82 protein-coding genes and 3 pseudogenes (1 of these 85 cut by a window edge) are annotated in these 115,343 nt (G+C 62.8%); 37 read left to right on the top strand and 48 right to left on the bottom strand.

Annotated elements, in window-relative coordinates:
* Window positions 1-475: 475 nt before the first annotated feature.
* The 6 genes from ABE493_RS00930 (at window position 476) to ABE493_RS00905 (ending at window position 5,450) form a co-directional block, all read left to right on the top strand.
* Entirely contained in the window at window positions 476-2,305 is a 1,830-nt protein-coding gene (locus tag ABE493_RS00930; RefSeq protein WP_346496376.1) for a DUF885 domain-containing protein, read from the top strand.
* Between the two features lie 155 nt (window positions 2,306-2,460).
* Window positions 2,461-3,240: a DUF2092 domain-containing protein gene (locus ABE493_RS00925; RefSeq protein ID WP_346496374.1), complete on the top strand. Its 780-nt coding sequence runs from the start codon at window positions 2,461-2,463 to the stop codon at window positions 3,238-3,240.
* A 452-nt stretch (window positions 3,241-3,692) separates the two neighbouring features.
* A complete protein-coding gene (locus ABE493_RS00920) occupies window positions 3,693-3,830 on the top strand; it encodes a hypothetical protein (protein WP_346496372.1) in 138 nt (45 codons plus the stop codon).
* On the top strand, window positions 3,827-4,645 hold the full coding sequence (locus ABE493_RS00915) for a hypothetical protein (RefSeq protein ID WP_346496370.1): 819 nt from the start codon (window positions 3,827-3,829) through the stop codon (window positions 4,643-4,645). Before ABE493_RS00920 ends, ABE493_RS00915 begins: the two co-directional genes overlap by 4 nt.
* 11 nt (window positions 4,646-4,656) lie before the next feature.
* Window positions 4,657-5,253, top strand: a complete 597-nt coding sequence (locus ABE493_RS00910; RefSeq protein WP_346496368.1) for a YSC84-related protein — start codon at window positions 4,657-4,659, stop codon at window positions 5,251-5,253.
* Window positions 5,254-5,273: 20 nt separating this feature from the next.
* Complete coding sequence (locus ABE493_RS00905) at window positions 5,274-5,450, top strand: hypothetical protein (protein ID WP_167390385.1); 177 nt, start codon at window positions 5,274-5,276, stop codon at window positions 5,448-5,450.
* A gap of 76 nt (window positions 5,451-5,526) precedes the next feature.
* Here the strand turns inward: ABE493_RS00905 and ABE493_RS00900 are convergent, their stop codons facing one another.
* From ABE493_RS00900 to ABE493_RS00855, 10 genes are all read right to left on the bottom strand, one after another.
* Window positions 5,527-7,824 (bottom strand): patatin-like phospholipase family protein, encoded by a 2,298-nt coding sequence (locus ABE493_RS00900; RefSeq protein WP_346496366.1) that lies wholly within the window; start codon window positions 7,822-7,824, stop codon window positions 5,527-5,529.
* Window positions 7,815-9,002 carry a BamA/TamA family outer membrane protein gene (locus ABE493_RS00895; protein WP_346496364.1) on the bottom strand — a complete coding sequence of 396 codons (1,188 nt, stop codon included), beginning with the start codon at window positions 9,000-9,002 and terminating at the stop codon, window positions 7,815-7,817. The genes ABE493_RS00900 and ABE493_RS00895 overlap by 10 nt, the downstream gene beginning before the upstream one ends.
* Window positions 9,003-9,136: 134 nt before the next feature.
* On the bottom strand, window positions 9,137-9,685 hold the full coding sequence (locus tag ABE493_RS00890) for a DUF4136 domain-containing protein (RefSeq protein WP_346496362.1): 549 nt from the start codon (window positions 9,683-9,685) through the stop codon (window positions 9,137-9,139).
* A gap of 52 nt (window positions 9,686-9,737) precedes the next feature.
* The gene (locus ABE493_RS00885; RefSeq protein ID WP_346496360.1) at window positions 9,738-10,235 is read right to left on the bottom strand and encodes a hypothetical protein; all 498 of its coding nucleotides are present in this window, start codon (window positions 10,233-10,235) and stop codon (window positions 9,738-9,740) included.
* Between the two features lies 1 nt (window position 10,236).
* Window positions 10,237-11,052, bottom strand: coding sequence for a DUF2092 domain-containing protein (locus ABE493_RS00880; protein ID WP_346496358.1), 816 nt, complete (start codon window positions 11,050-11,052; stop codon window positions 10,237-10,239).
* Between the two features lie 53 nt (window positions 11,053-11,105).
* Entirely contained in the window at window positions 11,106-12,083 is a 978-nt protein-coding gene (locus tag ABE493_RS00875; RefSeq protein ID WP_346496356.1) for a SphA family protein, read from the bottom strand.
* A 43-nt stretch (window positions 12,084-12,126) separates the two neighbouring features.
* Window positions 12,127-12,501 (bottom strand): DUF1622 domain-containing protein, encoded by a 375-nt coding sequence (locus tag ABE493_RS00870; protein WP_346496354.1) that lies wholly within the window; start codon window positions 12,499-12,501, stop codon window positions 12,127-12,129.
* Between the two features lie 42 nt (window positions 12,502-12,543).
* Window positions 12,544-13,470 (bottom strand): formylglycine-generating enzyme family protein, encoded by a 927-nt coding sequence (locus ABE493_RS00865; RefSeq protein ID WP_346496352.1) that lies wholly within the window; start codon window positions 13,468-13,470, stop codon window positions 12,544-12,546.
* Window positions 13,467-14,006, bottom strand: a complete 540-nt coding sequence (locus ABE493_RS00860) for a YidH family protein (protein WP_346496350.1) — start codon at window positions 14,004-14,006, stop codon at window positions 13,467-13,469. Before ABE493_RS00860 ends, ABE493_RS00865 begins: the two co-directional genes overlap by 4 nt.
* Window positions 14,003-14,407: a hypothetical protein gene (locus ABE493_RS00855; protein WP_346496348.1), complete on the bottom strand. Its 405-nt coding sequence runs from the start codon at window positions 14,405-14,407 to the stop codon at window positions 14,003-14,005. Before ABE493_RS00855 ends, ABE493_RS00860 begins: the two co-directional genes overlap by 4 nt.
* 184 nt (window positions 14,408-14,591) lie before the next feature.
* On the opposite strand from ABE493_RS00855, the gene ABE493_RS00850 reads away from it, so the two are divergent.
* The gene (locus tag ABE493_RS00850; RefSeq protein ID WP_346496346.1) at window positions 14,592-15,764 is read left to right on the top strand and encodes a hypothetical protein; all 1,173 of its coding nucleotides are present in this window, start codon (window positions 14,592-14,594) and stop codon (window positions 15,762-15,764) included.
* 12 nt (window positions 15,765-15,776) lie between these two features.
* On the opposite strand, the gene ABE493_RS00845 is transcribed toward ABE493_RS00850, so the two are convergent.
* The 3 genes from ABE493_RS00845 to ABE493_RS00835 all read right to left on the bottom strand — a co-directional run bounded on the left by ABE493_RS00845 (window position 15,777) and on the right by ABE493_RS00835 (window position 18,143).
* Window positions 15,777-16,184, bottom strand: coding sequence for a response regulator (locus ABE493_RS00845; protein ID WP_346496344.1), 408 nt, complete (start codon window positions 16,182-16,184; stop codon window positions 15,777-15,779).
* Window positions 16,185-16,315: 131 nt separating this feature from the next.
* Window positions 16,316-16,966, bottom strand: a complete 651-nt coding sequence (locus tag ABE493_RS00840; protein ID WP_346477428.1) for a response regulator transcription factor — start codon at window positions 16,964-16,966, stop codon at window positions 16,316-16,318.
* Between the two features lie 205 nt (window positions 16,967-17,171).
* Window positions 17,172-18,143: an AraC family transcriptional regulator gene (locus ABE493_RS00835; RefSeq protein ID WP_346496342.1), complete on the bottom strand. Its 972-nt coding sequence runs from the start codon at window positions 18,141-18,143 to the stop codon at window positions 17,172-17,174.
* A gap of 403 nt (window positions 18,144-18,546) precedes the next feature.
* Between ABE493_RS00835 and ABE493_RS00830 the strand changes: the two genes are divergently transcribed.
* The 9 genes and pseudogenes from ABE493_RS00830 to ABE493_RS00790 all read left to right on the top strand — a co-directional run bounded on the left by ABE493_RS00830 (window position 18,547) and on the right by ABE493_RS00790 (window position 27,003).
* Window positions 18,547-20,052, top strand: a complete 1,506-nt coding sequence (locus ABE493_RS00830) for a sensor histidine kinase (RefSeq protein ID WP_346496340.1) — start codon at window positions 18,547-18,549, stop codon at window positions 20,050-20,052.
* A gap of 88 nt (window positions 20,053-20,140) precedes the next feature.
* Window positions 20,141-21,028, top strand: coding sequence for an acid phosphatase (locus ABE493_RS00825; RefSeq protein ID WP_346496338.1), 888 nt, complete (start codon window positions 20,141-20,143; stop codon window positions 21,026-21,028).
* A 68-nt stretch (window positions 21,029-21,096) separates the two neighbouring features.
* Window positions 21,097-21,274, top strand: a pseudogene (locus tag ABE493_RS00820) (OsmC family protein); the annotation flags it as partial.
* A gap of 460 nt (window positions 21,275-21,734) precedes the next feature.
* A complete protein-coding gene (locus ABE493_RS00815; RefSeq protein WP_346496336.1) occupies window positions 21,735-23,132 on the top strand; it encodes a DUF1254 domain-containing protein in 1,398 nt (465 codons plus the stop codon).
* 272 nt (window positions 23,133-23,404) lie between these two features.
* Window positions 23,405-24,682 carry a DUF1254 domain-containing protein gene (locus ABE493_RS00810; RefSeq protein ID WP_346496334.1) on the top strand — a complete coding sequence of 426 codons (1,278 nt, stop codon included), beginning with the start codon at window positions 23,405-23,407 and terminating at the stop codon, window positions 24,680-24,682.
* Between the two features lie 28 nt (window positions 24,683-24,710).
* On the top strand, window positions 24,711-24,911 hold the full coding sequence (locus tag ABE493_RS00805) for a hypothetical protein (protein ID WP_346496332.1): 201 nt from the start codon (window positions 24,711-24,713) through the stop codon (window positions 24,909-24,911).
* Window positions 24,912-24,977: 66 nt separating this feature from the next.
* Window positions 24,978-25,234: pseudogene (locus ABE493_RS00800) on the top strand (DUF1254 domain-containing protein); the annotation flags it as partial.
* Between the two features lie 15 nt (window positions 25,235-25,249).
* Window positions 25,250-26,143 carry a DUF1214 domain-containing protein gene (locus tag ABE493_RS00795; protein ID WP_346496458.1) on the top strand — a complete coding sequence of 298 codons (894 nt, stop codon included), beginning with the start codon at window positions 25,250-25,252 and terminating at the stop codon, window positions 26,141-26,143.
* Window positions 26,140-27,003, top strand: a complete 864-nt coding sequence (locus ABE493_RS00790; RefSeq protein WP_346496330.1) for a hypothetical protein — start codon at window positions 26,140-26,142, stop codon at window positions 27,001-27,003. The genes ABE493_RS00795 and ABE493_RS00790 overlap by 4 nt, the downstream gene beginning before the upstream one ends.
* Window positions 27,004-27,407: 404 nt before the next feature.
* Here the strand turns inward: ABE493_RS00790 and ABE493_RS00785 are convergent, their stop codons facing one another.
* From ABE493_RS00785 to ABE493_RS00775, 3 genes are all read right to left on the bottom strand, one after another.
* The gene (locus tag ABE493_RS00785; RefSeq protein WP_346496328.1) at window positions 27,408-27,806 is read right to left on the bottom strand and encodes a hypothetical protein; all 399 of its coding nucleotides are present in this window, start codon (window positions 27,804-27,806) and stop codon (window positions 27,408-27,410) included.
* A gap of 327 nt (window positions 27,807-28,133) precedes the next feature.
* Entirely contained in the window at window positions 28,134-29,570 is a 1,437-nt protein-coding gene (locus ABE493_RS00780; protein ID WP_346496326.1) for an IS1182 family transposase, read from the bottom strand.
* A gap of 409 nt (window positions 29,571-29,979) precedes the next feature.
* On the bottom strand, window positions 29,980-34,623 hold the full coding sequence (locus ABE493_RS00775) for an autotransporter outer membrane beta-barrel domain-containing protein (protein ID WP_346496324.1): 4,644 nt from the start codon (window positions 34,621-34,623) through the stop codon (window positions 29,980-29,982).
* A gap of 383 nt (window positions 34,624-35,006) precedes the next feature.
* Here ABE493_RS00775 and ABE493_RS00770 point away from each other — a divergent pair, with 383 nt between their 5' ends.
* The 12 genes from ABE493_RS00770 (at window position 35,007) to ABE493_RS00715 (ending at window position 51,792) form a co-directional block, all read left to right on the top strand.
* Window positions 35,007-35,636, top strand: a complete 630-nt coding sequence (locus tag ABE493_RS00770) for a tyrosine-type recombinase/integrase (RefSeq protein WP_346496322.1) — start codon at window positions 35,007-35,009, stop codon at window positions 35,634-35,636.
* Between the two features lie 591 nt (window positions 35,637-36,227).
* Window positions 36,228-39,707, top strand: a complete 3,480-nt coding sequence (locus ABE493_RS00765; RefSeq protein WP_346496320.1) for an autotransporter outer membrane beta-barrel domain-containing protein — start codon at window positions 36,228-36,230, stop codon at window positions 39,705-39,707.
* 2,111 nt (window positions 39,708-41,818) lie between these two features.
* Entirely contained in the window at window positions 41,819-43,720 is a 1,902-nt protein-coding gene (locus tag ABE493_RS00760) for a hypothetical protein (protein ID WP_346496318.1), read from the top strand.
* A complete protein-coding gene (locus ABE493_RS00755; RefSeq protein ID WP_346496316.1) occupies window positions 43,717-44,673 on the top strand; it encodes a hypothetical protein in 957 nt (318 codons plus the stop codon). Before ABE493_RS00760 ends, ABE493_RS00755 begins: the two co-directional genes overlap by 4 nt.
* Before the next feature lie 1,495 nt (window positions 44,674-46,168).
* Window positions 46,169-46,522 (top strand): hypothetical protein, encoded by a 354-nt coding sequence (locus ABE493_RS00750; RefSeq protein ID WP_346496314.1) that lies wholly within the window; start codon window positions 46,169-46,171, stop codon window positions 46,520-46,522.
* Window positions 46,523-46,592: 70 nt separating this feature from the next.
* Window positions 46,593-46,997, top strand: a complete 405-nt coding sequence (locus ABE493_RS00745) for a hypothetical protein (RefSeq protein ID WP_346496312.1) — start codon at window positions 46,593-46,595, stop codon at window positions 46,995-46,997.
* 544 nt (window positions 46,998-47,541) lie between these two features.
* Window positions 47,542-47,802 carry a hypothetical protein gene (locus ABE493_RS00740; RefSeq protein ID WP_346496310.1) on the top strand — a complete coding sequence of 87 codons (261 nt, stop codon included), beginning with the start codon at window positions 47,542-47,544 and terminating at the stop codon, window positions 47,800-47,802.
* Window positions 47,803-48,234: 432 nt separating this feature from the next.
* The gene (locus tag ABE493_RS00735) at window positions 48,235-48,882 is read left to right on the top strand and encodes a class I SAM-dependent methyltransferase (protein WP_346496308.1); all 648 of its coding nucleotides are present in this window, start codon (window positions 48,235-48,237) and stop codon (window positions 48,880-48,882) included.
* A complete protein-coding gene (locus tag ABE493_RS00730; protein ID WP_346496306.1) occupies window positions 48,879-49,235 on the top strand; it encodes a YkgJ family cysteine cluster protein in 357 nt (118 codons plus the stop codon). Before ABE493_RS00735 ends, ABE493_RS00730 begins: the two co-directional genes overlap by 4 nt.
* Window positions 49,213-49,485: a hypothetical protein gene (locus ABE493_RS00725; protein ID WP_346496304.1), complete on the top strand. Its 273-nt coding sequence runs from the start codon at window positions 49,213-49,215 to the stop codon at window positions 49,483-49,485. Before ABE493_RS00730 ends, ABE493_RS00725 begins: the two co-directional genes overlap by 23 nt.
* 382 nt (window positions 49,486-49,867) lie before the next feature.
* Entirely contained in the window at window positions 49,868-50,692 is an 825-nt protein-coding gene (locus ABE493_RS00720) for an AraC family transcriptional regulator (protein ID WP_346496302.1), read from the top strand.
* A gap of 26 nt (window positions 50,693-50,718) precedes the next feature.
* The gene (locus tag ABE493_RS00715) at window positions 50,719-51,792 is read left to right on the top strand and encodes an alpha/beta hydrolase family protein (RefSeq protein ID WP_430980683.1); all 1,074 of its coding nucleotides are present in this window, start codon (window positions 50,719-50,721) and stop codon (window positions 51,790-51,792) included.
* A gap of 470 nt (window positions 51,793-52,262) precedes the next feature.
* On the opposite strand, the gene ABE493_RS00710 is transcribed toward ABE493_RS00715, so the two are convergent.
* Genes ABE493_RS00710 through ABE493_RS00700 form a run of 3 tightly spaced genes read right to left on the bottom strand, consistent with a single transcriptional unit; the run spans window position 52,263 to window position 62,037 of the window.
* Complete coding sequence (locus ABE493_RS00710) at window positions 52,263-57,503, bottom strand: DUF6923 family protein (RefSeq protein WP_346496300.1); 5,241 nt, start codon at window positions 57,501-57,503, stop codon at window positions 52,263-52,265.
* Window positions 57,504-57,521: 18 nt separating this feature from the next.
* Window positions 57,522-58,532, bottom strand: coding sequence for an OmpA family protein (locus ABE493_RS00705; protein ID WP_346496298.1), 1,011 nt, complete (start codon window positions 58,530-58,532; stop codon window positions 57,522-57,524).
* 25 nt (window positions 58,533-58,557) lie between these two features.
* The gene (locus tag ABE493_RS00700) at window positions 58,558-62,037 is read right to left on the bottom strand and encodes a hypothetical protein (protein WP_346496296.1); all 3,480 of its coding nucleotides are present in this window, start codon (window positions 62,035-62,037) and stop codon (window positions 58,558-58,560) included.
* A gap of 658 nt (window positions 62,038-62,695) precedes the next feature.
* Here ABE493_RS00700 and ABE493_RS00695 point away from each other — a divergent pair.
* From ABE493_RS00695 to ABE493_RS00690, 3 genes and pseudogenes are all read left to right on the top strand, one after another.
* Window positions 62,696-63,337, top strand: a complete 642-nt coding sequence (locus ABE493_RS00695) for a response regulator transcription factor (protein ID WP_346496294.1) — start codon at window positions 62,696-62,698, stop codon at window positions 63,335-63,337.
* A gap of 463 nt (window positions 63,338-63,800) precedes the next feature.
* Window positions 63,801-64,592, top strand: a pseudogene (locus ABE493_RS19405) (transporter substrate-binding domain-containing protein); the annotation flags it as partial.
* A 252-nt stretch (window positions 64,593-64,844) separates the two neighbouring features.
* Window positions 64,845-68,111, top strand: coding sequence for an ATP-binding protein (locus ABE493_RS00690; protein ID WP_430980685.1), 3,267 nt, complete (start codon window positions 64,845-64,847; stop codon window positions 68,109-68,111).
* 327 nt (window positions 68,112-68,438) lie between these two features.
* Here ABE493_RS00690 and ABE493_RS00685 read toward each other — a convergent pair whose 3' ends face one another.
* From ABE493_RS00685 to ABE493_RS00665, 5 genes are all read right to left on the bottom strand, one after another.
* The gene (locus ABE493_RS00685) at window positions 68,439-68,903 is read right to left on the bottom strand and encodes a hypothetical protein (protein WP_346496290.1); all 465 of its coding nucleotides are present in this window, start codon (window positions 68,901-68,903) and stop codon (window positions 68,439-68,441) included.
* A 2-nt stretch (window positions 68,904-68,905) separates the two neighbouring features.
* Complete coding sequence (locus tag ABE493_RS00680) at window positions 68,906-69,706, bottom strand: hypothetical protein (protein ID WP_346496288.1); 801 nt, start codon at window positions 69,704-69,706, stop codon at window positions 68,906-68,908.
* Between the two features lie 304 nt (window positions 69,707-70,010).
* Entirely contained in the window at window positions 70,011-70,406 is a 396-nt protein-coding gene (locus ABE493_RS00675) for a DUF4124 domain-containing protein (RefSeq protein WP_346496286.1), read from the bottom strand.
* 157 nt (window positions 70,407-70,563) lie between these two features.
* Window positions 70,564-71,421 carry a methylenetetrahydrofolate reductase gene (locus tag ABE493_RS00670; RefSeq protein WP_346496455.1) on the bottom strand — a complete coding sequence of 286 codons (858 nt, stop codon included), beginning with the start codon at window positions 71,419-71,421 and terminating at the stop codon, window positions 70,564-70,566.
* Window positions 71,422-71,653: 232 nt separating this feature from the next.
* A complete protein-coding gene (locus ABE493_RS00665; protein ID WP_346496284.1) occupies window positions 71,654-72,574 on the bottom strand; it encodes a LysR family transcriptional regulator in 921 nt (306 codons plus the stop codon).
* A gap of 128 nt (window positions 72,575-72,702) precedes the next feature.
* On the opposite strand from ABE493_RS00665, the gene msuE reads away from it, so the two are divergent.
* The 3 genes from msuE to ABE493_RS00650 all read left to right on the top strand — a co-directional run bounded on the left by msuE (window position 72,703) and on the right by ABE493_RS00650 (window position 75,423).
* Entirely contained in the window at window positions 72,703-73,290 is a 588-nt protein-coding gene (gene msuE, locus ABE493_RS00660; protein ID WP_346496282.1) for an FMN reductase, read from the top strand.
* A gap of 79 nt (window positions 73,291-73,369) precedes the next feature.
* The gene (locus ABE493_RS00655) at window positions 73,370-74,353 is read left to right on the top strand and encodes a DUF1852 domain-containing protein (RefSeq protein ID WP_346496280.1); all 984 of its coding nucleotides are present in this window, start codon (window positions 73,370-73,372) and stop codon (window positions 74,351-74,353) included.
* A gap of 29 nt (window positions 74,354-74,382) precedes the next feature.
* A complete protein-coding gene (locus ABE493_RS00650; protein ID WP_346496278.1) occupies window positions 74,383-75,423 on the top strand; it encodes a methionine synthase in 1,041 nt (346 codons plus the stop codon).
* Between the two features lie 286 nt (window positions 75,424-75,709).
* On the opposite strand, the gene ABE493_RS00645 is transcribed toward ABE493_RS00650, so the two are convergent.
* The 3 genes from ABE493_RS00645 to ABE493_RS00635 all read right to left on the bottom strand — a co-directional run bounded on the left by ABE493_RS00645 (window position 75,710) and on the right by ABE493_RS00635 (window position 78,699).
* Window positions 75,710-75,901, bottom strand: a complete 192-nt coding sequence (locus ABE493_RS00645) for a hypothetical protein (protein WP_346496276.1) — start codon at window positions 75,899-75,901, stop codon at window positions 75,710-75,712.
* Window positions 75,902-75,991: 90 nt separating this feature from the next.
* Window positions 75,992-78,520 (bottom strand): DNA ligase D, encoded by a 2,529-nt coding sequence (ligD, locus tag ABE493_RS00640; protein WP_346496274.1) that lies wholly within the window; start codon window positions 78,518-78,520, stop codon window positions 75,992-75,994.
* Window positions 78,517-78,699 (bottom strand): hypothetical protein, encoded by a 183-nt coding sequence (locus ABE493_RS00635; protein WP_346496272.1) that lies wholly within the window; start codon window positions 78,697-78,699, stop codon window positions 78,517-78,519. Before ABE493_RS00635 ends, ligD begins: the two co-directional genes overlap by 4 nt.
* Window positions 78,700-79,282: 583 nt before the next feature.
* Between ABE493_RS00635 and ABE493_RS00630 the strand changes: the two genes are divergently transcribed.
* Entirely contained in the window at window positions 79,283-81,928 is a 2,646-nt protein-coding gene (locus ABE493_RS00630; RefSeq protein ID WP_346496270.1) for a bifunctional diguanylate cyclase/phosphodiesterase, read from the top strand.
* A gap of 118 nt (window positions 81,929-82,046) precedes the next feature.
* The gene (locus tag ABE493_RS00625; protein ID WP_346496268.1) at window positions 82,047-82,676 is read left to right on the top strand and encodes a DNA-3-methyladenine glycosylase; all 630 of its coding nucleotides are present in this window, start codon (window positions 82,047-82,049) and stop codon (window positions 82,674-82,676) included.
* 449 nt (window positions 82,677-83,125) lie between these two features.
* On the opposite strand, the gene ABE493_RS00620 is transcribed toward ABE493_RS00625, so the two are convergent.
* The 13 genes from ABE493_RS00620 to ABE493_RS00560 all read right to left on the bottom strand — a co-directional run bounded on the left by ABE493_RS00620 (window position 83,126) and on the right by ABE493_RS00560 (window position 102,308).
* Window positions 83,126-83,407: a DUF3247 family protein gene (locus ABE493_RS00620; protein ID WP_346496267.1), complete on the bottom strand. Its 282-nt coding sequence runs from the start codon at window positions 83,405-83,407 to the stop codon at window positions 83,126-83,128.
* Window positions 83,408-83,595: 188 nt separating this feature from the next.
* On the bottom strand, window positions 83,596-83,844 hold the full coding sequence (locus tag ABE493_RS00615; protein WP_346496266.1) for a hypothetical protein: 249 nt from the start codon (window positions 83,842-83,844) through the stop codon (window positions 83,596-83,598).
* Window positions 83,845-84,064: 220 nt separating this feature from the next.
* Window positions 84,065-84,703 (bottom strand): ligase-associated DNA damage response endonuclease PdeM, encoded by a 639-nt coding sequence (gene pdeM, locus ABE493_RS00610; RefSeq protein WP_346496264.1) that lies wholly within the window; start codon window positions 84,701-84,703, stop codon window positions 84,065-84,067.
* The gene (locus tag ABE493_RS00605) at window positions 84,696-87,188 is read right to left on the bottom strand and encodes a ligase-associated DNA damage response DEXH box helicase (protein ID WP_430980682.1); all 2,493 of its coding nucleotides are present in this window, start codon (window positions 87,186-87,188) and stop codon (window positions 84,696-84,698) included. The genes pdeM and ABE493_RS00605 overlap by 8 nt, the downstream gene beginning before the upstream one ends.
* Window positions 87,185-88,789, bottom strand: a complete 1,605-nt coding sequence (locus ABE493_RS00600) for an ATP-dependent DNA ligase (RefSeq protein ID WP_346496262.1) — start codon at window positions 88,787-88,789, stop codon at window positions 87,185-87,187. Before ABE493_RS00600 ends, ABE493_RS00605 begins: the two co-directional genes overlap by 4 nt.
* A complete protein-coding gene (locus ABE493_RS00595; protein ID WP_430980684.1) occupies window positions 88,789-89,748 on the bottom strand; it encodes a ligase-associated DNA damage response exonuclease in 960 nt (319 codons plus the stop codon). The genes ABE493_RS00600 and ABE493_RS00595 overlap by 1 nt, the downstream gene beginning before the upstream one ends.
* Window positions 89,749-90,250: 502 nt before the next feature.
* Window positions 90,251-91,096, bottom strand: a complete 846-nt coding sequence (locus tag ABE493_RS00590; protein ID WP_346496258.1) for an aldose epimerase — start codon at window positions 91,094-91,096, stop codon at window positions 90,251-90,253.
* Window positions 91,086-92,114 (bottom strand): glycoside hydrolase family 43 protein, encoded by a 1,029-nt coding sequence (locus tag ABE493_RS00585; RefSeq protein WP_346496451.1) that lies wholly within the window; start codon window positions 92,112-92,114, stop codon window positions 91,086-91,088. Before ABE493_RS00585 ends, ABE493_RS00590 begins: the two co-directional genes overlap by 11 nt.
* Before the next feature lie 25 nt (window positions 92,115-92,139).
* Window positions 92,140-93,624, bottom strand: a complete 1,485-nt coding sequence (locus tag ABE493_RS00580; RefSeq protein WP_346496256.1) for an MFS transporter — start codon at window positions 93,622-93,624, stop codon at window positions 92,140-92,142.
* 59 nt (window positions 93,625-93,683) lie between these two features.
* Window positions 93,684-96,311, bottom strand: coding sequence for a glycoside hydrolase family 3 protein (locus tag ABE493_RS00575; RefSeq protein ID WP_346496449.1), 2,628 nt, complete (start codon window positions 96,309-96,311; stop codon window positions 93,684-93,686).
* Window positions 96,312-96,376: 65 nt separating this feature from the next.
* Window positions 96,377-98,068, bottom strand: a complete 1,692-nt coding sequence (locus ABE493_RS00570; protein WP_346496254.1) for a glycoside hydrolase family 43 protein — start codon at window positions 98,066-98,068, stop codon at window positions 96,377-96,379.
* Between the two features lie 71 nt (window positions 98,069-98,139).
* Complete coding sequence (locus tag ABE493_RS00565; RefSeq protein WP_346496252.1) at window positions 98,140-100,128, bottom strand: sialate O-acetylesterase; 1,989 nt, start codon at window positions 100,126-100,128, stop codon at window positions 98,140-98,142.
* The gene (locus ABE493_RS00560) at window positions 100,125-102,308 is read right to left on the bottom strand and encodes an alpha-glucuronidase family glycosyl hydrolase (protein WP_430980681.1); all 2,184 of its coding nucleotides are present in this window, start codon (window positions 102,306-102,308) and stop codon (window positions 100,125-100,127) included. The genes ABE493_RS00565 and ABE493_RS00560 overlap by 4 nt, the downstream gene beginning before the upstream one ends.
* 92 nt (window positions 102,309-102,400) lie before the next feature.
* Here ABE493_RS00560 and ABE493_RS00555 point away from each other — a divergent pair, with 92 nt between their 5' ends.
* On the top strand, window positions 102,401-103,459 hold the full coding sequence (locus ABE493_RS00555) for a LacI family DNA-binding transcriptional regulator (RefSeq protein ID WP_346496248.1): 1,059 nt from the start codon (window positions 102,401-102,403) through the stop codon (window positions 103,457-103,459).
* Window positions 103,460-103,562: 103 nt separating this feature from the next.
* On the opposite strand, the gene ABE493_RS00550 is transcribed toward ABE493_RS00555, so the two are convergent.
* From ABE493_RS00550 to ABE493_RS00515, 8 genes are all read right to left on the bottom strand, one after another.
* A complete protein-coding gene (locus ABE493_RS00550) occupies window positions 103,563-106,118 on the bottom strand; it encodes a glycoside hydrolase family 3 protein (protein ID WP_346496246.1) in 2,556 nt (851 codons plus the stop codon).
* 5 nt (window positions 106,119-106,123) lie between these two features.
* Window positions 106,124-107,533, bottom strand: a complete 1,410-nt coding sequence (locus ABE493_RS00545; RefSeq protein ID WP_346496244.1) for a sugar porter family MFS transporter — start codon at window positions 107,531-107,533, stop codon at window positions 106,124-106,126.
* 47 nt (window positions 107,534-107,580) lie between these two features.
* Complete coding sequence (xylA, locus tag ABE493_RS00540) at window positions 107,581-108,915, bottom strand: xylose isomerase (protein WP_346496242.1); 1,335 nt, start codon at window positions 108,913-108,915, stop codon at window positions 107,581-107,583.
* 44 nt (window positions 108,916-108,959) lie between these two features.
* Window positions 108,960-110,453 carry a xylulokinase gene (xylB, locus tag ABE493_RS00535; RefSeq protein WP_346496240.1) on the bottom strand — a complete coding sequence of 498 codons (1,494 nt, stop codon included), beginning with the start codon at window positions 110,451-110,453 and terminating at the stop codon, window positions 108,960-108,962.
* Window positions 110,454-110,654: 201 nt separating this feature from the next.
* Window positions 110,655-112,184, bottom strand: a complete 1,530-nt coding sequence (locus ABE493_RS00530) for a tryptophan halogenase family protein (protein WP_346496238.1) — start codon at window positions 112,182-112,184, stop codon at window positions 110,655-110,657.
* Between the two features lie 13 nt (window positions 112,185-112,197).
* Window positions 112,198-113,205 (bottom strand): cupin-like domain-containing protein, encoded by a 1,008-nt coding sequence (locus tag ABE493_RS00525; RefSeq protein WP_430980680.1) that lies wholly within the window; start codon window positions 113,203-113,205, stop codon window positions 112,198-112,200.
* A gap of 15 nt (window positions 113,206-113,220) precedes the next feature.
* On the bottom strand, window positions 113,221-113,979 hold the full coding sequence (locus tag ABE493_RS00520; RefSeq protein ID WP_346496236.1) for a SapC family protein: 759 nt from the start codon (window positions 113,977-113,979) through the stop codon (window positions 113,221-113,223).
* A 157-nt stretch (window positions 113,980-114,136) separates the two neighbouring features.
* Window positions 114,137-115,343, bottom strand: the end of a protein-coding gene (locus ABE493_RS00515; protein ID WP_346496234.1) for a TonB-dependent receptor. 1,928 nt of this gene lie beyond the right edge of the window; only the last 1,207 of its 3,135 coding nucleotides appear in the window; the start codon falls outside the window, past its right edge; its stop codon occupies window positions 114,137-114,139.

Here is a 115,343-nt window from a genome sequence, read left to right as displayed (position 1 = left end):
AGAGGTCGGGCATCACGCCCGAAAGAGACGATGGAGCGGCGCAGGCGGCACGTCAGCGGCGACATCGCCGTGGCAGATACGAAGCTGGCAAGACAGGTTCCCCGGATGACCCTGCGGCACATCTTGCAAACTTGTTGCAGAGCGTCAATCGACCCGGACGCGTGCAATGACCGCGCGTTGCATCCTCCTGTCCAGAGCGCGGCTCAAGTGACTGATTTCATTCAACGCATGCCGCCGGACACGCGTGAATGCCCTTACTTTCGAGCATATCCACATAGCCAACCGTGTTCGGCCGTCTGCCATGACAACGCCCCGGAGACTGCCGCCTGCGCAGCCGTGACGATCCGCAGGTGCGGCCACCCCTGCGCTGGCGTAGCCTGCGCGCAGCCCGCCCGTAAACGGAGATCGCCCTGTGATTCCGACCACGCCCGCCCGCCGTTTCCCCGCCGTGCTCGCCCTCGCGATCGCAGCCGCCTTGACGCTTCCCTCGAACCGGGCGCAGGCGCAGGCACCGCCCCCCGCCAGCGCCCCGGCCGCCACCTCGTTCAACGCCCTGCTCGATGCGCAGACGATGGCCGCGATCAACGCCGATCCGGAACTGCGCACGATGCTCGGCATCAGTGGCGATGCCGCCGGTGATCTGTCCGGCCAGCTGACCGACGTCTCGCTGGCCCGGCGCGAGATCAACCGCCGCTTTCTTGTCGACAACCTGGCGCAGATCCGTGCCTGGAAAGGTGCACCGCTGGATCCGCAGCAACGGCTCAGCGACGGCCTGGCGCGCTGGTTCTACCAGACCCAGATCGATCTGATGGCCGTGCCATGGGCCGCGGCCTGGTTGCCGGTCGGCGGCAGCACCTACGCGATCGACCAGTTGTTCAGTCTGCCGGTCAACCTGCCGCAGTTCATGGACAACCAGCATGCGGTGACCGACGACACCAGCGCCCGCCGCTACATTGAACGGCTCCAGGCGATGGGCACCAAGCTGGACCAGGTCCGCGCCAACGTCGACATGCAGGCCCAACAGGGCGTGGTGCCGCCGGCGGTTGCGCTGGAAGGGGCGGCCAACCAGTACCGTGCCCTGCTGAAACCGGCGCCGCAGGACAGCCTGTGGGTGCAGTCGTTGCAGCGCAAGCTGGACAAGGTCCCGTCCATCCCGGCGGCCCGGCGCGCTGAACTGATCGCGCACGCCACCGCTGCGGTGCGAGACGCGGTGAACCCGGGGTATCAACGCCTGCTCGACAACGTGCAGGCCACGCTGGCGACCCATCCCGGCAACAACGGTGTGTGGGCACTGCCCGAGGGCAAGGCCTACTACGATGCCGCGCTGCGCTGGTATACCAGCACCGACCTGGATGCCGATGCGATCCACCAGACCGGCCTGCGCGAAGTGGCGCGGCTGGACACGGCGATGGATGACCGCCTGAAGCAGCTGGGCCTGCGCGAGGGCAGCGTGGCCGCCCGCATCGAACAGCTACGCAAGGACCCGCGCTACCTGTATGAGGACAGCGACGCTGGCCGCAGGCAGCTGATCGGCGACATCGAACAGCGCCTGCGTGATCTTGATCCGATCCTGCCGACCTACTTCGGCCATCTGCCGACGCAGGAGCTGCAGGTTCAACCGGTACCCGCGCACATGCAGGCCACTTCGCCCGGCGGCTACTACTACCCACCGGCGATGGACGGCTCGCGGCCGGGCACCTTCTTCATCAACCTGGGCGATATCACCTCCAATACGCGCTGGAGCATTCCCACCCTCACCTATCACGAGGGCTCACCGGGGCATCATTTCCAGATCTCGATCGGCCAGACCCTGGCCGCGCTGCCGATGCTCCGCCGCAGTCTCAATCCCAGCGCCTTCAGCGAAGGCTGGGCACTGTATGCCGAACAGCTGATGGCCGAGACCGGCGTGTACCGCGACGACCCCGCCGGTGATCTAGGCCGCCTGCAGGCCGAGATGTTCCGCTCGGTGCGGCTGGTGGTCGACACCGGCCTGCATCGCAAACGATGGACCCCCGAGCAGGCCATCGCCTACATGCAGGACAAGACCGGCATGACCCCGGCGGATGTGCGCATCGAGGTCTACCGCTACCTGGTGCAGCCCGGTCAGGCCGCCTCCTACAAGATGGGCCAACTGCGGCTGCTGGAACTGCGCGAGCAGGCACGACGGGAGCTGGGCGACCGCTTCGACATCCGTGCGTTCCACGACCTGATCCTGGGCAACGGCGCCATGCCGATGACGGTGGTCAGCCAGGCCGTGGACGCCTGGATCGCCGCCGGCGGACCGGCCTCCACCCGGACACCATGACGCCCCTGCACAGGTGCCGGCCGCTGGCCGGTGCCTGCGTATAAATACCTAGCGTCTTACCGTGTAACTCCGGTTGTCCGCCGCGTGGGCGGTGCGCAGAGTGTCAGCAGGGTCGGCCCGTCGCGCGCCCCACTGACGACACTCTGGAGACTGTCATGCCGCGCACCTCATCGAGCCTGCTGTTGGCGCTGGTCCTGGCCGGCCCCCTGCTGCTTCCTCCTCCGCTGGCGGCGCAGCCCGCGGCGGCCAGCGTTGATGCCCAGGCCGTACAGGCACTCACCCGCATGGGCGCAGCCCTGCGCGCGCTGCCGCACTTCACACTCAACGCCACCACCAGCACCGAGTACGTGCTCGACGATGGGCAGAAGATCGCCCTGCCGGGCACCGTCGCGTATCGCGTGCTGGGACCGGACCACTTCTTCGTGGAGATACAGAGCGAGGACCAGCACCGCCAGCTGTTCTACGACGGCAAGGCGCTGACGATCTACTCGCCGCGGCTGAAGTACTACGCCAGGTTGGATGGTCTGAACAAAAGCAGCCAGGCGCTGTTGACCGAATCGGCAACGACGTATGGCATCGAGTTGCCGCTGGCGGATTTGTTCCTCTGGGGCACGCCGGCATTTTCGACCGATCAGCTGCAGTCCGCGCTGCGCGTCGGCAGCGCGCGGATCGGCGGCGAAGCGACACAGCACTACGCGTTCCGGCAACCGGGCGTGGATTGGCAGGTCTGGATTTCCGATGCCACCCACCTGCCCCGACAGCTGGCGATCACCAGCCACAGCGACCCGGCGTTGCCCGCCTACCAGGCCACGTTGAACTGGGATACACGGCGCGCGGTGACCGCCAGGGAGTTGGCGTTCGATCCCAAGGGCGCGACCAAGATCGTGTTCGTGCCGGTCGCGCTGGCCGCACAGACCACTGACGGGGAGAACTGAGCATGGACCGTTCCGCTTGCCTGCGTGCTGCATTGTCCCCGGCCCTGTTCACCGTGCTGCTGGGCGCTTCGCTGCTGCCCGCCGATGCCGGTGCACGGCCCGGGCTGCGCGGCTTCGCCCATCCCTCGATCGCCCATGCCGGCGGCTTCGGCGGCGGCGGTCTGCCTCACGGCGGCGGGTTCGCGCCACAGCCACCGGGGCCTGGCCCCGCCCCGCATCCCGGCCCGCATCCTGGCCCAGGTCCCGGTCCCCACCCTGCTCCGGGGCCGGGACCTGGGCCTGGACCCCATCCGCCTGGGCCTGGGCCTGGTCCTGGACCAGGTCCTGGTCCAGGTCCCGGGCCGCATCCGCCGGGGCCCCCGCCGCCCCCGCCGCCCTACTGGGACCACCCGTTCTGGGACGCCGCCGCCTTCACCGCCGGCGTCGCGGTCACCTCTGCGGTGATCGGCTCGGTGGTGTACTCGCTGCCGGTGGACTGCACCACGGTCGTCGTCAACGGCATCGGCTACCAGCAGTGCGACAACGCCTGGTACCAGCCGCGCTATGCGGGGACCACCGTGCAGTACATCGTCGTGGATGCGCCGCGATGAACGGCACGCGCGGACGGGCCCGTTGGCTGCTGCTCGCCAGCGCCTGCACTGCGCCGCTGGCCGCGCAGGAGGCGCCGGCGGGATCGGCGTCCTCCGACGATATCGCGCGCAAGCTCGCCGATCCCGGTGCGGCGCTGATCTCGGTGCCGTTCCAATACAACTACCAGGGCGCGGTCGGCCCCGGAGATGCGTTCCACAACCAGCAGCTGAAGATCCAGCCGGTGATTCCGTTCGTCGGCGAGAACGGCAAGTTCATCCTGCGCCCGATCCTGCCGCTGAGCTGGAATCAGTTCCCGCAGGACAAGCACGGCACCGGGGATCTGTTCGTGCAGGGGTATTACATCCCCAAGACCGCGGCTGAAGCGCATGGCACCGAATTCGGTTACGGCTTCGCCGCGCTGCTGGACACCGCTTCGCACGACAGTCTCGGCACGGGCAAGTACTCGCTCGGCCCGGCCTTCATCCTGGTCCACAAGACCAAGGCGTGGACCGTCGGCGCACTGGCCAACCACGTCTGGTCGGTCGGCGGCGATGGCGACCGTGAGGATGTCAGCAGCACCAGCGTGCAGCCGTTCGTGACCCGCAACCTGCCCGATGGCTGGTCACTCAGCTTCACCTCGGAAACCAACTACAACTGGAAGGCGGCCAGCGGCGATGCCTGGACGGTGCCCTTGGGCGCCACCGTCTCCAAAGTGCTCAGGCTCGGGCATACCCCGATCAGCATCGGTGTCGGCGGCTTCTACAACGTGGACCGGCCGCACTACGCCAGTCGCTGGACCGGGCGGTTGATCGTGACCCTGGTCTTTCCCGAATGAGGCAGCTTCCCATGAACCGTTCGCTCCTTGTTGGCTCGGCACTGATCCTGCTGGGCGTGGCCCCCCTCGGCTGCAGCACCTCCAGCCCCGCGCGCAGCGACGCGCCGCCCTCCACCGAAAAGATCGAGGCACAGAACCAGGCGCGGACCGCCACGGCCGCGGTGCTCTCGCGGTTGTATGCCGCGCAGCCGGGTGCACGCCAGGCCGTGGAGCACTCTGCGGGTTACGCGGTCTTCCGCAGCTTCGGGGTCAAGGTATTGATTGCCGGCGGCGGCGGTGGGCATGGCGTGGCGATCGACAACCGCAGTGGACGCGAGACCTTCATGCGCATGGTGGAGATCCAGGCGGGGCTGGGTTTTGGCGCCAAGACCTTCGACCTGGTCTGGGTGTTCAAGACGCCCGAGGCATACCAGCACTTCATCACCCGCGGCATCGAGATCGGCGGCCAGGCCACGCTGGCGGCGAAGGTGGACAAGGCCGGCGGCGGACTCACCGGCGCAGTGCAGGTCTCCGACAACGTCTGGGTGTACCAGATGACCGAAAGCGGCCTGGCGGCGGAACTGACAGTCAAAGGCACCCGCTACTACCCCGACAAGACGTTGAACTGAGCCACGCCCAAGGAGGTCCCATGCACGGTCACCCGCTGGTCTGGATCGTCAGCCTGTTCGTGCTGCCCCTGGTGGCGGCGCTGGTGCTGAGCCTGTTCGTCCGCCATCGCGGCATCAGCGCGAATGCGGTGCTGGCGTGGTTCGTGATCGTGTGCTGGTGCGGCGCGCTCGGAGTGATTCTGTCGCAGGTGTGGTGACCCGCGCTGCCGGCCAGCGGCCGGCACTACCTGTCCGTTGCTTGTTCGCCTTGGTAGTGCCGGCCGCTGGCCGGCATCACAGCGATTGTCCCAGCTCGATGAAGAGCACGTTCTCGCCGCCTTCGCGGAATCCCATGCCGAAGATCAACGGGCCGACCCACGAGTCGAAGCCGAGGAACAGGCTGCCGTTCCAGATGCCGTCGCTCAACGACATGTCGCTGCGCCGCTGCCAGGCATTGCCATATTCGACCGTGCCACCGACCTGCGCCGAGCGCCCCAGCAGCGTGCCGAGCTCGTAGGTATACCCGGCAAAGCCCAGTGCATAGTCCTGGCCGGTCAGCTGGTTCTGCTGGAATCCGGCGAGCCGCCAGCGCCCGCCCAGCCGGTAGAGGTTCTGCACCGGCGCGGTGCCGGAGGAGGTGGCGTGGTAGCGCAGCCCCAGCTGCAGGGCATGCTTGCCGGACGATCGGGCGGCCACGGCATCCAGATCGATCTGGCCGAACCGCGCGTCCGCGCCCAAGCCGGGGCTGGACTGGTAGGTGCCGGCGGTGACCAGATAGCCGTTGCGGGGGAAGTAGACGCTGTCGATGTCGTCCAGCGTGGCCTGGGCGATCCACGCCCCCTCTTCGAAGTTCACGCGGGGGATGGTCGGGTCGCCGACTTCCACTTCGGCGTTGCCGGTGTAGCGCTCCACCCCCACGGACAACGCGAGCACGTTGGACACATTGCGGAACAGCGCCACCGTGGCGCCGGTCCGGCGCACGCGATAGCGCGCGATCTTGTCGCCGGCATCGTCGTAGAGATTGAAGCTGCGGGTCTGGAAACCACCACCGGCCTGGAAGGCGTATCGATTGTGCAGGTCGAAGGGGTGGTAGTACTGGCCGGTCAGGCCGGGTTCGCTGCCGATCTGCAGCGCGATGCGCGCTTCGGCGCCGTAAGGCGACAGCGGCGAGAACAGCAGGCCGGCGCGCAGGTTGCTTTCGTGATTCCCTTCGAGGTCGTTGCTCAGGCTCAACCCGGCCTCCAGGTACACCGGTCCGTTGGGCTTGGGATAAGCCGACACCACGACACCGGTCCTGCCGTCGCGCGCCTGGATCTCGTAGTTGATGCTGGCCAGCGTTCCCATGCCATAGGCGCGCAGTACGCCGGCCTGCATCGCCTCCACATCCAGCGGTTGGCCGATGTGGACCGGGAGATAGGACAGCAGCAGCGCGTCGGCATACCCGGTGTGGTTGTCGACCTCGACGAAGTCGATCATGGCCGGCACCGAGGACTGAGCCCGCCCGGCCCGCTGCGCGGCCAGCCGGGTGTAGGTCTGCGGCGTCTGCGCGAACGTCTGCAGCGCCGGCGCAGCCTGGTCGGCGGCGAGCTGGCCGATCCGCAACGCCTCGGGCGCCTTGTCGAAATCACCGGTGGCGACCTTGCCGGTCAGGTCCGGCGAGATCAGCAGATCCTGCGTGCCCAGACTGTCCAGCTGCGCCTGCGCACTGCGCGTGGTCAGGAACCCGCTGAGCTGGCTGATCACATCCACCAGGCTGGCGTTGCGGTCCAGCGCGCTCAACGGCGTGCCCACGTCCACCGCGATCACCCGGTCGGCGCCCATCGCCCGCACCACGTCGATCGGCACCTGGTTGGAGAGGCCACCGTCGAGCAGGACCTGGTCATGGATCACCACCGGACGGAAGATGCCCGGCAATGACATGCTGGCCCGCATCGCCATCGGCAGGCTGCCCTCGGACAGCACCACCGGTTTGCCGGTATTGATGTCGGTGGCGACCGCCCGGAACGGAATCGGCAAGTCGTCGAAACGGCCATTGACCCGGCCGCCCCCGGTCGCGCGCTCGAACAGGGCGATCAGCTTCTCGCCTTCGGAGACACCCCCGGCCAGCGCGACCGCCTTGCCCTCGCCGCCCAGCCCGATGCCGATCGGGGCCAGCTGGGCATAGTCGTCGGCCTTGCGTCGCAGCGAGCGCTCGCGGCGCGGCAAGGTATCGGTGAACAGGCTCAGCCATTCGGTGCTCAGCACCAGCTGCTCGATCTGATCGGGCGTCGCGCCGGACGCGTACAAGGCACCGACCAGCGCGCCAGCACTGGTACCGGCGATGCAGTCCACCGGAATGTGCAGCGCCTCGAGTTGTTTGAGGATGCGGACATGCGCGATGCCCCGTGCGCCGCCACCGCCCAGCGCCAGCCCGATCCGGGGCCGGGTGTCACCCGGGCCGCGCACGCCACAATGACCGCCCCGGGCGGCCGGGGCGTCGACCGCAACGGGTTCGGCCGCGTGCAGCGGCGACAGCGCGCCACCGCCGCACAGCCACGCGCAGGCGACGGCTGCCATCCATGGCAGGCGCTGCCCGGGGCGGGTCAGCGCCACGCGCTGCCCACCTGGATGTAGAACGTGTCGTCCTCCGGCCCCCAGGCATAGTCGAGGCCGACATGCATGCCCAGCTGCCGGGCGATCAGATAGCGCACGCCCGCGCCTTTGGAGACCTGGCTGGCACCGTCGCCGAAACTGTTGTGCCGTCCCCAGGTGCGACCCGCGCCGACGAAGCCGATCAGGGCCCAGCGCTGGGTCATGTTCCAGCGCAGCTCGCTCTCCAGCACCGCGGCCCGCGTGTCCTGGTAGCGCGCCGAACCAATGCCGCGCAGGTCGATGTAAGGCAACCGATAGAACGGAATATCGCCGTTCGCCCAGCGCGCATCCGCGCGCCCGCCGAGGACGAAGTGCCTGCCCAGCGGCCAGTAGCCGTAGGCATGCCCGCGATAGCTCTGGAAGCTGGCGTCGCTGCCGATCCCGGGGAGATAGAAATTGCCTTCGACCATGCCCAGCCACCCGCTGGAGGGCGTGAACGGGTTGTCGCGCGAATCGTATTCCAACGACAGCCCCAGGCCCGAGCTGCGCTTGGACAGCTCATGGGGCTGGAAGCGATCGCGGTCCGAGGCAACGTCGAAGCCGATGTCCAGGTCCATGTAGACCCAGGCCAGGCCGAGGTACAGGTCGCGCTCGCCCAGACGCCGGAACCCCTGCTGGAAGGACATCAGGCCGTCCATGTTGTACTCGATCTTCTGCGTGGGCAGCAGCGTCCCGGGCGTGTAGAAGCCCAGGTTGAACGAGGCCTTGGCCATGCCACCGCGATAGCGCCAGCGGTCCTCGTCGAAGTGCAGCGAGGCGCCGACACCGTAGGCTTCACTGCCATTGGAGGTGCGCATGGCCCCACCGCCGTAGATGTCCGGCGTGACCATATTCGGGGAACCGTCCTCGCCCGTCGCCCCCGAGGACGTCGGGCGGTGGAAGAACGCCAGCGCAACGCCACCGCCGTTGCCTACGGCCGGATCGGTGACGATGATCGGCACCGGCAGGAATCCGCGGTGCTCGAGCAGCCAGCGCGACATGTCGAAGCGGCCGTCCTCGGCGTCACGGAACAGCGACGCCCGCGGCGCCGCGGCGGCCGCGGGCGCGGACGATGGGGCGGCGGACTGCTGGGCGAGCGCGGCGCAGGGCGTGAGCACGCTGAACAGCGACAGCAGGCGTACGGCATGGCCGATCGACACAGGGCACCTCGGGGGATGGGTAACCGGCCGTGCAGTCGGCGTGCGCGGCGAAGTGCGAGGGTCCGTGCCGGTGGGAGGGGAACAGCCCGGCACGGGCCTACGCGGTTGAACGCGTCGCGGACCGTCCGCAGCGATCAGCGTGCGGCGGTCGTGCCCGGCGGGAACGCAGCAAACAGCTTGTCGAGCCCGGCTTCCACCGCCGCGTTGACCTTGTCCGGCGAGGTCGGCACGGTGCCGCTGGCGGCGCCGCGCCAGACCGCCTGCTTGGTCTTGGCGTCGAACATGTCCACGACCAGGGTGCCGACGTCATAGGTGTGCACCGTGGTCGTGGCATTGCCCATGGCCATGCCGCCTCCCCAGCCACCGCCCCGCCAGCCCCAGCCACCCATGCCCGTACCGGAGTAGAACGTGTCCAGGGTCTGCTTCTGGCCGGTGACGATATGCGCGGCCAGGGCGATATCGCCGTTGGGCGCTTCGCGCAGCCCCTTGGCCTGCAGCCGCGCGTTGATGCCATCGATGATGCGTTGCTGCACCAGCGGTGAGCCCGCCTGGGGTTTCATTGCCCAGGTGTAGGTCTTGTACGAGGCGAAGCTGGCCGACGGATCGAAGTCGGTCTTGACGGTCGGGGTGGATGCACAGGCGACCAGAGAAGTCGCCAGGACGGCGATGGCAAAGGCTTTCATGACGCGAGTCTCCAAAGGCGGGATGGGAAGGACGACGGGGAAAACTACCGCGTCATCGCGGCGGATTGATCACCACGTACTGCACGGTGGTGCCCACATAGCGCGGCTCGTACCAGACGTTGCCGCACTGCTGGTAAGCCATGCCGTTGATCACCGTGGTAACGCAGCTGGGGGGCACGGAATTGACGATCGAGCCGATCACCGCCGAGGTCACGGCCACGCCGGCGGTCACCGCCGCTGCGGTGGCGAAGGGATGATCGTCCCAGTGGTTCCAGTGGTCGTCGTGGTAGTCCACGTCCACGTTGACGTTGCGGCTGACGTTACGGTTCACGTTGCGGTTGCCGTCGATGTTGCCCCCGCGGTTCACATTGCCTCCCTGCGGGCGCTGCACCGCTCGGTTGACGCTGGTATGGGCACTCGCCCGCGCACCGCCGCCGTGGAAGCCGGCGCGCTGTGCGCTGGCCGGCGCTGACACCGCCAGCAGGACCACCAGGAGCAGGCCTGCGGCCAGGGAGGACGCGACGAAGAAGCGGTTGATCACGATACGCATCTCAGTTCTCCTGACCGTCATCGCTGAGGACCACCGCCACCGGCACCAGCTTGATCCGCGTGGCATCGGCCGGCGGCGTGAAGTGGAAGGCCGTGGCCGGTACCGCAGTGCGGATATCCCAGCGCAACTGCGCGCGGTACTGCGGCAACGCCGGGTCATCCAGCGAGGTGATCACCAGCTTCTTCGGCAACGACGTGGCTTTGCTCACCCACAACTGCCAATCGACGCCGTCCTGCTTGAACGCGTACTGCTCGGTCTGCTCACCGTCGACCGTGCCACCGCCGATGTGCAATGCGCTGCGGATGGCGGTCTTGGGCGCCTTGTCGGTCCCCCACAGGAACATGTCGGCGAGCGGCATGTCGATGCCATAACGGCTGGCGGCATCTTCGACCAGCTCGCCCAGCGTGCTGCTCAGGCCATCCACCTGCGCGTAGTACTTCAGCCGCGGCGAATACAGCGACAGCGCCTTGCCATCGTAGAACAGCTGGCGCAGCTGGCGATCGCTGCGCAGTTCCAGGAACAGCTGGTTCGGCGCGCGCACCTTGTAGGTCACCACGCCGTCGAGCTCCACCTTCTGGCCGTCGTCCAGCACGATCTCGGTGCTGGCATCGGAGGTCAGCGAGAACTGTTTGAGCGCGCGCAGGGCAGCGCCCATCCGATCCAGCGCGGCCAACGCCTCCGGATCGCGCTCGGGGGCGTCGGGCGATGCAGCGGGCGGCGGCGCCGGCGCGGCGACGCGGGTCGCGCCGTGTGCGGCAGGCACCATCGCGGCCAGCAGCAGGCACGACCAGGCAACCGCGGGAATGACAGAGGTCATGATCGTTGCTCCATGAAACGGGATACGGGCAGCCGCAGCGAGGCGGCCGGGGATCAGAAACCGCCGCTGATCGAGAGGCTCCACGGGTCGCCTTCGAAACGGTTCTTCACGCTGAATTCGCCGACATAGCGGAACGACACATCCAGGTGCTCGCCGCCGGACCACTTCCTGCCGTAGGTCAGCACCGGGCCCACGCCGAACGAGCGGCCCTTGAAGCCATCCAGGCGGTCCGCGGTGTTGCCCTTGTCGTCCTGCAGCTGCTGGATCCAGCCGCCGGCCGCGCCGAAGCCCCAGCCACTGGCGGTCCGCTTGACCAGCAGCACGTCGGCCCGCGCGACCACGCCGTTCTTGTAATCGGTATCGTCGTTGCGGGTGTACCAGTCGGTGGCGCCCAGTACGCTGAACTCCAGCGTGCCTTTCTGGAACAGGTGCGTGTAGCCCACGCTGGGCGAGAACGTCCAGATGTTCATGCCCGGATTGGCCAGCCGGTTCGGGTCGTACTTGGCCGTGGGCGCGTACACATACACGCCGAAAGACAGATGCTGCACTTCGCTGATGTGGAACCCGGCAATCACCGGCGCGAAATACACGTCGAACAGGTTGGAGGCGTGGTCTCTGGCTTGGAAGCGGTTGCCCAGCGGCCCGGCCAGGCTCGCGGTGACTTCGGCATCGATGTACGGCACGGTCAGCATCGAGGCGAAATTCCAGCGGCCGGCCTGGGTCGGCCACACGTACACGCCGGTGGCGGCGGTCAGGTTGACATCGGCCTCCAGGCCCAGCGATATCTGCCCGGCGATCGGCGCGGGCCGGTCGCCGCTGATCTTGCCGTTGTACCGGATGTAGCTCAGCGACCACTGCATGCCCGGCTCGGGGGGAATCACGCCGGCGTAGGAAGTGATCTGCATGCCGGTGATCGAACGCCCCAGCGCGCCCTCGGTGGCCAGGGCCGGCGACGCCCACAGCGCACTCAACGAAGCCAATGCGAGGGCCAACAGCGCGCGGCGCGGCAGGTGGGAAAAGGTCGTGGTCATGCGATGGGCCTCCAGCACGGATGCAGGTTCATGGACGTGGGCCTCACAGCGGCGGCGCCGGCCGGGTGGCGTGCTGGCGTTCGCGGACATCGGCGATGTCGCGCTCCAGGAAGTAGTTCAGGAACGTGCGGATCACCGCGATCGCGGCCAGCTGGCCGATGGCATCCCAGCTGGTGTAGATCGAGGATTCGATGATGTCCGCCGAGAGCTGCATCGTCAGCCCGGCTACCAGCCAGCGCCCGTAGCCCAGCCACAGATCGCGGCGTTCGACGTTGGTGAGATGGCCGCGCAGCGTCAGCCGCAAGGCCTGCACGAACACCACCACGGTCGCCAGTGCGATCAGCACCAGCGCCATCGCATCGATGATCACCACCACCGGCTCGGTGACGGCGACCAGCCACGCCTTGAGAGGAAGCATCGTCGGGGCTCCGGTAGGCATCGCAGTGCGCGGCGGTCGGCTTCATCGGCGGTCCACGCAGCGGAAGCCGAGATGGCAGGTCGAGGTATCGATCGGCTGGGCCATCCGCGCCGCGGGCCGATAGCGCCTGCAGTAGTTGGGGGCGCACAGGTGCGAGCCGCCCTTCATCACCCGGCGCGGGATCGCGCTGCGGTCGCGCGGATCATGGCTGCGCTCGCGGAGACCGCCGCGCGGGTTGACGATCGCGCAGCACGGCTTGCTCTGCAGCTGGTCGTGCTGCTGGTACCAGTCGCTGGTCCACTCCCATACATTGCCGATCATGTCGTACAGCCCATACCCGTTGGGCGGATAGCTGCCGACCGGCGAGGTCCAGCGATGGCCGTCCTCGTCCAGGCTCTGCCAGGGAAACTCGCCCTGCCAGGTATTGGCCTGGTGACGGCCGCCGGGGACCAGGGTGTCCCCCCACGCGAACTCACCGCTGTCCTGGCCGCCGCGCGCGGCGAACTCCCATTCGGCTTCGGTCGGCAGGTCCTTGTCCATCCAGCGGGCATAGGCCAGGGCATCGGCGAAGGCCACGTGGACCACGGGATGATCCTCCAGACCCTGCAGGCTCGACGCCGGACCGCGCGGATGCCGCCAGTCGGCACCGGGAACGTAGTGCCACCAGTTGTGTGTATTGCCCAGATCGACGGGATGCGCGGGCTGCACGAACACCACCGACGCGGGTTGCAGCAGCGCCGGATCCGCGCCCGGATAGTCGCGCGGGTCTGCTGCCTGCTCGGCAGCGGTGACGTGGCCGGTATCGCGGATGAAGCGTGCGAACTCCCGGTTGGTCACCGGATAGCGATCGATCCGGAACGGGCCGACCCGCGCCTTGTGGGCCGGCCGCTCTTCGGGATAGTGCGCGTTGGAGCCCATGCTGAAGAGCCCACCGTCCAGCGCGATCATGGTCTCGGCGACGACGCTCATGCGAAGGGCGCCACGTTGAAGGTCATGCTGACGATCGCCAGCAGCCCGAGCAGCCACAACAGGCCGGCGGTGATCAGCGTCAGCGAGATCGGGTAGTGGCTCTCGCCGTGGATCAGGCCTTCGCGGATCATCTCCGCCCGCTCGGCGCGCAGGCCCTGCATGTAGCGGACGTGATAGATGATGCCAAGCGTCAGCAGGACCATCCCCAGCCCGACCAGGGCGATGCCGAAGTTGCGCGGCGCATGCGGACGCAGCCCTACCCCGGGCACCTCCAGCATGTGGCCGAAGAACTGATAGATGGTGAAGCCGAACCCGATCAGCGACAGCGCGGTGCGGATGATCGACATCAAGGTGCGGTCCGCACTCATCCGGGTCCGCTGGAAGGACATGCCGGTGCGCCGTGAGGAGAGCTCCATCGAGGTGGCGTCGGCACCGCCGAGCAGGTTTTTGGCCTGTTCGATGGTGAGCGCGCGCGCGGCGAGATGCTGGCTGGGGTCCTGGGCGCTCATCGGGTCGTCGTCTCGTGAGTGTGTCATTTGCGGCGCAGCACGTAGCTGGCGATGCGGGTGATCGGGCCGCGCAGGATCAGGTACGGCAGGAAGCCCAGTACGACCGCGATGACGAAGGCCTCCACCGGATATTTGAATCCACCGAACATGCGGAACTGGTAGATGACATCCATGCCGACGCCCAGCAGCAGGATGCGCGCCGTGGCGGTGATGCCTTCGCGCCAGACCACGATCCGGTCGCCGGCGTGGCTATGCGTCAGCAGCCAGGCATAGGGCGTCCTGCCGACCTTGGCATCCTTGATGCCGTCGATCAGCGCGGTGATCAGCGCCATGGTGGGCTGCAGGAAGAAGCGGAAGGTCATCGGACCGTCCGCGCGTTCGATCATGTCCGTCCAGAACCGCGTGAGAATGTCGATCACCGAGAGCATGGCTGGGTCCTTGCGACAGGGCTCCAGCTTGGGGTTTGCCCGAGAGCCGCACAATCGAGTTGTTACTGCAACATCCCCAGTATTTTTACTGCGTCCAACAGGTGGAACAGCAGCGCTATGCTCGCTGCCTGCGGCCCTGCGATGCATGGCCGCCCTCCCCTTCGCTGCCGCAGGCGCGCCGCCGATGCGATCAAGTCAGCACCGCTACTCCCTGATGCACGGCGGGCTCATCCATCGCCTGCTGCAGGCCACCGGCGTGCTGCACAGTCGGGCCAGCGTGGCACTGTGGCTGGCCGGGATCCTGCTCGTGGTGTCCTTCGGCCCCCTGCTGGTACTGGCGGCGCGCGACGGCAGCCTGTGGCCGCAGCCGCCGCGCATGCACCTGCTGGGCGACTACGCCACCCTGGCCCGCGTACTGCTGGCATTGCCGTTGCTGGTGATCGCGGCACCGCGCTCGGATGCGCTGCTGCGCAATGCCTTCCGCCAGCTCACCCATGCCAGCCTGGTTCCGCCCCAACGCCAGGGCCGCATGGACGCGCTGCTGGGCAGGGTCCGCCGCTGGCGTGACGGGTGGTTCCCCGAAACCCTCTGCGTCGTCATCGCCTGGGCGCCGCTGTTGTTCGGCGGCGACCACGCAAGCCTGTTGCCGGGCGTGGCGGATTGGCGCCTGGACCACGGCGTGCTGACCGCGGCGGGCCGCTGGTACGAGTGGGTCGCCGTGCCGCTGTTCCGCCTGGTGGCATTGCTGTGGCTGTGGCGTTTCCTGCTGTGGACCTGCGTGCTGTGGCGCCTGCCCCGCAGCGGCCTGGTCCTGCATGCCGAACATCCCGATGGCGCCGGGGGCCTGGCCTTTCTCGGGGTCGCCCAGGAACGCTTCGCCGTGCTGGCGCTGGCCGGTGGCCTGCTGCTGGCCGGCGCGTGCGTCAACCATGTGCAGTATCTCGGCGACAGCCTCTACACCCTGCGCCACCTGCTGGTCGGCTATGTGGTCGCGGCGACGCTGCTGCTGGTCGCGCCCCTGCTCCTGCTGATGCCGATCCTGATGCGGGCCAAGCGCCATGCGCTGTACCGCTTCGATGCACTGGGCAACCGCGCTGCCGATCTGTTCGACGCGCGCTGGCAATCCGCCCAGCAGCAGACGCCCGCGGCGGACTCCCTGCTCGATCACGGTGATGCTTCCGCGCTGGCCGACTTCAGTGGGGTGTACAAAGGCCTGGCCGGCATGTCGGTACTGCCGTTGAACCGCTGGAACCTGCTGTGGATCGCGCTCCACGCGGTGCTGCCCCTGCTGCCGCTGGTGCTGCTGGCGATGTCGGTGGACGAGCTGGCCCGCAAGCTGCTGGACATCCTGGTCTAGCCCGCCCGCGGATCAGCCCCGGTACGTGCCGTGCAGGGACCGCGAGACGAACGACTCCCCCTTCACCGCGGCGAGCACGGCCTGCAGGAGGTCATCGCCCGCATCGGATTTGAGCACATAGCTGCACGCATCCAGCGCCATCGCCTGCGACACCATCTGCGGCTCGGCATGCACCGTGATGAACACCACGCCCAGTACGGGGCGTTGCAGGCGCAACCGACGCGCGGCCTCCAGCCCGTTCAATTCCGGCATGCCGATGTCGGTGACCACCACGTCGGGCAGCATCGCCTGCGCCGCCTGCACCAGCGAGGCACCGTCCTGGACCAGTCCGATCACCTGGAACTGCTGGGCCAACAGGCCGCGCAGCTGGCGGCCCATCGCACATCCATCTTCTGCCAGCAGCACACGGACAGCATTCATCGCACTCGCCCGTTCGATGCCTGCCACGATGGTGTGGCCGGACACGGTTCGGTAACAAGGGAAAAACAACCGGTGGCGGGCAAGTAAATCTACTTGCCCGCTCTGCACGCATGCCGCCTGGTGCCTGCCGCCTAGTGACGGATCAGACCTTCCAGTTCGGCCTTGCGCACCAGCTCCAGCGTGCCGTGCACGCCCAGCTCCTGCATGATCGCGTACTTGTGCGATTCAACCGTACGCACCGATACCCCGAGCTCGTAGGCGATCTGCTTGGAGCGCAGGCCGCGCGCCACGTATTCCAGGATGCGCAGCTGCTTTTCGGTCAGTACGTACTGGCAGCGACCCGAGGACACGATCGCATTGGCTGCCAGGGTCGGGGTCACATACGTCTGGCCGTCCATCACCCCATTGATCGCGCGGACCAGTTCATCGCCGGCCGCGCTTTTGAGGATGTAGCCCCGCGCTCCGGCCCGGATGGCCTCGGCCGCCATGCTGGATTCGTCGTGCATCGTAAGGAACACGAACGGCGTCATGCAGCCCTCGCTGCGGACCTGGCGCATCACGTCGATGCCGCTGATCCCGGGCATGCTGATATCCGAGACCACCACATCCGGTGACTCACGATGCAGCGAGTCCAGCAGTTCCTCGCCGGAGGCCACCAGCACGATCGATTCGAAACAGTCCATCAGCAATCTTTCGATACCCTGCGCCACCAGCATGTGGTCATCGGCGACGACCACTTTGCGGAACGGTACGGACATCGACTGCGCGCACGAAACGCCCATTTGCATTATCTCCATTGGCTTCAATCATCCCCTGATTGACCTGCAGGTGCGGCCGTCATCGCCCACAGCAGCGGGCGTGATGGCATCCCTTTCTGTCGTCCCGGTGCATCTGCAGCCAGCCGAACATGCGAGCCCCGCCGTGATGGGATCGTGATGCGATGCGTGCCACCACTGCGCTCGACCCGCAGCGTGTTCAGGCCGGCATTCAGCGTCTCAGCGTGTCTCGTGGACATTCCCCGAAGACATTCCGGTAGGTCACCGAGAAGCGTCCGAGGTGCCCGAAGCCCAGCCGCAGGGCGATGTCGGTCACGCTGTCGTGCGTGTCCGCCTGCAGCAATGCCGTGCGCGCGCGGTTCAAGCGGGCCAGCTGGTGCCAGTGGCAGGGCCCATGTCCGTAGGCATCACGAAACAGACGTTCGAGCTGGCGTTCGCCCACGCCCAGCGCGAGCGACAGGGCGGCACTGTCGAAGGGCCGGTCCAGATGGGCTTTCAGATAGTCTTCGGCCCGCCGCACGACGGCATCGCGGTGACGTTCGATCCAGCTGCCATCGGCACGTCGCTGCGGTCCGGCATCGGCGGCACTGACGGCGTCCACGAAGGCGCCCAGCAGCAGCGCCGACTGCGCCGCCAGCTGCTCCGGCGTGATCAGGCCCTCCCAGCGGGCGGCAGTGTCCAGTGCGGAGAACACGCCGTAACGCAGTGCCTGCGCGTGCGCGGGGGCGGCCGGTCGGCTGCACCATCCACGGCGTGGGAGGCGCAGTTCGCGGCCTACCCGCGCCACGGCCTCGCGCTGCAGGACCTCGCGCGGAATCAGCAGCACGGCCCACTGCCAGCCCCCGGGCTGCGGCCGCACATTGAGCTCGCTGTCTTCGGCGAACACCATCACCTGGCCCGCCGGAACCCAGCGTCCGTTGGCCCACATCGGCTGCTGGCAGGACACCGCCATCGCCAGTGCGATCATTCCTTCGCCGAAACTGCCGCTGGCGAAAATCGGCAGCGTATAGGCGCCGCTGTCCAGGCTGAACTCCGGAAAGACCAGCCGCTGCAGGCACGCGCGGAAATGTCCGGCGGCGAGCAGGCGCTGTTCGAACCGGGTGTCGCGCACTACCCCCAGCAACGCATCGGCGTCGAAACCATCGACGACGAAGCGGCTGTACGGGGCCATCGGTTCGTCCATGCCAGTTCCTCGAACAGGTCGGAAATCGGATAGCGCGACGGGGGACAAGCTGTTTACATCGGTGCGATTTTGGGGCGGAAACGACATCGCTACAAGCGGTGACACGCTGCCCCGCAAGCGTGAAACGCATCACATTGAGATCTGTCCGGGGGAGGCGTTGCACGCCTCGGGGACAGGCCTCGATTCGAAGCTTCCTCACGCACCCACCGAGGTCCACGTGCGCGTCAACGCGACTGTTACGCACATCGCTCCGGTAAACGGCCCCCGCGCGCCATCGCCGGATGACCCGGTCAATCCAGCGACCTCCACACGCCCATCACCTGCGCTTCGCGTCGCATTTACGCTCGTCCTGCCCCTGTTGATCGGATGCCTGTTAGGCCAGCTGTTGCCGACGCTGGCGCAGATGCCGGGGTTTCGCCTGCACGTGTTGTGGATTCCAGGGCCGCTGTTGATGGGCTGGTTGCTGTTCACGCCGCGTCCGCAATGGCGGACCTGCCTGCTGGCGGCCGCGGCCGGTGCCGTGCTGGCGTCCGCGCTGGTGCCGTTCGTCGCCCTGAATGGCCTGATGGCCGGTGCCGGTGAAATCGTCCTCGTGGCCGCCGCGGCCTGGCTGCTGCTGCGCTGGCGCGGCACGGGTCCGCCGCTGGAGGGATATCGCGATATCGCGTTGTTCGTCGTGCTCGGGGGCATCGCGCTTCCCGTGTGCGTGGCGTGGTGGCAGATGCTCGTCTTTCCCGATGCGCCCCGCGGGCTGGCACCGGGCGTGCTGCTCACACGGCTGCTCTGCAGCAGCGTCAGCTACCTGCTAATCGTGCCGGTGGTGGTCAACATCGCGCGGGTGCTGCAGTCACCGGAACGTCGCGCCGGCTGGCGTTGGCGTACCGTCGCCATCGCCATGCTTCTGTTGGGGGCGCTCGGCGTGATCTGGGGCATGGACTGGGCCGATGGGGTGATGACGCCGCTGCTGGTGCTGGCCCCCATCCCGCTGCTGATCTGGGCGTTGATCGTGTTCGGGGTCAGCGGCGCGTCGGTTTGCATGCTGTTGGTGGCGGTGCTGGCGATGCAGTTGAGCATGGCCGGTGTAGGACCGTTTGCCTTCTGGACACCCGAGCGCAACCTGATCACCGCCCAGGTGTGGACCCTGGGCACCAGCTGCGCCCTGCTGTTCCTTGGCGCGCTGTCCGAACAGAAGCTGTCCAATCACCTGAAACTGCAGCAGGCCTATCGTCGGCTGGGTGAGGTGACCGGGCGGATGCTGGTGGTGCAGGAAGAAGAGCGCACACGCATCGCGCGCGACCTGCATGACGACGTCAACCAGTCGCTGGCGGCGATCTCGATCTGCCTGAGTAGCCTGCGCAACCAGATTCCCGACGCCGAACGCCACAGCGTGGTCGAACTCCAGGAGCAGTTGCTGACTGTGTCCAATGACATCCGGTCCATCTCCCACGAACTGCATCCGAGCATCCTGCGTTTCACCGGCCTGGCCAGTGCGCTCGATGCGTTCTGCATCAAGCGCAATGCACGTGGCGCGCTGCGCGTGCGATGCCGGATCGAAAGCCCGCCCCGGCTCGGTGACGACCGCGAGCTGAGCCTGTTCCGGATCGTGCAGGAAGCGGTGAACAACGTGGACAAACACGCACATGCCAGTACCGCCCACGTCCTGGTGACGGTGCGCGGCGAGCAGCTGCTGCTGCGGGTCGACGACGATGGCATCGGCATGCCGGTAGCGGGCAGCATGCCGGCGGCGCCGGGCCTGGGCATGATCAGCATGGAAGAGCGCGCGCGGCTGCTGGGTGGCAGCCTGCAGATCGGTTCCAGCCCGCTGGGCGGCACCCGTGTCGAAGTGCGCTTTCCGTTGGGTGATGCCGCGACCAAGCTGTCGCCGCTGCGCGTGGTCCCGCCCCCGTAAAGATACTGAGGCCGGACGCGTAGAAAGGCGGTTGTACGGGCCGCATCGGCCGGACACAGTAAACCGACACTTGCCCGTGGAACGCCCCATGCACTGGAATACCCTGCCCTCCGGCTGCCGGCATGGCGCGGCCCTGCTCGCGCTTACCTGCGCGTTCACGGCGTGCACGTCGTCTCCGCCCCTGTCGACCGCGGCACCGCCGACCGCTGTACCCGCCGCCGTGCCTGCCCCCGCCCCGGTGCCGGAGCTGCGCCCCGGCGTTCCGGCCGGCTACCTCGGGCGCGCACTGCCGGACAGCCTGGCCCTGCTGCCGATGCCCCCGGCCAAGGGCTCGGCGGCATTCGCCAACGACCAGGCCATCCACCGCGTGGCGCAGCAGCTGCGAGGCACGCCCCGATACGCGCTGGCGGCCACGGATTCGGACCTGCACTTCCCGCAGGTGGCCAACTCGTTCTCCTGCGCGCTAGGGGTGCCGATCAGCCAGCAGACATCGCCGGCGCTGTACCTGCTGCTGCAGCGCACGCTGGTCGATGCCGGGCTCGCCACCTATGCCGCCAAGGACCATTACAAGCGCACGCGCCCCTTCGTGTTCTACAAGGAAGGCACCTGTGCGCCCGCCGATGAGGCCTCCCTGAGGACCGACGGCTCCTATCCGTCCGGGCATACCGCCATCAGCTGGAGCTGGGCCCTGCTGCTGACCGAGCTGAGCCCGGACCGCGCTGACGCCCTGCTCGCACGTGGCCGGGCGTTCGGTGAAAACCGCCTGATCTGCAACGCGCACTGGCAGAGCGACGTGCTCGAAGGGCGTGCGGTGGCTGCCGGCGCGGTGGCCGCCCTGCATGCCAACGCTGATTTCAACCGCGACATGGCGCTCGCGCGGGCGGAGATCCAGTCGCTGCGCAGCAACAGTGTGCAGCCCAGCAACTGCGAGGCGGAGAAAGCAGCGCTGGCCATCCCGATTCCCGGGGTCCTCTAGCGCACGACCGTGCGTGACCCGCCGACCCGTGCCAACCTGCGCCGATCTCCACCCCGAAGGCGCAGCAGATGGCACAGGTCCAGATCGTTTCCGATGGCGTCAATTACCGCCACCACATCCGCAGCGGCGAGCACGCGCTGGTGGCCGACGAACCAGTGAGTCTGGGTGGCCAAGGCGGCAGGCATGGCTCCCTTCGATCTCTACCTGGCTTCGCTTGCCGCCTGCACGGCCATCACCCTGCGCATGTAGAGCATCGGCAGGGGAACATTACGAACTTGGCCAAAAGCGGCCTAGGTAGTTGAAACACATGGAGAATGTTGCGGGACGCAGTGCTACATTAGAAGCGGCTTCCTGCCATCTCGAGATGCGTACGGCTTGAGACGACTGTGCTTTCGTTCGACCGAGACCTGACCTTCTGCACGGCTTAGCCGGGCTGACGCAAGTGCCCACCTAGATCAGGAGGGCTTGTGATGTCATAAGGCGATCTACGTAAAATTACTGAGCGGAGCACGGTGGAAATCCTCTTGCCACCGTACCTGGGGCAAACCAGAGTGTGCCTGGATCTTTAATGTCGGCGCGCAAGCTGAGTCGTTTCAGTCCACTGGTTCGAGTCGAGTGTTCGACCTGAGCTGGAGCGTCTCCCAGTACATCCAGCCAAAGTCGAGCCCATGCCATGCGCTTAGTGCCCTGCGTCGTGTTCTCCCTGATGATCTCGGTCCTGGTGCTTCCGGCGTGCCAGCGTCAGCAAGGCCATCCCGATTCTGCAGAAGCAGCGCCGGCGGCGGCCCAACCCGCCCCGACCGCCAGCCAAGAAGAGTCAGAGGCGCGCGCCATCTCCAAGGATGCCTACATCTATGCCTTTGCGATGCTTGAAAACTACAACACGCTCTACAAGCAGGTTGCCGATCCCAAGGCCCCAGAGTATGTCGGCGGCTTCGGAAAATTCCGGCACTACTCCCAGCTGTACACGCCGGACAACCACGACGTCGTGACACCCAACAACGACACGCCATATTCATGGGCGTGGCTGGACCTTCGTGCGGAACCGTGGGTAGTCACCGTGCCCGAGGTGGCCGAAGGACGCTACTACGTTCAGCAGTGGGTGGATCTTTTCACCTACAACTTTGCCTATATCGGTTCGCGCGCCACCGGCAACGAAGCGGGCAGCTACCTCATCGCCGGCCCCGGCTGGCGAGGCGACAAGCCGGACGGCATCAAGGCCGTGTTTCCCTCCGAGACGGCACTGGTGCTGACGCTCACCCGCACCGCGCTGAACGGCCCCAACGACATCGCCAACGTCAAAAAGGTGCAGGCGGGGATGACGCTGCAGCCACTGAGCAGTTACCTGAAGACCCAAGCGCCCCCGGCCGCACCGCAGATCGAGTTCCCTGCGTATGACGCCGGCAAGGTGCATTCACGCGATTTTATCGGCTATCTCAATTTCCTGCTGCAGTTCACTCAGCCGACGAATCCGGAAGAGGTCGATCTGATGCAGCGTTTCGAGAAGATCGGTATCGGCCCTGGGCGCCCGTTCGACGCTACGACCCTTAGCCCGGCGCGCCTGGCCGCGATTGATGCCGGCATCGCCGATGCCAAAGCGGCCATGGCCGAGAAGGCCAAGGCGACGCTCTCCTCCAATGGCCTGTTCGGCTCGCGCGCGTTCCTGAAGAACGACTACCTCACCCGCGCCATCGCCGCCGAGAAAGGTCTGTACGGAAACTCGATCGAGGAAGCCTGGTACGGCGGCTATGTAGGCAACGGCAACAAGCCCTCGACGATCCACTTCAGCAAGGACACCCTGCCGCCGGCGAAGTTCTTCTGGTCGGTCACGTTGTACACACTGCCGGACCGATTCCTGTACGCCAATGACCTGAAACGCTACTCCATTGGTGATCGCACCCCGGAACTCAAGTACGACCCTGACGGCGGACTGACCCTGTATGTCAGCCACGTCTCCCCGGGCAAGGATAAGCAGAGCAACTGGCTGCCGGCGCCGGCCGGGCCCTACAGCGCAGTGGGGCGTGTTTACGGCCCAAGCCCCGCCGCCATCGAAGGCAAGTGGAACCTGCCTCCCCTGCAGCCGGTTCAGACACTCACGCCTTGATTCGCGCAGGACTATGTCGGCGAACCAGACCACCGAGGAGATACCGCATGCACGATCATCGAATTCCGTCCGCTCCAGGGATCGGGATGCTCCTTGCCCTGGCCGGCTGCATCACACTCAGCGCCTGTAGCGAGCGGGCATCGTCCGGTAAGGAGAAGGACGCGGCCGCCACCGCAAGCCAACCGACTCCGCCCGCGCAAGCGCCGGTAGATGCTTCAGCGTTGGACGAAGCCCGGACGACCGCAAGGGACGCTTATGTCTACGGTGTCCCGATGGTGGACACCTACAAGACCGTCTATGCGTTCAACGTCGACACCGCCAACCCGCAGTACAAGGGGCCGTTCAATTCCATCCTGAACATCGCCCGGGTGTTCACCCCGGACGACACCGCTTTCGTCACGCCGAATTCGGATACGCCCTATTCCTTCGCCATGCTGGATCTGCGGGCGGAGCCGGTCGTCATTGCCGTGCCGAAGATGGAGAAAGATCGCTACTTCGTTTTCCAGTTGATGGATCTCTACACCTTCAATTTCGACTACATCGGCAGTCGCACCACCGGCAATGACGGCGGCAGCTTCCTGATTGCAGGGCCGGGCTGGAAGGGCGAGGCCCCCAATGGCATCAGCAAGGTGATCCGGTCTGAGACCGACCTGGTCAGCGTGGTTGGACGCACACAACTGTTCAACGCCGCCGACCTCGAGAACGTGAAGAAGATCCAGGCCGGTTACAAGGTGCAGCCGTTGTCAGCGTTCGCGGGTACGCCGGCGCCGCCGCCCGCGCCAGCCATCGCATGGATCAAACCAACACCGCCCGCGCAGGACCGTACGTCGCTGGAGTTCTTCAATCAGCTGGCGTTTCTGCTGCAGTTCGCGCAGCCGCCGCACCCGAGTGAGGCTGCCCTGCGCGAACGCTTTGCCACGCTGGGTATCGAGCCGGGCAAGCCGTTCGATGCCAACCAACTATCGCCGCCGATGCAGGCCGCGCTCAAGGAGGGCATGGCCGAAGGGCAGAAGCAGATCGATAACAAGCGCGCGTCGCTGGGCGGCAAGACCGATGCCCTGTTCGGCAGCCGGGACTTCCTGAAGAACGACTATGTCGCCCGTGCCACCGGTACGCAGGTCGGTATCGGTGCGAACTCCCGCGAAGAGGCGATGTATCCCATCCTGGACAAGGATGCCAATGGCCAGCCGTTGGACGGCAGCAAAGGAGCGTACACGCTGCACTTTGCAAAGGATCAACTGCCGCCCGTCGACGCCTTCTGGTCGGTCACCATGTACGGACTGCCGCAGCAGTTGCTGGTCAAGAATCCGATCGACCGCTATCTGATCAACTCGCCGATGCTGCCCGAATTGAAGAAGGACCCCGACGGTGGGCTGACGATCTACGTCCAGGCGGAATCGCCCGGTAAAGAGAAGCAGGCCAACTGGTTGCCGGCACCCAACGGGCCATTCGTCATGTTCATGCGCTACTACCGCCCCAAGCCTGCATTGCTGGAGAACCGCTGGACCACCCCCGACGTGGTCAAGACGCCTGACGTCGCCGGCAATTAACTGCACAATCTTCTGCACGGAGACGCGCATGGCACAGCACTATCCCACAGCGTTGCCAGACTGCCATGGTTGGCTGGGGACGGAGACCATCAACACCCGCTACGGGGAGTTCCAGTTCCGCAGTCGCTATCCCGAGGCTGACAGCGCGCAGCGGTTGTGCGACTGGCAGCTGCTGAACCGCGCCGTCGAGGTGTACACGACGCATGTGCCCGCAGTCTCGATGTTCTAGTTCCGCAAGGGCCTGGCCGACTGGGGTATCAGCCAGGCGAACGAGGTGGTCATCTGGGAGTCCCTGATGGACTCCAAAACGCTGTTGCTGACGGCCAAAACCGATACCGTTTACATGATCGGATTCCTCGACCTTCGCCGCGACGGCCCCACGGTGATCCAGGCGCCGCCGGCATGCTTGGCCTTCTCGATGACATGTGGATGCGCTACGTGACCGATATCGGCATGGCCGGCCCGGATAAGGGCCAGGGCGGAAAGTATCTGATTCTTCCTCCCGGCCATGACGGTCCGGTTCCCGAAGGCTATTTTGTCTCACAGTCTGCGACGCACGGGGTATGGATGCTGCTGCGGGCTATCGACTCTGAGCCCGCCGATGCGACGGCCCGCTTGAAGCAACTGCGAATTAACCCGCTGGATATGCAGAACCACCCGCCTGCGATGCGATTCGTTGATGGCTCGGGCAAGCAGATCGATACCATAGCGCCCGACGACTACCGGTACTTCGAGCAATTGGGGCTTGTCGTGCAGGCCGATTCAGCAGGGGCGTTGACCTCGCTGGAGCACTTCTACCTGGCCGAGCTGGGCATGGGATCCGGCGTCATTTTCGCCCCGGATCAGAAGATGGCGGCGTTGCTCGCCGAGGCGGCAGCCATCGGCCAGGCCTTGGTCCGGATGAGCTCTTTCGCCTCCACCGATCCGGCCGCTGCTGTATACCCGGATCGTCATTGGCGGTGGGCCTTCCTGGGCGGCAGCCATACGTTCGATGCCCAGGGGTACGCCAATCCGGATCGCCGCTCTGCTTTCGCGTATGCCGCCACGGGTAACACACCCGCCATGACGTCGCAGGTTGGCGGCGCCGGTTGCCAGTACTACTTGGACGCCCTTCGACGGCTCTGGGGCCTACCTGGACGGTGGCCAACACTACAGCCTCCACCTGCCCCCGACATTCCCGTGAAAGACTTCTGGTCCGTTACGGTCTATGTCGCTGGCAGCCGCTCAATGCTCCGCAACGGCACGCGCTTCCCCAGCGTCAGCCAGTACACCGATCCCCACTTCAATGCCGGTGGCTCGATCGACATCCACTTCGGCCCCGACGCGCCGCAAGGCCGGGAGCAGAACTGGATCCGCACCGTGCCAGGAAAGGGCTGGTTCCCGATCCTTCGGTTCTATGGCCCGTTGCAGCCCTTCTTCACCAAGACGTGGAGGCCCGACGACATTCAGTGCACGCAATGAAGTTCAAGCGCTCTGGTGCCTTCACCCAATCAGGAGACGCCCCCATGACGGTTGCAGCAAAACTGTTGGTCCTGGGCTGTGTGCTCTTCGCCACCGACGCTGCCGCGCAGAGCGCCGGCACGGACGCCGCAGCGTCCAGCGAAGATATCGCGCGCAAGCTGGCGGATCCCGGCGCGGCATTGATCTCAGTGCCGTTCCAGTACAATTACCAGGGCTCGGTCGGTCCGGGCGGCGACTTTCACACCCAGCAATTGAAGATTCAGCCAGTGATCCCCTTCGTGGGTGAGAACGGCAAGCTCATCCTGCGGCCCATCCTGCCGCTGAGCTGGAACCAGTTCCCCGAGGACAAACACGGCACCGGCGATCTGTTCGTGCAGGGCTACTACATCCCCAAGACCGCCGCCGAGGCGCGCGGTACCGAGATTGGGTTCGGTGCCGCCGTATTGCTCGATACCGCTTCGCACGACAGTCTCGGCACCGGAAAGTACTCGCTGGGTCCAGCGTTCATCCTGGTGAACAAGACCAAATCGTGGACCGTGGGCGCGCTGGCCAATCATGTTTGGTCGATCGGCGGCGATAGCGATCGGGAGGATGTCAGCAGCACCAGCGTGCAGCCCTTCGTCACCCGCAACCTGCCTGACGGCTGGTCACTGAGCTTCACCTCGGAGACTAACTACAACTGGAAGGCGGCTAGGCGCGATGCCTGGACTGTTCCGATAGGCGCCACTGTCTCCAAAGTGCTGCGCTTCGGGCACACCCCGGTGAGCCTGGGCCTGGGCGGGTTCTACAACGTGGACCGGCCGCAGTTCGCCAGCCGATGGACAGGGCGCTTCTCGGTCACGCTTGTTTTCCCAGAGTAGCCAGCATCAATCCCGCGACCTCTGCCACGGTCCCGTCAACTGGAACGATCAATCGCGATGACCAAGTGGCCTGTGCGACACGCGCACAGACGCTGCACCTAGGCCGGCACTGGCTAACCCGGCTGCGCTCGCGCATAGGACGAATCAGTGCCTTAGATGTGATGACAATGCGCGCTGCACCAGGTCAACGCCGACGCACCCGCCCACTCGTTGCAGAAGTTGGATCAAACAGGTCCAACATCCATTCCCTGAGCGGCCTCCAACGTGGTGCTCGGACGAGGGTAGGTGTTGACCTTCGATGACCGCTTACCGCTGGAAGCGGACATCAGGGGGCAGAATTATTTTGCGCTCAAGCTCGGAGTCAGGTCACGACGCCGAGAGTACTGATGAAGAGAATCTACAAGTCACAATGTCTTGCTATGTTCAACATCTCGATCGTAATTCAGGCCGAGCGCATATGTCTTGGCCAAGTCCCACTTGATGTCGGTCTCGAGCACCCTGAACGAAGGACCGAAGTACTCCCAAAACACCCACTTCCCCTTTGGTTCCCAGTACTCAGTGATCAAACTGGTGATGCTTTTATCGTCTCGAAGCCGATTGTGCAGCTCATGTATCAGCCGAAACGGCGCCTTGTGGAAAACACTCATCTCGACTCGATAGACCTTGATGTCACACTGAGCTAATCCGGGTTGGCTCATCAAGAATCGCGCTGCAGCTTCGGCGCTATCAGCGGCAAAGACGCAAGTTGAACGCGTGGGAAGTCCAGATGGTCGCATCCGTTCGAGTTCTGCAACGACGTTCAAGTAATAGCAAGTTGGCGAACTTGCAGTGATTACGTTACCGACGGCCAAATCGCTGGTAGTTGCGTGAAAGAGAGTCGCGTCGCTGTTTGACATTAGGGTCAACTAGTATTTTGTTGGCTAAATGCTAGTTCAGTCTCGTGGGCATCGTAAGCCGGATGACGTATGGATCTGCTTTTGGTAAAAGGTGGGCGCCGGCACTGCGGTCAGATTCCCGCTTATAACCGAAGACCGCTCTCGGCCGAGGCTGTGTAAAAACGCCTGACCACCGAGCGCGGGCGAGTTGCCCATGCATACGCCATGTCCATGCGGACGATGGCATCGCAATTTTCAAGCCGCGATTGCCTTCAACATGCCAGGCATGCCGATGATCTTGATCATCCGCTTCATGTTGTAGGCCAGCACGGCCAAGCTGATCTCGGTTCTGACCTTCGGCAACGTCTTGGTTAGTAGCGGCGTAGTGCCCAACCACGCCTTGAGGGTGCCGAAGACATGCTCGACCGTCTGACGCCGCGCAACGGCGACCTGTGGTCTGGCGTCGAGCCGCAATTGCATCGCCTCAAGCACGTGTTCGTGCTCCCAGCGGCTGATCCGCCTGTGGCGCGCTGTGCTGCACTGTTCGCGCATCGGGCAGGCAGGACAGGCGGATGACCAATACTTGCGCAGCGTCAGGCCGTTTTCTTCGCTGGTGAAGCGATGCGTGGCCTGCTCGCCGGCCGGGCAACGATAGGCATCCAGCGCCGGCTCGTAAACGAAGTCCCGCTTGTCGAAGCGCCCTTCGGCTTTGCTGTTCGAGGTCAGCGGCTTGAGCACGAGCGGGATAATGCTGTTTTGCTCGCAGGCCAGGATCTGTGGGGCGTTGTAGTAACCACGATCGGCCAATGCGGTCAGGTGGTCGCTGCCCAACGCGGCTTTGGCCTTGAGCGCCATGGGAGCAAGCTGCGTCCGATCATGTCCGATGTTGGTGACCTCGTGGGCCACGATCAGGTGATGCTCGGCGTCGACCGCGGCCTGCAGGTTGTAGCCCACCGTGCCGGTGGCGCGCCCCGTCGAGGTCATCGACCTAGCATCGGGATCGGTCAGCGAGATCTGGTGATCGGGCGCTTCCTGCAACTGCTGTTCAATACGATCCAGCGCTGCCATCTGTTCGCGCACCTTGGCCAGCTTGCCACGCAGCTGCGGGACGCGCGCCTCGGTCAGCAGTGCCGGATCGCGATCGGCCCGATCCAATTCGGCGAGATAGCGGGCCACGCTCTCGTCGAGCTGGCTGCGCCGTGCCCTGATCTTGCCGACTGTGAAGTTACGATCGCGGCTGTTGACCGCCTTGAACTTGCTGCCATCGATCGCGACCACGGCATGCGAGAACACCTTCATCCTCCGGCACAACGCAGTGAAGCGACTGCACACCGCCACGATGGCGGCGCCGTTGTCCTTGCGGAAGTCGGCGATCGTCTTGAAATCGGGCGCCAGACGCCCCGTCAGCCAAATTGCCTCTAGGTTGCGCTGCGCCTCACGCTCCAAGCGGCGGCTGGACTGCACTCGGTTGAGGTAGCCATAGATATAGATCTTGAGCAGCGCAGCCGGGTGATAAGCGGGTCGGCCACCGGCGGCACGGCTGGCGGCATCGAAGCCCAGTGACCCGAGATCCAGCGCATCCACGAAGGCGTCGACGAGGCGAACGGGATTGTCCTGGTGGACGTAATCCTCGAGCCGATCAGGCAGGAGAAGCGCCTGGGTCCGATCCACGCCATCGACGAATCGCTTCATGATCAGCACCAATCGAAGAGTGTCTTGATCTTGCCAGCGATGCCTGGGTTTTCACACAGCCTCGGCCAGTAGCGGACGCTTCCAAGACTTGCACTATGCCGGTTCCGACGTCGGGTTGATGAGATCCAGACGTGCCGACTCGAATGAACGAATCTCACCAACTAGCTCTGAGTGAAAGACGTCCACCATCAGATCGTCGGCTACGGATATGAACTCTGAATCGACGAGCCTCGTGCGGCTTTGCCGTGCTACAAGGTGCACCTCAAGCCGTGCACTCCAGTGCGGCGGAGCGTGCCGGTCTGCGTAGACCACTCCGTGACGGATCGTGAGGAGAATCTACGCGCGGGGAATTGATGGAAAAAAGGGCATGAGCGGCATATTACTAACGCATGGGGATATATATGCAGCCCTACCAGTTCAAGCGCATCCCGAGCTTTCCGTTCCACGCCGTCTCGTCACCGTCCAGGCTCCAGTTGTAGTCGATGTCGGCGTACAGATAGCCCGTGTCGCTGACCTGCCACGTGCCGCCCAGGCCAACCTCACCCCAGCTGCCCCCCAGATCCACCGCGAACGGCACGTAGCCGCTGTTGGTCGCGAAGCGGGCGCTGGGTGCGCCACGGAACTCGTGCCAGAGGTTCGCACGCAGCCATGCGTTGCTGGTGCGCACCATGCCGGCGCGGTTCTCACGCTGGCCGTTGCGGTTCAAGCGCGCGCCGAACCGGCCTACCAGTGAATCGCCGTCCTCGAAGCTCACTTGCAGGGTGTCCTCGCGCAGGTCGTCGACGTCGATCTGCTGCCAGATCACCTGGGCCTGCGGCTCCAGCCGCCAGCGCCCGTCTTCAATGGTCAGGCCGTCGCCGTCATTGAGCACGAAGGGCCATCCGCCCTCGAGCGACAGCGCCATTCCGGTCGCGTCCAGTAAGCTCTCGGTGCTGCGCGGCGACTTCACCCGCATGTCGTACCAGGTGTACTGACCCACGGCATCGAGGTACGCGCCTTCGGCACTGAACGCGGTCCAGTACAACCCGACCGAGCCCGCCTTGAACCGGTCATTGCCGGCGTGGATGCGGTAGTCCAGGTAGTTGTGGCGGACGTTGCCCTCGCCCTTGCCATATGCCAGATAGAACCCCGCATGGCGGCGGCTGAGGTCGCCGGCATCGATGTGGCGGTACAGGTCGGCACCGATCTGCAGGGCGTCGAAGCGGTAGTCGAAATCCGGGCCGCGGTCGCCGTAGATGCCGCGCCGGCCACCGTCGTGCTCACCATCGTGGCCAACGTACCGCAGCCAGGCGCCGTTGAATCCGCTGCGTCGCGTATCGAGATCGTCGCGCTGGCGCAGCAGTTGCTCGTCGCCGACCCGCTCGTGAAGGGTATCGATCAGCGTGCGCCCATACACCTGCGCCATGGCCGGCGCAGCGGCGATCAGGGAGACTTCCTGCCGGTAGGCGGGAGGCAGCCGGGGTTCCGGGTCCGGGTCCGGGTCCGGCGCGGGCGGCGCCGGCGGCTCGGGCGGCAGATTGGGCGGGCATGGCGGGATGGGCGCGCCCGGTGCGGCGCAGTCGATGGCAGTGCGCAGGAACCAGCTGTTCTCCACGTCCGCGCCTCCGTCGGCCGCAGCGCCACCACGGTACAGGAAGTATTCGTAGGGTCCGGCAACCACCGGCGCTGCCAGGCGGAAATTGTCCGGCGCGCTTGTCGCGGCAAGCGCCTGCACCACGCGGATGCCGTCCGCCCGCGTCAGATCGCCCAGGCCACCGCTGGCGTGTATCTCCAGCTGCCCCGGCCCACTGCTGGCGCCGCCGGACACCACCAACTGATCGGAAGGCGAATCATCGGCAGCCAGCCAGGTGTTGAGCACCAGCGTCCCATCGCCGCCATAACCGGACACGGTGAGCGTTTTGTATCCGGAGGCCACGCTCGGGTCGCCCGCGGGCGGCGCGAACAGGATCCGGCTGCGCGTGTTCTGCACCGTGGTGAGGTTGGAGCTGCCGCTCATGTTCCACAGCGAGTCCTGCAGGAGGAGATTGGCTGCCGCGCCCGGATCGGTCAGCGCTGCGCCATTGAGCGCGCTCCGGGTGGCCGTGATGTCGGCAACGGTCGGCGTCTGCGCGGCCGGCAGCGCGAACACGGCCGAGGCCGTGGCCGTTGGCAGCGGCGTGGACGGGTCATCCGGCGGCAGGTCCGGTGGCAGGTCGGGCACCACGGCGTCGAGCAGCTCGAAGTTTTCGATATTGCCCACATGCAGCCACAGCCCGTCGCCGGTGGCCGTGACCGTATCCAGCGCGATGTCGGCCGCGCCAATGGCCGCCACGGCCGGCCCTGCGTCACTGCTCAGCCCGGTGCCGGTCACTGCCGCCGACGCGGCTGCCGGATCGCCGCGCACGAACAGCGCGACGGCACCCGGGCCGTGGGTGGCGATGGTCGAGCCATCGACCTCCACGCGCCCGCCATTCCAGGCAATGGCCCCGTGGGCGAGCTCACCGGTGGTATCCACGCGGCTGCCGCCGGCGAGGGTCAAGCGGCTGTTGCCCGCCCACGAGATCAGTCCATGGGCCTGGATGCCGGTGGTACCGACCGTGCTGGCAGTGGCGTTGAGCAGGCTGTCGGCATACCCGGCCAGGCCGTATCCATGCCAGCCGCTGGTGTTGATGGTGACGCCCGTGGCGTCGATGCGCCCTGCCCCGGCCGCGCGTGCGCCGATCGAATCGGTGCCGCGCGTAGAGACCGTGACGTTGGCGATCGTGGCGCGCCCGTCCACGCCCTGGATGTTGAAGCCCTCGCTGAAGTCGCCCAGCGTGGTGATCGTGTTGCGGGCGCCGGTGGGCGCGCCGCTGAGCGGATCGACATTCATCCAGACCCGGCCCCCGGCTGCACCCGCGTAAACGCCGTGGCCGCTGATCCCCGAGGCGACGAAGCTGGCCGGGTCACTGACCGGGTTGCCGGCCGCATCCACCGGCCGGCCGAAGGTGGCCAGGCCGGGATCGGTGCCGAGCAGCACGCCGGTGTAAATGGTGTCGCCGCCGGAGATCAGCGTGCCGGGTGTACCGCCGCCTGCGTTGAGGGTCATGCCTGGGCGGCCGGAATTGATGATGGTGACGCCCGCGCTGTCGATGGTGCCGCCGGTCGCATTGAGGCCGCTGCTGCCGGGACCGCCGGCGCCGATGTACAGATCGCGCGCGGTCACCCGCGTGGCCGCGCCGTCGGAACGGATCCCGCCGCCGCTTCCCGACGTAAGCAGTGTGGAATCTTCCACCGACAACTGCGCGCCGGCCTGCGCGTAGATCGCATTGGAATTGATGTCCAGCGTGCGCACGGTCAGCCGGGACAGCGTGGCCTGCGGGCCGGGGCTGCCGGTCGTGCCCTGCACCAGCACCCCGTTCGAACTGAAACCGCGGGTGGTGATGACCGCGTTGGACGCCTGCAGGCGCGAGGTGGCCGTCGCCGACTGCGCCACGACAATGCCGGAACTGTTGTTGCCGAACGTGTCGATCCACGTGGTGGTGCCAAGTGGCGTGCCGTCGGCGGCGACATCCACCTGCAGGCTGCCACCGGTGGCCGAGACCTGTGCGCCGTTGGCGCCGGTGTTACTCACCGCCACGTAGGCGGCCGGGTCCGTGGTGGGGTTGCCGCCGGCATCCAGCGGCAATCCGTAGTCGGCACTGGCAGGGTCGCTGCCGAGCACCACGCCGGTAACGATGCGGTTGCCCTGGCTGAGCAGGGTGCCGCCGGTGGCGACCTGCAACCCCACGGCGGCATTGCCGCCACTGATGCCGGACGTATAGACGGTACTGTTGGAAAGCGTGACGCTGCCGCCCGCCAGGGCATAGGCGCCAATGGGCGCGTTTCGCTGCAGGGTGGAGATGCGCAGGCCGTCCGCCACCACGCTGCTGCCGGCGCCATCGGCCCGCAGGCCGTTGCCGGATTGCCCGCCTGCGATCACGATGCCGCCGCCGGTGCCACTGAGGGTGACGTCACCCCCGCCACTGGCGAATACCGCATACGCGTTCTGGCCGGCCACGCGGATGTCCGCGTTCTGTACCTCGACCTGGGCGGTTCCGCTGGCCGAAAGACCGTGCGCGGTGGTTCCGGAGGTAGTGACGTTGACGCCGTCCAGGACCCCGTTCGCGTCGATGAAGCCCAGGCCCCACGCGCCGGTTCCGGTGGTATCGATGGACAGTTGCGACGCCTGCAGGAACGCGCCCGATGCGAAGCGGGTGCCGACGTTGTTGTTGCCACGACTGACGATGTTGACGTTATTGATGTCGAACCGGGCACCGCCTGATGCGTTGAGACCGTGGCTGCCGTTGCTGGTCCCTGCCCCGGTTCCCATCACGTAAATGGCGGCGTCGTTCAACTGGACCGTCCCACCGGAGGCGCTGATTCCGTGTGCGGCAGTAGCCGCTTTGCCCACATAGGCGTCCGGAATGGTCACGAGGTTGCCACTGGCATCGACCGGCAAGCCATAGGTGGCCGGATTGCCGGCCTGGGTGCCGAGCACGATGCCCGTTGCGATCAGATCGCCGCGGCCGGTGAAGCTACCGCCGACCACCTGCACGCTTTCGCTGTTGGCCTGTGATGTGTAGAAACGCGTTCCAGTGGAGGTGAGCACGCTGCCGGCTTCGGCGCGGGCGGCCGGGCCACCCGCGCCCAGCCGGCTGACGGTGGCGCCAGTGGCAAGGAAGTTGATGGCGCCGCCGCTGCTGGCGCAGGCAGTCGCTGTACTGGCCGTGCTGGTGATCAGGGCGACCGCGCCGGTGGCGTTGATCACGCCGCTGTTGACGGCGAAGAAGGCCGGCGCACCGGCTGTCGTGGGGGCGTAGGTGCCACTGGGCACCGCGACGGTGGTGCCATTGGCACGCACCTGTCCGGCAGGAACCGTGCCGGATACGGTGCTGCAGATGGCGGCGTTGACATCCTGCGCGCGCACGGTCGTAGGCGCCAGTGCGACCACGCCAAGCAGCAGCACGCAGGGAATGACCACCGCTCGCGGGCAACCGCCCACCATTCGGAGCACAGGCGCGCTGTGGACCGCACCACGACGGCGAAATTCCATCGACTGCATCCTTGAGCCTCTCGATGGCCTGATCCGCAATGAACGCGTCCGGTTCGTGAATACCGGGGACCCCGAAGGGCGGTGTTGCACGTGATTGAGGCAGGTCGACGGACGGAGTCTGCGCGTTGCGCCCGATCAGCGCCTCTGCGGTTCTACGCAGGTTTTTCCAGTAAAACTACGGTGGCATCAGGGTGAATCTGGCTTGGCACCAGGGTTCTGTCATCCTTCACTTCACACTTACGCTCAATGCAGCTGATGCGCGATGAGTCCCGGCCACCAAGACAAGGAATTGCCGGGCACAGATGGGTTCGTGAACCGTCGCTAATCTCGCCAGCAAGCGTCGCGAGGCGCGCCGTGGTCGGAAGGATTGCTTCCCAACCCCAATGAGATTTCCCAGTTCACTTCCCTGTCCACTCGATTTCCGATATTCGTTTCCGGCGAAGGATCGACGGAAGCGCAGATCATTTCATGCAGGCACGGTTGACGCTCCTAACTTGGAAAATCCTTTTCCATCTCAATTCACACCGTGGAACAAGGGAAAGTTGGTCGGTCAAAAGGCACCGCTCAGACTCAGCGACATATGGTCGATTAGGGTGCGCCTACAGCTTGCCGGGCGTGCTCGTGATCTGGCGCTATTCAACCTAGCGATCGACTCAAAGCTAAGAGGGTGCGATCTGGTCAGCCTACGACTGCGAGACGTATCTCATGGCTCAGCCATTGCCAGGAGGGCTACCGTACTGCAGCGCAAGACAGGTAGGCCAGTTCAGTTTGAGCTGACGGAGTTGACAAGGTCCGCAATCGCCGAATGGTCCCGTCAAGCTCAGCTACGACCAGCATCCTACTTGTTCTTTGGACAGGGTGATGGCCACCTTTCCACCCGCCAGTATGCGCGCATCGTCGCGTCATGGGTCACAGCCGTTGGACTCGACCGTCACAGCTACGGAACTCACAGCATGCGTCGGACCAAGGCATCACTGATATACCGCCGGACCAAGAACCTGCGCGCAGTTTAGATCCTGCTTGGCCACACTAAACTTGAGAGCACAGTGAGGTACTTGGGCATCGAGGTGGAGGACGCTTTAGAGATGGCGGAGCAGACCGAGGCCTGAGAGGAAGAAGCTTAAAGGACCCGCGGCCTCCACAAGGCACATCTGGAGGCCGCTTTCGGCCAATACCGGACGTCCCGTGCCGCCGGCCATTGTCTGAGCGGTTCAGGCAGTGCGTCCTGCTCAGCGGCGCAGTAGTTTTACTGGCGGCTGCTCGCAAGTATTGCGGTTGAGTAGCGAAAGGTGCGTCGCCAGACTCGCATTACTGGTGACAGCCTGCACGCAGTTGGAATACTGCCAGTGGCGGTCTGTCGCTGCTCTTCATTGGAGAGGCTGCATGGCTATTCGCAATGACAGCCCCAAAGCTTGGTCTCCCAAATAGGGACGTTGCACCTCGCCCACTCCTCACACCTCGCCCACTCCCTTGCCAGCGACTTTTCCGACCGAGCAAACGATCGCGCCACCGTTTGATACCTGCGACGCAAGACGGAGAGAGGGTTCGGCAGCCACTGTCGGCCATTGCCCCCGGCCAGATGCCAGCGATCGGAGAGAGCAATAATGAAAAATAGCGGTGCATCCTCCTCGATCTCCAACATTGTTGGAGTTGGTATCGGTTTCGGCTGCGCCTCACGACGTAGCTTGTTGCGGCGGTCGGACACTACTGCAGCACTCATCGCGCTATCCATATTCTTCAATTCGGATATGGCTCAAGCGCAGGTTTCAACCTGCGCAGGGCAGACAGGCGGCTGCAGAATCGACCAGGTCCTGTTCGGCAATTCTCCAGCTACAGCGCCAATTGGCAACGACTCCGCTGGAGGGCTGACTATTGGCTACTCCAGCAACGGAGCCTTGGACATCCAGGGAGGCGCTACAGTCGTTAGTGGTTTCTCCTTTAACGGAATTGGAAACACAATTGGAGACTTGGCGACCGCGGAAGGCGCAGTGACCGTAAGCGGCCTCAACTCCGCGTGGAACTCATCAGGCAATGCCCTCATCGTCGGCAATGCTGGAACGGGCACACTCAATATTCAGGGCGGTGCCCAAGTCGTAAGCACGGCTGGCGGGCTCGTTGGCAATAGCGCCACGGGTTCAGGCACAGTGACAATTGATGGGCCGGGCTCACTCTGGCGGACCAACACTGCCAGCATCACGGTAGGCAGTGCAGGAAGGGGCACGCTCGCGGTCCTGAACGGCGCAAGTGTCTCCACCAGCTTCCTGGACGTTGGTGGCAACGCGGACGGGTCGGGCGCGGTCACTGTGAATGGCTCTGGCTCGGTAGTGCAGACAACCGGCATGCGCGTAGGAACCGCCGGTTCGGGCACGCTTGCGATTGAGAACGGCGGGACGGTCAACAACAATGGGAACGTGTTCATTGGCAATGGCGCGTACGGCTCTGGCGTGGTCACACTGATTGGTGCTCAAACCAACTGGAACAACAGCGGCGGCGTCTATGTCGGCCTGTTCGGTACAGGTGCGCTCAACGTTGCTGACGGTGCAACTGCCAGCGCCAGCTCCATCAACGTGGCTGCACGCACCGGAAGTCGGGGCACTGTCAACATTGGTGCACAGGCCGGCGCAGCCGCCGCCGCGCCAGGGACTTTGGCTGCCACCTCCGTCGAGTTTGGCCCTGGCATCGGCCTACTTGTGTACAACCACACCGCAGCCGACCATACGTTTGTCCCCGCCATCAACGGCCCTGGCGCGGTAAGCGTTCTTTCCGGGACGACCATCTTCGCCAACGACAAGGCTTACACCGGCGGTACCACTATCTCCGTTGGCACCTTGCAGCTGGGTAACGGCGGTGCTGGTGGATCGGTCGTCGGCAACATTACCGATAACGGGACGCTTGCGTTCAACCGCGGTGACGTCTACACGTTTGACGGCGTGATTTCAGGCACCGGTGTGGTGAACCACTTGGGGGCCGGTACCACCATCCTGACTGCCGATAACACCTACACGGGCGGGACCACAATCGCGTCGGGCACATTGCAGCTTGGCAATGGCGGTGCGGCTGGCTCCATCGTGGGCGACGTCACCGATAGCGGTACGCTGGCATTCAACCGGAGCGACACTCATACATTCACCGGCGCCATCTCCGGCACGGGAAAAGTCAATCAAGCCGGGACCGGAACCACGGTTCTGACCGCTGGAAGTACATACAGCGGGGGCACCACGATCTCGGCCGGCACGTTGCAGCTCGGCAATGGCGGCACATCGGGCGCGCTTGTGGGCGATATCACCAACAATGGGCTGCTTGTCTTCAACCGGTCCAACGTGAGCACATTCGCGGGCGCGATATCGGGTACCGGTGGGGTCGACCAGATCGGCAACGGCACTACCCTGCTGAGCAGCACGGCCAACTCCTACAGTGGGGATACCCGCGTCAATGCGGGGGTACTACAGGCCGGTGGGGCAGGTACCTTCAGCCCCAACACGGATGTGACCGTCGCAGCTGCCGCGATGCTTAATCTCAACGGTTTTTCACAGACCGTCGCTGGCGTCGCCAATGCCGGGCGGATCATCTTCGGTGCAGACGCACTGCCCGGCATCACGCTGACCACGCGAGATTACTCCGGCGTCGGCGGCACACTGGAGATAAACACGCTTCTGGGCGGTGACGGGTCATCGTCCGACCGGCTGGTGATAGACGGTGGCGCCGCGTCCGGTAGCTCGATCCTCGTGGCGCGTAATGCAGGTGGGCTGGGCGACGTCACCGTCGGCAACGGCATTCTCGTGGTGGATGCGGTCAATGGCGGCTTAACCAGCGGCACCGCGTTCGCGCTCACGACACCGGTAGTGGCCGGGCCATACGAGTATGGACTGCGTCGGGGCAGCGCTGACGGCAGCTCGGCCGAAAACTGGTACCTACGCTCCACCTTGGACTGCGGGGCCGCGGGCGCGTCGTCGCCCCCCTGCCCGTCACCGCCGCCTCCTCCGCCGCCGCCGGTGCCACCACCGGTGCCACCACCGGATCCGCCGCTGCCACCGCCCGCCCCCCCCGTGCCGCCGGCATATCGGCAAGAAGTGTCCTTGGCTGCTGCCCTTCCCTCCATGGCGGCCATCTACGCGCGCGCAGTTGTTGACACGCTGCATGAGCGGGTGGGCGATGAGCACTTGCTGAGCCAGCGCGGAGCCTCCTCACCCGATGCTGGCATTGGCGGCGCGTGGGTCAGGGCGCTGCACCACGACGGCGAACGCGACGGAGGCAACCAGGGCATCTATGGAAGCAGAGGGCCTGGGTTCGACTACGCGTTTGATGTGCTGCAAGTGGGCGTAGACATCTACCGTTCCATCAGCGAGGACGGCAGCCATCAGCATGCCGGTGGTTACCTGGCCTACGGCAAGGCGCGCGGGAGGGTGCGGCACAATCTGCTCGACTACCATTTCCATGCCGGTACTGACGAGTTTGACGCGCACACCGTCGGCGCGTACTGGACAGCATTCTCGCCCCGTGGCGCTTATGTGGACTCGGTGGCGCAGTACACCTGGTATGACATGCGAGCCAAATCCACCCGGCTACCGGACATATTCACCAACGGGACCGGCGTGTTGGCGTCCGTGGAAGTGGGCTGGCCCTGGTTGCTGGGCGCGGAACGAATCGGCGACATGTCGAAGCCAGGTTGGCGCATGGAGCCGCAAGCCCAGGTCATCTGGCAGAAGACCGCGCTGGACGACCTTGTCGACTCGACAGCGCGGGTACGATACAGGGATGACGACGCTAGCGTTGGCAGATTGGGAATACGGCTGAACCGGCTCGGCCAGCGAGCGGCAGACTCAGGTGATCGAACGACAAGTTGGTGGATCCGCGCCAATGCCTGGCACCAGTTCAGCGGCTCGCCAACCACTGAATTTTCCAGTGCACGCGGCTACGTACCTTTCACCGCCGACCTCGGCGACAGTTGGGGTGAAGTTGGCGTCGGCGGCACTTGGCAGGTGAGTGCCCTCGGCTATCTCTTCGCGGATGCTGACTACACGTGGAGCTTCGATGGCGAAGAATCATCATGGAACGGAAAGCTGGGCATGCGTTGGCAGTGGTAGGGCATGGCACGCACAGATGCGGTAATCGCTTGAATAACCCCTGTGCAAGGCCGATTACGCTCTCTGTTATCGGCCAGAACCGGACCTCTACCCTACCCCTGATAACGCCCCCTAATCATGCGCAGGGAATCGTCTTCATACCGTTCCCCACTGATCAAGCTGCTGTTGTTCTGCCGATAGAGCAGTCGATCCATTGCCCGTTCTGTCCGGAAAAGTAGCCTGCGTATGGCTTGTTCTGACCATAGGTCATCACGCCTTCTACGTAATCAAATGACGCCGCGCGCGCCTATCGTGACCCCAGAAACGCAGCTAGGTCTGCATCATGTTCAACCAAAATTCTCTGACTGCCTCTCCCCCGGAGCAGTATAGATCTGCGTCTATGTGCGCTTTGGTGATGGTTCGTACGACATCCTAGATGCTCCCCACCATCCTCCTCAGGTGAGAAGACAGTGCGATGAGGGCCACGGTTGATTCTAGTACGCGGGTGAAAGGGCTGAAGTTTTCAAATAAACTTTTTGCACGCATTCGTTGTGGTAGGCGAGTCAACATAGACCGTACGAGCTAGTGCCGTTAGATAGTCTTGCAAGCAATGTCATTGCGGCACGGCGCTATGTAGTGAGCATGTGGCGAATGCTCGCCATGCTTAACTCCTATATTGATTGAGTCATGACATTCGAATCATGTGATTTCAAATCACATGATGTGATGTCATTTTACTCTCGAAGAATCGACTTGAAATAAAAAATGAGGTGCGGTAACAGTAGGAGCTGGAATCATTGTCGACAATGCAAAGCATTTGGGCTCATCCGGATCAGGGTCATTCTGGGTACGAGCAATAAGGAACGGTGCCACCTTCCTCCAGGCACTCTATAGACGCTGGACCAGACCCAACATAAGAAAAGAAAGCGCCCGGCGGCAACCGGGCGCGGGGTGATGCGGACTGCTACTTCTGGCCAGAATCTACCCCCTTTTCGCCCACAGGTACACCCCTTCCTTTTCGGAAGTACGGGTGCGGGAAAGAATTGCTTGGAGTAGTGCAATGAGCCCTGTTCAGTCAAAGGTCGAAATCCGGTATCTCGTTTATTCCCGATCCGAAGCCCGCTCATCTTTCCTGCCTGGCTTGAACGTCCACCGGGTGGAAGTCATTCACGACGAAACATCGCATCCTCCGACTAGTGGCCCCCTTCGATACGAAGGCTTTGCGGTGTATGACGTCGCCAAGTGCAGGCTGGTTCGGCTACTCGTGTTCCTGGAGCCGGAACATATGATTGTTGAGTGGTCACTTCCCCCCCCGGCTTCCATAGATGACATCCCAGTCTTCTCAACCAAAAGCTCTCTCATAGGAACGCGGCCCGGGCTATCTGGCAAATCTGCGCTACCTGAGGGCAAGTCATGATCAGACCGCCAATACCCGCAATAGAGGTTCCCTTGAACACGGCTGGTCCGACCACCCCCTTCACCTCTCGCGAGCTGACAAACCAAGAAGCTCGAAAGTTGGACGTTTATTACTACCTATCCCCGAAGAACAAGAAGCGAATTGTTTCTCTGGTTGAACCTTGCAGGCTAGCCATCGGCCTGGAGTACGAGTTCGATTCTGACGTTATTAGCTACGTCGAAAGGCCGAGAACACTCTCGGTGGAGAATCGCGAAATTGAGCTTTGCTTTTGGATAAGTCGAAGAGGTGGATCAGAGAGTTTCGTAGTATTTCGCCGCCAAACCAAGCCCAGTATTCAAGCTGTGCGTGCAGAAGAACGCTTCTGCGATAAGCTTCTAGACGCTGCCCGCAATGTCGGAGTGGAACTCTACGTACGGAAACCTCAGTCGTTGATCCAGGCCAAGGTGGCCAACGCCACACGCTTGGAACTATTGCCTTATGTCCAAGCAGCAGGTGTCCTCAATGGTCTTGAGGTTCTCATCGACGCAGTTCTAGCTCACATGCGAGCATATCCCATCAGTTCTTTCCATGCTATAGAAAGAAGCTTGTGCGGCCCTTTTGACTGGCGTGATGCTCGAAGCGCGACCTGCCTACTGATCCATCGTGGCATCCTCAGCATTAAACTTCAACGAGCGCCTAAGAATCTCTTCTAGCTTGTCTTTGACAGAGGCCGTCAATGAATGAGCTCAGCCTTTACGAGATTGGGCAATGGGATCAGTTTACGCCCACCAGACTGACACTTGATCAACAAAAGGTATTTTTGGCGCGAAAAGATGCAATGCGTGCCGTGGCAGCAGGATCATCAGTGACATCCGCTGCCAAACGTTACGTGGTTAACGTCAAAACCCTCACTAAAACAATTGGGAATGCCAGATCACTAGCGTCGGATGGCCGGCCCTGGGGTTGGCGTGCATGCATACCGTATCGAGTGAGAATAAGCAGCAGTTCAATCGCAGATGAGTTTCCGAAGCTCGCTGGCCCTGGCGCCTTCAATGCATTTCTAAAAAAAGCGCCAGAGTTTGTAAAACTACTGACCGATTATACAGGACCCCTATCCGGGCGAAACTCTCCTAGTTCACGTTTCAACGATTTCTTTGCAACTCTACGCAAGTGGATTAAAAAGAACGTCCCTAAGGATCGCTATCCAGCGAACAACGATAATTTTGCTCGTCGCAGCATTATGGAATTCATTCGTAAGCAGAGGGAGGGGCAGCCATACGTCGATGAGAATTTTGAAATTGAGGACGCCAACGCCGCCGGGCAATTGTCAGAAGTCTTCGCCTTGCAGTTGGGAGATTGGGTGCAATACGACGGACACTCCCTGGACTGCCCATTTTATGTCGCGGGTGAAGACGGTGATGGCCACCCCTATCTACAAAAAATCATCCGGACTTGGTTGCTAGTTGGCTATTTTGCGCTGCTACGCTTGTGTTCAAGTTGGAAGCTATCTTTTGGATTGAACTACAACGGAACCGATTTCAATGAGGCCTGCACCAAGAGTTTAAGGCATTGGATGCCGCGCGACCTCGTTGTACCAACGATGTCGTACGTTCCCGGTAGCGGCATAGGAACCGCGCCGGCCATCGGCATAGTGGCGCTGCCCGCGATCACCAGTGTGGATAACGCGATGGCTCACCGGCTAGAAGTCAATCGGCAAAGAATGGCTAGTGAAATGCTTGGTGTTGTAAATCTAGGGAGAGCTCACGTCCCTGAGGCTCGTGGACATTTAGAGGCATGGAACAAGAAAATTGAAGAAGCAGCGATTCGGCATCTTCCAGGCGCATATCGCCCTGCCGGCAAGAATAGCGATAAGGCAGTACGGACAAACAAGGACGACCCTAAAAATTTTCCGATCGAAACAACAGCGCTCGAAGATCTAATGGATGTGACTATTAGTGGCTCCAATGTAACTGGACTGCAGGCCTTCCAAGGCCGCTCACCTCTACAAGTCCTGCAGACTTTTGTCGGGACGGGGGGCTGGGTATTCGCCACACGAGATAATGAAGCGCGCGCCGGTGCTATGTCCACCCTCCAGTGCTCTGCCAGAATATCAGGTTCAAAGGGAAAAAGGAGACAGCCATACGCGCGCTACTCAAACGCGCGTTATCGCTCGGTCTCATTAAAAAACAGATGGGACCTTGTTGGAAAGAAGTTCTCAGCCACAATTGATATTTTGGACGGTAGATTTCTCAATTTATACAACGATGATGGTGAGTTATTTGTTGTACTCCGAGCCCTTCGACCGTGGGGGCAGACTTCGCACAGTCTTGCATTGCGCAAAATAATCCACGGAAATTCTTACAAAGGAAAGTTCGAAATTGAGGGCGCCCCTTGTGCGATAAGCGCGTACAAGCAGTATTTGCAAGAGCAATTTGCTGCGCATAAGAACGCTGCAACTTTAACCGCGCAGCATGGAGCAGCGCTCGACGCTGCACTTGATTCTTCGCATGCCTTGAGGGCGGAAGTAGAAGATGCCAAGCCCGACTCCCAATCTATACGCCCATCTAAGGGTATATCGGAAATCTACGTGCCGCTTACCGGGCGCGTGAGTCTTGAAAAAGAAGGTGGTTCAAAATGACCACATTCTTCGACAAAAGGGGCCGTCCCATTGTGCCTACGGCGGGGATGGAGGATCAGCTCACACAAATATCATCAGCTATCGAGGCGGACTATCATGGTTGTGGGTTCCATTCGCTCACGCGATTCGGCAAGAGCACCCTTGCCGAATTTATCTGCGCCTTCCATGCTTGGATTCGTACAAAATATCTAGCTAAACAGCTCGATGTTCGGACAATCGGAGGCGGTGAATCCGCAATATTCGATTGGTTTCTCAATCAAATTGGTATCCGAAGCGTCGCAAGACAAGGGGCTGACGCGAAGCTCGAGAGAATAGCGAATACAATCCATTTGCAACTACAAGCAGCCGACTCCAATCTCTTTCTTGCGATATTTGATGACGCCAACTTGCTTGATGCCGATGCATATCAGCACATCGTGACAATCGACAAAGCACTCTACAGTCGAGGCATACGCCTTTTCGCAGTTTTCCTCTTCCAAGACAATCACACTTCGGGAAGAACTGAGAAAATAAATAGACTGATCGTGCCACCTCAGGTTAGAAGCCGCTATCTCACGCGATACCACCGCATGCATGGGATCCGTGGCCCGGAAGATCTTTACATATTCCTACAGAGATTCGAGGACCAAGTGTATATGGAGTCCGGAGCAGACGTCTCGCTACCCAGGCACCTTTGCCCTAGCTTGTATGAGAACGGATTTCGCCTGTGCAACTCAAGTGAGCAGATTTGGGAACAGGGGCGTATCCTCAAGGTAGCAGCCGGCCGATTGCTCCATGATGAGTGGCCCATGAAGGCAACCAGTCTGATTGCGTACTTTCTTGCTACTCGTGTTATTTGCTCGATAGGTTTTACCGAGCTCACGAACGATCACATCACCCAAGCGATCCGCTTCTCCGATCTTGCAGCATATAACGGAGAATCGGGCGAAGTGATATTCAGCGATGATCAATAACGCGAGCGCGTTAGCGCCAGTTGCTCATCGCAACATCGACGAAATATTCGGCATATCTCCCTTTGGATTTGTCGTCCAGAGCCTTCGAATAAACTGTCTACTTCCTTCAGATGCATTTGCCACTATGGGACTGCGATTAACATATGGAGAAGACTGGAGTAAGCGCCTTTGTCGCTCACAGAAACTTAAAGAATCCATTCTGAAGGCCGCACCATCCGCATATCCACTTTTCCCGCTATGGGACCTGGGGCAATGGCAAGCATTTGGTGATGGCCTCACATACTCGCGGGCCTCCCTAACAGCTTGCCCAGAGTGTCTAAAAACGGGTTATCACTCTATGTTGTTCCAAATGCCGTGGACGAATCGCTGCCCTTGGCACGATCTGCCGCTGATTTCCCAATGTCCTGTCTGTGCCAGCCCTCTATGTAAGAGCATTAGTCGCGACTTATCAGCTCTTGTTTGCGCTTGCGGCTCGGACCTCGTTGATGCCATGCAATTAGTTCATGAACCAAAGACTCTGATAGAGGCTAGAATCAAAAGCCTAAAGCGATACTTGAGATGGGCGCAGGAAAGCCGTGATAGACGCGACCTATTCGGATTGGAACAGGATTCTGATCTCTGGGAAGACACAATCCCGCTGGTTTTCAAGAACAAGCTTGCTTGGTCCAGGCACGGCACACCGAAAGATTCGAACTTGAGTAGGGTTTCGATCGTCAGGCATGAGCCAGACCTGCCTTGCGAGTCAGAACAAAACAACTTGCTACGAATCGCAAATGACACTGGGAGGTCGCGGGATCTTTTTCTAGAACTGCCGGTTTCTTTTGAGCTTCCTATGAGGCATGTTTCCAGCTGCGTCGCCACCAAATTTTCGCCGAATAGTTTCTCTGAAAGAGAACGCATCTGCCTAGGTATCGATGGAGCATCCGAGTACGAGGAATGGCAGCCACGTGCCTCTGTCATTCTGCTGACAGCGTACTACGTTCAGGAAAAGCTCTTCTTTGATGGACGTATTCTTTCAAGGCCTGTGCAGACCATACTTCAACAAATATGCCTGTCAATTGCTCATCACGTGCGCGATAAGCGGCGTACTGACGGATATGTCAGAGCATACGAGCGAGTCCTGTACCGAGGCTACGCTACTGCGGCTCATCATGCTCTAGCCAAAATAGAGGAGCCCGTTATCAGACCCAAAGCGGTGGCATGGAAGCCCGTAGTGATGGTACGCAGACGAAAGAAGGTCAGTCGGTTGGTGTTGCTTTGGCTTGGAGATCCACCTGCCAAATGAATCAGATGTTCCTTATTCGATGATAATTTCTGCAATGGTTGTGATTCTGGTAGAAAAGTCTGCTTCTGTTGCCAGTAGAGCCATACTGTCTGCGAGTGCTCTGGCAGAATTGAGATTGCTAAGCGGCGTTGAAGTTAACGATTTCAAGTACTTGTCCGCCATCCGATCCTATGCGATGAACACCTCCTAAGGATCAGGGGAAATTGAGGCATGAGTGACAGCTACAACATTGACCGCAGGCCGCCATGCTGGCTGCCCGGCGAACAATGCCCGAATGCGTGTGCATCTGCCCATCACCGGCACGTCATCGAAAACCACGTCGAGCTTCACGGCCCTTGGGCTGGATGGCGACTGGCTGGCCGTGACCCGGTGGCACCGTCGGTCGAAAGAATCCCAGAGCGCCGGCTGCGTGGCCTGCTCTGGCGCGCCGATGCCTTTGATTTACGTGACGCGACACGTAAAAGTAACGCTGCGCGAAAAGCCCGTCCGCAGTCGATGGTCAAGGTGGTTGTCGTAGACCTGGGCGAATGGCGGGAATGCCACTTCGGAACCCGCGCTGGATAAGGGCGCATTCGTAGGGGCCTTGCCCCTACACCCCAGCTACAATCGCAGCGGACGCGACAAGGGGTAAATCATGGAACGAAAAGAGCCGACTTTCAGCAAACCCGACATGGACGAAATTCGATTCCGTGAGCCAGCTCGGCAGCGGAAAAGCGATTCCGGCAACGGCCTCATTTGGAAAATCGCAATCGGAGTTTTTGTAGGCATGTCGATCTGCCTAATAGCCACGTGCTCGCTAGTTGGCATAGGTGCCGCAGTTGTCGCAGAACAAGAAGATCAAGCGCGTAAGGCTGCAATAGATGAGTTCCTGCGCACAGCAAATGATCCGGACCCGTTCGGTTTCGAAGCGCGCGCAGCAGAAGAACGCCGTATTGAAATGGAGCGGCGAGCACTTCGTCCAGGACAGCGCTGCATGCAAGGAAAGCGATTGGAGCGCACCGAAGGCGGCTGGAAAGACGTCCCGAACGAACCATGTTGATTCAAAGCGTGCTTGTCGGCGCCGTGTAGCCACCGATGGTTTGGGCCGGATTCCGCGGGAACTGATCCGCCCGCTGTCCTGGCGTGTGCTGCAAAACCGACCCAGAGCCGCCGAGAGCAACAGGCCGTGCATCGATAGCCCCTGCCTGCACCCCTGCCCCGTATGGCACCGCTTGAGCCGCAGCCGCAGACTGTGGAGCCTTAAGCGTCCATTTCTACGCGTCGGCCAGCTGACGTTTCTCTCGTCACGATCACAATCGCGGCATCGGCATCGGCATCGGCATCGGCATCGGCATCGGAGTTTGATCGCATCAACACTTGACTCTGAACGGAACGTCCACTGTGAAACGGGGAGGCCGCTCAAGTACGAAAAGCTGGGAACCAACGCGGAGACCACGCCAACGGCCACTTTGATTACCAGGTAGCCTCATTCCGGTCGCCTATGGGCAACCTCACTGCCTGGCGCTACCCAACTTCGCCATACACGAACGTTAGAATGGGCCTATGGTGGTTGCTCAAACGCGCACTTCGCGCACGGATCAGCTATGAACCATGACGATGCACGGGCCGACTTAGATGATTTCGCGGCCGATATGATGGCGTCTACCCATTCTTGGAACTATTCCAAACGGCTGGACACCTTGCGCTCTCTGGAAATCCTCTCAAAGAAGGCACTGCGCTCGATAGTAGGGCTACCCAATGAAGCTGGGTGCCGAAATGGCATTGAAGCAGTGCTGGATAGGATCAAAAGCATGCTGGCAGCCACTGAGCAGCTCGAGTTGCTGAGAAGCAACTATCGGCATTGAGCTATCAATCTGGTTCGAAGGCAGAATTCACTGCATTCATGGGCTGCTGAAGCGTATTCAGCAGCCAAAGCTCTTTTTCGCCAAAAAAAGTGGGACATAGGCGTATCTCTCAACTTGCTTCATCTCGCTTGAGGCAGCCGCGGCCTTTGCGTACCCGAACTACCCACATCATTCATGCCGCAGCTGGGTGATCGCTACGAAGAACAATGAGCCATCTCCCGCACACGGGTGCTGATTCGGCTTGCCACACGTGGGGCCAAAGCGGATCAGTCCTGAGACGTGCTAGCATCAAATCACAGGCCTAGCCTGCTTCGCGCTCGTTGCAGCTGTTTCGACAGTTGCGCATATCGCTCCTTCTCATGCGTTACCTGCCCAGATCCATGGGTGGTCGCTCGACGGGAGTGCGCAATGCCCGGCTTTAAGACACGCAACGTGAAAGTCACCATCGGTGGCGACTCCTACTTGCTACGCATCCTCAGCGATAAGCAGCAGGTCAGCGACTTGGAGGGGCACAGGAAGCGTCTTCATATTTCCTCGGCGCAATGGGGCTTGTTCGGTCAGCTGTGGCCATCGGGTCAATTACTTGCCCAGGCCATGTGCCGCTTCGAAATTTCGGGCAAGCGAGTACTTCAGCTTTCTTGTGGAATTGGGCTCGCTAGCATTGTGCTGATGCGGCACGGCGTCGAGGTAATTGCCTGCGACGAGCATCCATTGGCCGAACCTTTTCTAGCTCACAACGCTGCCCTGAACGGATTGCCACCCGTACAATTCCATCAACTTCGTCACGGGCGGGACCCAAGCGCGCTGGGCGCCTTTGACTTGATCATAGCCAGTGACGTTCTACATGATCGATCACAAGCCGAGTTCATAGCGGATGTCGTGCTACACCATGCCAAACCTAGAGCCGAGGTCGTGATAACAGATCCGGGCTTGAGTAGCAGCGAAGAATTCAGCCGGATGTTGGTCAAGCAAAGCTTCGTCCTCAAATCGACAAGATGTCGAATGCATGACTCCGACCCGGACCCATATCGTGGTCAGCTATTGCACTACTCGCGCAACATGATGATTGCTACGACATGAACCATGCTGAGCGCGAAGGCAACGCTAAGATCGCCTGCACTACTTGTGATTCACTGTGCTGCAGACTCACAGTGATTTTGAGTAAAGAAGATTCAGTGCCTGCCCATCTAACAACCCATCAGGTCGGAGGTTTGCATGTCATGGCCAAGGACCAAGATGGGTGGTGCGCAGCACTAGATGGGAAAAAGATGAAGTGTCGCATTTATGCCAGCAGACCTATCGTCTGCAGATCCTTTGCCATGGGCGGCCCCTACTGCCGCGCCGAACGCGACGAACATGCCAAGCAGAGTGCTCGCCTCATCGCAATGAAGCTCATAGGAGAAACAAGTCATGACGGCAACAAAGCGCACTAAAGGCCAATACCCAGCTACAAAATCGGATTCGGTCTACGCCCCGAAGGTCCATACCAATGATCTAAGTCACGACCGCATCGCCAAAGATGTTGCAGAATTTCAAACATCGGGAGGAAAAGTTGAAGTGCTCGGCAACACACCATTCCGGTGGAAGCCTCCTGTTAATAAGGCTACGACTAATGGCCGTATGCCCCACCGCGCAACAACAGATGGTGCAGCTGCTCCCAAGCGAACAGAACCTAAACCGTGACACAAGGTGGTTCCTCTGTGTCTACTCCTACCTAGTTCGTTTATAAGCCTGCGTACCCTGGCGACACAGCGCCAGCTCAGTCCGTGGCCTAACGGACAGCAGCAGCGGCTGGAATCACTGACGACTGCTTCCGCCCAGAAGCGGACATGCGCCCTACCTCCGATAAACGTCCCTTATCACTTGCGCAGACGCCCCTTGCATTGATTGAGCCACACTACCTGGCATCCAGCCGTCGCCGCCGACAGCCAAAGGAAGGCGCAGCGCCTCGCTGACCTCGATTCGCGCTGCTCACCCACACCGCGCACCAACAGCAAGATTCCGCAAACGCCCTGCCCCGCGCTGCGTTACGCTCCCACCAAGTCACTGGTACGGAACAGGCGTCATGGGAGCGGCACGCAAGGCCTTGTGGTACATCGAAAGCCACTTTGCCGAGAACCCCTCGTTGGCCCAGATCGCCGAGGCGGTCGAACTCTCGCCGTTCCACCTCTCCCGCTTGTTCCAGGTCAGTACCGGGACCTCGATGGCGCGCTACCTTCGTGTGCGTCGACTGACCCAGGCGGCACGGACTCTGGCTGCAGGCAGCGAGCCCATCCTGAATGTCGCTCTGGCCGCAGGCTATGCCTCGCATGCAGCCTTTACCCACGCCTTCACCGAGCAGTTCAAGCTACCTCCGGAACAGGTTCGCCGGAAGGGTCTGCACAGCCTCGCGCTGTTGGAGGCCATCAAGCTCGACGCCCCATCCCTTCGCTGCGAGGTGGAGCCGGTACGTCGCCGGCAGGGCCCGCTGCGTGTGGCGGGCATCCGCGTCCGCCACACCGCCGCTACGGTGGCGTCCATTCCCTCGCAATGGCAGCAGTTGGCGCTGACCCGGGAGCTTGGCAAGGACATCGCCTTCGGGGTCTGCTGCAACCGCGATGGCGAGGGTGCCTTCGACTACATCGCCGGTATGGAGATCGGTTCCACCGCCGCTGTGCCTTCGGCGTGGCATGCCGTTTCCATTCCGGCCGGGGACTATTTGATGGCGTGGCATGCGGGCCACATCTCGACCATCCGCTCCACCTGGTACTGGCTATTGAACGACTACCTGCCCCGCTCCGGCCTCAGCCTCGCTGACGCCCCCGACTTCGAACGCTATGACGCCCGCTTCGACGACCGCACCGGAAACGGCGGCGTGGAAATCTGGCTGCCGCTGTCCGACCTGAGTTGATCCAAGGAGACCCATCCGTGCGAGTAGTGCCCTACACATTCATCCTGCTGACCTGTCTGTTCGCGCCGTTGGCGTGCGCGGCTGCGCCCTACCCCGCTGTTGGCGAAACCCGTGGCGTGGCGCACGCGCCCAGCGCAGCAATCCGCGATGCCGGGCACAGCGACCACGTGCGGTATACCGTGTGGTATCCGGCGCAGCCAGGTGTACAACAGCAGCCGCTGGCGATCGGGCCGCCGGGTGCGCCGCTGTTCGTGGCGGGATCTTCTGCCGTCGATGCCCCCGTTGCGCCGGGCCTCTGGCCAATACTGTTGCTGTCACACGGCAACGGCGGTAGCGCCCGAATGATGGGCTGGTTCGGCACAGCCCTGGCGCACTCGGGGTATGTAGTGGTCGCGGTGGACCACCCCGGCAATAACGGTGTGGACGCGATGACCGAGGCCGGAAGCATTCTGGTGTGGAACCGGGCCGATGACCTCGCTGTGGCATTGGCTGCGGTGCAGACCAACCCTGTGCTGGCTCCGCATGTCGATGCGGGCCGGCTGGGGCTGGTGGGGTATTCGGCCGGCGGCTTCACGGCGTTGGTGGCTGCCGGCGCGCGGCCGGACATGTCCCGGTTGGCCGCTTTCTGCAAGGCATCGCCGAAGGATGGGGTATGCATGCCGCAGGCCGAGAATCCGGAAATTACCCTTGAGCGACGGATGGCGGCGGCCGCTACGCCGGAGCTGGCACCTTGGGTAGCCAGGTCGGCGGAGGATCGCCGCATTCCCAACGTTCGCGCTGTGTTCCTGATGGCACCGGCAATTGTTCAGGCGTTCGAACCGGGTGAGCTCGCACAGTTGGAGGTTCCGCTGTCGGTGGTTGTGGGTGAGGCCGATACCATTGCCGCACCGGCCAGCAACAGCAAGGTTATTGCCGAGGCGAATGACGACGCGCGACTTCAGGTACTCCCCTTGGTAGGTCACTACGACTTCCTTGCGGACTGCACGGAGCTGGGCCGTGAGCGGGTAGGAAAGCTGTGCGAGGTGAAGACCGATAAGCCGGCTACGCATCAGGCAGCGATCCAGCAGGCCAGGTCGCTGTTTGATTCCGCGCTTCGGTAGCTACACGTTTGGAGCTGCGTTTGGACCATTGCCCGCATTGGGTGTGCCCGCCGGGTTAAATGTTCCTAATCCCCTACTCGACCTTAGCCAAAAGTGGAGGTTGGCAACGCCAGTCCCTTCTGCCACTTATGGCAACCCAAACCGTCACTCCGGGTATGCGGTCAGGGGCTCGGCGAACCATTGATTTTGGGGCGGTTCGCCGGAACTTATCATCCCGACAGACATCATCAATTCCTGGTTCGCTGTGCAACACGTCGCGACATGGCATTGGCCGCCGCCTTGATGGTCTCGCCTTACGCGGCGTGCGCCTCGCCCAGGCTGTGCCATTCAAAAGTACGAAAAACCTACTTCGCCTCGCAGCATCACCTGTGCAAACCGAGCAGAAACTGCTGGGTCGTTGCATACGTCCGACCCAGCAATTCAGCACTTAACGCGCAGGCGAGCACCATGCGTTCGCTCACCTTTCCCGCTCAGTTTCCATCACTACGCATTCCACCCTTTCCATAGCGCGACATTTCAATCGTTTGGTTCGCTGAGTCAGTGGCCTGCTGTGGAGCGGTTAGCGGCTTGCTCTCGAAGCGCAGCCCCGGCTGGCCCGTCTCGGTCTCGATGCTGCGCACCTCGCCGCTCGCACGCCGCGCCTTCACCTGCTCCAATACACGGTTGCTGCACGAGCCTTCAATGAAATCGGCACGCTGCATCTCGCCAGCTTTGATGTCAATGAAAAGGCTATTGGCGTCGCCAGCATTTCGGCTACTGCTGGTCATCAGTCGGCTACCCATCGGCAAGGTCCGGGCATCGACTTTCAGCATATGCGTTTGCGGTGTCAGTCCGAAGAAGCTGTACTTCCCTTCCACATCGCTCACCAGGAACGTGCCATTGTCGAAGTACAGGCGCACCCCCGGGATACCCAGCTCTTCCTTGTCCTGTACCGAGTTGAGGTTGCAGTCCACGAAAACTTTACCTATCACCCCGCCCATTTCCGAGAAGACGCCGCCCCGCACCTCTACCTTCCACGTTGCCTCGTTCGAGCACTGTCCCGCGCCGCGGTCGCCATAGGCTGGGCACGTCACCAGAGCACGATTGATGCCGCTGCCTTCCTGCGACCCCACGCCCAGACGCACGCGATAACTGATTGTGATCTCCTGTGCCGGCTCGATTCGACCCAACGTCATCCGTAGTACCGGGCCCGGCGCACCCGTGAGTTCCACCAACGTGCCGGTGCGTACGCGCACTGTTCCGTCGATCAGACGAAAGCCCCGCGGCAGACTGTCCACTACTACTGGTTGGTCAACGGCATAGTTTCCATTGGCCTTCACGCGCAACGTGTAGGTCACCATGTCACCCAGCTCTGCCTCACGCACAGATCCGACCTTTTCGATTACAAGATCGCCCACGACCCGAGGCTGCGGCGTGTCACCGCACGCGTCATCCTTGGCCGTACGTTTGCCGTCATACTGCACCACTGCCTCGTTGAACAGGCCATGGCCGGCACCCGCACCGGCGTCGCATGTGGCATTGCTGCTACCGCCCTGCTGCATACCGATGCTGACGCGCAGCTTCACCGTGTAGATCTCACTACTGTTGGCTGCAATCGTCTCGCTTTGCGTCACCAGCGTGTCGCCGACGCCGTTGAAACCGGCATTGATGGTGCTGAACAAGGGGTCCGGTCCCTCATGCGTCACGAGCGCCACCGATTCGACCTTCACGCTCTGGTCGAAGCCGAAGGTATCGCGCAGTTCGTATACGCCGGGCGCATTGCCCGTATTCTCCACCTTGATCGCGTAGACAAGATCGAATTGGTCCAGGGCGCCCGCCACCACGGTCGGTTGGCCGACCATCGACTTGGTCACGGTCAGCTCAGGGTGCAAGGTCTTCGAAGGGACACAGTGCTGCGGGTCGGTCACGGGATTGCAACCCAGTGGCGGCGATACGCACCGGTTCGTATCCGTCGCCGGATCGCACGCCGGTGGCGGTGTACATGCAGCATCATTGGCGGCACATACATTGTCGGTGACCACGTTGTACAGCGTTGTCAGGCCGAGCGGGACCACATCGGCAACCTTCAACCTGACCATCACCATCGCGTTGCCATTGGCTGGGACGTTTGCCACGGTCAGCGTGCAGGTACGGCGACCGCTATCGCCCGGGTTGCAGCCCACCACGCTGGCGCCGGTCGCAGACTGGAACGTCGTGTAGGCGGGGATGGATTCGTAGAACTGGTGATTGTTCGCCGCTGCGGCACCGGAGTTTGTGACAGTGATGGTGTAGGTCAGCTCGTCACCCGCCTTCACCTGTGCATCGGCGGCCACATTCACACCGTCAATCTGTGTCAGCGACTTGGCAACCATTACGTTCGCCATCGGGTTATCGGTCGTGCAGTCCGCCGCCACCGGGCAGCTCGCACCACTCGGCATCACCGTGTTGACGACCTTTACCGTCGCATCGTTGGCCACTGTCGCCCGGTACTGGAACGTGTACTGGCCAATCGCGGTGCCGGTCGCCAGGGTGCAGCTCAGGCCGCTGGCCGTTGCCGTGCAGCCGGCTGGCAGCGGACCGGTCAGCGTCAGTCCAGCGCCCAGCGTGTCGCCTAACACCACCGGGGTCACCGTCTGCGCGTCGGTCACGTTGACCGTCAGCGTGTAAGCAATCACGTCACCGCGCTTCACAGCCGCGCCGGTGCCAACATCCGATGTCTTCTTCACTGTCACCGCGGGAATCGGGTTCTCGGTGGTGCAGTCCTCCGCCACCGGGCAGCTTGCACCACTCGGCGTCACCGTGTTGACGACCTTTATCGTCGCATCGTTCGCCACTGTCGCCCGGTACTGGAACGTGTACTGGCCGATCGCGGTGCCGGTCGCCAGGGTGCAGCTCAGGCCGTTGGCCGTTGCCGTGCAGCCAGCAGGCAGCGGGCCGGTAAGCGTCAGTCCAGCGCCCAGCGTGTCGCTCAACACCACCGGGGTCACCGTCTGCGCGTCGGTCACGTTGACCGCAAGCGTGTAAGCAATCACGTCACCGCGCCTTACCGCTGTGCCGGTGCCAATATCCGATGTCTTCTTCACTGTCACCGCTGGAATCGGGTTCTCGGTGGTGCAATCCGGATCGCCGGTTGCGCAACCGCCGCCCACCACCGCGTTTCTCACAGACGTCACCCCCGCGTTTACCTTCGCTTGGTACTTGAACTCGTAGGTACCAACGCCGGCGCCGCTTGCCAGCGTGCACGTCAGGCCCGCGCTGGTATCGCAGGTGCCGTTGGGCGGGACAACGATGGAACCGGGCTCCAGCGTCAGTCCGGTCATCGTGTCCACCAGTTCCGCAGCCACCGGTGTTCTGGCGCTGGAATCGCCTGCCACGGTCACCGTCAATGTATAGGTGATGGTGTCGCCCACGCTCACCGATGCACCGTTGGCTGGGATCGATGTCTTCGCCGTCGTCAGGATTGCTACAGGGGTCTTGTTGCAGTGCATGGGGTCTGCCGCCGCATCGCAGTTCGGCGGCGGGAGTCTGCATTGGTTCGCGTCAGTAGCAGGGTCGCAGGCAGGCGGCGGTGCACACGTTGCATCACCAGCCGCACATGCACTGTCGGTTACCAGGTTGTAGAGCGCAGTCAGACCGTTGGGAAGTTCATCGGCCACTTTCACTGTCAGCGTCACCGTTGCCGAGCTCTTGGCGGGGACACTGGGCACGCTCAGCGTGCAACTTCTGCGGCCAGCATCGTTTGGTGCACACTGACTTACCGCCGCTCCAGTTGCCGACTGGAACAGCGTATAAGCCGGGATCGACTCGTAGAACGCGTGGTTGGTCGCCGCTGCGGTGCCGGCGTTGTTGACTGTGATCGTGTAAGTCAGGGTGTCGCCCGCGCTGGTCGTCGCTCCGGGCGCCACCGCAGCACCATTGATCTGTGTCAGCGACTTCGATACGGAGATGCTCGGAAGATCCTTGCACTCCCTTGCGGTGCTGCCATTGTCCAGCGTTACCGTGTTGGCGATGGCGGTGCTACCCGTCGCCGGACAGATTGCATCGACCAAGCCGCCCGACAGCGTATATCGAACGGTGTAGGTGTAGATATCGGTCGCGCCGGCGCCGATGGGTTCATTGGTAACAATCGCTCCGCCGGATGCCGTCAGCGTGCCCAACGTTCCGGTATTGGTGGTGTCCGTACCGCCGCTGCGCACGGGACCATTCACAACAACCACGCTGGTTACTGCACCAGACACTGTTACGGTATCGGTCGCGGTGAACGTTCCAGCTATCGTACCGCTGTTGGTCGCGGTCACTGTGTAAACGACATCATAGGTACCGTTGCCGTTGTCCGTTGGCTGGGCACCTGTCTTTGCCACCGTAATCAGTGACGTTGGGGTGTTCACGAAGTCGCACTCGATCAGCCCGCCGGCCTTCGCGTCGGCGCCGGGGATGGAATACACGTCGTTATCGAACGTTCCCACAACGACACCATCGCTTGTGCAGACTGCGCTGGCCAAGGACCAACCCTTCGGCATGGTGCCCTCGGTGATGGTGATCGGCTCGCCGATGGCTACCGCCTTGAAAAGTTGCGTACCCGGGGTTTTTGAATCCGCATCCAGCATCACCGGCACGCCTGCCGTGACCGTGCTGACCGAAGCGCCAACGGTAGTGGTTCCCGTCAGGTCGAAGGTGAACGGCCCACCTACCCCGCCAATGGTGGTCTTGCTGACCTTGATGGCAGGAGGTCCGACCGGGGCCAGATTTGGGCATGCTGCACCATCGACGTTATTGGTCTTTGCAGCATTCGATGTAAGTACGTCATAGGCCAACGTACCCGAGCCATCAACATTGAAAACGCGATAGATGATGCCGCTGTTGTCGTAAGCGTACATCGTGCCCGCACCATCGAAGAAGACGGCGCCGACGTTGCTCGTTCCAACCGGCAGGGAGATACCGGTAAGCACCGTCACCTGGCCCGTCACCGGATTGATCCGCCAGGGGTGGCCCGTGCCGCCGTTGACGGCATATAGCATTCCGTCGGTTGGACTGAATGCAAAGTCGCGCACCATCAGCGTTTCACTCACGCCCTTCAGCGGCACGGAGTGGTCCACCCTGTTGGTGACGACGTCGACGAAGTAGAGGGTATTGAGGTTGAACGGAAGCGCAACATACAGGCCATCTGGCGCTATATCCGCAACGACGGTGCTCATCGAATCGCCGTTGGGTTCCTTCGGCCAGCCGGTGGGTGCTGTCGCGAACGGAAGGTCGGAAACCGCACCCTGGCCGACACGAACCAGCCTTCTGTTCTTGGTCCCACCACCGTTCAGCGTCACCGCCCACATGTAGACGTAACCGTCCTGTTTGCGGAAACCGATAGCGTTGAACTCCTGGGCGCTGGTGAGTCGGCCAATGGGGTTCGTCGCACCCGTCAACAGATTCATGCTGTGCAGTTCGCCATCCCGATAGAGCAGCGGTTCTGCCGGGCATGCCCCAAGCGGAAGCGGTGCAGCGAACACGCTGAGCGAAACTATCGAGAGCAGCGCTCCGAGCATCCATAGGGCCCAGCGTCCACGCTTGCTGGCTTGCATCTTCGCGCATTGGCCCGATCCGCCTGGCATATCGTCGCGCAAGCGATCCGCGCGCCAGCCATCGCCATCGTCGTGGCAACCTGCTGCCTTCTTCATCTTGTGCATGAAACTAATCCCAAAGCTTGTAGATAGTGATGTCATCGATATCGCGGTCGGCATTGCCAGCATCCTTTCAGGCTAAGGCGTAGCCTTGATTCCGACGATCTGTACTGCGACGCGGCGATCCGGTTGCAGGCACTGCATCAGCGCAGGCGTCGCGCGCTCACCCACGCAGTGCGCGGTCATTCCACTAGGCTGGCTTTCACCCATGCCGCTGGCCTGAATCGGCCCCGTAACGCCCTGGTCCAGCAAGTAGGCCTTCACCGTCCAGGCGCGACGTTCGGAAAGCTCCTGATTGTGGGCGGCATTGCCCAGACGATCGGCATGGCCGACCAGGGTGATGTGATCCAAGTTGGTGTAGATATCGCGCAGGCGCGCGGCCAGTTCATCCAGTCTGGACTTGCCTTCGGGCTTCATGCCGGCGATGTCGCTTCTATCAAACGCAAACAGCGCGTCTGCAGCGATATCGAAGGCTTCAGTGGTGGCAGCGGGTTTGGGCTGGCCGCACTCGGCAGCCATCTGTTCCGCCTGGCTGATCAAATCCTCGGCGATCTGGATGTATGGTTTGGCATGACGCCAACCGCCGTCGTGTATCTCATTGCCCGCATGAACCAGCTCGACTTCGCCACATGCAGTGGCCTGCGCGGCACAGTGGAATCCCGCACTCTGGCGCAGCGCTTCGTAGCGCGCCCACAGATCGGGGCGCAACTTCTCGGCCTGGTTGACCAAGGGTGTCTCCCAGCCCGGGTCCTTGCCCGCTTCCAGAGCGCCGACGATCTTCAGCGACTCGGCCAGGGCCGCTCGCGGGTAGCCGCCACGGTCATTGCGTGTGTACTCGTGAAAACTGGTGTCCAGCCAGCATTGCGCCTTGGACAGATGGTAGCTGTCCACTTCAATGCCTTGATCATTCAGTGTCTTGATGCGCCCTTGCGCTTTGACAAAGGCATTGTGGTCGGCATGGATCGCCTCGTGACTGATGCGCTGCTGCTGCGGCCGCAGCGCGTCGCCAGTGTTCTGCGCCAGTACCTGTCCGGCCAACAGCGTGATCAGGACGACGCTGGAAAGCCGCGTGATTTTGTTTGGAGTCATGTCGCGTTTCTCAGAATGAATGAATTCAACGCGGCAGAGCGCGATTGACCTCGGGGTTCTTGCCCGAGAACAAGGTTTCGTCGAACTTGAACCGCAGGCGCAGGTAGACGCCCTGATTGGTGTATTCGCCGCCGGTCAGGTCGCTGTCTGTGAAGCCGCGCCAGTTGTAGCCAGCTGACAACCACAGGTTGTCCTTGATGAGGTAACCCACCTCCGCACCGAAGGCGTTCTGCCGAGCACCACCGGGCGACCACTTGGTTGAAGCCATGCCGCTTACGTCCCAGCGCTCTGATACGTCATAGGTCAGCCTTACGCTGGCCAGGTACGCGGTGTAGGCATCCTTGCGGCCGTCGAAGTAATCGGTCTGGCGCTTGCCGGCAAAGTGCCCTGTCAGCCACCACGGGCGCGCAGGATGGTAGTCGGCGTGTACCGAAGCGATGTACTTGTCGTAGCCATCACTGAACTGATCGCTGCCATTGCCGGCGAGCTGAGACCACACGTCCGAAGCGTAGGCATCGCGCCGGGTCCAGTAGTCAACGCGGGCCAGCACGTTGAGACGGTTCGTATCGGTATCGCGGTAGGCCACGCCTACCTGTGCACGGTCTTCATAGGCCTTCGCATCCTGGCCGTCGTAGTCGTTCATCAGGTAGTAGTTGCGTGCCAGTACGGTCCAGTTGCGATTGAGCTTCCGCGCCACGGCCAGAGTTGAAAGCCAGCTGTCCATTCCTGGCTGCAGCGTGGGTTCTGCCAGTGGCTGACCCTCACTTTGGGGCGCAGCAGACGAGACGTTCCTGCCCTCAGTACCGCGCCACTCGATACGACCCGCAATTGACCACAGTTCGCTAGGTCGCCATTCCGCCCCGATATTGGCTGCGGTCGCTTCCTCGCCACTACCGTCAAGCAGCGACAGTTTCTCGCCGCCGGCCTGAAGGGACAGCGCATCACCCACACGCCAGGAGCGGCTCAGACCATTGGCCCACTGCAACTGCCGGCCCGAGAAGGAGTCGTACATGCGGTACTCACTGAACAAGCGAGCGCCATTGCCATAGTCCGACGTCAAACCCCATACAAAGGCGTTGGACTCATAGGGGCTGACTCCGTTCTGGCTGGTCACACCATCGCTCGTTGCGACACTGCTCAGGCCCGTGTTCCACTCATACCGGCCGTACGCCCGGGTGTTCTCCGCAATGCGGTAGCCAGCGCCCAGCGAAGCCCGTCGATGCTCGTTGAAGTGCAGGTCCTGCTCCAGCTCGGTTGCAATATTGAAAGCTTCCGTTGGCCTCCAATCCGCCGCCAGTCGAACTGCCGTGTACTCCACCGGTACGCCCGCCAGTCCATTACCAACCCAGCTGCCGTAGTTGCCGGCCCAGCCGTAGCCGGTGTTGTAGAGCGTCTGTCGGGTCGCAGGATTCAACGCCGTGTTACCGCCACCGTAGAATCCACCCCCGATACCGGGCGACACCACACCAACGCCAAACGGAGCGCTGATCGGCGCCGGCACCGACAGACCATTTCCGTAGAAGTCGCCTGCGCGCTCGGCTACATGGTTCACGCCGCCATCAAAACTGAAGGTGCCCGTGGTGAAGCGCAGCCCCGCATTGGCGCTTTCGCGCTTGGCGCCGCTGATGGTGTCTTCGGTATGGGTGCCCTGCGCCAGCAGCGACACGCGCTCGGTAAGCGCGAACTCCGCGCTTGCTCCACCCTCCTTGCGTCCACCGTTGAACGAGGAGGCCGGATTGTTGAATGCCGCATCGCTTTGACCGTAATAGGCCCTTAAACCCAAGCGCTCGCCTTGATGCGTGAACGCCAGTCGCCATGCGGCGCCAGTGGCGTCATCACCGGTTTCGACTGGTGTATGCAGCGGATTGAACGGGCTGCCCAGCGTGCCGCCTGGCTGCAGGCTGTACATCGAACCAGGCAGCGAGCTGACCTGGCTTTGGCTGCGGGCGTATTCACCGACAAGGCGGGTGCCAGCGCCCATGCGTACTGTCGCGTTGGCACTGCCAAGCTCGTATGGCGCCAGGGAATTTTCATCCTTGACGTAGCTGCCACCGATGGAAAGCACTTTGCCAAGTGCGTACTGGCCATCAGCGCCGTATACCCAACTCTTGTCGCCCCCTTGATCCACTTCATAGGTAATGCGCACAGACATCGGATTGAGCGCTGGATCTACCGTCGGGACAGCTTTGACGAAAAGGATGCGACCGCTGAACGGCTCGAACGTATAGTCCTCGAATCGCCGCATCTGCTGGACGCTCAGGATATGCGACGGCGCATTGCGGTCACGCACCACCAATTCCACACGCTCGCTGCCCAGGATTGCGCCGCCTGAGTTGCTCACCGTGAACGGTCCGGACAGACCACGTCCTGGAAATTCTTCAACAACCTGTTTCTGGTCTTGGTAGGCGGCGAACACGTTCATGCCACCGCGATCGTTCTCGCTGTGCGCTCGGAGTCCAGTCATCGTGCGGTTGTACTGGCCCAGATCGCGGACCTGCGCCGCTGCGACAAACCCCTGCCCAAATGCTTGGCTGAAGCCGGTGCCCGTCGCGATGTCGCCCCACAGCAGATAGTCGCGCCCCTTGTCCAATCTCAGATACAGGCGACTGGTGCTCTGGGCGTCGAAGCCCACGATCGAGGCATCGCCGCTGACCGGATACCAGTGCTCGGGATCGAGATCGCGGAACAACGCCTGGCGATCCGGCTTGTCGCTGTCGTAGGCCATGGTCAGCAGGGCGTCGTCTGTCACCGCCCCTTTCAGGAAAAATGACGTGCGTAGTGCTTCCTTGCGCCGCCCATCTCCCGTGCTGTGCGAGAAATTTCGGATCTGTCGCTCGAATCCATCCCCAGCCGTGTTGCCAAACAATCCAGCTCGTTTGTCCAGGCTGATGATGCCTTCGGCCACACCGGCGCCGACCAGCTCGCGCATCTCCGGAATGAAATTGATGGTTCCACTCGCCCGCTGGCCGCCGGCAGATACGACAATATTCACGCTCTGCGCCATGATCGGCGCCAGCAGCCAAATCTCCGCCAGCCCGTCGACAGCCTCGATCTGAAAACCAGGCGTCACCGGATCCAGGTCGTGCGCGTCCATGCCGAACATGTCGCTCGCCGCGCCGGGAAGCTGCAGCCGACCTCCATCGGCCTCCACTGTCACGAGCTGCCTGCCCGAAATACTCGCACCGGTCGCGTCACTGAGGCGCACCACCATTTTCACTGGCGTCTGCCCATCGGCAGGGACGCCATCGCGATCAACCTCGACCGCAATGCGATGGACATTGCCTGCTTCCCGCCTCAGGCCTGCATAGCCAGCAGCCCGATCCACAAGATTGATCGAGCGCGCTTGGTACGCAGTTGAATCAACACTCCCAAGTTCCGTTGACGTGGCGTTGAACGCCGATGAACCGATGGCAATGGTCAATGCAATGGCAAGCCGGCTCCTGCGTATCGACATCCTGTCGCAAGGGGCGCCACGCGACGCCCATTTCTTGTCGACTGTATTCACTGCTGTAGCACCCACCCTTTAGATTGGACAGGGAGGCTACGGCGTTGCTTGAGTCCATTGAATGGGACTTTTCCCAAACTTTAGGACTTTCCTTAGCGGCCTGAGAATTGCCGTCGCTTCCATCGGCGTGGCGTTCATGAGCGCTGTCGGCTGACTCAGTGACTGCTTGGGAAAACCGCATTGATCCATTGCGAATCGCTTGCAGTTTGTTTGGGAAATATCCCATTCCCGCGACGCAATTATCGTGTTAACGAACTCAGTCTGTGTGTCTCCGTCTGCCTTGACAGCGATGCTGGTGCACGCAGAACTCTCCCCGCAACCTGTCGCTTCCCCAGTCTCTTTTGGTTGGCATTTCGCCAAGTCTTTGCGGTGCGGAATGCAGATCGAACTGCGCACAGGACTGACCCGGTTTTTTCTGCCAGGGGCTCATGGCCGGGCTTTGCATCAGCGTTGGGCAGCGCAGACATCTGCGCTGGCGCTTCCTGAATGCGGTCAGCTGGAAGGGAGTCCCCCACTCCGGCCTGATGAGACCCGGGGTTTCAGGCAAAACGGATCACCGACGTTGTTTTCTGAACGATTGCAAGCCCAATCACTGAATTTAGCGACCGAAACCGTGATCTAATCCGCATTAGACGCTAAGTTTCGTGGCGAAGCCCACATGACCCTTCACATCATTCTCGCCGACGACCATCCGATCGTGACAAGTGGCGTACAACAGATTCTCGAACTGGACGCAACTGTGCGGGTAGTGGCTACCGCAGGTTCGACAGACGAACTTGTCAGCGCACTTGAGCAGACGCCTTGCGATCTGGTCATCACCGACTTCGTCATGCCCGGCGAGAACGTCCCTGACGGGTTGGCGCTGATCGGCCTGATACAGCGACGCTGGCCCCGGCTGCCGATCATCGTACTCTCGCGGATTGCGAATCCGGCCATCCTCCGCGCGATTCGCGACGCCGGTGTCAACGGCCTGATCAGCAAATCCGATGCACTTACCGAAATCCAACACGCGGTGCGATCCGTTGCTCACGGACGCAGGTACATGGGAAAGAGTGCAAAGAAGCTGCTCGAGAACGCAAGCGTCGATCTGGAGACATCGTCCCTCGCAGCATTGTCCCCGCGTGAAGCCGAGGTCCTGCGGGTTTTCGTTTCGGGAATGAGCATCAAGGAGATCGCACGCCTGCTCAACCGTAGCGCCAAAACCATCAGCAACCAGAAGCTTGCTGCCATGGATAAGTTGGGCATAAAGACGGATGTGGAGGTCTACGCCTACGCGTCCAAGCATGGCCTTATCACCTAGGCACAGGCATCGGCGTGCCCATATCGCACCTCACACTTCTGTCTTTGACACAGCATTGCCGCCTGCCTGGATCCTGTGCGTCGGCGTGGATGACAGCCGGCTTCAGTTGCAGCCGTTGCGACACTGAAGGCGCTGCTACAAGCCTGGCGACAGATCCGGCTCATACCATGCATCCGCTGGGCTCCTGCTGCCGACCACAAGGGGCGTGATGACAAAGCCCGACCCCGCGCCACCCGCATCTTCACACTTGCGTTGCTGCTTTCCAATGGGATTGGGCGCTGAAGCAATTGCCCGCGCCGCTCTACTCCAAGCCCTGGAGATAGCAATGGGATCTGGCCCATTTTCGATGAACGCGCATCCACAAATTTTCGCAGTTGATTCCCTGCGTTTGTGATACTCGCCATGCGCATCGCCAAGCATCGGCCATAGGCTTGGCGTCACCCCTAGATCCGGACCCGTCGCCATGAAGCGTTCGCACTCCATCGCCAGATTGCGGATTTTCCTGCTCACGCTGCTTCTGGTCGTCTGCGCGACGGCCACTACGCAAGGGCAAAGTCGACTCCAACTCACGTCCGAAGAGATAGCCTGGCGGCAGGCGCATCCGGTCGTCACAGTCGGGGTATTCGTCGGCGACCAGATGCCGCTGGAGGCGTGGGAAGGTGGAAAACCCCAAGGGCTGGGCATCGACTACGCACGCCTGCTTGCCGAACGCGCTGGACTGCAGCTGGAGTTTCATCCCTACACGGACTGGGCCGGGGTCGCCTTTGACATAACCCCACTTCCCTATGACCTGTTGCCCGCTCAGCCGGTCACTCCTGATCGGCGGTCGCGCTACGACCTGCTGCATCCGTTCCTGTCCGGAGCGCCAGCCCTCGTCGCGCCAAAGGGTGACCTCAGAATCCGCAGTGCTGCCGACCTCGCCCATGCACGTATCGCCGTGGAGCGGCGTTTTCGCACCGGCAACGCCAATATTGCGCGCCAATTTCCCGGGGCCACGCTGGTCTACGCCAATACCGGCCGCGAGGCTTTGGACCTGGTAGCACAGCAGCATGCTGACGCGTATATCGGCATGAGCATACCCCGTGCCCAAGTCCTTCTGAGCCGGCGCCCTGCCGATGATCTGGCAATTGTCAGCTCCGCTCCTCTCGAAGCTCTGGATGTCGCGCCAGCAGTAAACCAATCCAAGCCGATCCTCGTGGGGATCCTGCGCAAGGCGGAGGCCACCATTGACGAGCAGGAAATCGAAACGTTGCGCGCGCGTTGGGGGGCTGCTGGGCAAACCGAAGCGCGCGGGCCGGACGGCACGCTGTCTCAACAGGAGCGCGATTGGCTGAGCAAACTGCCTGTGCTGCGCCTTGGATATGAGGTAGATCGCTACCCCTACAGTTTCGTTGACGGCAAAGGCGACTTCTCCGGACTTGCTGCGGACTACGTACGTCTCTTGCAGAAAGAACTGGGCGTGCGCATTCAACTGATACCTGCGACCGACTGGAATACCTTGCAGCGAATGGTGCGCGCTCATGAAGTCGACCTGATCGCGGCCGGCACCACAAACGATTTCCCGAACAGCGAGATGGGTTTCTCCCAGCCTTACGAATACTTCCCCGAAGTGATTGTTGCCCGGCTTGACGGCCCACCCATCGCCGGCCCAAAGGATCTGGATTCGAAAAAGATCGCGTTCCGCATGGAGTCTGGACTGTACTCACGGCTGCGTGCGCGCTACGGCGAGAACATGCTGTACCCCACCACCAGCAACGAAGCCGGCCTGGCTGCGGTTGACACGCGCACTGCGGACGCTTTCATTGGCACCTTGCCGGCGATAGATGCACTGATCCGCAACCGCTACGTCGGCAATCTGCACGTCATTGGTCCGGCGGGCATGGATCAGGAGTTCTCCATTGGCGTTCGCTCGGAGTTCGCGCAGTTGCTTCCGTTGATCGACCATGTCCTGGGAAACATGGACAGTGGCGACAAGCAGGCAATGCGCAGCCGCTGGATCGCCGCAGAGTACCGCTACGGTGCACCGTGGAAGTGGGTGCTGATAGGCGTTGTCATAGCCGCTCTGGTACTGGCCTCCATCGTGGGCGCCTATGCACGGTTGCGGCGTACGTCGAAAGCACTGCAGTCGGCTGAGCGTGCCCATGCGGCACAGCTGCGGTTCCAGCAGGAGCTCATGGAAACCATTCCCTACCCGGTCTTCGTGAAGGACAAGAACGGGCGGTATCTAGCGGTCAACCGCGCGTACGAAGACACTCTGCACTGCTCCAGGCAGGACCTCCTCGGCCACACCATCGAGGAAACGCAACACCTGCATGGCGTCAGCGCGAAGGCGCTGATGCAAGCCGATCAGGACCTGATGGTCAGCGAAAGCGGAAGCACCCGCCGTGAGCTGAAGTATATCGACGCGCACGATGGTGGTGAGCGCAGCATCATCATCTGGCTGCGGCCATTCTCCGACGAACCTACCGGCACGAAGTCCTTGCTCGGTACCGCCGTGGACATCTCCGAAGTCCGCGCCGCCGAAGCGCGCGCTCGCGCGTCAGAGCAACAACTGTCAGACATTACGCAGACCATGCCATCAGTGGTTTTCCGCATCATCGCCTACCCCGATGGCAGGCGCAGGTTTACCTACGCTGGCGGCGCCGTCGAGGAGCTGCTCGACATGCCGGTACAGAGTCTGCTTGACGATGAACCGCTGCTGTTGTCACGGTTGCATCCAGACGATAAGCCGGTTGTCACCGACAATGTGGAAATCTCCCGGCGCACGCTGCAGCCCATGCCTGCCTTCGACTTCCGCCTGCGCGTCAGTGACGGCTGGCGCTGGCTCCGTACGGAAGGCGGTCACCCACGCCCGATTGGCAACGGAAGCGCTGAGTGGACGGGCTACTGGATTGATACCACAACGCTGCACGAGCAGGCCGAGGCGTTGCACCGGGCCAAGGCCGAGGCCGAAGCGGCGACTGCAGCCAAGGGCGCGTTCCTGGCGGCGATGAGCCACGAGATACGAACTCCAATGGCCGACGTGCTCGCCCTGATCGAACTTCTTGGGCGCAGCCACCTCAACTCCGACCAGACCACCATGCTGGCGATGATCCAGGAATCGGCACGGTCCCTCATGCAAGTGCTCGACGACATACTCGATCATTCGCGCCTGGAAGCCGGGCGCATGCAGATCGAGCACACTCGCTTCGATGTCCGCAACCTGCTCGACGGTATCGTCGGCGTGTTCGCCGCACGTGCTGCTGCGAAAGGGATCATGCTGCGCTCGATCATGGATTGGCGGCTTGCGGCCGAATTCTATGGCGACCCGTTCCGCATCAGGCAGATCCTGTCCAACCTCATGAGCAATGCGGTGAAGTTCACCGAACAAGGCGCGATAGTGTTGCATGTTGAAATCGGGCGCCCCACCCCGAGCGGCCAGTTGTTGCGGTTCAACGTCACCGACACTGGTATTGGCATCAAGCCAGATAACCTGGCCCGGTTGTTCCAGCCATTCACGCAGGCCGAAGACTCCACCGCACGCCGCTTCGGCGGCACTGGTCTTGGCCTCAGCATCAGCCGCCGTCTCGCCTCGATGATGGATGGCGAGATACGCCTGCAAAGCACACCGGGAAGCGGCACGCACGCGACATTCGAGGTGGCGCTCGAAGTCGCCGAGCACTGCGTCACCCAGTCGCAGCTTGCGGGCAAGACGGTCGCACTCGCCTGTACCGATGAGGCACGCAGCGACGAACTATCCAATGCGCTATCGGCGCTTGGCTTCCGTGTGATGCAGATCGATGAGGAAGATTTCGCGGAACCAATCACTGGTGTCGATCTTTTTGTTGCCGACACTGCCCTGCCTGCGCGTCTTCATCCTTCTGCGACGCCATGCCTGTTCGTGGACGACAGGGCGCCGCATCGGATGCCTTACAGAAGCTCGGCAGGCGTCGTGGTTCCCACCGGCCCGCTGCTGTATCACAGCCTGGAGCTGGGCTGCCTGGAAGCGCTCGGCATTCCACTACCTGTTGTTGCCCCCACCAAAGCCGCAGAGCGCGTGCAGCACCGCGCTCATGTCCTGGTTGCCGAAGACCATGCCAACAATCGTGTGGTCATGGCGCGCCAGCTTGAGGCTCTGGGTTACCCGTATTCCATAGTCGAGAACGGTCTTGAGGCGCTGGATCTATGGTCCAGGCAGCACTTCGACGTGCTGATCACCGATTGCCACATGCCCGGCCTCGACGGCTACGATCTGGCGCGTCGGATTCGCGAGCATGAAGGCAACCAGCGACGTCTTGTCATCCTGGGCGTCTCCGCCAGTGCGCAACCGGAGCAGCTTGAATACTGCAGGCAAGCAGGCATGGACGACTTCCTGTCAAAGCCGGTAAGGCTGGACGACCTGGCTGTCATGCTTTCGCGCCATCTCGACGTCGAGCACGCGGCACCGTCGTCTGGCGGTCTGGCTATGGACGGAGCCTCCAAGGCGACGCCACTGCCACATCTGCAGCAGATCTTCCGCGACCGGAACAATCTGGCGGTTTACCTCCGGGACTTACTGTCCAACTGCCGAGCGGACCTGTCAGAGCTTGACTTCCTCATCCAGACGGCAGACGTAGCCGCACAACGCCGGTTGCTGCACAGAATCGAGGGTGGGCTCGACACGCTGCGGCCGACCGGTAGCGAAAACCTCCATCGGGACGATCTCAGCGTCAGCGCTCGAAGATCTGACGTAGTCTCCGCAATGGAGCAGCTGGAGCAACTCGTGCGCGGATTTTTCAATGATGTAAGCGGCTAGCGCAAGCAACATACGGCTGGGCTTACGTACGCAACGTAAAAAAGCGGCTATGCCATTGCCTGCGCGGAGCCAAGCAATGACCGCCTGCAACGTCGACAACCGCACGGCTTGCACGGATCGAAACGCGTGACCATGGTCGTCCGTCGCCGGGTGTGATGCACTCCTGCCTCATTGTCCTCTGCAATGAGATCACCGACGGCCCCTGCCGTGATCTCCATGGACACGCTCGGGTTACCACGGTCGGATACTGGCGTCCGGCCGCCTGCTTCAGCGGCCGTCGCTATGTGCTTCCGAGAACCTCTTTATCCATTGGGCCGACAGACTCTTTTACATCTGCTGAATTTCACCAACTTCCCCGTAGGGAGGCTGGCAATTGCCGACGCATCCGCCAGGCGGATTCCAACCTCCGATGCCACCTCCCGGAGCGCCACCACCGCCACCACCACCACTCGGGGGGGCCTGCGCGATGGCGCCGGTTCCGCCGGACTCCTCAGCGCTTTCGCCGCAAGGCTTCTCGACGTACTGGATGTTGGTTCCAGTCATCGTCACCCGCTTATGGACCACGGTTACATAACCGACGAACGCCCTCTCACGCCACGTTGACTTGCCGACAAGTTTCTCGCCTGCAGAATCCAGATTGCGCAAGAATGCTGTAAGTGGACTACCTGCCTTGGCAACGTCATTCAACGTGACAGTGATTTTGAATGGTGGTAGCGAGTGAGTGATACATTCCGCCGCCAGCAGGCCGCCAGCCGAAAGAGTTAAAATTGCCAATAAAGTCCGTTTTTTCATCATCAAATCCCTTTATTCCCTATAGAGAAAGGCCGTGCATCGACCTGATATCTCACTCCGTACTTCTTCTCGTACAACGCATTCAACTTTGAAACGAGCATCATCGCGTTTTCCTCGGCCTTCATTCGCTGATCCGGCGTCAAGGATTGAGCGAACATTGCTTCCCTACCAATGGCCGCCGACGTGTTGCCCCTGATCTCCGATACACGGGCGACCGCATAGGCATCGATCAAGTTTTGCTCCCCTGGCAAACTGGCCAGACGTGCGGAAAGCAAGGACAGAGCGAAGTCATCACCGTTGGCTGCGGATAGGAGAAGCTTGTCGGTCGCATTTCTTGAAGGAAGCCCGCGAGCATCGAGCATTGTTTTCGCTACTGAATCACCAGAGTCCGCAGCAACCTGAAGCAACCCATCGGGGAGCTGGGAGTAGATTTCCCATTGCCGGGCATTGGGATAGCCACGTCTGTCCAGCCACTGTTGCTCCTCAATACTCTGAGGACCAAAGGGATCATCAGCCAGGCTCAAGCCTGCCCGTGATCTCGGAATATTAGGAAATGGATTGGACGAGCCCGGGCCCCTGGAATTTGGCGACGTAGTCGTTCCAGCTGATGACTCGATTCGCGCCACCCCTCCGTTTCCCGTGCCGGTCGACTCAGTAGCCTGCCGCACAACATTGCTATCAATAGCTGTTTCAGAGGCGGAATCCCCTGAGTTTCCAGCCTTTTTTATCATCGTAACGGCTACTGCACCCGCGACCAACAACATCAGTGAATAATTGAGTAGCTTCACTTTCTTGTGTTTCATATCGCACAAACTCATTCTGCTTGCAAAGAGAGAACCGGCAACAGGATCAAGACATAAAGAACGTGAAATTTATATAGCCATGATTACGCCGCATGGCGATGGTCATTTATATATTTCGTTGACTTACGCAGGCTTCTGATTGACGTTCCTATTTCGTACTGCGCGCAGCATTCCGTCAAGCTGGGATTACGGCATTTATGAGTGTAGGAATATTCTTGCAGAGTGGACTAGGTCACCACTTCCCAGCTTTCATCCGGAAGTGGAAAAGACGAAGCGCATCCGCTGGATGCTTCGCCGTTGCCCCTCATTTGCAGGCGTTGTGAACCACGTTGTCCCAATAGCTGGACATTGCAAAATCGCGTTTAACCCCTGCGACTTCATAAGCAGCTGCACGCCCGCGCCGCGCTGATTCACAAGCGCTTGAGCGATTGGGGCTGCCCATGCCTCCGGAGGCAGAGGCCGCTGCGCCGCGATCATTCGCGTACCGTTGGTCCAACTGCCGCCGCATACGATAGATTCGCCATTGCTCGGCATTCGATGGCTCGGATACAGGCGCCGCGTCCCACGATTTCACGGCAGCGCCTGGACACGGATCCGACTGATAGGAAACGTCTTTGCCGTCCACACATTTGAAAACCTGCTGTGCGTGGCTATAACCCGCCAGCAGAAAAAGAATAATCCCCAGAATCCCCCGGTACATTCCGTGCTCCATGCCGAACGCTGGTCGGAATCATAGCGTGGTGGCCGGCGCCATGTAGCGGACCGGAGCGCCCAGCCGGATTCTTGAGGGGACATATCGGCATCCTGCCGGAGGACGGCATCCGATCACACATCCTGCTATCCCCTCCGAGTCGGCTTTATGCCTGCCTGAAATGGCTGCGAGCGCGGTAACGCTCCACCCATTCCAGCGTCTGCCCAATGCCTCCGAACGGGAAGAAATGCAGACTCACCTCCCCGTGCGCCTCCGTCAGGCCGCTGGCGAGGCGATCGACAAACAGATCCGGCCCCGCAGCACCAAGCAGCTTGCCGATCGAAACGCCGTATTTGGACCACACCGATGCGCTTGCGCTGACGCCGCACATTGCCGCGTAGCGCGCGAGCGCGGCCACACTCGCAGGGCCAGGAACGCCTACGCGCACCGGGTGCTGGATTCCACGCTTACGCAGCGCTTCCAGCCACGTCAACACGACGTCGGCATCAAAACCGAACTGGGTGGCGATCAGGGGCGACATGCCACGGCTCTCGATGCTTTGGCACTTGTGTGCAAGCACCTGCCAGCGAGCAGCTTCGCTCATCACCGGATGGCCTTCCGGATGCCCGCCCACTCCAATCAGCTTGATACCGGCACGTTCGAATACGCCGGTTTCAATCAGCGCGGCGCTATCTGGGAACCTGCCCTTGGGGCTGGACGAATCGCCGGCAATCACGAAGCAACGCTCGACTCCCGCCTCAATGACTGCCCGCGTCACGAATGATTCCAGCGCTGCAAGCGAGGCGATCCGGCGCGCCGGAACATGCGGCACAGGCTCGAAGCCGAGTGCGCGAACCGTTGCGGCAGCGCTCAACCGTGCAGCGTCGTCTTCCCCCGCAAGATAGGGAATGAAAATGCTTGTACCGGGCGCTATCAGCGGCGCTGCGGTGATCAACGCTGGAATGGCTTTTGCGCTCACTTCCAGTGAGTAGGCATCGGTGAGCGGACTGGCGGAGCTGGACATATCGAAAAGGGTCAAGGGTCTTACCGTGATTTGACGACGAGTTGAGCGCCCCGCCCTCCCCCGTAATCGGTGGGCCGGGGCCATTGAACATGGTGCAGCAGGCGTTAGCTGTTTTGCGTGCTTCGTAAGCCGGTCAGTTGTGGGATTTTCTCGTCACTTTGTAGATCCAAGTTCCGTTGGGCGGCTTGCAATCCTTGCGGTGCAAACAAGCGGCATTCAACGCAATGACGCATCACTTGGCTGCCTTCCCGGCACCGGCTGCCGCCACGGCGCTCGAGTTGCGGGCAAGTTCGAAAAATGCCCGCACATAGTCGATGCCGGTATCCGCTTCGCGCGCGCCCAGAAAGATCTGCTTGGCGATGCCGCGCGCACCCAGCCGCACCGGCACCACCGCCATCCGGCTTGCGTACTCCTCAACCAACCAACGCGGCAGCGCGGCCACACCACGGCCACTGGCCACCATCTGCACCATGATGTCGGTGGTCTCAATGGCCTTGTGCCGCCTTGGCGTGACACCTGCAGGCAGCAGGAACTGGCTGTAGATGTCCAGGCGCTCGATGTCCACGGGGTAGCTGATCAGGGTCTCGCGGGTCAGCTGCTGTGGCTTCACATAAGCGGCCGATGCGAGCGGATGATCCTTGGCCACCACCAGCACCTGCTCGTAGTCGAACACGGGCTCGAACTTCAGGCCTGGCTTGAACAGGGGATCGGGCGTGACCAGCAGGTCGATCTCGTAGCCGAATAGTGCCCCTATCCCGCCGAACTGGAACTTCTGCCTGACGTCCACATCCACGTCCGGCCATGCGGTCAGATAAGGCGACACCACCTTGAGCAGCCACTGATAGCAGGGGTGGCATTCCATGCCGATGCGCAGCGCGCCGCGCTCGCCCTGCGCGAACTGGCCCAGGCGCTCCTCGGCCAGATCCAGCTGCGGCAACACCCGGTTTGCCACCGCCAGCAGGTATTGGCCGGCCTGGGTGAGGCGCAGGCTCCGACCTTCGCGCAACCAGATATCCGTGCCCAGCTGTTGCTCCAGCTTCCGGATGCTGTGACTCAACGCCGACTGGGTCAGGTTCAACACGCCGGCAGCGGCCGTCAGGGAGCCTTGCCTTTCGACCTGCTGGACGATGCTGAGGTGGATGCGCTCAAGCATATGTATGAATTCCACTCATTGATTCGTGAATTAATACCATTTTACCTCATCGAATGCGCTGACTAGGATCGACCTTCGGCATCGGCTCTGGTCGGTCTACCGGTGCACCCGCTCCCACGAAGGCGAACATGACCCATCCACTTCCACTACGCGTCATCGCGGTCTCCGGCGGGCTGCAGCAGCCATCCAAGGCTGCGGTGCTGGCTGAGTATCTGTCTGACCTGATCGCCGCCGAGGTGCCATGCGAACAGCATCTGCTCGAGCTCGGCCAACTCGCTCCCCACCTCGCCGGCGCGGTCAGGCGTTCCCAACTGCCCGGCCCCGTGGAAGCAGCCCTGTCTGCAGTCGAGCTGGCTGACGTGCTGGTGGTAGCCACACCGGTCTACCGCGGCTCGTACACGGGGCTGTTCAAGCACTTCTTTGATTTCGTCGACCAGGACGCCTTGGTCGACACGCCGGTGCTGTTGGCGGCCACCGGCGGCAGCGATCGGCACGCTTTGATGATCGACCATCAACTGCGGCCACTGTTCAGTTTCTTCCAGGCCCGCACCTTGCCGCTGGGCGTCTACGCAACCGACCGCGACTTCGCGGGCCAGGGCCTGCACAACGTTGAACTGATCCAGCGCGCCAAGTTGGCAGTTGAACGGGCCCTGCCGGTACTTCAGCTGTCCCGCCATGCGGGCATGAGCACAGCCGGGAAAGTAGCCGCCGCCTGAGAAACCACATCCCCACCGCGCCGAAACAGCACGACGCCGTGCCGAACTCCATCCGCAGAACCTACGCCAACGGGCCGCAATGAACGAGAACCTTGAATTCAGCATCAAGCGCATCAGCTTCGATGAAAACTACCAGCCATCGGACAGCACACGCCTCACCACAAACTTTGCCAACCTGGCCAGAGGCAGTAGCCGGCAGGAAAACCTGCGCAACACGTTGAAGATGATCGACAATCGCTTCAACAGCCTGGCCGACTGGGACAACCCGAGCGGGGATCGCTATGCCGTCGCGCTGGAGATCATCTCCGTCGAGGTGGAGATGGGCGTAGATGATGCGGCAGCGGTCTTCCCGCTGATCGAGATACTGAAGACAAGCATCATCGACAGCAGGACCGGCGCGCGCATCGACGGCATTGCCGGGAACAATTTCTCCTCCTACGTACGTGATTACGATTTCAGCGTGCTGTTGCCGGCGTACAACAACAGCCGGGCGGTGTTCGGCACGCCGGAGGACTTCGGCGACCTGCACGGCAAGCTGTTCAAATACTTCGTGGGCTCCGATGCTTACAAGGCGAACTTCGGCAAGCCGCCGGTGATCTGCATCAGCGCATCCAGCAGCAAGGTCTACCAGCGCACCGCAAACCAGCACCCGGCACTCGGCGTTGAATACCTGCAGAACGAGCTCTCCTCGACCGATCACTACTTCGCGAAGATGGGCATGCAGGTGCGCTTCTTCCTGCCGCCGAACGGGGTTGCGCCGCTGGCGTTCTACTTCTTCAGTGACCTGCTCGGCGACTATACGGACCTGGAACTGATCGGCACCGTCAGCACGATGGAGACCTTCCAGAAGATCTACCGCCCCGAGATCTACAACGCCAATTCGCCTGCCGGGCGCGTGTATCAGCCCAGCCTGAAGCACCACGATTACTCCCTGACCAAGATCGTCTATGACCGCGAGGAACGCAGTCAACTGGCCGTCAAGCAAGGCAGGTTCACGGAGGAAAACTTCATCAAGCCCTACCGCCAGACGCTTGAGCAGTGGGCCGCGAACTGCGCGCTCTGATCACCACCCGGAACAAGAACCCACCCATCATGAAAAAACTGTTGCCCACCTCAACCGCCGGCAGCTTGCCCAAGCCGTCCTGGCTCGCCCAACCCGAGAAACTCTGGTCACCCTGGAAGCTGCAGGACGAGGAGTTGATTGAAGGCAAGCAGGACGCGCTGCGGCTTTCGTTGCACGAACAGCTGCAGGCAGGCATCGACATCGTCAGCGATGGCGAGCAGACCCGCCAGCATTTCGTCACAACCTTCATCGAGCATCTTGATGGCGTTGATTTCGAAAAACGCGAGACGGTGCGTATCCGCAACCGCTATGACGCCAGCGTGCCAACCGTCGTCGGCGCAGTCAGCCGACAGAAGCCGGTATTCGTCGAGGACGCCAGGTTCCTGCGGCAGCAGACCACACAGCCGATCAAATGGGCCCTGCCCGGCCCAATGACGATGATCGACACGCTGCATGACGCGCACTACAAGAGCCGGGAAAACCTGGCCTGGGAGTTCGCCAAAATCCTCAACCAGGAGGCCAGGGAACTGGAGGCCGTCGGCGTGGACATCATCCAGTTCGACGAGCCTGCCTTCAATGTCTTCTTCGATGAAGTGAATGATTGGGGTGTTGCCGCCCTGGAACGCGCGATTGAAGGGCTCAAGTGCGAAACCGCAGTGCATATCTGCTACGGCTATGGCATCAAGGCCAATACCGATTGGAAGAAGACGCTGGGTTCGGAATGGCGCCAGTACGAAGAGTCATTCCCGAAATTGCAGCAGTCCAATATCGATATCATCTCGCTGGAATGCCAGAACTCACATGTGCCCATAGATCTGATCGAACTGGTGCGTGGCAAGAAGGTGATGGTAGGCGCGATTGATGTGGCAAGTGACATCATCGAAACCCCGGAGCAAGTGGCCGACACGCTGCGCAAGGCGCTGCGGTTTGTCGATGCGGACAAGCTCTACCCTTCCACCAACTGCGGCATGGCACCGCTGGCGCGTTCGGTTGCCAGAGGCAAGCTGCAGGCTCTCAACGCTGGAGCGGAGATAGTCCGGCGCGAGCTGATGTCTGGTACCAGCGCATAACCTGTTTCCGCTTTGGAAGTGGTGAACTGAAAGTGCGCGGTTTCAGCCAGCACCGAACCAATGAAGCTGACCGGCTTCCGTCAATGAAGCAGGTCGGCCTCATTCTTTGGACATTTCATCAGGACATCTACCCGCGCCGCGCAGGCGCCGGAGTGCCTCATTCGCGGGATCATAGGCTGTGCTTGACTGGCCTACACGCGGCCAGCCAACCCGGGCTGCTCTCCAGCTCAAGCGGCGCATTTATCAGGCCCACCTGCGGCTCGCACATCGAAACCCGCGGAATCGCTTACCGGAGGCCGTCCGGATTGCACGCCGAAGGTCCCTTGTCGATCTGATCGGATTGCCGCAGCTTCTCTTCCTGCTTTTGCTGGTCGCGCTGTTCCTTCAGGTCCTGCTCGCGAGCCGCATCCGTGCCGGGCGTTCCGTCGGCGCGGGATTTTTCCTTGCTCGGGGTGGCGGTGGGTTTATGGTTGGTCATCGTGGGATCCTCGATTGAAAGCGGTTGATTCTGCTGCTTACGGTTAACGGAAGGGCTTGGCTGCAGCCGAGTGCATCAACGGCTGACGGTCTACGCATCCTTGGCCCAACGTGAAAGATTCTGCTTGAGCGCGTCCATGCCCGCCCAGGGATCCTTCCTGCGCCGCTTGAGTTTTGCAGGGACGTCCTTGATGGTGAATGCATCGGCCCTGTGCAGCTTTGCAAGCTCGCTCCACGCCAGCGGCAATGCCACCGGCGCACCGGGGCGCCCGCGCATCGAGTAGGACGCAACGGCGGTGGCGCCGCGCCCGTTGCGCAGGTAATCGACAAAGATGCGGCGGTTGCGGCGGCTTTTTGTCGCCGTGGCGAGGAAGCGATCTGGTTCGGACTGCGCCAGCGCATCGGCGAAGCCACGGGCGAAGCGTTTGGTCAGATCCCAGTCGCAGCCGGGCGACAGCGGCACCACAACATGCAGGCCCTTGCCGCCGGACACGCGCAGGAAAGACTCGAGCTCCAGCTTTGCCAACAGCTTGCGGATATCCGTCGCTGCACGTTTGACTTCCGCGAACGGTACATCGGGCCCGGGGTCCAGATCGAACACCACCCGGTCAGCGATATCGGGCGTGTCAGCCTTCGCCCCCCATGGATGGAACTCCAGAGCGTTGAACTGCACAAGTTCCATCAACGCTGCGAGATCGTCGACCACCAGGTAATCAGCTTGCGCGCCTGACTCCTCCTTGAGCTTTACGGTGGATACCCGCTCCAGGCCAGCGGTCATGTGCTTCTGGAAGAAACAAGGGCGCTCGATGCCCGCCGGACAGCGGATCACCGATAGAGGACGGCCAACAATTTCCGGCAACAGATGATCGGCGACGGCCAGGTAGTAGTTCCATACGTCCTGTTTGCTGATGCGGTCGGCGGGAAACAGCAGCTTACTTGGGCTGGAAAGCACCGGCAGTGCTTCGCTCGTTTTTTTTGATGCAGGCTTGCCGCGCTTTGCTGCAGCAGCTTTCTTTTTAGGCGTTGCAGCGCTGTCGCTGTCGCGAAGATCGTCCACGTTCTTGTCCAGCCTCAAGGATTTGAGTGAAGGTTGCCGCAGCAGGGTCTGGCCGCCTTTGCCGCGGTAGAACACCTCGACCACGAAACGGGGAGCAAACCATTTCGCCGTGCGCAGGTCGGTCTCGGTGGTGCCAACATGGGCGGTAGGCGTATTGCTGCCGCCGCGGAGCCTGCGCGTCAGTTGCCGCAGCATTGCCTCATCGAAACCGGTGCCAACCCTGCCGGCATAGCGCCAGCCATGCTGCGCGTCGGGGGTTGCCAACAGCAGCGAGCCGAAGCCGGTGCGCGCGCCCTTGGGAGCGGTATAGCCCACAACCGCGAATTCGTCCGACGCCAGTTGCTTGGTCTTGCGCCAGTCATCGCTGCGGCCTGCATGGTACGGACGGTCCAGCCGCTTGGAGATCACACCTTCAAAGTGCTGTTCTGCCGCAACCCGGAATGCCGCCTCACCATCGGCTTGCACGTGCGAGCTGAAGGCAAGTTGTGGCGGGGCGCCGTTCAGCAGCTTCTGCAACAGCGTCTTGCGCTCATGCAGCGGTGCGTTGGCGACGTCGATTCCATCCAGGTGCAGCACATCAAACAGCACCAGTGAAAGCCGCCCCTGCCGCTCGCCGGAGAGCGTGGCTTGCAGCAGGTTGAAGTCCTCCTTGGTACCGTTGCCCGCAATGAGTTCACCATCGAGCGCAGCCGATTTCAGCTGCAGTGTTTCCACGGCCTCAGCGATGTCGGGGAGTTTGGCTGTCCATTCCAGCGCATTGCGCGACCATAGGCGTACGCTGCCGTCGGCAACCGTGACCAGGATGCGATAACCGTCCCATTTGATTTCGTGCAGCCACTGCTCGCCCTCGGGCGGGGCCTGGCCCAGTTTTGCCAACTGCGGTTGAAATGCCCCCGTCGGCACCCTGCCCTTGCGAGCCCCGCTCAACGCCAGCGCCTGTTCGGCCCAGTCCTTGCGGCGACCCGGCTTCGAAGGCACGGTCGCCAATCGCTTCTTGCCGCTCTTGCCACTGCCCGCGCGTCGCTTGTCGCTTTCTGGTGCAGAAGCCACATCCGCCAGCAGATCATCGGCCTCCAGGGAACCGGCGAAGGCATCCCGGTCCTTGAACAACAGCCATTGTGGCTGCCGCGCAGGCTTGCCCGATCGCACCAGATGCCAACCCCCTTTCAATTTCTTGCCGAACAACTCGAAACGCAGATGTCCTTTGGCGAGTTGAGCCCGCGGGTCGCCCTCGGTTGCCCAGACGCCGTGATCGAACTGTGCAACGTGCCCGCCGCCGTACTGACCTTTGGGAATGTCGCCTTCAAAGTCCGCGTAATCCACCGGGTGATCTTCCACCTCCACCGCCATGCGCTTTACCGCAGGGTCATAACTTGGCCCCTTCGGCACCGCCCAGCTCTTCAGCGTGTCGCCGACCTGCAGGCGGAAGTCATAGTGCCGGCGGCTGGCGTGATGCAGCTGCACGACGAAGATCGCACGCTGTCCCTGGGCGACCGGCTTGCCGGGTTCGGGTTCACGCGTTTTCTCGAAGCTGCGTTTGCGGCGGTAGTCGACCAGGCTCATGCCAGTGTCCTGTCCATGCAGGCGGCGCTGCAACGCGGCAGCGCGAATCCCAAGGCCCGCGCGGCGGCTTGTTGCTGGGGCGCAACGTCGTCTGGTGCGTTGGTCCGGCGCTGGCAGGATTGCTCGCGGTTGATGCGGACACGCTCGGGTACGCCCGGTTTGTTCTTGTCCTCACTCATGGGGTGCTCCTGACGGCATCGGATCCAGGCCGGCGCATGGCTGCTTCAACGGCCAATCTACGCATTGAATGTCATCGCAAGGTCTAGGACTGGCTATGGCGGCGTGAAATCCGTGTCTCGCCCGGCCCGTTTGGGAGAGTCACGCAGCGGTGGCCAAGGCTGTAAAGCGGCCTGCGGTTCGGCCAGAAGACGGTAAGTGCCCAAGGGGCGGAGCATTGCCCACCGGTGACAGGTTGTCCGGCCGATCTTGTGCGCACCGCCCACTGCTCTGCGCTGTTGCCCAATACAAGCGCTGCCGCGCCTGTGGGCTGTGGGCTGTGGGCCAACGGAAATTCCGCTACCGTATTCCCGCCATCCAACCATTTCGTCCGCGTCACGGCTGGCAAGCCATGATCAACTCTCCATCAAGAACAGCCACGGCATGCCGATACCTCTACTCGGCTTGCAAGGGGCGGGGAGCTCCATCACGGTAGTTGCTGCGTCGTTCGACCAGGTTCTCTGGCCTGCCCTTGCAAGGCAGGCTGCATGTTCCCCCGGCATCACATCCCACCGCCCATCCATTGCGCAGGAACCGAACGGGCAAGTGAATTTCATCCAGCCAGATTTCGAAGAAACCGCGCCGGGGCGCCCTGCCCGCCGTAGTGGCCTGTCGCCGCTTGCGTGGGCCGTGGCTGGCCTGTTGCTTGGCCTGGCCTGCACGGCGGTCATCGCCCATCGCGAATGGTCGGACCTGCGGCATGAGGCGGCGCAAGCGCGCAGAACGCTGGCCGACACCGGCATTGCGCAACTACAGGTACCGCTGGAACGCGCGGCCTCCATCCTGCGTGCGATGCAGACGCTGTTCCTGGCCAACGACAAAATGGACCAGGCAGGCTTCAGCCAGTACTACTCGCGTTTGTACGATGGCAGCGGGGCCTATACCTCCATGGCCTTTGCACGACGCACAGCGGTGGACCGACCGCAGACAGGCAATGCTGCCTATCGCTATGAGCTGGTAGCGCCCTACCAGAGCAACACCAGCCTGCTGGGCTTCGACATGGTCACTCAACCGGCCAATCTTGCGGCGCTGGTACGCGCACGGGACACGGACACCGTCACCGTTTCAGCGCCATTCGCCCTGCGCCAGAGCACGGCGGCAGGGCAAAGCCCGCTGGGCGTCACGCTGCGCCTGCCGGTGTACTCCAACGGTGCAACCCCTGGCTCAGCCAGCGACCGGCGGGCACGCGAGATCGGGGCATTGGCCATCGGCATCCGCCTGCAGCCACTGATCGAAAGCGCGTTGGAACCGCCAGTGCTGGAGGGCTTCCGGGTGCGTATCCGCGATACCGATGCACTGGCCACCCCGTTCTATGACTCCGGCACCGAGGCCGCCGTCAGTCTGCCCGCGCAGCAGCGCCAGCTGGACTTCGGCGGCAGGCGCTGGCTGCTTGAGATGCAGCCCCGCCCACAGCCCATGGACCTCAGCCGGCTGTACACCATCGTCATCGCCGGGACCATCATCAGCCTGCTGCTGTCGGCACTGCTGTGGTCATTGGCGATGACCCGTCGCAAGGCGCTGGCCCTGGGGGCGCAGATGAGCGCCCGCTACCGCGAGAGCGAGCTGCGTTTCCGCGCCCTGAACGAACTCCTGCCAGCGCTGGTGCTGCTGGCCGACGCGCGCGACTGGAAGATCGTCTACGCCAACCAGGCTGCGCGGCTCCGTCTGGGCGACCCCACCGGCGTGCAGCTGTCTGCACTGTTCCTTGACCAGCACTTGCAGGCGCGCACCCGCGATGCGGCGGACATCCGCAGTGGCTGGAACCAGCTTGAGGCCGAGCTGCGCGGTGCTGATGGCGCCAGCTTCTGGGCGAACGCATCCATTGCCGAGGTCGACGTGGATGGCGCGCCGCACCTGTTGATGGTGGCAACCGACAACTCCGAACAGCGCGAGCTGACCGACCGCCTGAGCTACCAGGCCGCGCACGATGCGCTGACCGGGCTGTACAACCGCCGCGAGTTCGAGCGCCGTGTACAGGAGGTGCTGAGGGATTGGTCCAGTTGGGCAGCCAGCGGTTTCTGGGCGTTGCTGTACATCGACCTCGACCAGTTCAAGCTGATCAACGATGTCTCCGGGCATATGGCCGGTGACCAGCTCCTGGAGCAGCTCGCACTGACCATGCACCAGCAGCTGCGCAGCGGTGATGTGCTGGCACGTCTGGGCGGCGACGAGTTTGGCCTGCTTACGTTCCATGGCAACGCGGATGGGGCCTTGGAACTGGCCGAGCGTCTGCGCCGGGGCATCGAATCGCTGATGTTTTCCTGGCAGGGACGCAGCTACAAAGTGAGTTGCAGCATCGGCATGGTAGCGATTGACCAGCAGGTGCCCACCCTCAAGGACCTGTTGGCCTGGGCCGACACCGCCTGTTACATGGCCAAGGAGAACGGGCGCAACCGCGTGCATGTCTATCGTCTGGACGACGAAACCAGCCGTCGCCAGGGCGAGATGGAGTGGGTCAACCGGTTGCGCTGGGCCATGGAACAGGATCGCCTGCTGCTTGACTACCAGGAGATCGTTTCGCTTACGGGCGAAGATACCGCCACCAATATCGAACTGCTGCTGCGTCTGCGCGATGAAGACGGCAGCATCGTACTGCCGGGTGCTTTCCTGCCTGCAGCCGAGCGCTATGGGCTGATGCCGGCCATCGACCGTTGGGTGATCCACAAAGCGTTGTCGAACTTCACCCGTCTGCACCCCACTGCGCAGACGCTCGGTACCTGTGCGATCAACCTGTCAGGCGCCAGCATCGAAGACGATGGCCTGGCCGACTTCATCCTTGCCTGCATGAAGGAGCACGGCGTACCGCCGCAGATGCTGTGTTTTGAGATCACCGAAACCGTCGCGGTCCGCAACCTGCTCAAGGTGGTGAGCATAGTCGAACGCCTGCGCTCTGCCGGCTGCAGCATCGCTCTGGATGATTTCGGTGCCGGCATGTCGTCTTTCGGCTATCTCAAGAATCTACCGCTGGACCTGATCAAGATCGACCGCAGTTTCATCGTTGACCTCGATACCGACCCGATCAGCCACACCATCATCAGCGCCATTGCCAAGATCGGTCATCAGCGCGGTCTAAAGGTAGTTGCCGAAGGTGTCAGCACCGACCATCTATGCGAAGCCGCGCGTTCGTTGGGCGTGGACTACGCGCAGGGCTTCGGCCTGCATCGCCCGGAGCGGGTGCAGTTCCAACGCTGACGGCTTGGATCTGCATCGTGTGCACCGCCGCGCAGGCAGCAACACACCCCATGTCCTCTCTGCGTCACGCACCCTGTCGTAAGCTTGGCAGACAGCCGGCGGCAGAAGGTGCGTCAACGTGGAGTTCGTGAACAAGGACCTGCAGGTATTGCCGCGTGATTTCTACCGCCGCCACCCTGCCCTGGTCGCGCCGGAGCTGCTCAACAAGCTTCTGCTGCGCGGCGACGGCCGTTGTGCCCGGATTGTGGAAGTTGAGGCCTATGCCGGCAGCGAAGATCCGGCCGCCCACTCGTTTCGCGGAAAGACCGCGCGCAACGCAAGCATGTTCGGCCCACCTGGGCACCTGTATGTCTATTTCACCTACGGCATGCATTGGGGCAGCAACGCCGTCTGCGGTGAGGTTGGCGAAGGTGTCGGCGTGCTGCTTCGGGCCGCCGAGCCGCTGCAGAATCTGCAGCTGATGTATGCGGCACGCAGCGCCGCAAAGCGGCCAATCGATCTGGCCAGCGGCCCCGGCAAGTTGTCGCAGGCTTTCGGTTTGAATCGGGATTTCGATGGCGCGGACCTGGTGCTGGGCGACCGGGGCATCGTCATTGCATGCGATGGCACTTCGCCACCCGACAGCCCGCTGGTTGGCCCCAGGGTCGGAATAAGCAAGGCGGTCGATACACCGTGGCGTTGGAGCGTCGCAGGCAATCCCTGTGTATCGAAGGCTCCGGTGTCGGCGAGACGTCAGCGCGTGCCTTGATTGGCTTTCACTGCGCTGCTTCTTGGAGCGCAACGCGGGGAGTGTGAAGGTTCATCGGCAACCTGCATGCCAACGGGGACGGGCGCTTAACGCCGAGCCCAGCAAGATGACCCTAGACCCGAACGGAGCCCACGCCATGATCGCCGCCCGGAACCTGCCACGAACGACCGCCCTGTTGTGCTTTGCGCTTGGCGCGGCGTTGGCAACCCTCATCCAGGCCCTCTGATCGGGCTGGCGCTGGAATACTCTCCAGCAAGGTCGGATTCGGCCGCACATGCACTGCACACGCTACGGCAGCACGGCTTCCGGCAGCGGTCGCAGCGTTGGCGCAGGCAAGCATCTGCGACGATTACAGCAATTGTTCTTACGAATGCCGATACACCCGTTTACCTTCAAGGTAAGCAGCGCCTCTCCCAACACGCCTCAAGCGGCTGATTCACCGAGCTGCGTCAATTGCTACCCAAACGGGTGAAGTCGGCAATTTCATCCAGCCACAGCAACTGCACGCCCTCACCTGGCACATCGAGAGGAACCTGGCCGTTGGTGCCTTCCTGCTCGTCAGGGCCACGGAACTGCTGCACGGCAGGCCGCTCGGCCACGGTGCCCTTCAACACCCGCCCATCCTTCATGCGCAGCTCGACGATAAGCTCGGCATCCAGTGCCAGTTGCAGAGCCTTGAGATGTTCTATCTCCGCCTGGGCGGTATGAACGCGCGGTGCTGTCCTGGCCATCGGGGCATCCTCTGTTCGACTATCGGGCAACCTTACCGGTGCACCTGCTAACCCGGAATAAAAACGCGGGCAGAACCCTGGCCGAATCCTTCACGCTTGGCTGACACATCTCCAAGCCTTGTGGGCGGCAGCTGCAGCTGCATTCTCCTGGCCAGGAAAAGCGGGCCCCCGTGCGGGGCCCGCCCCAATCAACCGACGATCAACGACCAAGGCAATTCAGATCCGTGGAACCTGTATCTGAAGCCCTCGCAATCGATCTGCTGTGCAAGGTTTCCCTCTTCATCCATCAAGGTATTTACCTCGACCATGCGGTCAGTCCCGGTACCTGCCAGGCGTCTTCCCGGTATTTCCAACACGGTTCTGAAGCTTTTTTGCTCTGTCGAAACGACCTTCACTGGACGTCTCTCTCGCCCGGGCCCTTCCAGATAGAGTTTCATGCTTTTCACAGCCTAGTCTCCTGATATTGCCCCCCGCCTTCCGGCTGAACGTATATAGGATCGACGATGTGAAGATCAGGCAAAAACCGATAGGAAAACGCTTATTTTGTGATGACGGCCGAAGTTCCGGCGACGGCGTCCTGCCCAATTCAGCCGAGCGATCACGGCTTGAAGCCGTGAGTGGCATTGGAGCAGGCCGCGTCGCCGAGGATGTGCACCGTCACGCAAGCCGCAGCAGATCCCGCCCGTTGCAAAGCACACTGCCGCGCGCCTGGCGGTAGTCCACCCGCAGACCACCGGTGAACGCGGAGAACGCCGGCAGCACCATGCGCCGCTCGCCGCTCCAGAACAGCGGGTGCGCCGGCAGCCCAGGCAACTTCAATACCGGGTGCAGATGCCCGCAAAGCACATGCGTTGAGCTGCCCTCGGCATCCTCCGGCGCGTGGCGAAATTCAAAAGGACCCTCAAGCGTGCCGTCTGCGATCAACTGCGCCCCGGCCGCGTCGGCATCCAGCGCCCGATCGTGGTTGCCGGGAACCACCCCCACGGCAACCTGCCCATGCGCCTGGCGGAACGCCTGCCACGCGGCATCGCTGGCGGTTGAGCGCGCACCGTGCAGGAAGTCACCCAGAATCCACAGGGAAGCGGCCCCGGTCATGTCCAGCAACGCAGCCAGACGCGCCAGGTCGCTGCGCGTGCCACCACTGGGCACCGCGATTCCTGCACGACGCATCACCGCGCCCTTGCCCAGATGCAGATCGGCGATGATCAGCCTGCGCCGGGCTGGCCAATAGAGCGCCCGGTCCGCCAGCAGCGTAATCGGCTCACCGGCAAGCAGCATCTGCAGGCTTTCAGCCATGGCGTTGCTCCAGCTGTTGTGCCGCCCGTTGCACCCGCTGTTTCCAGTCCTCGCTGCTCAAGCTGCCCCGCCTGGACTCGGCCCAGAGGGGAAACGACAGCGGCGTCAGCGTACGCGGCCGTGTGAGCAGCAACTGGCGGCCGGCGCAATCGTGCAGAACACGCTGCAGAGTGGCCACGTCCAAGCGTTGCTCCAGCACCTCGCGTTCGGCCTGATGCAGCAGCATATGCCCGGGATCGTATTGGCGCAGCACGTCATAGAACAGGCTGCTTGATGCCTGCAGTTGGCGGAGGCTGCGCAATGCGCGGCCGGGCAGCGACGGCGGCAGCAACCCGGCCACCCGCGCGATCTCGCGGAACTGTCGCCGTGCCAGTTCGCTCATGTTGACCGCCGCCTGCAGGTCCTGCAGCAGCGCATCCGGGGACAACATGGCGGCAAGGCTCTGCTCGTCCAGTTGCAAGGCCGATGTTGCCGTTACCGCCAACCCGTAGTCGTTCACCGAGAAAGCGAAACTGGTGGCGACGTGCCGGCTCCAGCGCAGCGAAAGCACCGCTGCCAGGCCTTCGTGCACGGCGCGGCCGGCAAACGGATACAGGAACAGATGCCAGCCGTCCCGTGTCTTGACCCACTCCGCCAGCAATTGATCCTGGCCCGGCACGGCGGACAGCTTGGACTGCAATGCCAGCAGCGGGCGCAGCGCTCGAAGTTCGGGAGTAGCCGGAGGATTGGCAAGTACCTCGGCCACATGCGCGGCCAGATCCGTCGACATCGGCATCCGCCCGCCCTGCCATCGCGGCACCACGCCGCTGCCCTGTTTGGCTGGCCGCACGTAGGCCGTCATGTCCTGCAAGCGCAGCAGGCGCAGGCTGCGTCCGGCGAACTGGAATACATCGCCCGGCCGCAGACGCGACACAAAGCTTTCCTCGACGCTGCCCAGCGCCCCACCCCGCGCCATGCGTACCAGCACCGCACCGTCGCTGGTGATGGTGCCGATCGACAGCCGATGACGAAACGCCACGCGACGGTCGCTGACTGCAAGGATGCCGGCCGCATCGCGGGTGACGCGGCAGAATTCAGGGTAATGCTGCAAGGCATTGCCGCCCTGGGTGATGAACTGCAGCACCTGCGTCCAGTCATGCAATGAGAGCTCGGCAAACGCATGCGTGAGGCGCACCTCCGCCAGCAGCTGATCCGGTTCGAAACCGCCGGCCAGAGCCAGGGTCACGCAATGCTGGGCAAGCACATCCAGTGACAAGCGCAGTGGCCGCCGGGATTCCACCTGGCCTGCGCGCAGCGCCTGCCGCGCTGCCGCGAACTCGGCCAGTTCCAACGCATGCGTAGGTACGCAGATGATGTGCCCGGCCTCGCCCGGGCGGTGCCGGGACCGCCCCGCACGTTGCAGCAAGCGCGCCATGCCCTTCGGGCTACCCAGCTGGATGACCTGATCCACACTTGGAAAATCAACACCAAGGTCCAGGCTGGAGGTGGCCACCACGCAGCGGATGCGTTCTTCCCGCAGGCCTTGTTCCACCTGCCGTCGCAGGGTTGGATCCAGCGAGCCGTGATGCAAAGCCAGCGCCTCCGCGTCGTCCAGCCATACCGCTTGCAGCGCTTCGTACCACAGCTCGGCCTGGGCGCGGGTATTGGTGAACAGCAGGGTCGTGCGCGCCTGCGCGATCTGTTCGACCACCGCCTGCATCTGTGACAGACCAAGGTGGCCGGCCCAAGGGAAACGCTCGCCGTCGCGGGGCAGCAGGGTCTTCATGTGCAGACTGCGTGGTGCGGCCGCTCGGATCAGCGCGGCATCGTCCAGATGCGGGAGCAATACCTGCCGCGCCTGCTCCAGGTTTCCCAGCGTCGCCGACAACCCCCAGATACGCGCGGCAGGTTGCCATCCGCGCAGCCGCGCCAGGCACAACTGCAGCAGGACGCCGCGCTTGTTGTCCAGCAATGCATGCCATTCGTCGACGACGATGGCCTGCAGCCACGCCAATTGTGCCTGCGTGTCGGGGTAGCTCAACAGCAGCGCCAGTGACTCGGGAGTGATCACCAACAAGTCCGCCTTGCCTTGACGGGCCAGGCGTTTGTCGCGGGCGCTGGCGTCGCCGGTACGCATCGCTACCGTCCATGGCAGGCCCAGTCCTTCGATGGGCTCGCGCAGGGCGCGCACGGTGTCGCTGGCAAGCGCGCGCAAGGGCGTGATCCACAACACCCGCACGTGCGCGGTCGCCGAACTGCGGCGTTTGCTGGGCCTGCTCTCCTTGTCCCCAGCCGGCAGCTCCGCCAATGCCTGCAGCAGCGGCCCACCGATCATCGCCAGGGTCTTGCCACTGCCAGTGGGCGTCACCAGCAGCCCGGACTGTCCATCGCGGTAACGCCGCCAGACTTCCCGCTGGAACGGGGCAGGCTTCCATCCACGCGCCGCAAACCACTGCGTCAGTGGTTGTTCAAAACGCGTATGCCCGACAATACGGCCGGCACTCACTGCGCCACCTTGCGCAGGGTTTCCAGCACATCGGCTTCACTGGCGCTTTTGTCGCGGCGCCAGCGCAGGATGCGCGGAAAGCGCACCGCCACCCCTGACTTGTGCCGCGCCGAGAGGTTGACCGCCTCGAAACCCAACTCGAACACCTGCAGCGGTTCCACTGCCCGCACCGGGCCGAAGCGCTCGGTGGTGTGGGCGCGGATCCAGCGATCGAGCTCGGCGATTTCTTTGTCGTCCAACCCGGAATAGGCCTTGGCGACAGGCACCAGCTTGTCGCCGTCCCAGACGCCAAACGTGTAGTCGGTATACAAGGTGCTGCGCCGGCCGTGACCACTCTGCGCGTAGAGCATTACCGCATCGATGGTGAGCGGATCGACTTTCCATTTCCACCAGTCGCCACGCTTGCGACCGTGCCGATACGGGGAGTGCTGCCGTTTGAGCATGAAGCCTTCGACGCCGCGCTCACGCGCCTCACTGCGCAGCTGTGCGGCAGTCGCCCAATCCTGCACCTGGATCTGCGTTGACAGCCGCAGCAGTGGCGAGTCGTGGGCGTCCAGCAGCGTGGTCAGGCGCTGGCGGCGCTGATGCAGGTCCAGTTCGCGCAGATCCTGGCCATCCAGCTCCAGCAGGTCGTAGGCCAGCACCCGCACCGGCGTCTGCGCCAACACCTTCGGCCCGGGCTTGCGCCGCTGTATGCGCGTCTGCAAGGCGGTGAACGGCAGCGGTTTGTCCTCGTCGCCACGCCAGGCCAGCAGTTCGCCGTCAATGACGGCATCATGGCCGAGCCGGGCCAGCTCGGCCTCGATTTCGGGGAAGCGCCCGTCCATGCGTTCCTCACCGCGCGACCACAGCGCGATCTCATCGCCACGGCGGATCAGCTGCACACGGATGCCGTCCCACTTCCATTCCAGCAGCCAGTCGTCGATCACGCCCAACGCGGCAGGCTCGCCTTCCAACGCTGATGCCAGGAAGAAGGGATACGGCAAGGCGGTATCCCCCGGCTGCGGCCCCTGTGCCAGCAGTGTCTGCATGAAGCCGGGCGTGGGCGATTTGAAGCCGAGCATGCGCTGCGCAAGCAGCGACAGGTCCAGCCCTGACAACTCAGCCAAGGCCTGCTGCACCAGGCCCTGCGATACGCCTACGCGCAGCGCCCCGGTCAACAATTTGTTGAACACAAAACGCTCGTGCATCGGCAGTTGCCGCCAGGCATCGATGATCACCGCGCGACGCTGCTCGGGCGCGGCATTGGCCACGGGCAACAAACGCTGCTGGATCCATTGCCCAAGCCCCATGTCCGCTGCTGCAGCCGACGGGTCATCCAACAGCAGGGCCAGTGTTTCGGCCAGGTCACCTACCTGGTCGTAGCTGGCCTCCACAAGCCAGTCCGGCAATCCGCTCTCCTGTGCGACCCATTGGCGCAGCTCGCCGCTGCTTGCGATGCGTGCCTTGGCACCGCCCACCTTTCCGCCGATGAGCAGCCATAGCGCCCAGGCCGCGTCTTCGGCAGGAGCGTGGCGGAAGTAGTCGACCAAGGCAGCCCGCTTTTCAAGCAGGGAAGTGCTGCGGTCCAGCCGCTGGTACAGGGCAGCGAACGCACGCATCAGTCCTCCTCGCCCCGCAGCAGGGCAAAAGTGGTGGCGTTCAGCCCATCCTCGTTGAGCGTGCGTACCAGTGCATCGGTGTTGCCATGGGTGGCAATCACGCGTTGCGCGCCGGATTGCCGGACGGTCTGCAGCAGCGCAGGCCAGTCGGCATGATCGGACAGCACAAAGCCGCGATCGTAATTGCCACGGCGGCGGTTGCCGCGCAGTTGCATCCAGCCCGAGGCGAAGCCCTGCTGGGCGCGCCGGAAGCGCCGCAGCCAACTACTGCCAGCAGCCGACGGTGGCGCGATGATCAGGCGCCCGGCAAAGTCCGCGCCCCGCGCTTCATCGGCGACGCGTTGCGTTTCAATCATGGGGATACCGGCTCCGCGGTAGACCTGCACTCCGTTGTCCACCGCGCCGTGCAGCCATACCGGCGCGGTTTCACCCAAGGCCAATAGTTCGGCAAGCACCCGCTGCGCCTTGCCCAGTGCGTAGCAATACAGAATCGCGGCTTCTCCCTGCGCGCCACACTCATCCCGCCAGGCGGCAATCTCGGCCACCACCGACGGGGTGTCGGGCCAGCGATAGACCGGCAGGCCGAAGGTGCATTCGGTGATGAACGTGTCGCAGCGCACCGGTTCAAATGGCACACAGGTAGGATCCGGCTGGCGTTTGTAGTCACCCGACGCCACCCACACCTGCCCGTCCACCTCGATCCGTACCTGTGCCGAGCCCAGCACATGCCCGGCCGGATGCAATGACACCGTGGCAGCGCCCAGCCTGAAAGGCTCACCATAGGCGTGGCAGACGCAAGGCTGCGTGCCCAGCCGCCATTCCAGGATTGGCATGGTGGTTTCGCTCAGGTGATAACAGCCCATGCCCGCGCGCATGTGATCGCCATGACCATGCGTGATTACCGCGCACGCCACCGGCCTGGAAGGATCGATGTAGAAGTCGCCTGCCGGGCAATACATGCCTTCCGGCCTCAGTACGATGAGATCGCCGTTGGTCACGCGCGTTCCTACGATTGAGCTGGGCCCACTGTGCCACACAGGTCGTAAGGCCTCATGACGCCCGGTTTCCAGCCAATCACATGGGCACCACATTGCTTTCGCGATCCTCTACAACTAGGCCTGACAAGACGTTTCTGTTGCCCCGGCTTTCACTTCGTACCCGCCCATCTCGCTTCATCGACGAAAACTGCCCCATCGTCATGCGCGAATGGAGCGGCTACTGGCAGCGGAATGATGAGAACAACCTCCGACGCGCGAGCACGCCGCACACCAAGGTCCGTTTCCACGAAGGATGTGTTGATCAGGCTGGCGTGGCAGCGTGGCATCAAGCAACTGATGGCTGCTGGTTGCACGTTTGACCACGTCGTGGACGCAACGCTGTACATGATGAACGCCGAGAAAAATCAGTTGCCGGCGGCGGGCCATCAGCGCTTTCGGTGGATGCTCTCGCCGATAGCCCAGCTCAGGAATCGGCGATCTCCCATGCCAACTCAAAGGTCAGAGCCAGTCGCTGGCCGGCTGCCAACCGGCGCGGCGCCAGCGTGAATGCATCGGGCGGACCCGTCTGCGGTTCCACGCATGTCGCATGCGCGGCGCCATCGTAGACCACCCAATGATCCGCATTGGACCGCAGTCGCAGCCGCTGTCCGGCAAGCAACAGTACCGTTTCGCCATTGGCGACAAAGCAGTCATCCCAGGGCCCGGGCGGCGGTTTGCAGAGGGGCAACGTTGCAATCCCTTCCTCATCCCGCGGATACATGGCATCGGGAGTGAACAGCAAATGGTCAGGCTTGCGGAACCACGGGTGCCAACCGAGCTCCGCAGGCATTGCCTGATCGCCAGCCTCCACCATGAGTTGGAGTTGCAGGCTGCTGGCCCCCACGTGCACGGACTGGGTGGCAACCCCACCGAACGGCCAATATGCATCGTTGGGAAGGGCCAAGGACAGCGTTGCGCTTTGCGGATGAAAACTGTCGACATGCCAAGGCTGCGAGAATCCCACACCGTGAATCGCGTGCGCACCGAAGTTGGCTGGCAACGTAAAAGACCTGCCGTCGAAAATGAAACCGCCACGACGGATACGCCCGGCCCATGGAACCATCGGGTAGCAACCCCAGCCGATGGCCGCAGGCCCGGCATCGTCCTCACCGACCAGCCAGTCGACGCCAGCGTAGCGAATCTGGGCAATACGCCCGCCTGCCTCGGGCGCAAGCGCGACCTCCAGCTCGCCCACCCGCAACCAGTGCAGGCGCCCGGCTGGCAAGGGTGCCAGCGCATCGTCGATCGGCAAGCAATGGTCAGCCGCCATAAGGATCAATGGTCCGGATGCTGCCGTCGGCTTCCATATGCAAAGGAGTGCACTTGGCAGAGCGCAGATGGGTGACGCCGCCCGACATCAGGGCATCGTGATAGAACAGGTACCACTGGCCCTCGAACATGCAGATCGAGTGATGCGTGGTCCAGCCGACTACCGGCTTGAGGATCACGCCTGCATAGGTGAACGGCCCATACGGGTTATCGCCAACCGCGTAGCACAACAGGTGCGTGTCACCAGTGGAATAAGAAAGGTAGTAGCGGCCCTGGTGCTTGTGCAGCCACGGCCCCTCGAAGAATCGCCGCTCATGATCATCGGCGCGCAGGGGCTGTCCGTGTTCGTCCAGGATCAACACCTCGCGCGTCGGCTCGGCAAGCCGGGTCATGCTGGCATCCAAGCGGCCGACACGCGGTCCCAGCGCGGGCGCGTCACCCACCGGTTCCTCATGCGCCGCGTCGTAGCGGTTGTCGCGGTACTTCTGCATCTGGCCACCCCAGATGCCGCCAAAATAGAGATAGTGCGTAGCGTCGTCGTCCTCGTACACGGCCGGGTCGATGGAGTACGTTCCCTCCATCGGCTCCGGTTCGGCGGTGAACGGCCCCTCTGGACCCTCCGCTACCGCAACGCCGATGCGGAATATGCCCTGCGCGTCCTTGGCTGGAAAATAGAGGTAGTAGCGGCCATCGCGGCAGGCCGCGTCCGGCGCCCACATCTGTTGCCTGGCCCAGGGCACATCGCGTACATGCAACACCATGCCGCAGTCGGTGGCTGTGCCTTCCGGCGTATCCATCCGCAGCACGTGGTAGTCCTGCATGCCGAAGTGCCCGCCCTCATCATCGAACGGCTTGCCGCCGTCGATATCATGCGAGGGATAGATGTAAAGGCGCCCTTCGAACACATGTGCCGACGGGTCAGCGGTGTAGATTTGGGTAACCAGCGGCTTGGAGATGGCGTGTTGCGCCAGCCGCTGCAGCTCGGCCTCGTGGGCCTGGCTTGTTTCGTCGATGGGCATATCGTTCATGGTCATGGTCTTGGTGTCACGCCGCTGCGTCGGCGCCGCTACGGCGCAGTTGGAGGTCATGTTCGATGCGTGTTTCCATGCCCTTGTCGATCTTGTAGATGAACAACAGCGCCACCGCGACGAGGAAGGGAATGGAGCAGTAGATGCTCACGGTCATGCGTATGCCGTCGACCACGGCATCGCTCTGCTGGGCCGCGCCCGCCTGATAACCGTAATGGGCAAGAATGCCGGCGACCAGCGCACCGCCTACGCTGAGCCCGATCTTCAGGCCACACAGCATTGCCGAGAAAATAATGGCGGTGGCGCGGCGATGGTTCTTCCACTCGGAATAGTCGGCAACGTCGGCGATCATTGCCCACAGCAGCGGAATGGTGATGCCATAGCAGAAGCCGTGCAGCATGAACGAGCCGAATGCCACTGCAACCGCTGTCGGCGGGAACAGGTAGAACACCAGCAGGAACAGCGTGGACACAAACAAGGCGCCGCCAAAAACGTCACGCTTGCCGAAACGGTCGGCCAACCGGCGCGATACGCCGATCCCCAGAATCATGCAGATGATGCCGCAGGCATTGAACAGGCTGAAGGCCGAGGTCGCAGGATCTTCCGGCCAGGTAAAGCCGGATAGCCCCGCACCATTGAGCGCCGCGTTCAACGCGCTGATGAACCCATTGAAGCCCGAATTGTCGAGGAAACCCGCCAGTGCGGGGGCGCTCATGTAGTACTGGAAATAGTAGATGTAGGTGCCGCCCTTCAGCGCCAGGTTGATGAAGACAAGCACGGTGAGGGCCAGCATCACCTGCCAGGGACGGTTGCGCAGCAGATCCGACAGATCCTGCAGCACGCCGCCGGTCTGTTCCTTGCTGGGCACGATGCGCTCGCGGGTGGTGGCAAAGGTGATCAGGAAGAACACCGTTCCAATCACCGCAAATACCGTCATCACCCGTTCGAAACCCTGCACGCGGTCGCCATCGCCAAGGATCAGCACCAGCGGCATCAGCAGTACCTGGATGATGAACTGCGCAACCATCACCGCGACGAATCGGTACGCCGACAAGCTGTTGCGCTGTGCCATGCTCCCGGTCAGCACGCCGCTCAGCGCCGAATACGGCAGGTTGTTGGCTGCGTAGACGCACATCAGCAGGCTGTAGGTGGTCAGTGCATAGATCACCTTGCCGCGCTCTCCCAGGTCCGGCGTGCTGAACGCCAGCAGCGACAACACACCGAACGGAACCGCCGTCCACAGGATCCAAGGCCGGAACCTGCCCCAGCGTGTGGTGGTGCGATCGGCGGCGATACCGATCAAGGGCGTGAACACGAATGCGCCGAGCAGACCGACAACGAAGATGATCGTCGCGGCCGTTGCGGCCGGCAGCCTGTAGACATCGGTATAGAAGAACGCCAGGTAGGTGATCAGCGTCTGGAAGATCAGGTTTGCCGCCAGGTCGCCCAGGCTGTAGCCCAGTTTCTCCCGGATGGATAGCGTGTGCTCAGTACTTGCCATGCAGCGTGTGTCCTGGACGGGAGGGTTGAACGGGATGAGGCTGACGGTGCTGGCGTCGATCAGTCACGGCGCGCTTCCACCTCGAACTGCGCATGGACGCGGGCATCCGCGCTGGAACCGCCAATCCGCACTTCGTAACGCCCTGGCGGCACCACATAGGCGGCTCGCGCTTCGTCGTAATGACGCAATGCCTGCTGTGCGTCCAGCTCGAAGGCAACGGTGCGGCTTTCGCCGGCAGCCAGATGGATGCGTTGGAAACCGCGCAGCTCCTGCTGCGCATCGCCCTGCCCTGCCTGCAACCGGCGCACATACAACTGCACCACTTCGTCGCCGGCACGCTTGCCTGCGTTGGCAACGTCCACCCGGACCTGCAAGCGTCCATTGTCGGCAAGCTTGGCGTCGGCGCGCAGGTTGCGGTAGTCAAACCGGGTATAGGACAGCCCGTGCCCGAACGGATACAGCGGCGTGCCGCGAAAATAGCGGTAGGTGCGGCCTTCCATCGTGTAATCGTCGAACGCCGGCATCGCCTGGTCGGCCTTGTAGAAGGTCACCGGCAGGCGGCCGGCCGGGTTCACCCCGCCAAACAGCGCCTGGCCTACCGCGGTGCCACCGCGCTGGCCCGGGTACCAGCTCATCAGGATCGCCGACAGATTTTCCTGGGCCCAGTCCACCGCCAAGGCCGAGCCGCCCGTCAGTACCACCACCACCGGCTTGCCGGTGGCATGCAGCGCCTCCAGCAAAGCGCGCTGCGTGGCAGGCAGGCGAAGATCGGTGCGATCGCCGCCGGCAAAGCCGGGATAGTTGACCGTCATTTCCTCGCCTTCGACATCGCCAGTCAGGCCGCCGACGAACACCACCACGTCCGCATTGCGGGCGGCATCAAGCGCCTCCTCGAATGGCGGCTTGGCGCCGGGCATACGCCAGCCCAGCCGCACGCCGGCATCGCGCTCGGCGTCGTAGTACTCCAGCTTCAGGTCATAGGCGCGGCCTGCCCGCAGGTCGAGCTCGACGCCATCGGCATGCAGGCGATCGCTATCGGTCCAATGGTCCAGAACCGGCTTTCCGTCGATGTACAGGCGGAAACCATCATCTGCCGCTGCCTCGATCCGGTAGCGGCCCGACGTGGGCGGCAACAGCTGGCCACTCCAGCGGATGCTGAAACCATCGCTGGGAATACCCTGCCCCGGTGCGGCTTCACCGCGCGCCAGCAGGTTGTCGGTGGGGGAGCCACGGTCCCAACGAAAACCGATCTGTGCGTCGGTGCGTACCAGCGCCGGCGTACCCGAAAGATCTGCAGTGCGGAAATACTCACCGCGCAGGCCGCGCTCAGGCGAATCGGCCGACGGCCGCAGGAAGGCGGCTTCGATCAGCGGCGTCGCGCTGGGGTCATCGCGGCCTTCGACAAGATCCACACCGCGTGCGTAGCGCACCTCGATGCCTTTGGCCGCGTCGCGTATGCCCTGCAATACGGTCACCGGCGCGGCCGGGGTGCCGAAGTAATTGCCGAGCAGCGCCATGGTGTCATCAGCGGTGGGGCCAACCACGGCGATGCGCTTGAGCGTGCGCGACAACGGCAGCACGCCATCGTTCTTGAGTAGTACCAGAGATTCCTGCGCTGCCTTCAATGCCAGCGCATCGTGTTCCGTGGCCTGGTTCACCGACGCCGGAATCTGTGCCCAGCGCACACGCTCCGGTGGGTCGAACATGCCCAGCCGCATGCGCGCGGTGAACAGGCGGGTGACCGCATCGTCAATCTCCGCTTCGCTGATCAATCCCTGGCGCACTGCTGCGGGCAGAGTCGCGTATTCCTGACCGCATTCCAGTTCGGTGCCCTTCTTGACCGCCAGCACCGCCGCCTCTTCGCGGCTGGCGACGATCTTGTGGTGCTTCCAGATATCGACGATGGCCCAGCAATCCGAAACCACATAGCCCTTGAAGCCCCAGTCGCGCCGCAGCAGGTCGCGCAACAGGAAATTGCTTGCGCTCGCGGATTCGCCATATACCCGGTTGTAGGCGCCCATCACCGCATCCACATCGGCCTCCTTCACCAAGGCCTCGAAGGCCGGCAGGTAGGTGTCGTACAGGTCGCGCTTGCTCGGCCGCGCATCGAAGTGATGACGGTCCGCTTCGGGGCCGCTGTGCACCGCCAGGTGCTTGGCAGTGGCGTCCAGCTTGCGGTAAACGGGATCGTCACCCTGCAGACCGTGCACGAAGGCAACGCCCATGCGGGCCGTAAGGTAGGGATCCTCGCCGTAGGTCTCCTGGCCCCGACCCCAGCGCGGGTCGCGGAAGATGTTGACGTTCGGCGACCAGAAGGTCAGCCCCTGGTAACGACCATGCGCGCCTTCGCGAAGGAACTGATGGTGTTTGGCACGTGCCTCGTCGCTGATGACGGTGGCAACCTCCCCCATCAACGGCACATCAAAGGTCGCCGCCAAGGCAATGGCCTGCGGGAACACCGTAGCCTGCCCCGCGCGTGCCACACCATGCAGTGCTTCATTCCACCAGTCATAGGCAGGAACGCCCAGGCGCTCGATGGCCGGTGCCGCGTTCTGCATCTGTGCGGCCTTTTCCTCCAGGCTCATCTGCTCGACCAGCGCTGCGGCACGTGTCTGGAAGCTGGCGGAAGTATCGAGCCAGGGTTTGTTCTCGGCCGCCAATGCCAACGGTGCCGCCCAGAAGGCCATGCACAACGCAAACGTGTAGAAGCACGGGCGGCGACGGCCGGTGGCGATGCAAGGCGTCCGCGTCATCATTTGCTCCTCGAGGCGCGCTCATCGCGCGCGAATGGTCCCAGCAAGGTGCCGACGAAGCCGCCGGCCCGATCAGTACTCAATACGGTGCCGTCCACGTCGCTGGCCAGGGTTTGCCAACCACGCCCGTCGCCGAGGTCGAAGGCGAATGCATAACTGCCTTCATCACCCTTGATCTTCAGCTCCAACGCAGCGGGCGCAGCGATCTCCTGCGAGGCCAGCGTGCGCGTTACCCCGCTGCCGTCACTGCCCTCGAGGAAGATCAGCAGCCGATCACCGGCCAGGCTGCGCACGCCAAGAAAGTACCAATAGGCTTCGCTCTGGAATGCCGCCAGACCGGCGGCAATACCAACAGCGGGCCGGGTCATCCCGGTGCTCGCCTCGAAGCGCAGATGCTGCTGGCGACGCCCCAGAAAAGCCGGGTTATGCAGCGTATCCAGGTCCTCAGGCAGCGGATGCACGGTCAGCGCACCCGGCCGCTCGTGCAGGTCGGCCCATGCCACCTTGGGCACCCGTACGCGCAACCAGTCCGAGCTGAGCTCCGGACCATTGAACTCATCACGAACGCTGAAATTACCGGTAGATGGCGTTTGCCTGGCTTCGCCGCGCATCCACGACGGCGCAGCTGCCACATAGGGAATGTTCTGCCCGGCCGGCAGGATCTGCGGCCAACCGTTACGCCATTCGACCGGCAGCAGGTAGGTTTCGCGGCCGGTGTTGTAGTGGCGCTGCTGGTAGTTGCGGCTGGCCAGGAACACGGCCCACCACGAACCATCCGGGCCTTCAACCAGATCCGCGTGGCCGGCATTGGTGATCGGTAAAGGACGATCAACCGGCAGATCCCGCTGGGTCAGAATTGGGTTGCCCGCATAGGCAACATACGGCCCCCACACCTCGCGGCTGCGCAACACCACCTGCGAATGCTGTGGCCCGGTGCCACCCTCGGCGTCGGACAGGTAGTACCAGCCATCGCGTTTGTAGAGGTGCGGGCCTTCGATCCAGATTGGATTCTTCTCCGGCTCCACCCCGCCGTCGATCAGCACTTTGCGCGGACCGATCGGCTTGAAAGCGCCCAGATCAATCTGTTGCATCCAGATGGCGCGATGGCCGTCATAGCGTGCCGGCCCCGGCGGTTCGTCGTTGTTGAGCAGGTAGACCGTACCGTCCTCATCGAAGAACAGCGACGGATCGATACCGCCGACGCTTGGCAACCAGTGCGGGTCGGACCATGGCCCCGCAGGATCGCGCGCGGTGGCGATGAAATTGCCGCCGCTGTCGGTTGCCGTGGTGACCACGTAGAACGTGCCGTCGTGGTATTCGATGCTGGGTGCAAAGATGCCGCGCGAAACGCTCAGACCATCGAAGTCCAACTGCGTGGGCCGGTCAATGACATTGCCGATCTGCTTCCAGTGCACCAGATCGCTGCTCTCGAACACCGGAATGCCGGGATAGTAGGTAAAGCTGGAGTTGACCAGATAGAACTTGCCGTTGGCACCAACAATGCTTGGGTCCGCGTGGAAGCCGGCCAGGATCGGGTTGCGGTAGTGGCCGGCCGGCAGCGGGGCTTCAAAGGCAGTGTCGCTACCGGAATACTCGAACCAGTCGAAGTACGCAGGCGGTGCAACAGTTACGTCCTGCGCGTGAGCGGTCGTGGCCATCAACAGCAGTGCCGCAGCAAGCAGCTGGCGCATTGAAATGCGCCCCAGCGCGCTTGCGGAGGTGTCCCGACCAGTGTCCGTGCTGTACCGCGTGGAGAGCAGGCTCATCGTGGTACCTCGGCATCAGTGATAGGTAGCTCGAATGGGCCCGCTGGCATGCCGGCGCTGTCGCGTAGCGTGCAGACCGGGCCATCTGCCCAGCAGTAGCGGACTAGCGCGGCCGCATTGGCCTGCGGGCTGCGAAGCACGACATGACGCTCATCCATTCTGGCGTCGGCATAACTGCATTGCCGCGCGTCGGCATCGCAGAGTTCAAAGCCGATGGGCCCGTTCGCGCCGGTTGTCACCAGCTTGCCGGTGATTTCGCCAAACATGATGCGCACGCCCTCCGCCGTGTGTGCTGCCGCCAGTGCCTGCGGACCGGATGGCGAAAGCCCTTCCTCCGCATAGACCAGATGGCGCGCCGCACGTGCCAGGCGTCGCCCCAACTCCTGCTTGTTGGGCGGATGGATGTCGTAGGCATCACCGATGTCGATAGCCACCGCAAGCGCGGAGCGGGGATCTTCCGCAACGACACGCCGCTGTGCTTCACGCACCTGCGCCCACCTGCTTTCAACCGGTACCACAGGTGGCAGGCCATAACCGGCCAACTGCACCACCAGCAGCGGCATCTGCTTGCCGAACTGGCTGCGCCAGCCATCACGCAATGTGCGCAGCAGCGCTGCATAGGCAGCGCCATCAGCCGTGTTTGATTCGCCCTGGTACCAGAGCATGCCGCGCAAGCCATAGCCGCCCAGCGGTGCGATCATGCCGTTGTACAGCGTCGACAGACCGGTCGCAGCATGCCAAGGCGCGAGCGGCGGTGATTGTGCGCCCGGCGCGATGCGGTACTGCCACGGCGAATCGAGCCCGACACGCGTGCCATCGTCGAAACGCAGGCCATGAGCGCTCGCGGGACCGGAAAGTCCGCCATCGCCATAGGTGTCCAGCACGTTGATAACCACCGTGTTGCTGCCGGCTTGCAGCAAGCCGTTCGGCAACGGATACCGACGTGCCTCGCCTGCGCCGTACTGGCTGCCCACGGCCACGCCATTGACCCAGGTCATGTCGGTCTCATCAACGGGCCCCAGCTCCAGTGTTGCGCCCTGTGCGGCCTGCGCTGCGGTAAGGGTGAGCTGGCTGCGGTACCACCCCATGCCGTTGTAGTCGGCCAGCGCTGCCACGCCCCAGTGTTCCCACGCGCCAAGCATCTCAGGTGCCTCTTGCCAACCGCTGCTGCCCGAATCCAGCCCCCACGGCGCGTCGCCGGCTACAGCGTCTTCGCGCGCAAGCCACCATTTTTGCCAACGCTGGCCCCATTGCAGGCGCGCGCCGGCGGGGTCGCGGGCATACAGCGCGAGCACATCCAACGCCTCATCCATGCCGCCGTGCGCGCGCAGGGCCTTGGCGCTGGTCCAGGCCCCGATTCGCGAGCCGCCCCATGCGGCCTGGATCAGCCCCATCGGTACATCGACTGTCTTCTGCAGCTCACGCGCAAAGTAGAAACACGCCGCAGAGAATTCGCGCACCGTCTCCGGGGTCGCAGATACCCAGGCAGCTGTACTGCTGAAAGTATGCTGCGCACTGAAGGCCGCTGCCTGCGGCACGGTGAACAAGCGGATAGTCGGCTGCGTGGCCGAGGCGATCTCACTACCGGCGTTGAGCGCGCGCCACACTGGCAGTTCCATGTTTGACTGCCCGGAACACAGCCATACATCGCCCATCCACAGGTCACGCACGGTCTGGGTCGCATGCCCGACGTGGACCGTCAATTCATAGGGACCGCCAACGGATATCGGCTGCAGTGTCGTGCGCCAACGCCCTTCCGCATCCGCACGCGTGCTGACGGTTTGCCGTGCGAACGCCACCGATACCGTTTCCCCCGGATCGGCATGGCCCCACACAGGAACTGGCTGATCCCGCTGAAGGACGGCGTGATCCTGGAACAGCGGATGCAGCAACGCCGGCATGGAATCCTGCGCCCGCAAGGGAGAGGCACCGAAAGCGAGTGCAGCCGCCAACAGCGCAGCACCCCATGGCTTGCTCCAGCTCATTGCCCATCCCCCGGCGCGAAAGGAAACTGCAGCGACTGGTAATAGGCCAGCGGCTGCGGTGGCGCTGCTTCGCCCGCCGGCAACGGCCTTCCGCTCAACGACTGGAAATACGCAACGCTGGCGTCACGCCACCACTGCGCCTCGTTGTGCTGGATGCGCAGGAAGGCCGCAACCTGTTGGTGGCGTGGTGCATCTACCCTGCCCTGCAGGCCATCCCAGCTGGCCTGCATCGCCTGCACCTGACGCACGCCCCGCGAATAGCGGCCCACCAGCTCGTCCCACAAGCTGCGCCCGGAGTGCATGCGGTGATCCCAGGGAACATGGTGGAACCACAACAACAATGGCTCGGGAACCTGCTCAAGATCGCCATATGCTTCAGCCAACGCGGGGGCGTACTGGGCCACGGCATTGCTGCCACGCGCCGTCCGGTCGAAGCCGATGCCGTTGCGGTCAGCACGGTGGTAGTACACCGAAGTCCAGTCTGCGCGTGGTCCGCCAGCGACCCAGGGGCCCGGCCCATAGTGGTGCCCGCGCGCCATCAAATGATGCAGGCCCAGCGGTGTCATGTAGTCCACTGCTGCTTCGCGTGATGCCATCATCATCTCGACGATGGGCTGGACCACCGCAGGATCCGCTGAGAACGTCATTGCTGCCCAGTCTGCGGCGATGTCGCGCGCGGACTGATGCGGGTTCCACGCCAGCCGGCCGAAGGCGTACCAGTTGGCCTGGTCGAAGTGCGAGCCACTCCAGTTGCGGTCAGTGCCTGTGTTCGCAACACCGGCGATGCCGGTGAGTGTGTGACCTTCCAGGGAACCATCGATCACCCGGGCTACCGTTGAGCCGGCGCCGCGTGCGTGTGTGTCGGTACGCAACACTTCTTCGTAAAGTGGGCCCAGATAGACGAGATGCGTCGCGAAGCCAAGGTATTCCTTGGTGATCTGCAACTCCATCATCAATGGTGTGTGCGGCATGGCGCCAAACAGCGGATGCAAGGGTTCGCGCGGCTGGAAATCCAGCGGGCCGTTCTTCACCTGCACGATCACATTCGGGCGGAAAGCACCGTCCAGACCGGAGAATTCGCTATACGCCTGCCTGGTGCGGTCTTCGGATACATCGTGCGCGTAGACGAAGGCACGCCACATCACCACACCGCCGTGCGCTGCCAGCGCGTCGCCCAGCAGGTTGGCACCATCGGCATGCGAGCGCCCGTAATCCTGTGGGCCCGGCTGACCTTCCGAGTTCGCCTTGACCAGAAAGCCACCAAAATCCGGGATCAGCGCGTAGATCTCGTTGGCCTTGTCGCGCCACCAGCGCTGCACCGCCGGATCAAGCGGATCCGCGGTTTTCAGCCCGCCCAATTCGATGGGCGCACTGAAGCGCGCACTCAGATACACACGGATGCCGTAAGGCCGGAATACCTGCGCCAAGGCGGCTGCTTTCTGCAGATACGGGCGGGTCAGGCTCAAGGCATTGGCGTTGACATTGTTCAGAACCGTGCCATTGATGCCGAGCGAGGCATTGGCGCGGGCATAGTCGGTGTAGCGCGGGTCCCGCCAGTCCGGCAGCGTCTGCCAATCCCACAGTGAGCTGCCGGCGTAACCGCGTTCGACATACCGGTCCAGGTTGTCCCAGTGATTGAGCAAACGCAGCGTGAGCCGGGGTGACTCGCGCACCTCAAGACCGGCGAGCGGTGCGCCGGTCTGCAGCAGGCGCAGCAGATGGAACACCCCGTAGAGCACGCCGATATCCTCACGCGCGGCAATCAGTAACACGTTGCGCCCGCCTACCTGTGTCTGCCGCAGCAGGTAGCCCTCCGCGCCCAGTGACTCAAGATCCCTGCGGTATGGCGCCACCAAGGCAGATGACTGCGGCGTACCCAGGATCAGCCCTTGTCCAGCGGCCGCATCGGTATGCAGCTGCGGCGCGCTGCCCAGCAGGCCAGCCAGGCCGCGCGACAGTTCTTCGCGTGCGGCGTGCTGGGTGGGTGTCTGATCGGGCGCGGCGACAGCGCCCAGTTGCGTGCGGTAACCCTCGGCGAGCGTGGCTTCGAGCGGAACATAACGCATCCACAGGGCGTAGCCGTCTTCGGCATGCAACCTGCCCATGCTCGCCAAAAAAACCAAGGCCACGCCGCACAGCCAAAGGCGCCGCCCGCTGGCGCGGAGCAGTGGCGTTAACATTCGACTTTGTAAGCTATGGCCCTGCCCCGGATACTCCATCATCCCCCCTGGCAGCCGCGCCGCAGCGCCACACAGAAAGAAGGGAACGCGTATTGGACAAGCCGAAGAAATCGGTCCGCCGCAAAACCAGTGGCGTGACGATCGACGAGGTGGCCACCCTTGCCGGGGTATCGCCGATGACCGTGTCGCGGGTGATGAACCAGGGCAAGGTACGCGACCTTACCCGCGAGCGCGTCATGCGCGCGGTGCATGCGTTGGGCTATACGCCCAATCTGGCCGCCAGTTCGCTGGCCGCCGCGCAGCACACGCGTATCGCGCTGATCTACACCAATCCCAGCGGTGCTTACCTGCGCGAGCTGCTGGTGGGCCTGTTGCGTGTCGCGTCCAGCTCCGCGATCCAGTTGGTCGTCGATTACTGGGATGAATTGGATACCGAGGCCGAACGCAACGCCGCCCGCGCCTTGGCCGGGCGGGTGGATGGCGTCATTCTGCCGCCACCGCTGTGCGAGTCGCAGGCTGCCGTGACCGAACTGGTCAAGGCCGGCATCCCGGTGGTGGCCATCGCTTCGGGTCATCTGAGCGAGGACATTTCCTGCGTCCGCATCGATGACTTCCATGCCGGCAAGGAAATGGCCGAATATCTGATCCAACAAGGCCACAGCCGCATCGGCTTCATCCGTGGGCGCAAGGACCTCAGCGCAAGCGCGCGGCGCTACGACGGTTTCGTCACCGCCTTGCACGAGGCCGGGCTGGAGGTGGAACCCGGCCTGGTCCAGCAAGGTGACTACACCTACCGGTCCGGGCTGACGGCTGCCGAGAAGCTGTTGTCCCAGCGGAAGCCGCCGACTGCCATTTTCGCCAGCAACGACGACATGGGCGCGGCGGCCATCTCGGTGGCACACCGGCGTGGCCTGGATGTACCCCGCGACCTGTCGGTGGTCGGCTTCGATGATAGTTCCGCTGCTACAACCGTGTGGCCAGAACTCACCACCATCCATCAGCCGATCGCGGCGATGGCCAACGCCGCCATCGACATTTTGTTGCGCAGCATCCGTCGCAAAACAGACGGCACGCCGGTATTGATGGACCACGTGCTGCCCCACCGCCTGGTCACCCGCGACTCGGTGGCGACGCCGCCCAAGCGCCGCTAGCACGCGGCGTATCAGCATGCGGACAACACCCGCGTGCTGGGCACGCAGATGAGGACGCAGACGACGTTGACATGCGTCACCGTCGCCAACAATGCAGCTGTGCTTACACACCGGCGCATGCGACGGTGGTCTCCGCTTCGTTCAAGGCGCCCAAGGCAACGCGGGATACCGAGAGCGTCATTGCGCCTGCCGTAGCCAACGACCAGGGACGATCCAGCTTGCCGACATCCGCTCCTGCCGCAGCCAGGCACTTCAGCGGTACGCCAACGCGCGTCCACTGGCCCACCGGCAGCTTTGCCAGCGTTGGCGTCATCGCGATGCGTGCACTGCAGCCCGTGCCGCAGCCAACCGACAGCCAGGAATCAGCGCTTGGGGCAGCATCCACGCGCAGGGTCGTCAACAGCATCAGGTCACCGTTGCTCTCGCGCTGCAGATCCAATGCGGTGTGCGATTGCAATGCGACAACAGCATCGCCCTTGCCTGACCATGCAAGGCGGCGGCCATCTTCCTGCGCCAGGTGATCCACGCCGCTTACCTTCAACAGTTCACCATCCAGCACTTCCGGCACCTTGGTGACGGTCACGCCCTGCCCGGTCCTGTCCTCCAGTCGCAGTGCGATGCCCGAGCCGGTATCGCCACGCGCGAAGAACACGCCGGCCGCGCCTTCCTCACCGGTTACGCCCGACACTTCCGGCAAGGCTGCCAGGTCGCCGTTGTCGGCATAGGTCAAGCCGAAGCCGAACGCGAACAGAGGGTCATAGTCTTTCTGCCCGACGTTGTTGGCGTACTGGATTGCCGTGCGCGGCCAGCTGAAACTCAACTTGCCTTTGAAGTCGTGCTGCACGCCGCCAGCAGGCGTGCGCAGCAATACATCGGCAATGCCGGCGCCTTCCGAGCCCGGCAACCATGCCGCCACGAACGCGTCAGCTGCATTGATCTCCCGGTTGACCCATAGCGGGCGCCCACTAAGGAATATCGCCACAACCGGGATACCGTCGGCCTTGAGCCGCTTGATCAGTTCCAGATCCGTGTCATCACCGGGCTTGTAAGCCAGCGTCGGCAGATCACCCTGGAACTCGGCGTATGGGTTTTCACCGAATACCACCACCGCCACATCGGGCTTGTGCGTGTATTTGCCATCGACGGCCAGCTCAGCCTCGCCGCCCGCCGCCTTGGCCTGCTGGGCAATGCCTTCGTAGATGCTGTCCGCGTTCGGGAAATCCTTGCGGGTGGTACCGGTGCCCTGCCAGTTGAGCGTCCAGCCGCCGGCCTGCTTGCCGACATCGTTGGCGCCATCGCCGGCTACCAGGATGCGCTGCTTCGCCGACAGTGGCAGCACGCCGCCCTGGTTCTTCAACAGCACCAGCGATTCACGCACGGCCTGGCGCGCGACCGCGCGATGCTCCGGCGCACCGATCAGCGCGAACTGGCCGCCGACCGCACGCGACGACGGCTTGCCCGCTTCAAACAGGCCCAGCCGCAATTTGACCCGCAGGATCCTGCGTACGGCATCGTCGAGCCGTTCCTGGCTGATCGTGCCGGCCTTGGCAGCGGCCAGCGTGGTCTCGTAGAAGCCCTTCCAGCTATCCGAAGCCATGGCCATGTCCAGCCCGGCGTTGATGGTGGCCGGGCAATCGGTGGTGGTGCAGCCCTTGACCTGCCCGTGCCCGTTCCAATCGCCGACAACGAAACCACCGAAGTGCATGCGACCCTTCAGTACATCGGTCAGGTACGGCTTGTGGCCGTGCATCTTCTCGCCGTTGACGCTGTTGAACGAGGCCATCGCCGTTTGTGCACCGGCGGCGCTCGCCGGCGGATAACCGGCCGCATGGATGCGCACCAGTTCGGCCTCGCCGATCCGGGTATCGCCCTGGTCCTTGCCATCGGTGGTGCCGCCATCCCCAAGGAAGTGCTTTACCGAGGCAATCACATGGCGGCCGTCGAGAAAGTCCGCCGCACCCACCTTGCCCTGCAGGCCTTCCACCATCGCACCGGCATAGCTGGCCACCACGTCCGGTGATTCGGAATAGCCTTCATAGGTACGGCCCCAACGGTCGTCCTGCGGCACCGCCACGGTTGGCGCAAAGGTCCACTCCATGCCGGTTGCGCGTGTCTCCAATGCGGTGATTTCACCGATCCTGCGCAGCAGCTCCGGGTTGCGTGCTGCACCCAAACCGATGTTATGCGGGAACAAGGTAGCGCCGACGATGTTGCTCTGCCCGTGCACGGCATCGATACCGAACACCACCGGGATTGCCTTGCCGCCCTGGGAGGTGTCCATCGATGCGTCGTAGAACGCGTCGGCCAGTGCCAACCACTCCGCAGGCGAGGCATCGTAGCGACCACCGGGGTCGGAGTTGCCCCCGGCCAGGATCGACCCGAGCCGGTACTTGCGCACGTCATCGGGGGTAAGGCTGCCGATGTCGCCCTGCACCAGCTGGCCAACTTTTTCCTCGACCGTCATGCTGGCCAACAACTCGCTGATGCGTTTTTCCAGCGCGGGATCTTCGGGCAGCGGCCAGGCAACCTGCGGCCAGACGCTGGCATCGCTGGTGGTGGATGCGGCGGGTTGCTCCTCGCCCTTGCAGGCAGCCAGGGCCAGCAACAGCGCAGCTAACAGCAGGCCGGTGCGGGCACGGCGGGAATCAGGTTGGGTCATGGCGTTCATCCTTCCATCTGCTCCAGTTCCTTGCCCTTGGTTTCGCGCACGTATTTGAGTACGAAGAACACCGAGATGACTGCCGCCACCAGATAGATGCTGTAGGTCGCCGCCAAGCCGGTCGCCGCCAACAGGATCGGGAAGGTCACCGTCACGGCGAAGTTCGACGTCCATTGCGCCGCGCCGGCAACGGCCAAGGCCGAGCCGCGGATCTGGTTGGGGAACATTTCGCCCAGCATCACCCACATCACCGGGCCCCACGACAGGTTGAAGAACACCACGTAGGCATTGGCGGCTACCAGCGCCAGCGTGCCCATGCGCCCAGGCAGCTGCAGATGGCCATCGACCAGAGAGCCGCTGGCGAAGGCCACCACCACGAATGCAAGTGACACCGCCATGCCTGCCGAACCGATCCACAGCAGCGGCTTGCGGCCAATGCGATCAATCAACAGCACCGTGACGATGCAGGCGCCGATGCTGAGTGCACCCGACAGCACGTTGATCAGCAGCGCATCGTTCTCGGAGAATCCAACGGCCTGCCACAGCACGGCGCCGTAATAGAACACCACGTTGATGCCCACCAGCTGCTGGAACGTGGCCAGGCCAATGCCTACCCAGACGATCGGGCGGATCCTGCCGGTGGCTTTGTTCTTCAGGTCGGACAACTGCGGACGATGATGGTCGGCCGACAGCGAGGCATCGATCTCCTCCAGCTTGGCCTGCGCACCGGCAGCGCCGAACAACCGCGTGAGCACATGCAGCGCGTCTTGCTTGCGGCGCTTCACAACCAGGTAGCGCGGGCTTTCCGGAATGGTCAGCAACAGCAACAGGAACAGCAGCGACGGCACCGCCTGCATCCAGAACATCCAGCGCCATGCGGCATGACCACCCCACAACGCCTCGGTGGACGAACCTGCGGTGGCCGCCAGCAGGTAGTTGGACAGGAACGCCGCAGTGAGGCCGCTGATGATGGCGATCTGCTGCACCGTGGCCAGGCGGCCGCGGTAGCGTGCCGGTGCCACCTCGGCGATATAGGCCGGCGAGATCACACTGGCCGCACCCACCGCAAAGCCACCCACCACACGCGCCACGATGAACCAGGACGACGAGCTGGCTGCGCCGGCACCAATGGCCGACAACAGGAACATGACCGCCGAGATGATCAGCACATTGCGACGGCCCAGATTGTCGGACAGGCGACCGGCGCTGAACGCACCGACCGCGCAGCCCAGCAGCATGGAGGCAATCTCGAAGCCCTGCATCCACTCGCCGGATTTGAAGGCCTGATGCAGGCCGTCCTGGGTGCCATTGATGACCCCGCTGTCGAACCCGAACAGGAACCCGCCAATCGTCGCTACTACGCTGATCAACACGATCAGCCGGGTGTTCTCACCCCCGGTCGTTGCCTGGTTCATTACCGTCCCCTCCCCATTCCTGCAATGTCGATGCGATCCTGCTGCGCTCAGCGCAGCAGGTACTGGTTGAGCAGATTCTCGTACTTTTCCTGCTTGCCGCTGATCTGCGCGGGCTCACCGGCCTTGCTGGCCAGGGCCACCAGATCGGTCAGCTTGAGCGTACCGTTCTCGAAGTCCCGGCCGGCACCGCTGTCGAAGCTGGCATAACGCTGCCTGCGCCACTGCTCCAGCGGTGAGTCGGTCAATAGCGCGTGGGCTACTTCCAACCCGCGCGCGAATGCATCCATACCGCCTACGTGGGCAATGAACAAGTCCTCCATGTCGGTGGACTCGCGGCGCACCTTGGCGTCGAAGTTCAGGCCGCCTTCCAGCCCGCCCTGCCGCAGCACCACCAGCATCGCACCGACAGTGTCATACAGGTCGGTGGGGAACTGGTCGGTATCCCAGCCGTTCTGCGCATTGCCACGGTTGGCATCGATACTGCCGAGCAGGCCGTGATCGGCGGCAACCTGCAGGTCGTGCTCGAAGGTATGGCCGGACAGCGTGGCGTGGTTCGCCTCGATGTTGAGCTTGAAGTCCTTTTCAAGGCCATGCTCCCGCAGGAAGCCCGCCACGGTGGCGCTGTCGAAGTCATACTGGTGCTTCATCGGCTCCATCGGCTTGGGCTCGATCAGGAAGTTGCCCTTCAGCCCGATGCTGCGCCCGTAGTCGCGCGCCATGGTCAGGAAGCGGGCAAAGTGGTCAACCTCGCGTTTCATCTGGGTGTTCACCAGCGCGGCATAGCCTTCGCGGCCACCCCAGAACACATAATGCTCGCCGCCCAGTTCGACCGTGGCCTCGAGCGCCGCCTTCACCTGCACCGCTGCACGCGCCACCACCGCGAAATCCGGGTTGGTCGACGCGCCATTCATGTAGCGCGGATGCGAGAACAGATTGGCCGTGCCCCACAGCAGCTTCATGCCGGTCGCTTCCTGCCGCGCCTTGGCCAGGCCGACCATGTGCTTGAGGTTCTTCTCGTACTGCCCGATGTCATCGGCATCCGGTGCCAGATCGATATCGTGGAAGCACCAGTACGGCACGCCCAGCTTGGTGAAGAACTCGAACGCCGCATCCACCTTGGCCTCGGCGGTCGCCATCGGCGAACCGGCTTCCCACGGGAAATGGCGGGTGCCTGGGCCGAACGGATCGTGGCCGGCATTGCAGAAGGTATGCCAGTAACAGACCGCAAAGCGCAGGTGTTCCTGCATGGTCTTGCCACCGATGACCTTGTTGGCGTCGTAGACCTTGAACGCGAGGGGGTTGTCCGAACCGCGGCCCTCGAACGGGATGCGGCCGATGCCGGGGAAGTATTCCTTGGCGCCGATGAAGGGCTGCGTGCTCATGCTGCGTATTCCTGTAGTTGTGCGGGGTGTCGCGGAGAGGGACATCAGCCGCGCTGCAGCGGCGTGATGGCGTCGAGATGTCGCAGGAAACGTGTGTATGCCGTGGCGTAAGCCTGGCTTCGTTGCGGGTCGGGCCGCGCGGACAACGCCGGGTCGACGGCGACATGCAGGCGGGTGATGTCCGCGATCGATGCCGTATCACCGCGTGCCAGGCCAATGGCCCACAGCGCCTGCAATGCCGCACCAAACGCGGCGCCTTCGGGCTGGGTGGGCACGTCCACCGGCAAGCCGAATACGTCGGCCACCAGTTGACGCCACGCGGCGCTGTTGCTGCCGCCGCCAGTCAGTACGATGCGCTCGAACTGCATGCCTGCGCCGACAAACGCGTCGTAGCCGTATTTCAGGCTGTAGGTCGCCCCTTCCATCGCGGCGCGGTAGATGTGTGCCGCCGTCATATTGGTGGTGTCCAGGCCCGCCAGCACGCCTTTGCCGAGCGGCAGGTCGGGGGTGCGCTCACCATTGAGGAAGGGGAGCATCACCAGTCCATCCGCGCCGGGCGCGGTGTCGCGCAGGTGTGCGTCACCATCGCGTGTGCTGAAACCGAATGCAGTGGCGACCTGCTCGGTTGCCACGGTGCAGTTCATTGTGCAGATCAGCGGCAGCCAGCCACCGGTGGACGAACAGAACGCGGCCCATGCCCCGTCGGGGTCAACCACCGGTGTATCCGAATAGGCAAACAAGGTGCCGGAGGTACCCAGACTCATCGCCAGCCGACCCTGCTCGACGCAACCGGTACCGATGGCGGCCATCATGTTGTCGCCGCCACCCACCGCGACCTTCACCGTTGCCTGCAAACCCAGTGCGTTGGCGGTAGCCGGCTCGATATCAAACAGCTCATCCGGATTGGCGATGCGCGGCAAGCAGGCGCCAAGGTCACGCTGCGAATCGGTCGCACGCAGCAGCTCGGCTGACCAGCTGCGGCTGCGCACGTCGAGCCAGCCTGTGCCGGAAGCATCGCCGTATTCGCAGAAACGCTGGCCGGTCAGGACGAAGTTGAGATAGTCATGCGGCAACAGAATGGTGGCCAGCTGCGCGTAGGCGGCAGGCCGGTGCGTCTTTGTCCATGGCAGCTTGGATGCGGTGTAGCCGGCAAGGATGGGATTGCCGGCGAGCGCGATGGTCCGCGCAACGCCGCCTGACGCGTCCATGATCTGCGTGCACTCGGCCGCAGTGCTGGTGTCACACCACAGCTTGGCCGGTGCCAGCACATCGCCTGCGCCATCCACCGCTACAAAACCGTGCTGCTGGCCAGATACCGCCAACGCAACAATGCGTGAGCGCACGGAAGGATCAATCTGCCGGAAGCACGCGTGCAGCGCGGCCACCCAGTCGGCCGGTAGTTGCTCGCGGCTGCCATCTGCAGCGCTGATCATGTCCAGCGGCATGCTGGTGCTGGCAACCACGATACGCCCGGCAGGGTCATAGACCACCACCTTGAGGCTCTGCGTACCTGCATCAATTCCGGCAACCAGATCCATCAAAAACGCCTCCGACTCGTTGAAAGGTAGCGCTACCATTTGCTTCGGTAAAAAAAGGGAACGCAGTCCTGTTCCCTCTTTTCCACCACAGCGTTGCCGCCTGCGGTGTTGTCGCACTGTAACCAGCCACAGCAGAAAAAGCGTGCTGCAACGCAAAACCGTGGCACTGGCAACGCATGTCGTTTGCCAGTGCCTTTCCCGCTACGCCATTGCCACGCTGGGCCGCCACACTTCCGCCGCTGCCTTGCAGTAGCGTTCGATGAATTCAGCCTGCGACGGCATCTGCGCGGCAGCGTGCCGCACTGGCTGGCGGATCCCATCCAGCAAGGTGCGCAGATCCGCATCACCCAGGGAACGGGCAAGCGGATGCGGACTGCCTGGTTGGATGCCCTGCCCCAGCAGCACGCTGGTCCAGGACTCCACCCGGAACAATTCACCGGGGTCCTGCCAGGCATGCGCGCGTTCGCGCCATGCACGCAGCCGCAGCTGCAGCGACGCGGGCAGTTCCATCTCACGGCAGGCCTTCCACATCGGCTCGTCGCGCTGCGTCGCGTGGTAGTGCAGGATGATGAAATCGCGCACGTGCTCCATCTCCGCGCGACTTACATCGTTGTACAGATCGACCAGCGATGGGCTGATTCCGTCGAACGGAAACAGCTGGATAAGCCGCACTACCGCACTGATGGTCAGGTGGATGCTGGTCGACTCCAACGGCTCGATGAAGCCACTGGCAAGACCCAATGCGACCACGTTCTTGTTCCATGCCTTGAGCCGGCGCCCGCTGCGGAACGGCACCAGCCATGGATCGCGCAGCGGCGGCGCAGCTACATCGCGCAGCAGCTTGGCATGCGCCTCGTCATCGGACATGTGGCGACTGGAGAACACCAACCCACACCCCACGCGGTGTTGCAGGGCAATATGCCAGCGCCAGCCAGCCTCATGCGCGATGGCGCGGGTATAGGGCACCGGCGGCCCCACCGCTTCGGTCTGCACCGCCACGGCCTTGTCACTGGGCAACCACTGGTGCCAATCCTCATAGCCGGTATGCAGGGTCTGTTCGGTCAACAAGCCACGGAAGCCGGTGCAATCGATGAACAGATCGCCTTCTATCACCTGCCCGTCTTCCAGCACCAGCGACTGCACCGAGCCGTCATGCGCGTGCTGCCTTACTTCCCGGATCTTTCCTTCCACCCGCCGCAGGCCGTGGCCCTCGGCTTTGCGGCGCAGGAATTTTGCATAGAGCCCGGCATCGAAGTGATAGGCATAACTGGCCTGCGGCTGGGTCTGCAGGGAAAACCGGTCGTCGCGCGAGGCCACGCTTTCCAGACAGAAGTCACCCAGGTCCGATGGCATGCCACGGCGCAGGCTGTCCAGCCAGAAGTGATGGAACGGCGTTGCCCAGGTACCTTTGCCGATGGTGCCGAATGGATGAAAAAAATGCTCCCCGGGCCGGCGCCAGTTCTCGAACGAGATGGACAGCTTGAACGTCCCGGCGACGGCACGCATGAACTCCTGCTCGTCGATCTGCAGGAAGCGATGGAAGGTGCGGATGGGTGGCACCGTCGATTCACCAACGCCCACGGTGCCAATCTGTTCGGACTCCACCAGGGTGATGTCCAGCTGGTCGCGGAACTGGTGGGCCAGCGCACAGCCGGCCAACCATCCCGCCGTGCCGCCGCCAGCGATGACAACCTTGCGGATACGCCCTTCTGTTGTAGTTGCAGCGTCCAAAGCTTTGCTCCTGTCAGCGGTTGAGTCGGCCCAGCAACATGGCACGCATACGCCGCGCCTGCGTCTCGTCGAAAGGTGCAAGCTCGCCCCTGGCAGCTTCGGGCAGGTGTTGCCCTGCCCGCCCGCCAGGACCGAATACGTAGTAGTCGAAGATCGCTGCCCACGCCTGTTTCTGCTGCGCCGGCAGGTCGCGTATTGCCCACATCGCATGCTGCAGCGCAGGCAGCGGCACGCCCAGGAACGCCGGCGAACTGCGCCACCAGTAATTCACCAGAACGTTGAACGGTTCCAGGCTGCGCACGTGATGCCACCACATGCTGGGAATGAAGATCGCGTCACCGGGCTCGAGCACTGCGCTCTGCGCGGTGGCCAGTGCCTGGCGGAAGCGTGGATGGCGCTCGAAATCCGGGCGATCGAAATCGACCACGCTGACCACCTGCCCGCCCGGCGTCGGTTCAAGCGGCCCCGGATACAGATTGTCGATCTGTGCAGGCGGAAACAAGGTGAACTGGCGCCGGCCCACCGCACAACACGCCAGGTTGTCCGGGGTGTCGTAATGGCAGGAGGCGGTTACCCGATTGCCGATCCAGATGCTGGCCGACGCATCGATTCCCTGCCCGGCCAGCCCCGCATCATTGGCCTGTGCAAACCCGGGCAGCGCCCGCTCGATCAGCAGCGAGGCGACGTAATAGGTTGGCGGCCGCGGAAGCAGAAGGTTCTGTGAGATTTCATCGAGTACCTGCGCAAGCAGCCCGCGCCGGACTTCGAAATTCAGTTGCGTGAAATCAGCGTTGTAGAACGGGCGGCCTTCGATCTCGGGGCCACCGAACGAATACTGCAGGGGCACGCCGGCATCAAAACCGCGCAGGTAGTCAAACGCGTGCTGGGTGGAGCGCAGTCCTGCCTGCACCAAACCCCAGTTGCGCGCGATGCCCCTGAGCACCACCGGCTGTCCCTGCGCTGCCAATGCCGCCAACGGCAGCGCATCTGCATCAAGGCCTTCCAGCGTTCGCATCGGCATGCCGTGAAGCACGGTTCAATTCCTGGTGGTCGAAACAGCGGATTCCTGCGTGCGCAGGCGGCGCTGCTTTTCAGCGATGAGCCGCCGCATGTTGTGCAACGACGCAAGCATCAGGTAGGCGCCCTCCAGATAGCCGGCGCCATTGAGCTCGCGCAGGTCCGCGCCGTCCAGCAACGCCAGTCTGTCCCGATCGATGCCGTGCAGGCCATTGACGCCCACGCGGTGCTGCTGGTCGATCTGCACGTCGAGCTTGATCGGTTGTATCAGACCTTTGGCATCGAGCGCGGCAAACATGTCTGTGCCAAACGCATTGCCGTCATGGATACCCCGCAACACGCCTGCGATGTGATCCAGGTACGCGCTGTTGCCACCTTGCGGCAGGAATACCGGCTCACCGGCGTCGGTATTCACGCGGGGGTGATCAAGGTCCACGTGCATTACCGCTTGCTGGACAAGTTCACCATCCACCCAGTCCTCCTGGAAGCCGATCAGAAACGGCCCTTTTGCCGCCGCCCCCGGCAGATAGGAGGCATTCCAGCGCCCTTCCTGCAGGAACAGATTCTCGTGCTGCTCGAAACCCAGCAGGGCGACCGATTGCCATGCTCCGCTTGCGGCGTCCCTGCGCAGGAAGATCGGGTACTCCCGCTGCAGTTCGGCGAACTCACTGGGGTAAGCCGGCACCATTCCCACTTCGTCGCCAAACTCGGGCCCAAAGCCGGTCGCTACCCGCAGCTCGCGATGGGCGATGTTGTTGAGCAATTCGTAGCGGGCCATGCTGTCTTCCAATCAGGTCGGGAGCCGTGCGCTGGCATGTTACCGCCGGCGCGCGGACCGTGTGCAGGCACGCGTGGTTCGACGCACCTGGAAAAGGTACCGCTGCTCGCGCAGCGGTACCGGTGACGCCCCTGCGGGGGGCCTTCTGTCAGCCGACTCAGAACTTGTAACGGACACCCAGCATGTAGCGCGGGCTCTGGTCAGCCAGCTTCACGATCATCTGCGAGGTGCGTGAACGCCAACGCACATCCTCACCGGTCAGGTTGATCGCTTCCAGGCCGAACGACCAGTGGTCATTGAGCGCGTAGTTCACGCTCAGGTCCCACTGCGCGTACTCCTCGACATAGTAGGGATTTCGGCTTGAACCCTGGTTGGCGAGGATCAGGTACTGGTCACGCCAGTTCCAGGCCAGGCGCACCGACCAGCCATACTTCTCGTACATCAGCATGGCGTTGGCGGTGTCACTCAGGCCGGTAAGCGAGAACTGGTCGATGCTCGGGTCACCGCCGTTGTCGTAGCCGACGTCGCCACGCACGATGGTGTAGTTGGCAAGCACGCCAAAACCGGTGTCGCCGAAGAAGTACTGGCCACCCAGTTCCCAGCCATGCAGCTTGGACTGATTCTGGTTGATCGGCCGATTGACGTTGAACAGGTACAACGGATCATTGGCCTGCCCGTGCAGGTCATACGCCGCTTCGGTGGCCAGCACCTGCGCATCGGTACCGTTGTAGGCACCCAGCCCGGCTGGATTGTTGCGCAGCAGCGCAAGCGCGGTGAACAGCGACGTGTCGTTGGCCGAGCATGCCGCTGCGTTGGCTGCACCAACCTGCGTAGCGCAGGCCGCGCTGGTGAGGAAGGCCAATGCCGCCTGGGCATCCGGCCCGGAGGTCGGATCGGTCAGTCCGTACAAGCTCTCCTGCACGATGGTGTTACCGATGAAGTTGTCTACGGACTTGTTCCAGTACGTCAACGACACATAGCTGGCGTCGGCGAAATACCATTCAACACCCAGGTCCAGATTGTCCGATTCCAGCGGCTTCAAGGCCGGATTCTGTGCGTTGCCACTGGCCCGTGACGATGGATCGATCAACACCGAGCCGAAGGGCTGCTGAGCGCCGGGCCCTGCATAGAGGTTGCCATAAGGTGCACGTGCAATGCTCTTGCCAAATGAAGCGCGGCCCTTGATCTCATCGGTGATATCAATGCTGAAGTCGAGGTTTGGCAGGATGTAGCTGTACTTGGCCTTCTCGCTGAAAGGCTGCTGCTCATCGGACAGCACCACGCGGAAATCGTTGTTGGACTGCCACTCGATCGATTCCGGGATGGCGATGACCGACGTCGATACCACATCCGTGGTTTCGTAG

The sequence above is a fragment of the Stenotrophomonas terrae genome (assembly GCF_039674165.1).
GTDB classification, from domain to species: domain Bacteria; phylum Pseudomonadota; class Gammaproteobacteria; order Xanthomonadales; family Xanthomonadaceae; genus Stenotrophomonas; species Stenotrophomonas terrae_A.
Note: the sequence above shows the minus strand (reverse complement) of the source record. Positions and strands in the feature narration are given on the sequence as shown.

What these genes read in the sequence shown, in the direction of transcription:
- ABE493_RS00925 (WP_346496374.1), top strand. Translation starts at nt 2,461, where the DNA reads ATGCCGCGCACCTCATCGAGCCTGCTGTTGGCGCTGGTCCTGGCCGGC.
- ABE493_RS00915 (WP_346496370.1), top strand. Translation starts at nt 3,827, where the DNA reads ATGAACGGCACGCGCGGACGGGCCCGTTGGCTGCTGCTCGCCAGCGCC.
- ABE493_RS00910 (WP_346496368.1), top strand. Translation starts at nt 4,657, where the DNA reads ATGAACCGTTCGCTCCTTGTTGGCTCGGCACTGATCCTGCTGGGCGTG.
- ABE493_RS00905 (WP_167390385.1), top strand. Translation starts at nt 5,274, where the DNA reads ATGCACGGTCACCCGCTGGTCTGGATCGTCAGCCTGTTCGTGCTGCCC.
- ABE493_RS00890 (WP_346496362.1), bottom strand. Translation starts at nt 9,685, where the DNA reads ATGAAAGCCTTTGCCATCGCCGTCCTGGCGACTTCTCTGGTCGCCTGT.
- ABE493_RS00885 (WP_346496360.1), bottom strand. Translation starts at nt 10,235, where the DNA reads ATGCGTATCGTGATCAACCGCTTCTTCGTCGCGTCCTCCCTGGCCGCA.
- ABE493_RS00880 (WP_346496358.1), bottom strand. Translation starts at nt 11,052, where the DNA reads ATGACCTCTGTCATTCCCGCGGTTGCCTGGTCGTGCCTGCTGCTGGCC.
- ABE493_RS00875 (WP_346496356.1), bottom strand. Translation starts at nt 12,083, where the DNA reads ATGACCACGACCTTTTCCCACCTGCCGCGCCGCGCGCTGTTGGCCCTC.
- ABE493_RS00870 (WP_346496354.1), bottom strand. Translation starts at nt 12,501, where the DNA reads ATGCTTCCTCTCAAGGCGTGGCTGGTCGCCGTCACCGAGCCGGTGGTG.
- ABE493_RS00865 (WP_346496352.1), bottom strand. Translation starts at nt 13,470, where the DNA reads ATGAGCGTCGTCGCCGAGACCATGATCGCGCTGGACGGTGGGCTCTTC.
- ABE493_RS00860 (WP_346496350.1), bottom strand. Translation starts at nt 14,006, where the DNA reads ATGACACACTCACGAGACGACGACCCGATGAGCGCCCAGGACCCCAGC.
- ABE493_RS00855 (WP_346496348.1), bottom strand. Translation starts at nt 14,407, where the DNA reads ATGCTCTCGGTGATCGACATTCTCACGCGGTTCTGGACGGACATGATC.
- ABE493_RS00850 (WP_346496346.1), top strand. Translation starts at nt 14,592, where the DNA reads ATGCGATCAAGTCAGCACCGCTACTCCCTGATGCACGGCGGGCTCATC.
- ABE493_RS00845 (WP_346496344.1), bottom strand. Translation starts at nt 16,184, where the DNA reads ATGAATGCTGTCCGTGTGCTGCTGGCAGAAGATGGATGTGCGATGGGC.
- ABE493_RS00840 (WP_346477428.1), bottom strand. Translation starts at nt 16,966, where the DNA reads ATGGGCGTTTCGTGCGCGCAGTCGATGTCCGTACCGTTCCGCAAAGTG.
- ABE493_RS00835 (WP_346496342.1), bottom strand. Translation starts at nt 18,143, where the DNA reads ATGGACGAACCGATGGCCCCGTACAGCCGCTTCGTCGTCGATGGTTTC.
- ABE493_RS00830 (WP_346496340.1), top strand. Translation starts at nt 18,547, where the DNA reads ATGCCGGGGTTTCGCCTGCACGTGTTGTGGATTCCAGGGCCGCTGTTG.
- ABE493_RS00825 (WP_346496338.1), top strand. Translation starts at nt 20,141, where the DNA reads ATGCACTGGAATACCCTGCCCTCCGGCTGCCGGCATGGCGCGGCCCTG.
- ABE493_RS00815 (WP_346496336.1), top strand. Translation starts at nt 21,735, where the DNA reads ATGATCTCGGTCCTGGTGCTTCCGGCGTGCCAGCGTCAGCAAGGCCAT.
- ABE493_RS00810 (WP_346496334.1), top strand. Translation starts at nt 23,405, where the DNA reads ATGGTGGACACCTACAAGACCGTCTATGCGTTCAACGTCGACACCGCC.
- ABE493_RS00805 (WP_346496332.1), top strand. Translation starts at nt 24,711, where the DNA reads ATGGCACAGCACTATCCCACAGCGTTGCCAGACTGCCATGGTTGGCTG.
- ABE493_RS00795 (WP_346496458.1), top strand. Translation starts at nt 25,250, where the DNA reads ATGCTGCTGCGGGCTATCGACTCTGAGCCCGCCGATGCGACGGCCCGC.
- ABE493_RS00790 (WP_346496330.1), top strand. Translation starts at nt 26,140, where the DNA reads ATGAAGTTCAAGCGCTCTGGTGCCTTCACCCAATCAGGAGACGCCCCC.
- ABE493_RS00780 (WP_346496326.1), bottom strand. Translation starts at nt 29,570, where the DNA reads ATGAAGCGATTCGTCGATGGCGTGGATCGGACCCAGGCGCTTCTCCTG.
- ABE493_RS00775 (WP_346496324.1), bottom strand. Translation starts at nt 34,623, where the DNA reads ATGGAATTTCGCCGTCGTGGTGCGGTCCACAGCGCGCCTGTGCTCCGA.
- ABE493_RS00770 (WP_346496322.1), top strand. Translation starts at nt 35,007, where the DNA reads ATGAGATTTCCCAGTTCACTTCCCTGTCCACTCGATTTCCGATATTCG.
- ABE493_RS00765 (WP_346496320.1), top strand. Translation starts at nt 36,228, where the DNA reads ATGAAAAATAGCGGTGCATCCTCCTCGATCTCCAACATTGTTGGAGTT.
- ABE493_RS00760 (WP_346496318.1), top strand. Translation starts at nt 41,819, where the DNA reads ATGAATGAGCTCAGCCTTTACGAGATTGGGCAATGGGATCAGTTTACG.
- ABE493_RS00755 (WP_346496316.1), top strand. Translation starts at nt 43,717, where the DNA reads ATGACCACATTCTTCGACAAAAGGGGCCGTCCCATTGTGCCTACGGCG.
- ABE493_RS00750 (WP_346496314.1), top strand. Translation starts at nt 46,169, where the DNA reads ATGAGTGACAGCTACAACATTGACCGCAGGCCGCCATGCTGGCTGCCC.
- ABE493_RS00745 (WP_346496312.1), top strand. Translation starts at nt 46,593, where the DNA reads ATGGAACGAAAAGAGCCGACTTTCAGCAAACCCGACATGGACGAAATT.
- ABE493_RS00740 (WP_346496310.1), top strand. Translation starts at nt 47,542, where the DNA reads ATGAACCATGACGATGCACGGGCCGACTTAGATGATTTCGCGGCCGAT.
- ABE493_RS00730 (WP_346496306.1), top strand. Translation starts at nt 48,879, where the DNA reads ATGAACCATGCTGAGCGCGAAGGCAACGCTAAGATCGCCTGCACTACT.
- ABE493_RS00725 (WP_346496304.1), top strand. Translation starts at nt 49,213, where the DNA reads ATGACGGCAACAAAGCGCACTAAAGGCCAATACCCAGCTACAAAATCG.
- ABE493_RS00720 (WP_346496302.1), top strand. Translation starts at nt 49,868, where the DNA reads ATGGGAGCGGCACGCAAGGCCTTGTGGTACATCGAAAGCCACTTTGCC.
- ABE493_RS00710 (WP_346496300.1), bottom strand. Translation starts at nt 57,503, where the DNA reads ATGCCGACCGCGATATCGATGACATCACTATCTACAAGCTTTGGGATT.
- ABE493_RS00705 (WP_346496298.1), bottom strand. Translation starts at nt 58,532, where the DNA reads ATGACTCCAAACAAAATCACGCGGCTTTCCAGCGTCGTCCTGATCACG.
- ABE493_RS00695 (WP_346496294.1), top strand. Translation starts at nt 62,696, where the DNA reads ATGACCCTTCACATCATTCTCGCCGACGACCATCCGATCGTGACAAGT.
- ABE493_RS00690 (WP_430980685.1), top strand. Translation starts at nt 64,845, where the DNA reads ATGGTGCGCGCTCATGAAGTCGACCTGATCGCGGCCGGCACCACAAAC.
- ABE493_RS00685 (WP_346496290.1), bottom strand. Translation starts at nt 68,903, where the DNA reads ATGAAAAAACGGACTTTATTGGCAATTTTAACTCTTTCGGCTGGCGGC.
- ABE493_RS00680 (WP_346496288.1), bottom strand. Translation starts at nt 69,706, where the DNA reads ATGAAACACAAGAAAGTGAAGCTACTCAATTATTCACTGATGTTGTTG.
- ABE493_RS00675 (WP_346496286.1), bottom strand. Translation starts at nt 70,406, where the DNA reads ATGTACCGGGGGATTCTGGGGATTATTCTTTTTCTGCTGGCGGGTTAT.
- ABE493_RS00670 (WP_346496455.1), bottom strand. Translation starts at nt 71,421, where the DNA reads ATGTCCAGCTCCGCCAGTCCGCTCACCGATGCCTACTCACTGGAAGTG.
- ABE493_RS00665 (WP_346496284.1), bottom strand. Translation starts at nt 72,574, where the DNA reads ATGCTTGAGCGCATCCACCTCAGCATCGTCCAGCAGGTCGAAAGGCAA.
- msuE (WP_346496282.1), top strand. Translation starts at nt 72,703, where the DNA reads ATGACCCATCCACTTCCACTACGCGTCATCGCGGTCTCCGGCGGGCTG.
- ABE493_RS00655 (WP_346496280.1), top strand. Translation starts at nt 73,370, where the DNA reads ATGAACGAGAACCTTGAATTCAGCATCAAGCGCATCAGCTTCGATGAA.
- ABE493_RS00650 (WP_346496278.1), top strand. Translation starts at nt 74,383, where the DNA reads ATGAAAAAACTGTTGCCCACCTCAACCGCCGGCAGCTTGCCCAAGCCG.
- ABE493_RS00645 (WP_346496276.1), bottom strand. Translation starts at nt 75,901, where the DNA reads ATGACCAACCATAAACCCACCGCCACCCCGAGCAAGGAAAAATCCCGC.
- ligD (WP_346496274.1), bottom strand. Translation starts at nt 78,520, where the DNA reads ATGAGCCTGGTCGACTACCGCCGCAAACGCAGCTTCGAGAAAACGCGT.
- ABE493_RS00635 (WP_346496272.1), bottom strand. Translation starts at nt 78,699, where the DNA reads ATGAGTGAGGACAAGAACAAACCGGGCGTACCCGAGCGTGTCCGCATC.
- ABE493_RS00620 (WP_346496267.1), bottom strand. Translation starts at nt 83,407, where the DNA reads ATGGCCAGGACAGCACCGCGCGTTCATACCGCCCAGGCGGAGATAGAA.
- ABE493_RS00615 (WP_346496266.1), bottom strand. Translation starts at nt 83,844, where the DNA reads ATGAAACTCTATCTGGAAGGGCCCGGGCGAGAGAGACGTCCAGTGAAG.
- pdeM (WP_346496264.1), bottom strand. Translation starts at nt 84,703, where the DNA reads ATGGCTGAAAGCCTGCAGATGCTGCTTGCCGGTGAGCCGATTACGCTG.
- ABE493_RS00600 (WP_346496262.1), bottom strand. Translation starts at nt 88,789, where the DNA reads ATGCGTGCGTTCGCTGCCCTGTACCAGCGGCTGGACCGCAGCACTTCC.
- ABE493_RS00595 (WP_430980684.1), bottom strand. Translation starts at nt 89,748, where the DNA reads ATGTATTGCCCGGCAGGCGACTTCTACATCGATCCTTCCAGGCCGGTG.
- ABE493_RS00590 (WP_346496258.1), bottom strand. Translation starts at nt 91,096, where the DNA reads ATGGCGGCTGACCATTGCTTGCCGATCGACGATGCGCTGGCACCCTTG.
- ABE493_RS00585 (WP_346496451.1), bottom strand. Translation starts at nt 92,114, where the DNA reads ATGCCCATCGACGAAACAAGCCAGGCCCACGAGGCCGAGCTGCAGCGG.
- ABE493_RS00580 (WP_346496256.1), bottom strand. Translation starts at nt 93,624, where the DNA reads ATGGCAAGTACTGAGCACACGCTATCCATCCGGGAGAAACTGGGCTAC.
- ABE493_RS00575 (WP_346496449.1), bottom strand. Translation starts at nt 96,311, where the DNA reads ATGGCCTTCTGGGCGGCACCGTTGGCATTGGCGGCCGAGAACAAACCC.
- ABE493_RS00570 (WP_346496254.1), bottom strand. Translation starts at nt 98,068, where the DNA reads ATGCGCCAGCTGCTTGCTGCGGCACTGCTGTTGATGGCCACGACCGCT.
- ABE493_RS00565 (WP_346496252.1), bottom strand. Translation starts at nt 100,128, where the DNA reads ATGAGCTGGAGCAAGCCATGGGGTGCTGCGCTGTTGGCGGCTGCACTC.
- ABE493_RS00560 (WP_430980681.1), bottom strand. Translation starts at nt 102,308, where the DNA reads ATGTTAACGCCACTGCTCCGCGCCAGCGGGCGGCGCCTTTGGCTGTGC.
- ABE493_RS00550 (WP_346496246.1), bottom strand. Translation starts at nt 106,118, where the DNA reads ATGACCCAACCTGATTCCCGCCGTGCCCGCACCGGCCTGCTGTTAGCT.
- ABE493_RS00545 (WP_346496244.1), bottom strand. Translation starts at nt 107,533, where the DNA reads ATGAACCAGGCAACGACCGGGGGTGAGAACACCCGGCTGATCGTGTTG.
- xylA (WP_346496242.1), bottom strand. Translation starts at nt 108,915, where the DNA reads ATGAGCACGCAGCCCTTCATCGGCGCCAAGGAATACTTCCCCGGCATC.
- xylB (WP_346496240.1), bottom strand. Translation starts at nt 110,453, where the DNA reads ATGGATCTGGTTGCCGGAATTGATGCAGGTACGCAGAGCCTCAAGGTG.
- ABE493_RS00525 (WP_430980680.1), bottom strand. Translation starts at nt 113,205, where the DNA reads ATGCCGATGCGAACGCTGGAAGGCCTTGATGCAGATGCGCTGCCGTTG.
- ABE493_RS00520 (WP_346496236.1), bottom strand. Translation starts at nt 113,979, where the DNA reads ATGGCCCGCTACGAATTGCTCAACAACATCGCCCATCGCGAGCTGCGG.